This window comes from Mycobacterium sp. NGS35 (assembly GCF_059812855.1).
Map to the genome: position 1 here is coordinate 56,877 of NZ_JCALDL010000010.1, position 112,058 is coordinate 168,934.

A 112,058-nucleotide genomic window follows, 5' to 3' on the forward strand; every position below is an offset into this window, starting at 1 on the left:
CGACATGGGACGCGGGCAGTCGCTGATCGTGTGGGCGATCGCCGAGGGCCGGGCGGCCGCGGCGGCGGTGGACGACTACCTGATGGGCGTCACCGCGCTGCCCGCGCCGATCAAACCGACGGCCGCGCCTCAGCGCTAACGCAGATAAGTCTCGACACGCGGTCGAGAGTTTTTGGCGCGCCTCCCAGAGTTTGCCGTAAATCAGGTGTTCAATGATTGGACGTTGGTGGTGCGGTGTACCCTTACCACTGCGCAAATATCTGAAGCTGGTTCACCGCAGGAGTGTTCATCGTGCACCTGAACCCGATACCCCGGTCTCGGGTGGGTCGAATTGCCTGGTCATGGTTTCGACACCCCGTGAAGAGCCGCGAGTTTCCAGCTAAGCACGAGCGCCTGGTCACTGCGGACGAGTTACTGCGTTACGGCGTCTGACCTGCCGAACGCCACGGTCAGCGCATCAAGTGCCGAGGTTGCTGGCCTTTGCTGACCGTTATCTATCCGTTACCTTCTGAAGCAGTCCCGAATCGCTGATCGCTGTCGCCAGCGGCTCGAGCACGTCGGGGGTGTGCGGCACGGGTAGGTAGACGATCGCCAGGTCCAGCCCTTCTTCGCCAAGCGCCGCCGCGTCTGCCACCACCTTGGCGTAGTCGCGGTCGTCGTCGAGGCGCACATGCGCCGACAGCATGATCTCTTTCGGATCCCGTCCGATGTCGGCGCAGTGGGCCGCCAGCACGTCGCGCTTGCGGGCGAACTCCTCAGGTGGCCCACCGACGAAATTCCAGTGCTGGGCGTAGCGCGCGGTGATGCGCAGTGTGCGCTTCTCGCCGCTGCCCCCGATGCAGATCGGCGGATGCGGGCGCTGCGGCCCCTTCGGCTCGTTGCGCGCCACCTTGAGGTGGTAGTACGTGCCGTCGAAATCCGTGGTGTCCTGCGACAGCAGCCCGACGAGAACCTGGCAGGCCTCTTCAAAGCGGTCGAAGCGCTCTTTGATGGAGCCAAGCTCGATCCCGTACGCGCCGGATTCTTCTTCGTTCCAGCCCGCGCCGATGCCGAGTTCCAGCCGGCCGTTCGAGATGATGTCCAGCGCCGCCGCCATGTTGGCCAGCACCGCCGGATGCCGGTAGTGGACTCCGGTGACCAGCGTGCCCAGCCGCAGTCGGCGGGTGGCTTGGGCCAGCGCAGTCAGCGTGGTCCAGCCCTCCAGGCACGGTCCGGCCGGGTCGGAGAAGATCGGGTAGAAGTGGTCGAACGTCCAGCCGGATTCGTAGACGTCGATGTCGTCAGCTGCCCCCAGACGGCCAGCATGTCCGACCAGGTGGTGTTCTGCGGTGAGGTTTTGAACGCGAATCGCACCGGGCCGAGGGTAGTCGCTGCCGCGGGGCCGTCATGGCTGGGCGCAACGGGCGGCCTTCAGTGGGTGCCGAGATGCGACCCAAAATCGGTTCTCCGTCACGGCGGAGTCTTGAAACCGGTGGTGAGCGCCGCAACAACATTCCGTGCTGCGCTTGCGCCGGTACTCATGGCGCCTTCGATCGCGCCGGCTTCAATTCCTGCGATGTCGCTACCGGCGAAGTGGATTCGCCCGTGCGGCCTCCGCAACAACGGAGCCCCACGGGTGAAGTGACCCGGCCGGTGCATCATCCACCCGCCCTTGGAGAATTCGTCGGCGGCCCAGTCGTGGCTGGCTGTGTCGAGCACTTCGATGTCAGGAACGAACGTTCGCAACGCCGCCTGCACGGAATCCCGGCCGGCGGCGTCGACGGCTGAGGCGTCAGAGCAGAGGCACATGACGAATGTGTCGCCGTCGCCGTGGTATTCGACCCTCGCGGCGTTGATCGGATTCTTGCCAACCGGTGCCAGCGCCTGGAAGGGTTCGAGCTCGCCCTTGGCCCTCACCCAGATCTTCGAGGCCATGATCGGATTCTTTTGGTCGATCATGGCGCGCGCCGACGGCGGGACGTCGGGGGTAATGGTGATGTCGCCTAAGGTGTTGAGGGGCAACGCAATTACCGCCGCCAGTGTTCGGATCTGCTCGCCGCTACGAGTCGTCACCGTGACACCGGAGCCGTCGTCATCGACTGAAGCGACCGGCGTGGACAGGCGCAGCTGCGCGTTCGACCCTGCGATGATGGCGTCGACAAGCCGTTTGGTGCCACCCTCGATCGGCCAAACGCCGGCGGTTTCGAAGAATGCGGCATAGCTTCCGAAATACGTTGCAGCACAGCAGAGGAGCTGCGCAACGCCGTGCTCCTTGGGCGCGGTGACAAGGCTGGCCATCGCGCCGTCCAGCAGGTCACGCTCGTACGCCGGCAGGCCCAGCGAGGCCATCCGGTCGGACAGCGTCTCGTTCTCAATGGCACTGGTGTCAACCGCATTGACGTCAAATGGCAGCGGAAAATGAGCCCGGGCGTCGGCGAAGAACTGACCCATCAGGGGATCCAGTGCGGTCGCGTAGACCTCCGGACCGCCGGAATGCACGGCGCCGTCGGCCAGCCAGTACACTGTCTGGGCTTCCAGCGGCACCGCCAGGGGAATGTTGTGACGCTCGAGTTCACACCACATGTTCGGCTGGGTCCAGTGCACGTACGCGCCACCGAATTCCAGCTGGCGACCAAAGGCTTCGCCTGTGTACGTCCGGCCACCGACCCGGTCGCGCGCCTCGAGGAGGAGCACCGAATAGCCGTTTGCGCTGACATCTCGCGCCGCGATGAGTCCGGCGAGACCGGCACCGACCACCACGACGTCATAACCATCGGCCACGTTCTCTCCGTTCCCCGGCCATACTTAGACGCATCCAGATATCGACTCGGATTCGAGTCTATCGGATAATCTGTACGCGGCGACCAAGTCGGGAACCTGATACGATCCCGAATCATGTTCGAAACTCGGCGCCCGGTTCAGATTCCCGCGCGTCCAGCGCCCGTGCAGCGACGGGGTATCGAGCGGGTGCAGGCGATCTTGGACGCTGCTGAGTCACTACTCGAGGAGCAAGGTTACGAGTCGGCGACGCTCAAGGCGATCAGTGAGCGGGCCGGCATTCCGATCGCGTCGGTGTACCACTATTTCGCGGACCGCCATCAGGTCGACGCCGAGCTGGTGCAGCGCCACCTCAGCGAGCTCGACGCTCGCCTTAACGCTGCGCTGAGCAACCGCAAGCTCCGAACTCTGCGCAAGGCCGTGGATGCGGGTATCGACGCGTACCTTGACTACTTCCGCGAGCACCCGGGCTTCGTCCAGCTGTGGTTCGCGGGCCGAAGCGCGATACTCACCGAACTGGCACGCGCGTTCGACGAGACCCAGGCGAAGCGATTCTGGGAGTTCCTCACCGACCGAGACCTCATTCGTGCCGACACCCCGGAACTCGCTGTGCAACTGGCATTCGAGGCAGGCAATCGACTGTTCGACGTCGCCTTCCGGATCGCCCCAACCGGCGACGACGCGACGATCAATGAAGCGCGACGCCTTATCACCGCCTATCTCGAGACGTACGCAAAGCAGCGTCGGCGGAAAACCTCACCGGCGTAATCGATCTCGTCGACACCGTGTCAGGTGACCGACCGTGGAGATCCACGTTTGGTGTGGCTCGTGGCCGCGGACTTGTCGGTGGTGGGTGCGATGGTGTCGTTATGTCCTCGATCGCGTCGTCGGCCGTTGTTGCGGTGAGTCCTGCGCAGCGTCTTGAGGTGCTGTTTGAGGAGTTGGCGGAGTTGGCGGGTCAGCGTAATGCGATTGACGGGCGGATCGTGGAGATCGTCGCCGAGATCGATCGGGACGGGTTGTGGGGTGCGACCGGCGCGCGGTCGGTGCCGGCGTTGGTGGCCTGGAAGCTGGGTGTGTCGTCGGCGACGGCGCACACGATCGCCACGGTGGCGGGCCGGCGTGAGCAGTTTCCGCGCTGTGTGCAGGGGTTGATAGAGGGCCGGTTGTCGCTGGATCAGGTCGGGGTGATCGCCGCGCACGCGGGTGAGGGGTCTGATGAGCATTATGTGCAGCTGGCCGGCGTCGCGACGGTCAACCAGTTGCGCACCGCGGTCAAGCTCGAACCGCGACCCCAACCCGACCCCGAGCCACGGCGCGAGCCGGAGCGCTCGATCACCAAAACCACCAACGACGCGTTCAGCTGTTATCGGATCAGGCTTCCCCATGATGAGGCGGCGACGTTCGATGCGGCGTTGGCGTCGCATCTGGATGGGTTGATCGCCGAGTACAAACGCGACCACGGCGACGACGAGCGCTCGTCGGAGACGGCCCCGCCGCTGCCCAATACCGCGGAGGCGTTCATGCGGCTGGTCGAGGCGGGCTGGGATGTCGAGGTGGCGCGCCGCCCGCACGGCCAGCACACCACCGTGGTCATGCATCTGGATGTCAAAGACCGTGTCGCGGCGCTGCATCTGGGGCCGGTGTTGTCGGATTCCGAGCGCCGCTATTTGTCGTGTGATGCCACCTGTGAGGTGTGGTTCGAACGCGACGGGCAACCCCTCGGGGCCGGGCGTACCACCCGGGTGGTCAACCGGCGGCTGCGCCGCGCGCTCGAGCATCGTGACCGCAGCTGTGTGGTGCCCGGCTGCGGGGCCACCCGCGGGTTGCACGCCCATCACCTTCGGCATTGGGAAGACGGCGGCCCCACCGAGTTGGCCAATCTGGTGTTGGTGTGCCCGCATCATCACCGGCTGCACCATCGCGGCCAGATCACCATCACCGGGCCCGCCGACGCGCTCCTCGTCACCGACCACGCCGGGCGACCACTCAACGCCGCCTCGCTGGCCCGCCCACCCAAACGCCCCCCGCCCGCGGTCCCACCATGCCCCGGACCCACCGGCGATCGCGCCGATTGGTGGTGGTACCAACCCTTCCAACCCCAACCACCACCGACCAACAACTGAGGTGCCCTTCTACCCGGTCGCCTGCCGGCACCGCAGAGACGCTCAAACAGGTTGCGACACCAACTAATTCGCTCCGGCCAGCCGCTGCGACCGCTAAGTCAGGACGAAAAGCCTTGCACCGCAATGCATCCCGTCGCAGCCGTGTCAGCTGAAGCCCCTATAGGAGTGTCAACGTCGACCGGCTGATCACCGCGGGGAGTCCGCTGCCGTATGGGCCCGCAAGTGAATGTCGGGTCCGCGCGACGGATCGAGGACGTACGACAGAAACTCGAGTTGGTCAGCCAGCGCCCGCTGCTGCCATGGATCGCCGAAGACGTCCAAGTGGTCGATGCGATATTCGCGCAACTCGGCCCAATACCCGGCCTTCTCCACGATGCGACGCGCCGCACTGGGCGGTGCGACAGCATCGTCGGTGCCCACCTGCATGAGGATCGGGCAGGCGAGGCGGCTGGCGAAGGTGGTAGGACGACTCGTCGCCACTTCGAGCGCGGTGCGGGCGCAGACCTCGTTGCGCACGGTCGGGCCGGCCATCGCGTTGTCGCCTCCTCGGCCCCAGGGCCGGTGATCATGGCCGTCGATCCGGGTTGACCCACCACCGGCACACGATTCGGCGACCGCTTGGTGAGGGCACGAGTCACGTCACGCAACGCGTGCGCGGTCAGACGCAGCAGCAGACCGCCTTCACCTCGACGCACCATGTGCGCCAGCGTCGCGAGACCATCCACCGCGGCGTTCACCGAATGATCGCTGCAACAAGACGAGTCGTCGTCATGGGTACGTCCCGGATGTGACCAGCACATTATCCGCTCCCGATTCGGATTCAGAAACTACGCGTTAGAGGCGTGGTGTGTTAACGCTCCGTGACTGCCGCGCTCGCCTGTTCGGCATTGACAGCGCGCCGCGCGCGCCCCTATAGTCAAACACGAGTCGAGTTTGAATATAGCTCGCCCGCGGCCCCGGCTGTGGTGACGCCGACAGATCGGAGAGGGTTATGTCCAGCAGCAACGGCGCCGTGCCGCGCGTGGTGTTCATTGGCGCGGCCGGGGAGATGTGCCGGCTGGCCATCGAGCGCTTCGCGGTCGCCGACGGCGATTGGGAGCTCGCGCTCTACGACATCAGGCCCGAGCTGCTCGAGTCGTTGGTCCGGCGGCTACCGGCAGGCCGTGCAACGGCCCAACGGCTGGACCTGTATGACCGCGAGGCCCTGCGCAAGGCGATCGGCGGCGCTGCGCTCGTCGTCCTGGGCGCCGGACCCTACGTCCGCACGTCCCGGCCCGTCGTCGAGGCGTGCCTCGAGGCCAAGGTGCCGTACCTCGATTTCGACGACGACATCGAGAGCACTCTGCACGCATTGTCCCTCTACGAGCGGGCACAGGAGGCGGGCATACCGCTCTACGTGGGCTGTGGTGCCTCGCCGGGCATGACCAACGTCATGGTGGTCGACGCCGCCAGCGAGCTGGACACGGTGGAGAACATCGAAGTGTTTTGGGTCGTCGGCGATGAGCGCCCCGGCATTGGCCGCGCGGTGCTGGAGCACATGCTGCACGTCGCCGCGGGCCCCTGCCTGACGTGGGAGAACGGCGGACCGGTCATGCACGAGTCCTGGGTCGAAACGCGCTCGGCCCCAATGGGCGGCGGCCTGGGTCACACCCTCATGCACGAGACCGCTCACCCCGAGCCTGCCACCCTGCCCCGCCGCTACCCCGACGCCAGAAGCATCCGCTGCTTCGGCGGGCTCGACCCGGTCGGCTTCAACGGTGTCGCTCGCGGGGTAGGGCTGGCCGTGCAGCAGGGCAAGATGACCGTCAACGAAGCCGTGGACTTCATGGAGGATCTGCTCAACTTCCGGATGGGCAGCCCCAAGGGCTGGCGCTACGCCGTCGCCGGTTTGATCGACCTGGTCCGTACCGGTGAGGGCGATATCGGCGAGCTGATCACGTTCGTAGCGAGGTCGGCCGCACGCCGCCGGGAAACCTACCGTGGCGGGCTGCTGGTGCGTGTCACGGGTCTGCGAGATGGCCTGCCGGCGGCCGTCATCAAGCGCACCCCGACCGCCGGACGCGACAAATACCTGATGGCCGACATGGCCGCTATCACCGGCACCGCGTGCGCCGCGTTCATGGTGCTGGCGCTCGAGCAGGACGGCACCCGCACCGGCGCGTTCGCCCCGGAAAGCTGGGCCGAGCCGCAGGCCTTCTACAAGGCACTGGAGCGCGTCGGCGTGCCGCCCGACGAGCTCGTCGAGTCGGTGTAGTCGACCACTCGTAGACCGAGCCCCAGGTCGCGAGCTCGGATGCGACCAACGTGGAAATGTCGATGGTCCGCGACGTTGACGACGACATCCTCAACGGCCGAAAGTGGTTCGCCCTTAACGCGATGCACCGCAATTGCAAGGTCTTGATCGTGATGGGGAGAACGGACCCGGCCGCCCCGGCACACCGTCAGCAATCGATGATGGTCGTGCCGAGAGACGCTCCCGGCTCGAAACCTTGGGCATCGAATTCGCGGCGCCACTTCAATTCCGGCGAATAGGGCTTGGGCAATCGAACTTGACGTACCGCGTCACCGACGCCGCTGGTCGTGCCTGGGTGATCTGCTGGCCTCCGCCCACGACGTGGTTCGCGATGCGAGACTCGTTGCGGCGCTTCGCAATTCCGAGGCGCCTGTCCCGGAAGTCCTCGGCATCACGGTCGATTCTGAGTTCTCCGACGTGCCGTTGGTGTTGATGGAGTTCGTCGACGGTGTGGTCGTCGACACGATGGAGGTCGCACAGGCGTTGACACCGCAACAGCGTCGCCAGGTCGCAGTATCATGCCGCGCACCCTGGCGCGGATCCACGCCGTCGGCTCGCTGCCGCCATGCCCGAGCAACGCGAAATCACGCTGGTGCATGGCGGCTTCCATCTGCGCAACTCATCACCTCCCGGCAGGCGGGCGAGGTGATGGCAACGCTGGACTGGGAGCTGTCCACGCTGGGCGATCATCGCCGAAGGAGTCATGCGCCGAGCGGTGGACGAGCCACACAACATGGCGCCCGCGGGACTTCCACCGTCCACGGATCGACGCGCTGGTGGACAAGGCCCGGGAACTATCCGACCTCGCGGGAATCTGAAGTCACGGGCCGAAGCGGCACACTGGAGTCATGGATCCGGTAGCCGCGCTGCGAGAGATCGCCTACTACAAAGACCGCGCGCGTGAAGAGCCCCGGCGGGTGATGGCCTACCGGCGTGCCGCTGACGTCATCGAGGCGCTGGACGAGGCCGAGCGCGACCGGCTGGGGCAGACGAACGGCTGGCAGAGCCTGTCCGGGGTAGGCCCGAAGACCGCGAAGGTGATCGCCGAGGCGTGGTCGGGCCAGGTGCCGCAGCTTCTCCTCGAATTACGTGCTGGCGCAAGCGATTTGGGTGGCGGCGAGATCCGCGCGGCACTCAAGGGCGATCTGCATCTGCACTCGAACTGGTCCGACGGGTCGGCGCCGATCGAGGAAATGATGCAGGCGGCCAAGGCGCTGGGGCACGAGTACTGCGCGCTGACCGATCACTCCCCGCGGTTGAAGATCGCCAATGGGCTGTCCCCGGAGCGGCTGCGCGCACAGCTCGATGTGATCGACGAGCTGCGCGACGAGCTGGCGCCCATGCGGATCCTCACCGGCATCGAGGTGGACATCCTCGAGGACGGCTCCCTGGACCAGGAGCCCGAATTGCTCGACCGGCTCGACGTCGTGGTGGCCAGCGTCCATTCCAAGTTGTCCATGGACGCCCCGTCGATGACGCGCCGGATGCTGCGAGCGGTGTCGAATCCGCTGGTCGACGTGCTGGGACACTGCACCGGCCGGCTTGTCGACGGCAACCGGGGCCTGCGGCCGGAGTCGAAGTTCGACGCCGAAAAGGTATTCACCGCCTGCGCGGAGCACGGCACGGCCGTCGAGATCAATTCACGCCCGGAACGCCGGGATCCGCCGCGGCGCTTGCTGGATCTGGCGTTGCACATCGGGTGCGTGTTCTCCATCGATACCGACGCACACGCGCCTGGGCAGCTCGAGTTCTTGGCCTACGGCGCGCAGCGCGCGCTGGACGCGGGCGTGCCGGCCGAACGGATCGTCAACACCTGGCCGGTCGATCAGTTGCTGGCCTGGAGCCGCGGCTGAGCGTCCTTCGGGTAGAGCGCGGCGTCGAATTGCTCCGCCAATTCCCGGTCGGACTGCGCTACTGCCTGGGCCAGCACTCGGGCGCCGACGAAGCAGCTCAAACTGGACACGGCGCGCTCGTGGCTGCCGTACCGCTCGGTGAGCATGTCGAGGAACTCACGGATTCCCTTCGCGAAAACGGCGCTGAGGCCGGCCTTGCCTTTCGCGGACTCGCTCAGCATCGCGGCTGACACGCAGGCGCCGAACTCGTCGTCACGCAACCGGTCGAGCGTGCAATCTCCTTCGCGCATGGCGTTCATCGAGCGAGCGAACGACGCGCGGCAGGCCTCGTTGACGAGATCGTCTTTCGACGAGAAGTGGTTGTAGAAGCCTCCGTGAGTGAAACCGGCATCAGCCATCACCTCGGCGACGCCGACCCCGTCGACTCCACGTTCGGAAAACAACCGAATGGCGCTGTCGATGATGCGCTGCCTGTTGAGCTCCGCCTGTTTCCTGGTGACGCGCATGAACCAGTTCCTCCCGTGTTGTTGCTCTGCGGTTACCCGGCCCGTAACGGACTCATGCCTGTTTTGCTGTGGTCAATCCGGCAGGTGCGGCATCTCCAAGCCGGCGTCGCGGCCCAGCAGCACAGCGCGGGTGACCGCACCGGTGCCGTAGCGCCGGCGCACGAGGTCCAGTGCCCCGTCCAGCGCGACGCCGTCGGGCGCCGAGTCGAAGGGCAACTCGAGTTGGGCAACGCCGTCGCGGTCGATGTTGGCGACGCTGAAGCCGATCAAGGTCAGACCACGCTGGGCGATCAAAGGAGTTGCCGTACAGACCAATTCGCGTGCCGCCGCCAAGAGCGGCGCGGTGGCGGCGGTGGCTTGGGGCAGCGTGTGCGAGCGGGTGGCGCGGCCGAAGTCCTCGAACCGCAGTCGCAGTACCACGGTGCGGCCGGTGCGTCCGGCGGCGCGCATCCTGCGGGCAATGCGTTCGACGAGCGTGACGACCGTCACGTCGACGTCGGCTGCGCTGTGCCGGCCGCGGCCGAGCGCCCGCTGGGCGCCCACTGAACGCCGCCGCACACCCGTCTGTACCCGGCGCGAATCGACGTTGCGTGACAGCGCGAACAGCCGCCGGCCCATCGCCGGCCCAACCAGCGACGCCAGCATGGGCTCGCCCAGCTCGGCGACGTCGGCCACAGTCTCGAGCCCGTGCGCGTGCAGCTTCTCGGCGGTGACCGCGCCGACGCCCCACAGCCGGCGCACCGGCAGCGGCTGCAGGAAGGCAAGCTCCCGGTCCGGAGCAACCAACAGCAAGCCGTCGGGCTTGGCCACTTGGCTGGCCACCTTGGCAAGGAATTTCGTCCGCGCGATACCGACCGTGATCGGCAGGCCCACGCGCTCGCGGACGTCGGCCCTCAGCTTTTCGGCGATGTCGACGGGCGCCCCGGCAATGCGGCGCAGTCCGCCGACGTCCAGGAACGCCTCGTCCACCGACAGCGGCTCGACCATGGGTGTGGTGTCGCGGAACACGTCGAACACCGCGTCGGAGGCCGCGCTGTAGGCCGACATCCGGGGCGGCACGACCACCGCGTGAGGGCACAGCCGCCGGGCCTGGCCGCCGCTCATCGCGGTGCGCACGCCGTAGGCCTTGGCCTCGTAACTGGCGGCCAGCACCACCCCGCCGCCGACGATCACCGGCCGTCCGCGCAGCGCGGGATCGTCACGCTGCTCGACCGACGCGTAGAACGAGTCGAGGTCGGCGTGCAGGATGCTGGCGTCACGACCCACGACCCCATCGTCGCGCCGGGGTCTGACACCTATGGCGTGCGGCCGTAAATGCTGGTCAGCCAGATGTGGGTGAGGGTGTCGACGAGCCGGTCCTCGGGAATCGACGGCCGTTCGTCGTTGAACGCTGCCGTCATCGCCCGCTCGTTCATCAGGTTCAGCGCCGTCGCGAGGTCATCGACGGGGATGGTGTCAGGTGCCGCGCCGCGTTCGCGTTCGGCGCGGATCAGGGCCGCGGTGTTGTCGACGCACTTCTGCATCAGCGTCGACCAGAGTTCCCGGATGGCGCTGTCGAGCACGAGCGCTGGTGCGCCCGCGCGGGCGACGGCCTTGTGCGCGCTGAACGCCTCGAAGAACGCGCTGATCCCGATGCGCCAGCCTTTAGCCGGGTCGTCGGGCAGTTGTTCGGCCAGCCCGTCGAGCGCGGCGTTGGCTTCCTCGACCACCCGATCGAGCAGCGTCAGCATGACCGCGGTCTTGGACGGAAAGTAGAAGTAGAAGGTCGGGCGCGAGATGCCGGCACCACGGGCCAGATCGTCGACGGAGATTTCGGTCATCGCGCGCTCTTCGAGCAGCCGCTCGGCCGTGCGCAGGATCGCCGCCTCCCGGTCGTCGCCCGACGGCCGCGACGAGCGGCGGCCACGGGAAGGTGCGGAAGCGGTCACGGCAGGCACTCTACGCCATGTCGACGTTGTCGACACTGCGTTGACCGATTCGACACAGCGTTGATACCGTGGGCCGCATGTCCGAACATCTCGACGTTGTGATCGTCGGCGCCGGCATCTCCGGCATCAGCGCCGCGTGGCATCTGCAGGAGCGCTGCCCCACCAAGAGCTATGCCATCCTCGAGGCCCGCGACAGCCTCGGTGGCACGTGGGATCTGTTCAAATACCCGGGCATCCGGTCGGACTCCGACATGTACACCCTGGGCTTCCGGTTCAAGCCGTGGACGTCGGAGCGCGCGATCGCTGACGGGCCGTCGATCATGGCCTACCTGAAGGAAACCGCCGAAGAGTTCGGCATCGACAAGCACATCCGCTACCGCCACAAGGTGGTGGCCGCTGACTGGTCCGACGACGACAACGCCTGGCACCTGAAGGTCGGCCGAGACGGCGAGACCGTCGAGATCAGCTGCTCGTTCCTGATGGCATGCAGCGGGTACTACGACTACGACCAGGGCTATTCGCCCGAATTCCCGGGCGCCGAGAACTTCCGGGGTGTGATCGTGCATCCCCAGCATTGGCCGGAAGACCTCGACTACCAGGGCAAGCGGATCGTCGTCATCGGAAGTGGCGCCACGGCGGTGACTTTGATTCCGGCCCTTGCCAATTCAGGCGCCGGGCATGTGACGATGCTGCAGCGCTCACCCACCTACATCGGTTCCCTGCCCGCCGTGGATCCGTTCGCGGTGCAGGTGCAGAAGCGGCTGCCGCCCAAGCTCGCGTATCTGGCGATCCGGTGGAAGAGCATCCTCTACCAGGCCGCCGTCTACCAGCTCAGCCGCAAGTTCCCCAACTACATGCGCAAGCAGCTGATGACCATGGCCAAGCGGCGCCTGCCGCAGGGCTACGACGTCGACAAGCATTTCGGGCCGCGCTACAACCCGTGGGACGAGCGGCTGTGCCTGGCGCCCGACGGCGACCTGTTCCGCACGATCCGGCACGGTAAGGCCGACGTGGTCACCGACACCATCGACACGTTCACCGAGACCGGCATCCGGCTCAGCTCAGGCCAGGAGCTGCAGGCCGACATCATCATCACCGCAACGGGTCTGAACCTGCGGCTGTTCGGCGGTGCCGCGATCTTGCGCAACGGCGTCCCCGTGGACCTCCACAATTTGATGGCCTACAAGGGCATGATGCTCACCGAGCTGCCGAACATGGTCTTCACGATCGGCTACACGAACGCGTCGTGGACGCTCAAGGCCGACCTGGTCTCCGAATTCGCTTGTCGCGTCATCAATTACATGAACGCCAACGGTTACGACACCGTGGTTCCGCGGCATCCGGGTGACTCGATCGAAGAGCGCCCGCTGATGGACTTCACGCCCGGCTATGTGCTGCGGGCGCTGGATCGGCTGCCGAAGGCCGGCCACAAGGTGCCGTGGCGGCTCAAGCAGAACTACCTGTTCGACGTGGGCCTGATTCGGCTCGGCAAGGTCGACGACTCGGCGCTGGAGTTCTCGAAGCGCCCGGCGGCGATCAGCGCGGCATCGGCGTAACCACTATTCCGTCGTCGTCGCTGTAGACGAATTCGCCTGGCGCGAAGGTGACTCCGCCGAACTCGACCTCTACGTCGCGTTCGCCGGAGCCTGCCTTACCGCTCTTGCGGGGATTGGTGCCCAGCGCCTTGATGCCGATGTCGACGGTGCGCAGCGCCGCCGAGTCGCGCACCGCCCCGTTGACGATGATCCCGGACCACCCGTTGTCCTGCCCGAGCCCCGCGATCACGTCGCCAACCAGTGCGCTGTGCAGCGACGCTCCGCCGTCGACCACCAGCACACCGCCGTCGCCTGGCTCCGACAGCACGGATTTGAGCAGAGCGTTGTCTTCGAAGCAGCGCACGGTATGGATTCGTCCGGCGAACATCCGCCGACCGCCGAACTGACGGAACTGAGTGTCACAGCTGCGCACTGCCGGGCCGATCTCGTCGACCAGGTCTGCGGTGGCGCGGGGTTCTACGCGGTTCGTCACGCCCCAGAATCTACGTTGCTGTACGCGGCGACGATCACGTCGTGCACGAACTGCGCCAGCCCGGGTTCGGCGTCGTCGTAATAGCGGGTGAACCGCTCGTCGGTCACGTACATCTCGGCCAGGCAGGTGTGCATCTGCTCGCTGCAGTCGTAGAACCGCTCGATGCTGTCGCGATGTCGCGACGCCAGCTCGTTCGCGCGTTCCGAACCGGGCACCACCCCGTCGCGCTTGGCTGCGGCGAAATCGGACAGCAGCTGCTCGCCTTCGGCCTTGATCTGCAGCCAGTCGGCCTTGGTGTAGCCGGCTGTGCGCCGCTGCGACTGCCGCCACTGCTCGGTGTCACCCCAGCGCTGCTGGGCCTCGGCGGCGTACTCCTCGGAAAACTTTGTGCTGCCGAAGATTTCGACTTGCTCTTCGGCGGTCAAACGAATACCGGAGCGGTGGGCGTCCATGAGTTTCTCCAATGCGGTGATCGTGCTGTCCAGGCGGTCTCTCTGGTCGAGCAGCAGCTGGTGCTGGCGGCGCAGGTGCGCCAAGGTGTCGACCTCCGGGTCGTCGAGCAGCTTGGCGATCTCGTCGAGGGGTAGGCCGGCGGCCCGGTAAACCAGGACCAGATGCAGTCGCTCGATGTCGGCGTCGGTGTAGCCGCGGTATCCGGCCGCGGTGCGGATGCTGGGCACCACCAGACCGATGTGGTGGTAGTGGTGCAGCGTCCGTACCGACACGCCGGTGAGGGCGGCGACGGCGCCGACGGTCTTGCTGTGCATGGCACCACTATCGGCCCTGACGTCGCGTCAGGGTCAAGCCGTCATCAATCGCCGGGGACGCCCGGCGCCGACATCAGTCGCCAGCGAGCAGCCGCCGGACCACCACGATCGCCAGCAGGGCCAACGCCAGCGCCACCGCGATCTGCACACGCGCCTGCGAGATCTGCATTCGGCTGACGCTGGTAGCCAGGGTGTCACCGGCGGTGTCCACCGCTTGGCGCGCGCGGGCGGCGACGTCGTCGGCAGCGCCGTAGCGGCTCTCGCCGTTGGTGTCGGCGAGCGTGGCGCTGATCGGTTCGGGTGCGGGCTGCGTTGGCTGGGGCGCCTGCTCGGCGGGAGGGGGCGGCGGCGGCGGAGCAGGTGGCGGGGGTGGCGCGGCTTTCTTGGCGGTCTTCTTCGGCGCGGCCTTGTCGGCCTTGCTGGCCTTGGCGCCTTTGGCGGGCGCCTTCTTCGCCGCCTTGGCAGGCGCCTTCTTGGCGGCCTTCGCGGGAGCGCGCTTCGCGGGAGGCTTCTGACCCGGTGCGGGCGGATCGGCAGGCGGCGACGCGGGGTCGCGCGGCTCGTCCGGTCGGTCCGGCTGGTCTGCCATATGGCTGCTCCTTCGCAATTTCTCGCGGGGTACCCCATCATGCCAGCGGCTACCGCAGGCCTCTATCCCGTCACGGCCAGCGCCGCCGCGAGCGCCAGCGCCGCGGCCATCAGCGCCACCTCGGCGACCGCGCGGCCCTGCGACGCCGTGACGGCGGCCCGATGGGAGCGCGCCGCCGGCAGCCAGACGGTACGGTTGTGCCACGCCAACACCACCAGTGCGGCGGCTAGCGCCACCTTGGCCAACAGCACGCGCCCGTACCCGCTGGCGTACCAGTAGACGGGCGATCCAGCTGCCTCAGCCGCTGCCAGCACACCGCTGCCCAACAGCGCAGCCACGCACACCAGAGCCGTGCGCGCGAATCGCGGCAGCACCCTGGCCCACTGACCGCGGTGCCTGACCGTGATCACCAATGCGGCCAGCGCGCCGCACCATACCGCGGCCGCCAGCGCGTGCACCGCGACAGCGACTGCGGCCCAGGCGCTTTGGGACAGATGTCCGCTGACCACCCGCGCGGCGATACCCAGTGCGGACGTGCCCACGGCTGCCGCCGACAGTGCGGCCGATTCCCGGGCCGCCGCTGCGATCACACCGACCGTGACTGCCGCGAGGATGCTGACCAGTCCGGCACGGCCCGCGGCAGTATGCATGGTGAACTCGAGCGCAGCCCGCGCCGACAGCACGGTCACCGCGACGTCGGCGGTCTGTGCTGCGGCCAGCAGCTGGCGCAGCAGTTCGCCGGCCAGCCACGCAGCGCTTACCGTGATCAGCGGCGGGGCCGCCAGCCGCGCGAGTTCGGCGCGCCGGCGGCCGTCGTCGAGCGCCGGCACCACGGTCAGCCCGAGCGTGGTGACCGCCGCGCAGTCGGCCAGCGTCCGCACCGCCGCAGCCGCGGGAGCCGCGTGGGGGAACGCGAGCGCGACTGCGCCGGCCGACGCGACGACGACGGCCGCGAGCACGCCGGCCACTGCCGACGCTGCCTTCATGGCCGGCTCAGCTGCGCCCGCGCCGTCGCAACGCTAACCCCGCACCGATTCCGACGACCGCCACCGCGAACACCACGAACGGCCACACCGGCACGCCCCTGCTTTTCGGCGGCGAAACCGCGGGTCCGGGCGTGCCCGTGCCGGGCGCTGTCAGCTCGAACCACCACGAACCCGTCACCGGGTGCCCGTCGGCCGACGTGACCCGATAGTTGACGGTGTATCGGCCGGCGGGCCCCAGCGGTCGCAGACCGACGGTGACGACGGCGCCCTCGACGCGAGGCTCGCCCTGGGTCCATATGGTGCCGTCAGGGCCCACCACCGTCATCGCGGCGAAAGCGGTTTGCAGCGGCCCGTTGAAGGTTGCGCTGACCTGCGCCGGTCCGCTGGACAGCCGGGCCCCGTCGGCGGGATCGTTCGCGATCCGGGCGGCATGGGCGGAAGCCACCGGCGCCGTCGCCAAGCTCAGAGCCGTCAGCAGCCCGGCCAGCAGGACAGCGATCCTCATGACCGGCGCCGCCGCACCAAGGCAAGCGTCGCCGCGGCCGCACTCACCACCAGCGACGCAACGGCTAGCCAGCGCGCGAGGTCGTCGCTGTGCGAGGGTGCGTCCTCGGCATGCATCGTCAGCGTGGGCGCCGGATGCTCGGGTTCACCGCCGCCCGGAAGCGCGCCCTGATCCCAGCGGACCACCGAACCGTCCGAATAGGTCTGTGTCGCAGGGAAACTCGCGCTGTCGGACTGCGGCAGCTTCAACGACACCCGGAACAATGCGAACTGGTCGGGCGGGATGCCGCCGCCCGGTGCGGCGGTCCAGGTGACCGACCGGACGGTTCCAGCGGCCACGTCGCGATCGAGCTTGACGGTCCAGCCCGGCACCAACTCAGCCGAGGCAACGCTGCCGGCCGGCAGCGTCACCGTCAATGCCGTTGTCAGCGAACCGTTTTCGGATTCGTTCGGCACCTCGAAGCTCAGCAGCGCCCACTCGCCGGGCACGGCATCGTCGGCGTCCACGTGGACGTGAGCCGACGCCGGCGCGGTGCCGGCGAGAAGCCCGGCGGTCAGTGCCGTGGCGGTCACCACGGCGAGGATCAGGGCGCGGTGAAGCGCCCGGGAAATGCGTGTCATTCGGTTGTCTGCTTTCTTGTCGTCGGGGTCGGGTCAGCGGAGCGGGCCGACCGGCGGACCACGACGCGGCATCGACGCGAAGAGCAGAACCATCCACTGCGGCGGCTGATCCGAAACCGTCGCGGGTGCAGCGGAGGAGTGATGGGCCGACACCTGCGGCGACGTGACGGCCCGCACGACCGCCGACAATGCCTGCCACAGCCGCTCGCCGGCGGCGATCAGCGCCGCCCCCACGACGACAGCAGCGGCATGCGCAGCCACCATCGTCGGAGCGGGCACCGGCGCGTGGAGGTGCCCCGCGCTCGCCGCGAGCACGTGACCCAGAATCTGGCCGCCGGCCAACAGCGCCATCAAGCCGGCCCGACGGGCGGCCCATAGGCTGCCCGCCGCTACCGCGCCGAGCGTCGCGGCCAGCACGACGAGAAGCACGAGCGTTGCGCCGCTCGGGAAGCCGCCACCGGCGACGCCGTGGGCGCCCACCGACAGCGCCACACTCAGCAGCGCCGCCGACGCGCCGCGCCAGCGCGCTGCGGCGTCGAGTCGGCGCATCCGGGTCAGTGCAAGCCCAGCCGGGCCAGCAGATCAGCGTCGATGCCGTCCAACTCGGTGGAGATGGCGGCATGGGCGGCACGACGTCGCGCGGGCGGCATGTTCTCGGCCGCGGTGACGGCCGCGGACAGGTCCTTGAGCCGGCCGGTGATGGCGGCGACGAACTGCTTGGTCTCGGCGTCCTTCGGGTTCTTGTCGGCAACCAGCCGCAGCGAATGCTCGGCCCCGGCGATGCGGGCCGACAGCCGTGCGCCGTGGCCGGAGAACTGGCCGAGCTCGGTCAACGGCACGCCGAGACGGTCGGCGCGTCGTTCGTCGAGCCATCCGCGGGCGCCAACCGCTACCCGGTAGGCGACCGGCACCACGATCGGCGCCAGCAACCGCGTGACCGTCAGCGTCCGGCGAATCCGGGTCGGTGAGAACACCTTGCCTTCGCGTGCCGCCTTCAGGTTGGTTTCGGCCACCTTCAACGCCGCCTTGTCGCTTTCCCGCTGGGCCTTGAGCTGGGCGCGCAGCGCCTTCTGTGCGGCGCGTTGTTCGGCTTTGATGCGGCGCTTCTCGTTACGCGCGGCGTATTTGGCATCGAGCTTGGCTCGCCGTTTCAGCGCCCGGGCCTCGGCGCGGCGGGTCGCTCTGCTCGTGCGCTTGGTGAACAGGCCCATGCGGGCTGGCCTCCCGGTCGTCTGGTCGAGCTTTCCGATGCATTGCGCGCATTGCGAACATGTATGCCCGCGCCGCGGTTGGTGGACCAACACTATCGCCCGCTGTCGGAGGGCACTTTTTCCGTGCCGGTCCGAGGCCGGTCGAGGGTTTCGGAATTTTCCCGTTGGGATATTTCCGGTGGTACGAATGTGAGACAATGCGCTTACTCCGATGCGCCTGATGGCGCTGTCGTCTGGGGGTTGGAGTGAGGACATGGTGGAGCGGTCGCTGATCCGGTACACCGCCGCCGTCTGCGCCGTCGCGGGCGGCATGTTGATGAGTGGTTCCGGCGCACTGGCTTTTGCCGACGAGCCTGGAAGTGACGGGACAGGCGGCGCAAACCCCACCGGTCCGGGCACATCCCAGCCCGCCGATACCGGGACCAAGACGGACCCGGCGAAGTCGCCCCGTTTTCCGGGACTGCGGTGGCTGGCTCAGCAGATGGCCGACAGCGGCGCCCGGACGGGCCCCATCCCACCGCCGATGATGATGCTGCCCACCCGCATCGGGCCGACTACCGCGCCCGAAACCGCCACCGGAACCGACGCCACCCAGGCCGGCCCGGTGTCGGCTTTCACCATCCCCGGATGGGGCACCGTGCAGCTGCCGTCGGCGAACACCCCGGCACAGCAGCCGAGCGGACGCCAACCTGCCGCTCCTTCGAGCGAGCCGGAAGCCGCGCAGAACGGCACCTCCGACACGTCGACGGCGGCGCGAACACAAGCCGCCAACGCCCCGTCCACAGGCAATCCCTACGGGACCATTTCGTTGGTGCCCAGCGGGGTGCCGGCCGGCCAGCAGACCACGATCAAGAATCCGCTGGGCCGGGCGCTGCCTGAACTGGACCTCAACGCGCCGATCGTGAAGCAGCTGCTGCCCACGCCGCTGGTGGCGCTTCTGACCGTGATCGCGCAGAAGGTGCCGCTGGCCGGACTCCTGATCACGCCGACGATGAACTTCGTGCTGCCGTCGTTCGTCGCCGACGGGGTGACCGCGCTGCTGTCGGACATCGTGGTGCCGACGACGCCGCTGGGTGCACAGAACCCGGCACCGCCCACGTCGAGGGCTACTTTGGCCGAACCCGCCACCCAGTCGTTGCTCGGTGCAGGTGCGCCGCCGGCCGAGCTGGCCCCGATGGGCATGGACATGCCGCGGTCGCCGGTGACGCAGCCGGTATCCGGGCCGCTTTCCGTCGACAAACCACAGCCCAGCCCGCCGCCGAACCCGGCAGCGAACGAACTCGATCAGAACGTCGCCTATCGGGCCGGCTACAGCGATTACCTGCGCAACGCGGGACTGGCGCAGATCACCGCGATCGCGGTGCCTGGTGCCGCCGCGATACTGCTGTTCACCGTGGGCGGCGGCTTCATCGGATACCGGCAGGCCAGGGCCGGGCACGTGATTCGAGCGGAGGGCATATCCCGTTTCCTGCGCTGATCTGGCAAGCGTCTACGGCAGTGCACCGATGAGCGAAAGGGGGCGGCATGTCTGCCAGCCGACGGGTCGCCCGCGCGGTTTCCAGTGTGCTGAATCTGGCCCCGCGGCAAGGCGAAGTGTCGATGACGCGGCTGGTCCAAGCGGTTGCGGAAAGCCGTAACCGGCCGATCGAAATCCAGATGGAGGAGCTGCCACCCGGCGTGTGCGGCCAGTGGCGCCAATACGCCGACCACGATGTCTTCCTGATCCAGCAGGGCCTTCCGGCGTGGGACCGAACGCTGGCCCACGAGCTGGGCCACCTGGTTCTCGGCCACGAAGGAATCTCCGTGGTGGACGCGGCTCGTGAAGGCACGGCGCTCGTCAGTGATGACCTGATCCGCTACATGCTCAACCAGCGGACCGGCTGCATGGGGCCTGCCGGAGAAGACGCCGAACAGGAGGCGGAAGACTTCGCCGCGCTACTCGGCTATCGGCTCGGCCGGTTGCGTTCGGATCGTGCCTCGATCGTGCAGGTCCGCCTCGGCGAGGCCTTCGGGTGATCCTCTGGGTCATCGCCGGACTGCTCGGCGTGGCCACGGGACTGCGGGTCGGCTGGGCCCTGGTGAACAAACAGTCGGTGGTGAGCGCCGCCATGATGCTCGCGCTCGGCAGCCTGGGCTTCGTCGCCGCACTCAACTGGCAGCCGCTCACGCTGCTCGTCGACACCGTGCTGCGCTGGCCGAACATCTCGGTAGCGCTGTCGCAGATCGCCTTGACGCTGTGCGCTGCGGCCAGCTGCGTGATGATCACGTCGGCGGCGTCCGCGATGAACCCCGTGGTCACCCGCCGACTGGCGTGGGCCAACTACGGGATCGCGACGGTGATCGCGTCCGTGTCGGTGGTGTTCTTCTTCGCCGACGGGCGTCAACCCGAGATGGCGCCGCAGGAGTATCTGCGGCGCAACCTCAACCAGCACACGTCACTGCCCTGGCTCTTGCCGCTGCTCTACATCATGTTGGCGCTGACCGTGGTGCTGTGGGCGGGCATGCGTTACTCCAACACCACCCGTCGCGGCCGCGCGCTGTTCGTGTTCAGCGTCGGAATCGGTCTTTTGGTGTTGACCACCGGGTTCTTCCTGATGCGTGCGGTGGGTTCCACGGAATTCGTCAGCGTCGGGTCGGCGATCACCCTGCTGGCGTGCGCGATGTTGATCGTCGCCACGGGCTCTCTTTTGCCCAGCGTCGAGGACTGGTTCGGCGCCCGTCGGGAGATGCGGATCATCGCGCCGCTGTTGCAGGAGTTGTGCGAACGGCAGCCCGACGTCGGCGTGGGTGTGCGGCCGCGCGGGCCGTTGGCATTCCAGGTCGCCGAACAGATGTCGCTGATCTCCGACGGGCTGTTCTTGGAGGCTACCGAGGCGCATCAGGCGGCTCGCGCGGGCCGGCTGTCGGCGGCCGATCGCAACCCGCCGGCTGTCAGCCCGCAGGAGCAGGCCGGCGCCATCGCCAGGTGGGTCTTCGCCAGCCTGGACGGCGACAAGGCGTCGAACTTTCCCGGCCTGGCTTGGCTGCGTCAACCAGAGGGCTACTCGGACCGGGAATGGATCCTGGAGATCGCGCGCCAATACCGCGATCTCGTCGTCAGCGGTCGCCGCGCCCCTTCGGAGGAGGACACATCGAAATCGGTGGGGCGCCGGACCGACGCCCGATCCGCCTAGCTCTCGAGCTGCTCCTTGCGCCGCAACTCCTCGGCGTGGGCGACGAGGTCTTCCTTGGCTTCCGTCGACAGTCCGACGGTGCGGGCCGCGATCCGCCGCACACCCTCGTCACGCATCTCGGCCAGCCAGGTGAGTTCCTGATCGAGCTTCTCGAAGTACTCGTCGTCGGTGAAGTACTCAGGCTTGATCCGGAAGAAGTTGGCGAGCGCTGCCATGGTGGCCGCCGACGGATTGGTGCGATTGCCGGAACGCAGCTGAGACAGATAAGGCGCCGACATGGTGATGCCTTCAGCCTTGAGCGCCGCGATCACCTCTGCCGAGGTGTGGGGACCCCGGCCCGGCGGATAGACCGTCTCGAACAGACGATTCAGTCGCGCCGCGAACGTCTTGCTCATGGATTTTCCTCCGAAGGTGGCAGTGTGTGGTGACCGCGTTTATTTTGCTGCTCATCGTACCCACAGATGTGCTCAGAGAACAGTGCAAACTAAATTAATATTTGCGCCGGTGTAGAAAACAGCAGGTGGGAGCCGTCGACAGCTACTCTGCGGCGCGCGCGCGGGACCGGGACCGACCGCTCTGACGAGCGACATTCCCCGGCGAACCCACCGTTGCGGCATACTATAACGCACGTCATCAAAGGCGGTAAGACGCTTGTGAACGCAAGCAGCTGGCAAGCTTCGACTCGCTGGCGCACAGTCATTTGCTGCAGCGGGGGAGAACAGCAGCCCCATCGGTCACAGAAGTGGCGGGCTGGCGAACCGTCACTCCGCCGCTCGCCGGGTCGCCTTGGCGCGCAACGAGAAAGCGACAGCGCCGGCCACCGCCAACACCGCGACGACGGACGTGACGAGGAGGGCGACCCACCGCCAGCCCAGCGCCGCGTCAAACAGCAGCCACAGGCCGAACAGCAGGAACAGCACACTGGCCGCGCCGTGCAGCAGACGCTCCGGCAGCCGTCGGTGCAACAGCGCGCCTACGCCGATGGCCAGCCCGTCGGCCAAAACCATCGCCAGCGTGGCGCCGAGCCACACACCGGCCCAGTTGTGTTCGCTGGCAAGCGCGACAGTGGCCAGCATCGTCTTGTCGCCGAGTTCGGCCAGCACGTACGACGACACCACCGCAGCCAACACAAACCGGTGTTCCGGCGCGGGTGGCGGGGAATCGTCGTCGCTGCGTTGGCGCCAAGTCCACGCCGCAAAACAGATGAACGCCAGAGCCGCGGCGAATGCGATCGGCCGTTCAGGAAGGGTCAGGCCGAGGAAGTGTCCGATCGTGACCGACAGACCGTGCACAAGAAACGCGGCCACCGCCACGCCCGACAGCACCACCCACCAGCGGTGCCGCAGCGCATAGGTCATCGCGATCAACTGCGACTTGTCGCCGAGCTCGGCCACGAACACCACACCCAAGCTGATCAGTGTCGCGGTGAGCATCTGTAGACCTTTCGACGCGCTGCCCGGGTCGCGCGTACGCGGGTCTCGGGCATCCGGTCGAAGGTCTCGCCCACCGCGCAGTGGTCGCTCGGTTCGCCGGCCGGGCGCGGTTGCGCCAGTGTGTCGACACGACGATTTGGGGCTACTCCCCTTCGCTTACGTTCTCCGACGATAGCCAGTGGGATCCGAATTCGCCACGCCCGAGCGGGTTTTCGGCTGGCCGTATCGCGTGCTTCGAATGCCCTTATGCGGCAAGCAGCATGGCGAGAATCGCGGTGTCGGGATGGCTGATCGGGTCGACGCCCACGCGGCTCACCATGGACGTGACCGTGCCGTCGGCCTCCGCCTCTACCCACGCGGCGCGGTGCTCCAGGCCCAGGTGCGGCAGTCCGGGCAGCAACACACATCCCGACGCGGCTCCGCTGCATTCCGGCAGCGACGGAACGGTTTCCGACGGCGGATGCAGCATGATCAGCGCCGGCGGCGTGTGCTCGGCGAAATGACCTGGCTCCAAGGCGAATTCACCAACTACCGGCCCCTCGGCCAGCACCAGCCCGACGGTGCCGGGCTCCGGTTCGTCGGGCAGCTCCTCGCGGACACCGAAAATCGTTGTGGTGGAGAGCAATCCGGGAAGCGACGCCACCCGCACGGCCACGATGAGCAATTGAGCCCACTCCTTGGTGGAATTCGGCCACCGGCCGGACACCACAAAGCCTTTGAGTGTGCCACGCGAATGGAAGGGGGCCACTTCGATGGCCCGGCCGGATCCCGTACTCATATCCCGCCTCCGCCTCCGGACATCTCGAACCAGATATGACACGCCACTGGGTCGGTGAGGTCAGGATGACGAAATTGCTGTTGGCACGCAATACGACACGAGTGCCAACGCAAAACCGGCGTGACGCCAGAGCCTCGAGGACTCTGGCGTCACGCCGGAAAGGTGGCGGGTCTAGCCGAAGATCAGGCCCTTGGTCTTGCTCGTCGCGGCGGCGAACCGGTCCTGCACGTCGGCCCAGTTCACCACGTTCCAGAACGCCTTGACGTAGTCGGCTTTGACGTTCTTGTACTGCAAGTAGTAGGCGTGCTCCCACATGTCGACCTGCAGCAGCGGAATGATGCCGAGCGGCACGTTGGCCTGCTGGTCGTAGAGCTGGAAGGTGAGCAGCTTGTCGCCGAGGCTGTCGTAGCCCAGCACCGCCCAGCCAGAGCCCTGCAGACCGTTGGCCGCCGCGGTGAACTGCGCCTGGAACTTGTCGAACGAGCCGAACGCGTCGTCGAGCGCGGACGCCAAGTCGCCGGTGGGCTTGTCGCCACCGTCCGGAGACAGGTTCTTCCACCAGATCGAGTGGTTCACGTGGCCACCGAGATGGAACGCAAGGTTCTTCTCGTGCAGAAAGATCGAGGCGTGGTCACCCTTTTCCCGCGCTTCGGCCAGCTGCTCGAGCGCGGTGTTCGCACCCTTCACATACGTTGCGTGGTGTTTGCTGTGGTGCAGCTCGTTGATCTGGCCCGAGATGTGCGGCTCGAGGGCTCCGTAGTCGTAGGGCAGGTCGGGCAAGGTGTACTCAGCCACGAGATTCCTTTCTTGTCTTCAGTTGTGTGCTTCGACCACAACCCTGCTCCATTGCCGCGCGCACCGCAAGGACACCTGCGTCGCAGGCATCGGCCGCACAGCGGCGCCTGTCAGGACCAGTCAGAACAAGACGATGATGGCGAGCACGGCCAGCAACACCAGCGCGATCAGCGCCGCACGCAGGGCCGACGTCATCTGTGCGCGCGTATATGGAGCCGACGAGGAGTTCCACTCCGACGGTGGCACCGCCGAGTTGGGTCCAATGGGATGCGCTGCCATTACAAACCCCCTACCACCACGCTCGCACCCTCACCCCCAGTGAGATGTGTCACATCGACTCGCTGTGAGCGCGATCTTATCCGCTTCCGGGCCGCAAGAAAAATCTCGCTGATCGGATTGAACTGTGCCGCAGGCGGGTAGATCCTCCAACAACGCCTGCACGGCAGCTGTTAGGCGAAATAGCTAGCTCAGCAAGGCATTTCGCTGAGACCCGCACGCGACTGTTGATCACTTGCGTCCGCGGCTCCCAGGTTATCCACAGCCGCCATCGATCTGAGTGCAGAATGCACGCTCAAGGCCGCACGACGGGCGCCTCCGGATGTGGATAAAGCTGTGGAAATTGTGGATAACCTCGTTCTGCCGAGCGGTAGCTGACAGCGCCGACGCCTCAGTGAGGCCCTGATCCTGGCTTACGCTGGTCGGCGTGATCCAGGTGTGTTCGCGCTGCGGCACGCGGTGGAACGTGCGCGACCGCCAGCGGCAGTGGTGCCCGCGCTGCAACGGCGCGCTGCTGCCCCCGGACGCCTCGCACGATCCGACACACTCATCCGCTGCCGGCGCGGGCTCGTCGCAGCTGGGCGCTTCACCCACAAGTGGTCGCTCGCCGCACCTACCGCCTGGCTATCGCTGGATCGCGCTGCGGCCTGGCTCCGGGCCTCCGCCGCGCCGCCGGCGCCGCCCTCTCGGGCCGACTCCCCGCTACGCCTATATCCCCCAGTGGGGCTTGGTCGATCCGGCCACCCAGCTGCCACCCGCTCCAGCCACGCCACCGCGCCGCGGCCCCTCGGAACGGGCGCTACGGGCGATGCTCTACACGACGATCGGCGTGTACGGCGTGGCCGCGCTGCTGCACATCGTGCGCTACGTCCTGCTGGTTCTGAATCGCGACATGCTGCTCAACGTCGTCGTCGCCGGGATCGGGACGTGGGCGGCGGTAGTGGCCAGTGTGGCGGCGTTGTTCGCGATGGTCGGCACCGCTTTGGTGTTGACGGGGTGGCTGGTGGGCCGGCGGGCGGCGGCCTTCGCGCACCATCACCTGCCCGACCCGCGACCGGTGCGTGCGCTGTGGGTGGGATGCCTTGTGCCCCTGGTGAATTTGGCGTGGGGGCTGACGTACGTGATGGAACTGGCGGTGGCCGAAGACCGCTATCGACGCGTGGGCAAGCTGATCTGGTCGTGGTGGGCGCTGTTCGTGCTCAGCACCCTGGTGTCGATCTTCGCCACGGCGACCAGCTTCCCCGACGACACTCAGGGCATCGCCGACAACACGGTGAGCTTCATCGTCGCCTACCTACTCGCGATGGCCGCCACGATAGCGGCGGCGCGGCTAGTGTTCGCGTTCGAGCGAACACCCGTCGAACGGCCCTCACATCGCTGGCTGGTGGTCGCCGCTGGCAAGAAATCCGAACCCGAATCGGGTGGCGAAGTTGAGGCCGATGGTGAAGAACCGGCAGCATAGACGTCTATGACGTCTGGCGGGCACCCGTTCGTGGTTGCGCATCGCGGAGCCTCTGCCGATCGCGCCGAGAACACCTTGGCGGCCTACGACGTCGCACTGGCTCAAGGGGCCGACGGGGTCGAATGCGACGTGCGCCTGACCCGCGACGGACAACTGATCTGCCTGCACGACCGCCGCGTCGACCGGACGTCAGACGGCACGGGGCGAATCAGCGAGATGACCTTTGATGAGGTTGGTCAGCTCGACTTCTGCTCATGGCATCCCAACGGCGAGTTGCATGAGGACACCGGCGTTCTTCTGATCGACGACCTCATCGCGCTCGTCTTGGACTGGCGCCGTCCGGTGAAGATCTTCATCGAAACCAAGCACCCTGTCCGCTACGGGGCGCTGGTGGAGAAGACGCTCCTCGAGGTGCTGCGGCGCTTCGGTATTGCGTCACCCGCGTCAGCGGATCTCTCGCGGGCGGTAGTGATGTCGTTCTCGCCCGCCGCGGTGTGGCGAATTCGCCGGGCCGCACCGCTGCTGCCCACGGTGCTGCTGGGTGAAGCGTCGCGCATGCTGCGGGGCATTTCCGCCACGACTGTCGGTGCCACGGCAGTCGGCCCGCACATCAGTACCTTGCGGAAGGACCCCGAGCTGGTCGACCGCGCGGCGGCGCGGGGCCGGGCCACCTACTGCTGGACGGTCGACCGCTTCGAAGACGTCGAGCACTGCCGCAGATTGGGCGTCGACTGGATTGCGACGAACCATCCTGCGCAAACCAAGCGCTGGCTCGAGCGGGGGCGTCTCGACGGGAGCACCAACAAAGGGTGATCACATGCCGTGTGGTGGGCGCGATCCGTCATCTTGGCTCGCCGCCGGCCCCGAAGTAGGTGGCTCGACTTCGGCCTGACACTCGCGCGTCATGGCACGGTGGAACCACGAGTCGAAGACCTCCCGAATTGCCTGCGCTGACTGTGAATCGTCCTCACGCGGGACGAATTCGTACGTGAAATTGTCTAACTGCAAGCCATCGTCGCCGTCCTGCCACTGAAGGATCGAATAGAACAGATCTCCATTTCCCAGGCGGAATCCGTGAAGCGCCGGCATAAAATCATATGCGAAAGCTTGCACATCAATTCGGTGAAGTCGTGCAGACGCCGACTTGGCAAATGCACAAACACTGTTCAAATAATGGCGCGCTTGCTCAATGGCATCTCTTGGCATATACGGTGAATGGTTGTCTTCGCAGCCGAATGCCGTGAATCGCATGGTCCAGCCGTCAACACGGGATTGGTTAATCCAGAATCTGACATTCGGCCAGGCAGTAAACAAAGTAAGACCCAGGACATCGAGCCGCTTCTCCTCGTTGCGAGTAATGGACCGGGCCCGCTCCAGCAAAAACGGGTACATGTCGGTGGGGTCAGAAAAGTGCCGCTGGACCGGGGACTTCTTGCCGCTGAGGGCGCGAACATCGAAGAATATCGAGACGAGGACGACGGTGATGACAAGGTGACTAAAGCTACCTGATGGTCCTAGACCTACCTTTGTCAGCGGATCCTCGAGCCACGGTATGCTCAGTAGCAAAATGGCGAAAAGACCTCCGACGGCGATGGTCACCTGTATATAGGAGATGGCTCGTTCAGAAAATCTCTTGAGCCGGGCTTGGCTGCGGTTCTGCCGCAACGCTGCAAGCCCATGCTCGTGCCGTCGTTCGTCGGAGCTCTTTCTCTCGGGCGCCACTATCGTTGTTCCCAGCCATTTCTCAGACCGCTACGGCCTGAACCGGCAAAGACATTACTATGAGAACGCGTTCCGGGCAATGGAAGAGCACCAGCATGGTGATACCGTATTGTTGAACATCGCAATCATTCCTGATGATTTCGGTGATAGCCGCGGCCATGCAGCTGAGCCAAAGGGCGGCGCGGCTCGGCGGTGCTTTTCGTGTCGACAATGCCTGCCGGATTCGTTCATATCACGCTTTTCATGGTGCACTTCGATTACGCGCAACTGGGTGCGGTAAAGGATGCGTTCATCGCCTGGCGTATCAATACACGGCGAAGCGCTGCAATACATACCGGCTATCTCCGCACACCGGACAATTACTATGAAATTTCCTATGCCAGGACCGATGCGGTTCAGACCAGGTCAACCCGTGCGTGAGCGCTATTTCGGCGCCTATTCACCTGAACAGGTCGACAATGCGAGAAGGTGGGGATACGACTTGGTCGGAGATCTGTACCGACCTCATGTGACCTTGACGCGACTCCGCGCGGAGGCGCCGGCAGCTCGACTTCCGAGGGCACTATCGGATCTGTCGTTCGAGGCAAAAAGAATCGGACTGTTCATTGCGGACGATTTTGGCTGCGCTCGAGAACTCATCGCCGAGATGGACTGCAGGAAATAGCGATCGGAGATGCGGCGGGTTCAGCCCGTCGGCTGGGACTGCACCACGTCCTCAGGCACCGCCGCGTCGTCGGACAAAGCGGAAAACAGCCGCGACGCGGCGTCGCTGTCCCACTCGACGACGTCGCCGAGGTCGGTGTCTTCCGAGCCTGCGATCGGTACGGTGGTGGTCACCGGGGAGCCGTGCAGCGCCCAAGCCAGCCGCGCGAGGTCCCATACGTGCGCGCCGGAATCGACGGTCAGCGCGTTGGTGACCGAGCTCTTCACCGGCAGCCACCGCAAGGGATTCAGCCACACCGCCGGGCTGGCCACGCGGTGCAGCAGCGCCGACAAGAATTCACGCTGGTTGACCATTCGGTCGAGATCGGCGCGTGGGGTGGCCCGCGTGCGCACGTAACCAAGCGCGTTGCGCCCGTCGAGTTTTTGACAGCCGGACGGCAGATCGATGCCCGCCAACGGATCGACGACGGGCTCGGTCGGGCACATCGTGACGCCGCCGACCGCGTCGACCACATCCGCGAATCCTGCGAAACCGATCTGTGCGTAGTGGTCGATCCGAAGCCCGGTGGCCTGCTCGACGGTGCGCACCAGCAGCTGCGGGCCGCCCAGCGTGAACGCGGCATTGATCTTGCCGTCGCCGTTGCCCGGAATCGTCACCAGCGAGTCGCGGGGGACCGAGACCAGCGTCGGCACCACGCTGGACAACAGCGAAGGGATGTGGACCAGCATGATCGTGTCTGTCCGCCCGTTGCCGATGTCGCCACCGGTGGCCAGCGCGCTCTGCTGCTCAGGGGACAGGTCGCTGCGGCTGTCGGAGCCCACGAGCAGCCACGTGGTGCCGTGGCCGGATGCGGGCCGGCCGCGATAGTCGGCGAAGACTGCGGCGCGGTGCAGCGAAGTGTCCACCCAGACTGCGATCCCGATGAGCGCAACCAGCAGGGCGACGACTAGCAGCACCAGCCAGCGACCCCAGTGCCGTTTGCGACGAGGCTTGGCCGGTTTCGGCGGCTTGACCGGGCGCTGCTGCTGCGGAGGCGCAGGCGGTGGTCGCTGCGGCGGGCGCGGTGGCGGTGGTGGCTGTGGGCGCGGCGGGGGAGCCGGGCGGTATGCCGGGTCGCGACGGATCACTTGCGACGGCTCGCGGCGCGGCGGGGGCATGGGGCGCCGAATCGGCCCGCCGCCGTGCTCTCGTGGCGGCCCGCCGCCGTGCCCTCTTGGCGGCCCGCCGCCGTGCCCCGGCCGGTCGTGCGTCACCGGATCAATCTACGGCGTCACGGCAACCAGCCCAGATGATCGACAAGCAGCGCGTATCCGACGAACGCGACCGTATCGATCAGCCCGTGCGCGACCACCAGCGGCCACAGTCGGCCGGTACGCCGCCACACCGCCCCGAACACCACGCCCATCGCCAGGTTGCCCAAGCCGGCGCCGAAGCCTTGGTACAGGTGATACGCGCCGCGCAGCAGGCTGGAGTACAGCAGTGTCCGGGTGCTGCCGACGCCGAGCTGGCGCAACCGTGTCATCAGATAACCGACGACGATCACTTCTTCGGCCCAGCCGTTGGCGAAGGCGGCCAGCACCAGCACCGGGATCCGCCACCAGCTGTCGGTGAGCGTCGTCGGCACCACCGATGCGCTCAGCCCGACGATCCGCGTCAACACGTACAAACCCAGCCCCGGAATGCCGATCAGCGCGGCCAGCGCCACCCCGCCGAGTGCGTCGGCGCGCCATGTGGGTCGGCCCAAGCCGACGTCACGCGGGCCGGTTCCAGTGCGCCACAACAGGTAAAGCCCCAACGCCCCCCATGCCAGCAGTTGGACGATCGAGGTCAGGTTCAGCCCAAGGTCGATGAGGTCGAAGTAGGAGCGACGGGGCAGCAGCGGGATCTTCTGCGTGCTGAGGATGCGCAGCACCGAGTCGACGAGTTGCAGCACCGCGGTGACGGCGGACAACCCGAACGTCACGGCCAACACGATGGCGACCTCGAGCCGCAAGGTGCGCGGCGGCAGCGCCGTGTCGGACGCTCGCTCGGACAAGCCCGCGGGCTCGGTCATGCTGACACGGTAGAGCGTGCGGCGCGAGGCCTGACCGGGTGAGCTGCTAGGCGCGACGCGCGCGCAACCCGTTGAGGAACGGGCAACCCATGAGCACGCGGATCGCTCGGCCCAGGCCGGTGAGGTCGTCGACCGGCGCCGCGAACGGCAACCGCACGTCGTGGTCGCTGTCGTCTTTCTCGACCCTCAGCCGCATCCCGTAGCGGTCCAGGCCCAGCGGGCGGACGCGGCCGCTGCGCAGCGCGCCCGGCAACCGGGACGCCAACAGGTCGACGACGTCGCGGTGGTCGGAGTCGATGTGCTGCAGCCAGCGCGACTCCATCGCGCAGAACGGGTCGGGCTGCGCCGCCAGCAGGTTTTCGAGCGGTACCGACTCCGCGCCGGTCGTATCCGCGATCACCACCGACTCCGTCCGCAACCACATCAGCGCGGTCGGGCGATGGCCCGCATTCACTTGGAGAAGAGCGGGATTGGGATCGTCGGCGGCGATCGCATCGAGCAGTGCGGAGGTCAGCGGCGCGGGCACTCGCCGCAGCCGGCCGCGCATCCACACCAGCGAACGCACTGGCCTGCGCAGCGGCAGAGGCGCGTGGTCGGTGAGCTCCAGCATCGCCTCGACACCGTCGGACTCGCTGATCGCCGCGGCCATCTCGGTGTCGGCCGCCACGGTGACAGCGACTGCGCCGTCGTCGAGCAGGTGGTGGACGGGAGTTTGCACCGGAGCGAAGCCGTCGACTGCCAGCATCGCCTCAGGCGCACGCACACAGATGCTGCGGACGCTTTCGGCGGTGGACGGTGCCGGCTGAGGCATGAACATCTCCTCCAGTCAAAGTAAGGTGAGCCTAACTTAATTAAGTGGCTGCGGTCGCGCAAGGCCTCCGTCGTCGGTCCGACCGATAGGGTTTGAGAGGTGACCAGAATCGCGTACCTCGGCCCGGAAGGGACCTTCACCGAGGCGGCGCTGGTGAAGATGGCAGATCGAGGCATGGTTCCCCACCCGGGACCGATCTCGCCCGTGGCCGCCGACGGGGCTGTCGCGGCACTGCAGCAGGTACGCGACGGGGCCGCCGACTACGCGTGCGTGCCGATCGAGAATTCGATCGACGGATCGATCGTGCCGATCCTCGACAGCCTGGCCAACGGCACGCCGCTGCAGTTGTTCGCCGAACTGACGCTCGACGTGGCATTCAGCATCGCGGTGCGCCAGCCGAGCACCGCCTCGGACATCCGCACCGTCGCCGCCTTCCCGGTCGCTGCGGCGCAGGTGCGCGACTGGCTGACCCAGAACCTGCCCGACGCGGAGGTGGTGCCCGCCAACTCGAACGCGTCGGCGGCCATCGATGTCGCCGACGGTAAGGCCGACGCCGCCGTGACCACGCCGCTGGCCACGCGACGCTACGGGCTCACCGAGCTGGCCGCCGGCGTCGTCGACGAACCGAATGCCGCCACGCGGTTCGTGCTGGCCGGCCGCCCCGCGCCGCCGCCTGCGCGCACCGGCGCCGACCGCACCTCGGTAGTGCTGCGGCTGGAGAACAAACCCGGCGCGCTGGTCGCTGCGCTGACCGAGTTCGGCATCCGCGATATCGACCTCACGCGGGTCGAATCTCGGCCTACCAGAACGCAACTCGGCACGTACGTGTTCTTTCTCGAATGCGTCGGCCACATCGACGACGTCGCCGTCGCAGAGGCACTCAAGGCGCTGCACCGACGTTGTGCAGATGTGCGATACCTGGGTTCGTGGCCTACGGGCTCCGTCACGGAAGCGGTGCCGCCGGAGTTGGACGAGGCCGATCTCTGGCTCGAGGCGCTACGCAGCGGACGAGTGGGCCGATGAGCGGTCGGTTGGTGTTGTTGCGGCACGGGCAGTCCCGGAGCAATGTCAAACGATGCCTGGACACCCGCCCGCCGGGTGCCGAGTTGACGTCCGCCGGCATCGCGCAGGCCCGCGACTTCGCGCGTGGCTTCGATCGCCGCGCCGGCCTGCTGGTGCACTCGGTGGCGCTACGGGCGGCGCAAACCGCGGCGGTGCTCGGCGACGTGTGGTCGACGCGTCCGCGGCAGGTGGAGGGCATCCACGAGGTGCAGGTGGGCGAGCTGGAGATGCGCAACGACGACGAGGCGGTCGAGACGTTCAACCGAATCTACGAGCGCTGGCACCTCGGTGACCTAGACGCCGCACTGCCCGGTGGCGAGACCGGCGCGCAGGTGCTTGACCGCTTCCTTCCCGTCCTGACCGACCTGCGCCTGCGCTACCTCGACAACGACGACTGGACCGACGACATCGTCGTGGTCAGCCACGGCGCGGCGATCCGGCTGGCCGCCGCGACGTTGGCCGGAGTGGACGGCTCATTCGTGGTCGAGCACCACATCGGCAATGCGGAGTCGGTGGTGCTGGCCCCGATCACCGACGGGCGGTGGAGCTGCGTGCACTGGGGTCAGCACAGCCCACCGTTTCTGCCCGATCCACGCGGCATGCCGAGCCCGGAGGACTTGGAGTCCGCCGACCCGATGGGCTGACCGGGTCAGACCGCGACGGCGACGGACTGCGCACAGCTGCAGCCCACTGCGTCGCAGTCGATCCGCAGCGAGTGAGTGATGCTCTCCGGGCTGGTGCAGCCGTCGTCGGTACATTCGGCGCGACGTTGCACGTGGATGATGACCGTGCCGTGGCAGTGCTCCCATCCGTCACGGCAGTAGCGGCACTGCGGGGGACCGCTTGCGCGAAGATCAGAGCGCGGAGTCATGTCCCGTTCCTATCACCGGCCGCCGACAACAACCGGTTGCCGCGCGGACGTCGTCAGGCCCAACCCAATTCGTGCAGCCGCTCGTCGTCGATCCCGAAGTGGTGAGCGATTTCGTGGATGACGGTGATCGCGACCTCGTCGAGAACGTCGTCCTCGGTGTCGCAGATGTCCAGCAGCGCGTCGCGGTAGATCGTGATCGTGTCGGGCAGCGCGCCGGCGTAGGTGGTGTCGCGCTCGGTGAGCGCAATGCCCTCGTAGAGGCCGAGCAATTCTGGCTCGTCGGGATGGCGGCCTTCCACCAGGACGACGACGTTGTCGATCGCCGCCGCGAGATCGGGAGGAATCAGGTCGAGCGCGTCTGACACCAGCTCGTCGAACCGTTGCGGGCTCATCCGCACGGCCATACCGCTACGCCCCGGGCGGTGGCGGCGGTTCGGCGGGCGCCGGCTCGGGCGCCGGAGGTGGGGCGGGCTCGGCGGGGGCGTTGGGTGCCGGAGCTTCAGGCGGCCCGGCCGGACCCTGCTGCGCGCCGCCGGGTGGGGCGGCCGGCGCGGCGGGTGCGGGGTTGGTGTCGTTGATCGGCGTCTGCGGACCCGGCGCATTGGGCAGGTGCTGGTTGCCGATCGTCGGGGCGGTGTTGTTGGCCGGCGCCTGCTGCTGCGACCGCTGCGTCTGCGAGCCGGAAGTGTCGATGGTGGTGGTGGGCGTCGGCACCTGGATCGGCGGCAGGTTCAGCCGCTCCGCGGGGATGTCCGGCGGCGGCACGGGCGGCTGGCCGTTGATGAGCAGCGGCCCCTTCGCACTGCCCACGAGCGTCGCCCAGCCGCCGTTGCCCAGCGTGGCCCCGATGCTGCACGACACCTGGTGACTGCCTGCGGCCCAACTGGGCAGCGAGATCGTGCTGTAGACCAGCGTCAGTGTGGTGGCACGCAACTCCACCGGCGCCAGGTACGCGTCGGTCATTCGCGTGCACGCGTCTTTGATGTAGCCGTCCTGGTCAGGCTCAGACGGCAGGGCACCCGGGAACTTCTCGGCCACGTTCACCGAGCCGGTCACTTCCATCGCGTGCGGGCCGGCGCAGTCGACCGGGACGTCGGTGGGCTGGTTGGTCGCGGTGTCGATGCCCAGGCAGGTGCCGGCTCGCCACACCTTCGACTGGTCCTGGTCGGCGACCCGGCCCTTGAACACCTGCTGCTCTTCGCTGCTGCCGCCCGGCAACTGCAGGCCGCACAGCATCTGGCGGTCACCGGCCTGCGTCCACGCCTTCTCGCCGGACCACAGCATGCCGATGGTGAACTTGCTGTTCGGGTCGTATTTGGTGCCGAGGTACCGCTTGACGGCGGCCTGGCACTGCTCCTGGCTGATCTGCTGGATCCGGGCTACCGACGGCGCCGCGGCGTTCGGGCCGTATTCGCTGCCCGGGAACGTACGCAAGTCCACCGACGAGGCCACCTCGAAGCGGTGGTCGTCTTTGCAGTCGACGATCGTGGCCTGGTCCGGGGCACGGTTCGGCCAGTTCAGGCAGTCGCCCGGCCGGGCCTTGTCGAACGTCTGGCTGGCGCGGTTGCCGGCGCTGGGGGCTGCGTTGGACAGGCCGACGAGCTTGCTGGGTCCGTCGGCTCCGGCTGGCAGCGCGGTGGTGACACCGCCGATCAGCAAGCCGCCCAGTGCGGTCAGCAGCAGCGCGCGCCGCGTCGCAGTCGCCTGCAGGCTGCGCCACCACGCCGCGCGCCCGCCGGCGCCCGCAGCGTCGGCCGTGGGCTCTGCGTCGCGCGGTTGCTGCTGCTCGGGAACGACGGACATCGCACCCATTGTGACAGGCGCGCCGCGCGGCGTGACAAGTGATGCAGTTGTAACGTTATGGGGTTGTGCTCGGCGTCCGGCGCGGAAAAGTAGGGTTGCGGCCGTGATCGACCTCAGACAACTGCGCGACGATCCCGATGCGGTGCGGCGCTCGCAGCGTGCCCGCGGCGAAGACCCGGGGCTGGTCGACGTGTTGCTCGACGCGGATGCGGCGCGGCGCGCGGCCATCTCGGCCGCCGACAATCTGCGTGCCGAGCAGAAGGTCCTCAGCAAGCAAGTGGGTAAGGCCTCGCCCGACGAGCGGCCCGCGCTGTTGGATCGCGCCAAGCAGCTGGCAGCCGACGTCAAAGCAGCCGAGGCGCAGCAAGCCGCCGCCGAAGAGGCATTCACCGCTGCGCACATGGCGATTTCGAACGTGGTGCTAGACGGTGTGCCCGCCGGCGGAGAAGACGACTACGTGGTGCTCGACACCGTCGGCACTCCGCCCCGTATCGACGAGCCCAAAGACCACCTCGAACTCGGCGAGTCGCTGGGCCTGTTCGACATGGAGCGCGGCGCGAAGGTGTCGGGCTCGCGGTTCTACTTCCTGACCGGTCGTGGCGCTCTGCTGCAACTCGGGCTGCTGCAGCTGGCGGTGCGGCTGGCCGTCGACAACGGGTTCACGCTGATGATCCCGCCGGTGCTGGTGCGGCCCGAAATCATGGGCGGCACAGGATTTTTGGGCGCACACGCTGACGAGGTGTACCGCGTCGACGCCGACGACCTGTATCTGGTCGGCACCTCGGAGGTGCCGCTGGCCGGGTATCACGCAGGGGAGATCCTCGACCTGTCGGACGGCCCGCTGCGCTACGCCGGGTGGTCGTCGTGCTTTCGGCGGGAGGCCGGAAGCTACGGCAAGGACACCCGCGGCATCATCCGCGTGCACCAGTTCGACAAGGTCGAGGGCTTCATCTACTGCGAGCCCGGCGCCGCCGAAGCCGAACATGAGCGTCTGCTCGGTTGGCAGCGCGAAATGCTCGCGCTGATCGAGGTGCCGTACCGCGTGATCGACGTCGCGGCAGGCGATCTCGGCGCGTCGGCGGCGCGCAAGTTCGACTGCGAGGCGTGGATCCCGTCGCAGCAGGAGTACCGCGAGTTGACCTCGACGTCGAATTGCACGACGTTTCAGGCTCGTCGCCTGCAGATCCGCTACCGCGACGAGAACGGCAAGCCGCAGACCGCCGCGACGCTCAACGGGACCCTGGCCACCACCCGCTGGCTGGTCGCGATCCTGGAGAACCACCAGCATCCCGACGGCAGCGTCCGCGTGCCGGCCGCACTGGCGCCCTATGTCGGCGCGGAGGTGCTCACGCCGCAGTGACGGGCACCGCGATCTCGTTGCGGCGCCGGAACGGAAGCGTCCACGGCGGGTCGTAGAACCATGCGACCGCCGGCCCGTCGACGTGGTAGCCGGATGCCTCCAAGGCCGCGAGCAACGATCGGGTGCGTCGGTTGATCTCGGCGGGGCTGCGGTCTCCGCTGAACCGCGTTACGGCGACGGTCTCGCCGGGCACCTCGACGAGGCGGACGTTTGCGTCGTCGGGTTCAGGCAGCGTGTCGAGCGTCCACTTGGCCGGCATGAAGAAGCGGATCACCGACTCCTGCGGTTCGGCTGGAGCCTGCGCCACCGGAGCCGTCATTGCGATCTTTGTGCGGCGGTGATTGCCGCCGAAGATGAAGCCGGCCAGCCGGCGAAAGCCGATGTTGCGGGCGGCGTCCTCGTCTGCGCGCACGGTGGTCTCTGCGGCGATCCGCGGGCCGTAGCGGCGAATCTCGACGTCGCCCAGGCGGTCCAGCACCACATGGTGTGGCTCTTCGGTTCCCCAGCGCACACCGAAGATCGAGCCGACGGACTCGACGGTTGTGGATGCCAGCGTCGTCAACCGGTTCAGCACCAGAGCACTCCTTCGTCGCATCGTCTGCCGGTTATTCGACGCCGCGCGGGTGTCGGATGGGCGCTCGCGTTTCGGCGCCCCGGGGGCCGGGTATGTGCGCCCACCATGCTGTCGGTCGAGCGAGTGGTCGCTGCACCCGCGCCGGTTGTCTGGGATGTGCTGGTCGACGTGACGAAGTGGCCGGTCTGGGGGCCGACGATCTCCGGCGCCGCACTCGACAGCCCAGGCACCAGGATCTCTCTGGGCGCCACCGGGCGGGTCGTCGCCTCCGGCGGTGTCGCGGTGCCGTTCGTCGTCACGGAGTTCGACGACGGTAGGCACTGGGCGTGGAAGGTGGCCGGCATATCCGCCACGCGGCACCGGGTGGATCCGCTCGACGACGGCAGCCGGGTCATCTTCGAGGTGCCCTGGTGGGCGGCGGCGTATGCGACCGTATGTGCGCTCGCGCTGCGACGTATCGAGAAGATGGTCGCCGCTTGATCAGGGCGGCAGGTCGCCGAGCCGGCGTTGCTCCGCCACCACCTCATCGAGGTCTGTCAGCCGGTCCATTCCGGCGAGCGGGCGGGCCAGCCGTCGATTCCCCGACAGGCGGTCGCGGTTGCGATGCAGAAACCACCAATAGCCACCGGTGAAGGGGCAGGCGTCGCCGCCGACGCGCCGATTGGGCCGGTATACGCACTGCGGGCAGTAGTCGCTCATCCGGTTGATGTACGCCCCGCCCGCGGCGTACGGCTTCGTCGCCATCAGCCCGCCGTCGGCGTGCTGTGACATGCCGATGACGTTGGCCACCATCACCCACTCGTAGCCGTCGACGAAGCAGCGGTGGAACCAGTCGGCCACCGCGGCAGGATTCCAGCCGCGCTGCAGTGCGTAGTTGGACAGCACCATCAGCCGGGGGATGTGATGAACCCATCCGCGCTCACGTACGTCGGCCAGCACGCCGCGTAGGCAGCGCGCCTGCACCGCGTCGGCGTCGAGTTCCGAAAACCACTGCGGCAGCGGCTTTTTCGCATGCAATGCGTTGCGGGTGCGGTACTCCTCGCCGAAATACCAGTAGACGTTGTAGATGTAATCGCGCCAGCCGATCAGCTGCCTGATGTAGCCCTCGACGCTGGCCAGTGGTGCCGCCCCGCTGCGATAGGCATCTTCGGCCGCGTACGCACACTCGAGTGGGTCAAGCAGGCCCAGGTTCATCGTGGCCGAAAGCATGCTGTGTGACATCCATGGGTCGTCGGCCAGCATCGCGTCCTCGTAGGGGCCGAAGTGCGCCAGACGATCTCGCAGGAAGACCTGGAACGCCTGCTGCGCCTCTGCGGCGGTGACGGCGAACTGCCGCGGTCCGTCGTTCCCGACGAACGTCACCGAGCCGTCGCGTTCCCAACGGTCGAGATCCGCGCGCACCTGTTCGTCGATGTCGTCTTCCTCGGGAAACCACGGCTCCGGCACTCCCAAAGTGGCTGTCTTGGGCGGCGGTTCACGGTTTTCGGCGTCGAAGTTCCACCGTCCGCCGACGGGATCGCCACCGTCGACCAAGAGGCCGAAGCGGCGGCGCGCATCGCGATAGAAGTTCTCCAAGATCAGCGCTCGCTGGTTGTCCGCCCACCGCTGAAAGGCCCGCTGATCCGTGGCGAAGCCGCGTGCAGCAAGCACCTCGACCGACGGCTGGGCGCGAACGAACCGATCGGCAGCCCAGGAGGTCGGCTGGCACACCGTGATGCGGCCCGAAACCTGCTTCAGCGCTTGCCTATACGTCGGTGTCTGGATGAAGAGCGCTTGATCACCGAGTTCGGCGGCGCGATGCCGCAGCGCCGACAGCACCAGATGTGCCTTGCGCCGGTGGAATCGGCGCCGTTCGAACACTGCTCGCGATTCGATCAGCAGCACGGGTTGATCCGGCGCGTCGAGGAAGTGCGGGCCGAGTTGATCGGCGAAGCACCACCGCCAGTGTTGCGCCACGGCGCTAGCGGTTGAGCAGCTCGTCGAGCACGCGGATGAAGCGGTCCGGATCGCTCGGTGTGAATGCGGGCTTGGGCCGGATGCCCGGCACGTCGAGCGTCACCAGTGTGGACTTCAGCGGCCGGCTGACGTCCAGCGGCAGCCAGTGCATCATATCGGGACTGCCCCACAGCCAGAACCGCCGATTGGTCAGCAGCCCGAGGGAATTGGCACGGTAGCCACGGATCGACTGCAGCGGAATGATTTTCGACGTGCCGGACGGGAAGTGATAGCGGCGCAGGGTCAGCGCTTCGCTGTCCAGCTGGACCAGCCCGTCGTCGTACGTCAGTGGATTCGTCATGCCCGTGCGCAGCGCAGCTCGTGGCCGCGTGCGGTCAAGCAGCGACCGGTCGCCAAATCCCATTGCCACCCGTGTAGGTTGCAGGTAAGTGTGTTGCCTTCCACCACACCGAATTTCGACAGATCGGCCTTCAGGTGTGGGCACCGGCGCTGCATCTCCCAGCCGTCCAGCACAATCGATGCGGTGTCGTCATGCGCCTCGGCGAACCAGCCGTCGGCGTAGGCGATGCGCTCGTCGCTGAGACATTTGAAGAACGTGTACAGGTACTCGTTGTAGCCGCCGACCCGCCAGGCCCGAAAGCGCGTCGACAAGAAAATGGTGTTCACCCAGTCAGGTTCACCGTCTCGCAGCACCGTGCGCACCAGTTCCGGCGCGATCTCGAACCCGTAGCGGAACTTTTCGTCCGGAACAGGCTCGCGCACGGCCCTTTTCGGGAAGTCCAGCACCACGGTTTCGGGTCCGAGGCGCAGCTCCACCGGATACCCGATTCCGTCGCAGATCTGGTCGCTCTGGCTCATGATCGGCTCGAACAGAGCGCGCAGCGGCTCCAGGAGCGGTTCTCCCTCTGCCGGTGCCCAGCCGGCCTTCTCAGCGGCCAGCACCGGCGCCATCCGCTGCGCGTAGTCTTCGATGTAGGCAGCCTTACCGGTGGTGAAGATGGCCTCCACCTGGTCGTCGGGTAACGGGTGGCGAAGCGAATTGAGTTGCGGCCCAGTGAAACTCGCTTCCGAGCCGGGTATCATCAGCAGCCCGCGGTCGTGGCCGTGCGCGTGCATCTGCTTCAGGAACACCATCTGGTCGGGGAAGATGTTCGCGGGGTCGCCGTGGTCGTCGTTCAGATGGCGAAGTTGGGGGTCCAGGAAGCAGGGCGGACCCGCCGACGGGATCACCCACGTCGCCCCCACCTGTTCGATGTACTGGCGGCAGCGGTCCATCTGGCGCTGGCGCTTCTGCACGCCGAACGCCGTCTTGGCCCGTGCCGGCATGTCGTAGACCATCGGGTACCAGATCGCGCCGGAGTACTGCAGCATGTGTACGTCGACGTGGCCGAAGTCGGCGTGCAGGGCATCGAGGTCGACGGGCCGGGCGTCGTTCATGTTGAAACAGACCGTCTCGCCGTCGTCGACCACCAGACCCGAGTCGCCGATCGGCCCGTCGGCGGGCGCCCGCAACGCGATGATCATCACGTCGAGGTCACCCTTGGGTCCGCTGACGGTGTGCTTGACCGAGTTCGTCGTCTCGAAGAAGCGGTGGAAGCCAAGCTTCTCCAGTTCACGGCGCAAATCGTCGACCGGATAGTCCGGCAGCAGCACGACGGCGTCCTTGTTGACGTGGTCGCGCAGGTTCTTGGGGTCGAAGTGGTCGCGGTGCAGATGCGACACGTAGAGGTAGTCGCAGTCGCCGAGAGCGTCCCAGTCCAGGGCGCTGTTGTCGGGGAACGGGAACCAGGAGCCGAAGTAGGCCGGGTTCAGCCACGGGTCGCACAGGATGCTGCCTGCGCGGGTGTCCAGCCGGAAACCGGCGTGCCCGATGCTGGTGACCTGCACACAACCCCCTTACGAGCCCCTTACCAGCCAACGATGTGCCGGTTCGAGCTTACTGGCAGCTGGCATCGCGGCCGGTGCGGCGCACGAGGGCACTAGGGTTGGCGGGGTGGAACCGGTTTACGCCACTGTCATTCAGGCGGCGCGCCTGATCTGGAAGATCCAGGGGCTGAAGTTCAAGGTCACCGGCGTCGAGAACCTGCCTGCGACGGGCGGCGCGGTGATCGCGATCAACCACACCAGCTACTTCGACTTCACGTTCGCGGGCCTGCCGGCGTACCGCCAGGGACTGGGCCGCAAGGTGCGGTTCATGGCCAAGCAGGAAGTGTTCGACCACAAGGTCAGCGGGCCGATCATGCGCGCGCTCCGCCATATTCCCGTCGACCGGGAGAGCGGCGCGGAGTCGTTCGCCAAGGCTTGCGAGGCGCTGAAGGCCGGCGAGCTCGTTGGCGTCTACCCCGAAGCCACCATCAGCCGCAGCTTCGAGATCAAAGAACTCAAGTCGGGGGCGGCCCGGATGGCCCTCGATGCCAACGTGCCGATCATTCCGCACATCGTCTGGGGCGCTCAGCGGATCTGGACCAAAGACCATCCGCGCAAGATGTGGCGGCCGAAGGTGCCCATCAGCGTTGCGGTGGGCGAGCCGATTGCGCCGACGCTGCCGGCTGCGGAGCTGACCAAGCTGCTGCACTCGCGGATGCAACACCTACTGCATCAGGTTCAAGACGACTACGGCCCGCACCCGCCTGGCGAATTCTGGGTTCCGCACCGGCTGGGCGGCGGCGCGCCGTCGCTGGCAGAGGCGGCCCGGCTGGATGCGCAGGAAGCCGCCCAGCGGGCAGCCAACCGCGCTGCAAGAGGACACCGCGCCGCGGAGCGCGAATCCGACCACCGCCCTCAGGAGCAGCCCGGGCCGGCCGGACAGGTGGAGTAACCGCATGGCCGAGCCCGTCTTTCGGCTGCTGGAGCTCATCACCCCGACCACGGTCGCGGCCATCGGTCCCCGCGTCACCTATCACGGCCTGGAGAACATTCCGCAGACCGGCGGTGCGGTGATCGCGATCAACCACACCAGCTACATCGACTGGATGCCCGCGGCGATCGCCGCGTACCGGCGCGGTCGCAGGTTGCGGTTCATGATCAAGAGCGAGATGAACGACGTGAGGCTCGTCGCGTTCTTGATCCGGCACACTCACATGATTCCGGTCGACCGTCATGCCGGTGCCAGCGCCTATGCGCAGGCGGTGCAGATGCTGCGCGACGGCGAACTGGTGGCCGTCTACCCGGAGGCGACGATCAGCCGCAGTTTCGAGCTGAAGGAGTTCAAGACCGGCGCCGCGCGGATGGCGCGCGAGGCGGGAGTGCCGATCATCCCGATGATCGTGTGGGGTGCGCAGCGGGTGTGGACGAAAGACCATCCGCGAAAGGTGCTGCGAAACCGGGTGCCGATCACGGCGATGGTCGGCGGGCCGCTGCGTGCCACCGACAGCGTCGAGCAGACCAACGCCGCGCTGCGTGAGGCGATGACGGAGTTGCTGCAGCGGGCGCAGATCGGCTATCCGGCCCCCGCCGGGGCGTACTGGGTGCCCCGGCGGCTCGGCGGCAGCGCGCCGACGCCCGAGGAAGCGAAGTTGCTCGACGAGGCGGAGCTGGTGGAGCGGGCGCGCACGCGGGCCGAACGGGCGCAGAAGCGGGAGAAGCGCGCGCAGAGGCGCGCGCTGAAGCGGGCGGCGAAACGGGAGAAACCGGCGGGTCAGGGCCGATGAACCCGCCCGCGTTGATCGCCAGCGACGTGGACGGCACGCTTTTGGACCAGGACGAGATGGTGTCGCCGCGCACTCGCGACGTCGTGCGGGCCGCGGTGTCGGACGGCGCGACGTTCGTGCTGGCGACGGGCCGGCCGCCGCGCTGGATCGCCCCCGTGGTGGACGCATTGGGGTTCGCTCCGATGGCGGTGTGTGCCAACGGCGCGGTGCTGTACGACCCGAGCCGGGACCGGATCGTCTCGGCGCGGACGTTGTCGACGGATGTGCTGGCGGCGCTGGCGGAGATCGCCACCCGGGTTATCCCGGGCGCGGGACTGGCGGTCGAGCGGGTGGGCCGCAGTGCGCACGACGCGGCGACGCCGCAGTTCGTCAGCTCGCCGGGCTACGAGCACGCGTGGCTGAACCCCGACAACACCGAGGTGTCGCTGGACGATCTGCTGAGCGCGCCCGCGGTGAAGCTGTTGATACGCAAGGCCGGCGCGCGAAGTTCGGATATGGCGGCCGTGCTGGCGCAGCACATCGGCGTCGAGGGGGACATCACCTACTCCACTGACAACGGGCTCGTCGAGATCGTGCCGCTGGGCATCAGCAAGGCGTCCGGCATCGAGGAGCTGGCGCGTCCGCTGGGCATCACGGCCGAGGACGTGGTCGCGTTCGGCGACATGCCTAATGACGTGCCGATGCTGGCCTGGGCGGGCCACGGCGTCGCGATGGGCAACGCGCATCCCGACGTGCTTGCGGCAGCCAACGAGGTAACGGCCACCAACGCCGACGACGGCGTCGCGCGGGTGCTCGAACGGTGGTGGCCGTAGCGGCTCCGCCTCGAAAAGCGTTGAGTGGCAAGGGCTTTCCCCGACCGGCCTTATCACACACACCTTTGGTGTGGCTCGTGGCCTCGACTTGTCGGTGGTGGGTGCGATGCTGTCGTTATGTCCTCGATCGCGTCGTCGGCCGTTGTTGCGGTGAGTCCTGCGCAGCGTCTTGAGGTGTTGTTCGACGAGTTGGCGGAGTTGGCGGGTCAGCGTAATGCGATTGACGGGCGGATCGTGCAGATCGTCGCCGAGATCGACCGGGACGGGCTGTGGGGTGCGACCGGGGCGCGGTCGGTACCGGCCTTGGTGGCCTGGAAGCTGGGCACGTCATCGAGAAACGCGCACACCATCGCTGCTGTCGCGCAACGCGTTGAGGAGTTTCCGCGCTGCGTGCAGGGATTGCGGGAGGGCCGGCTGTCGCTGGATCAGGTCGGGGTGATCGCCGCGCACGCGGGTGAGGGGTCTGATGAGCATTATGCGCAGCTGGCCGGCGTCGCGACGGTCAACCAGTTGCGCACCGCGGTCAAGCTCGAACCGCGACCCCAACCCGACCCCGAGCCACGGCGCGAGCCGGAGCGCTCGATTACCAAAACCACCAACGACGCGTTCAGCTGTTATCGGATCAGGCTTCCGCACGATGAGGCGGCGAAATTCGACGCCGCGTTGGCGTCACATCTGGATGGGTTGATCGGCGACTGGAAATCCGACCACGGCGACAGCGCCGGCGATCAGGCGCCGCCGCTGCCCAATACCGCGGAGGCGTTCATGCGGCTGGTGGAGGCGGGCTGGGATGCCGAGGTGGCGCGCCGCCCGCACGCCCAGCACACCACCGTGGTGATGCATCTGGATGTCAAAGACCGTGTCGCGGCGCTGCATCTGGGGCCGGTGTTGTCGGATTCCGAGCGCCGCTTTTTGTCGTGTGATGCCACCTGTGAGGTGTGGTTCGAACGCGACGGGCAGCCCATCGGCGCCGGGCGTACCACCCGGGTGGTCAACCGGCGGCTGCGCCGCGCGCTCGAGCATCGTGACCGCAGCTGTGTGGTGCCCGGGTGTGGGGCCACCCGCGGGTTGCACGCCCATCACCTTCGGCATTGGGAGGACGGCGGCGCCACCGAGTTGGCGAACCTGGTGTTGGTGTGCCCGCATCATCACCGGCTGCACCATCGCGGCCAGATCACCATCACCGGGCCCGCCGACGCGCTCGTCGTCACCGACCACGCCGGGCGACCACTCAACGCAGGGTCGCTGGCGCGTCCGCCGACCCAACCCCCGCCCGCGGTGCCACCCTGCCCCGGACCCACCGGTGAGCGCGCCCAGTGGTGGTGGTACCAACCCTTCCAACCCCAACCACCACCGACCAACAACTGAGGTGCCCTTCTACCCGGTCGCCTGCCGGCACCGCAGAGACGCTCAAACAGGTTGCGACACCAACCAATTCGCTCCGGCCACCCACTGCTACCGCGCCACTGGAAATGCAACGTGCACAACCGCCACTGGCCCGCGCCCCCGGAGCATCCTCATCGCAATCCGCCCTGACGGTGCGCACCATTGTGCGCTGAGCCGAGGACTTACTGATCCGGCGCGGTGAGGTAAGGAACGAGCAAAGGCGTTGCGGTGCTGAGAAAGTCGCCGTCCGGTACCGTCGGCCCTAAGTTGCGGTGAGAACCGTCGGAAGTGAAGACGCCGAGGAACGCCATGTCCTGCGCCGACGGCATGCCCTCGATGCACGCGAGCGCGGCGATGCTGCCGTCGGGCCGGTACCCCGCCGCGATGGCGGAATAGGTGATCACACCGTCGGCCACGATCCCGGTCCACAGCTCAATCCGTGCGCCATCGACCCCGGGCACGTCGGATACTTCTGCGACGCGCCAACTACGGACCCGAATCGGACACCCTGTGCGGGTTTTGAATTCCACCAACGCTAGGTGCTCGTCGGCGCGGACCCGGTCGTACTGGAAGGCGGGATCCCGGCTCGCGTTGCGTCGCATCAACATCCGCACCGCCGTCTCAACCGCCACCTCCAGCCACTCCTCGCGCGTCGACCATCCGGGCCTCGGGCCCACTTGCACCGCGTCGTCTTCGGTCAACACCACGCCGTACCCAACCGTCCCGTTACTGCCGGCCAGCAATAGCGACGTGACGCGCCCGCGAGAGGCGATCAGCAGGCCTTCAGTGAAGCGCGCCGACGGTTCGCGGACATTGGCTAAGACGTGCACTTCTTCCCCAGGGTCGGTCAATCCGTCCATCGAGAAGGTGTGCAACACATCGAAACCGAACTCCTCCGGGACCGGCAATCCGCTGGTCTTCAATGCAGCCAGCAAATCACGGGCTTGTTCTGCCGGACCATCATCACCGCAGTTGAAGCACCTTGAATGACTATCTACCACGTGCCAATTCTACTTACCAGCAAACAGGCAAGCGAGCGGGATGGGCACGAGCCACGCCGAAACGCCCTACCGGTTGATGGAGCTGAACCGCTCCAGCTGCGGCGGTGGCCCGGTCGCCGGAGGCGGCGACACCTCGTAGGCCAGACCGTCGATCACCTGAAGGACCCGCGGCCTCTCCCGGTCGAAGTTCAGCGTGCCGTGCTGGAAGTTCTGCACCACCCATTGCGGCTCGCTGATCTCACCGCTGGTGGGCAAGCCCAGCGGGCTGCGTTCGTACCCGAGTTCGGCCCACGCGTCGTAGATCGCCCCGCCGACCGGATTGGCGCCTGTGCGCGGCGACCAGTACACCGCGCCGTGCGCGAACCGCACATAGCGGGCGCCCCCGTCGGCCGGTGACTCAGGTGAGGTGGGCGGACCCAGCCAGCTGTTCATCCCACCAAGCCCCTGCCAGCGCGCATAGATCGCGCCGCCCTGAAGCGAATCCGCCAGATCCTGCGGCCCAGGGGGGTCGTTGAACCGGGCCGCCATGTCGCGGATGTGGTTCAACTCCGCGTAGGCGGCGTTGCCCGGGCAGTCGGTGGCGCCGACGTCGCGGTGCGAGAAGATCGTCGGCAAGGTCGCAGGTGCACCTGCGGGGAACTTGGTGAATTCGCCGCCCGCCGACGTCAGCGTCACCGTGCCGCGCGGGTCGACCCCGTCGAGCGACATTCGCCAGCCGATCAGCCGCGCGAGTGTGCGCAGCTGAATTGCAGACGGCGGCACCGCGTCGAAGGTGCCGAGCATCGCCACGCCAAAGGTGTCGACGTTGAAGCCGCCGGTGTGGGTGCCCTGGACCGCTTTGGTGATGCCGCCGGTGCGGCCCTCGAACACCTGGCCGTACTTGTCCACCAGTGCGTTGTAGGCGATGTCGCACCAGCCCAGCGTCCGGGTGTGGTACGCGTAGATCGCCCGGATGATCTCAGCCGAGTCCTGCGGTGAATAGTCGTTGCTGCCCGCGGTGTGATGCACCACCGCCGCGCGAATTCCCTTGTCGTACACCGTCTGACCACACCGCATCGACTCGTCGGCGCCCCACTGCGCGCGACCGATGATCGCCGGAGGTTGCCCCGGCGGCGTGACGGCGGTCGGGATGGCGAACTGGTCGGACGGTGCCTGCGGCGGCGTGATCAGCACCGCGTTGACGGTCTGGCCGAAAGGCTGCTCGACGTTGGCGGGGATGTAGCCGAGATCGTGCGGTGGTGCCTTCGGCGCGGGCGCCGGGGCGGCCATGCGTTTGATTGCGATCTGCACGGCCGTGGTGCGCCCGACGAACACCGGCTCGGTGCCGCGCGGCGCGGCCGCCCCGTCCGGACCGGCGTACTCGTCTGTGTCGGCGTCGTACCACGGGCCCCAGCTGCCGTCGGGGCGCTTTGCGCGGACCCTCGCCGTGGTGTGTGCGTCTGTGCCCGTCAGCGCCACCAACGAAAACGGCGTCGCCTGGCTGACGTCGTGAATCGTCTCGCCGGCGCCGATGTCGGTCAGCGGCTGCTGGGCCAGCGCGGTGTCGTCGGCTCGCGGTGTCTTGGCCGGCTGCTCGCCCGGCACGCCGCTGATCGCCCACGGCAGCAGCAGGGCCGTCGCCACAACTGCGGTGAACAGCAGCGACGGCGCAGGGCGGCATCCCACGAGCCGATGTTACGTATGTGCCAATTGTTACCAGTGTTACGACACACCGTTACGCGCACGGTAACGGCACCGCAGAGCTCGCCTTCTCTGCGGTGCCGTTTGGCCGGGCGGTCTTAAGGGGTCGGCGCGGGAGCCGGCGCCGGAGCAGCGGGAGGCGCTGCCGACTTGATCGCCTGCATGATCGAGGGCACCACCACGCCCTTGAGCAGGTCGATCGCCTGGCTGGCGCCGAGCTGCGACGCGGCGTTGGACAGATCCGACAGCAGCCCTCCGCTGGCCGGCGCTGCGGCCGGCGTCGCGGCGCCCAGCAACGGGTCGCCCAGGATGGGATAGGTGCCGCTCAGCGGGTCCGGGCCCAGCGGTGCGCTGATCGGAACCTCTCCCGGCGGCGCCGTGAGCCCCGGCGTGGTGCCGAGCGGGCTGGTCAGCGCCGGGGCCAAGCCGGTCGACGGAGTGGTCAGACCGGGCGTTGTCACCGTCGCGGTGCCCGCCGGTGTCGCGGCCGTGGCCGCGCCGGGAGTCAGCGTCGGGTTCGCCAGCGCGGCGTCACCGAGCACCGACTGGGGCGACGTGATCGGTGCCGTCGGAGTGGTGAGTCCCGGAGTAGGAGCGGTGAGGCCGGGCGCGGGCGCCGTGAGCCCCGGCGTCGGCGTCGTCAGACCGGGTGTCGGCGCGGTCAGGCCCGGCGTCGTCGCCGTCAGCCCCGGCGCGGTCAAGCTGCCTGGCGTGGCGGTGAGCGCGCCCGGCGACGTCAGAGGCGACGCCGACGGCGTGCTGCTCGAGCCCAGGATGCCGGACATGTTGGGCACCACGATCCCGAACTGCGACAGACTGGACTGCAGCGCGGACATGATCTCCCCGGGCAGATCGGTCACCATCGCCGCCTGCACGAAGTCGTGCTGCTGGGGGGCGGGCGCACTCTGCGCGGTCAATTCAGACACAGCGGTCACTGCGAATGGACTTGCCACGGCCAGGGCGGCGACCGCGCTCATGGCTGTGGAGAGCCTGCGTCGGCGTCTGTTCGGCACGGAAGTCTCCTCAATCTGGACAACAAATCGTCGGCGTAGTAGGTGCAACTACGGGTCAGCACCCGCGGACGACGACTTGCGCCGACCCGCCAATACCAACGTTCCCGATGGTACGGATGTGAATCTTGTGATTAGAGTGACGAGACGGAATCGTAAGGCAATCGCGACCTGCCCGCGTCGACCGCTGCAGCCTGGCGAAATGGTTTGGGAGTGAAGGTCCGATACCCTAGCTGCCGATGACCTCACGTGATGTCGACCGCGTGGCCTCCGGGCCCTTCGACCTCTTTGTCGTCGGCTCCGGATTCTTCGGCCTGACGATCGCCGAACGGGTGGCTACTCAACTGGGCAAGCGGGTGCTGGTCGTCGAACGGCGGCCGCACATCGGCGGCAACGCCTACTCGGAGCCCGAACCACAGACCGGCATCGAGGTGCACAAGTACGGTGCCCACCTCTTCCATACCTCCAACAAGAGAGTGTGGGATTACGTCAACCAATTCACCGAGTTCACCGGCTATCAGCACCGCGTGTTCGCGATGCACAACGGTCAGGCCTACCAGTTCCCCATGGGTCTGGGTCTGGTGTCGCAGTTCTTCGGCCGCTACTACTCACCCGAGGAAGCCCGCAGGCTGATCGCCGAGCAGTCCTCCGAGATCGACACCGCCGACGCGCAGAACCTCGAAGAGAAGGCGATCTCACTGATCGGCCGCCCGCTCTACGAGGCATTCATCAAGGGCTACACCGCCAAGCAGTGGCAGACCGACCCGAAGGAGCTGCCCGCCGGCAACATCACCCGGCTGCCGGTGCGCTACACCTTCGACAACCGCTACTTCAACGACACCTACGAAGGGCTGCCCGTCAACGGCTACACCGCGTGGCTGCAGAACATGGCCGCCGACGAGCGCATCGAGGTGCGTCTGGACACCGACTGGTTCGACGTGCGCGACGAACTGCGGGCGGCCAGTCCCGACGCGCCGGTGGTCTATACCGGGCCGCTGGACCGCTACTTCGACTACGCCGAGGGCCGATTGGGCTGGCGCACTTTGGATTTCGAGACCGAGGTGCTCGAAATCGGTGATTTCCAGGGCACTCCGGTGATGAACTACAACGACATCGACGTGCCGTTCACCCGGATCCTCGAGTTCCGCCACTTCCATCCGGAGCGCGACTATCCAGCCGACAAGACCGTGATTGTGCGCGAGTATTCGCGGTTCGCCGCGGACGACGACGAGCCCTACTATCCGATCAACGCCGACGGCGACCGTTCGCTGCTGGCCGCATACCGCGCCCGTGCGAAAGCCGAAACCGCTACGGCCAAGGTGCTTTTCGGCGGTCGGCTGGGCACCTACCAATACCTCGACATGCACATGGCGATCGCCAGCGCGCTGTCCATGTTCGACAACGTACTAGCCCCGCACCTGCGCGATGGCACGCCACTTGCCGAAAGCGCCGGGGAATGACCAAGGCCGTCAGCCTGCTGGCCCGCGTCATCCTGCCCCGCCCCGGCGAGCCTCTGGATGTGCGCAAGCTCTACATCGAAGAGTCGGCCACCAACGCCCGCCGCGCACACGCCGCCAGCCGCACCGCGTTGCAGATCGGCAGCGAGTCGGAAGTGTCGTTCTCCACGTATTTCAACGCTTTTCCGGCCAGCTACTGGCGACGCTGGTCCACGCTGACGTCGGTGGTGCTGCGCGCCGAGCTGAGCGGCACGGGCCGGGTCGACGTGTATCGGAGCAAGGCCACCGGCGCACGGATCTACGTCGAAGGCCGTGAATTCTCCGGCGATCAGCGGACCGTCGAATTCGAGATCGACCTGGGCCCGTTCGAGGACGGCGGCTGGATCTGGTTCGACATCACCACCGATAGCGCGGTCACTCTGCACAGCGCGGGCTGGTTCGCGCCCGTGCCCGCGCCCGGCGTCGCGAACATCGCGGTCGGCATTCCCACCTTCAACCGGCCGGCCGATTGCGTGCAGTCGCTGCGGGCACTGACGTCAGACCCGTTGGTGGACAACGTTATCGGTGCAGTTATCGTGCCGGATCAGGGCACCGCAAAGGTGCGTGACCACCCGGGCTTCGCCGAAGCCGCCGCTGCGTTGGGCCAGCGCCTGTCGATCCACGACCAGCCCAACCTGGGTGGCTCCGGCGGCTACAGCCGAGTGATGTACGAGGCGCTGAAAAACACCGACTGCCAACAGATCTTGTTCATGGACGACGACGTACGCATCGAGCCCGACTCGGTACTGCGTGCGCTCGCGATGAACCGGTTCGCGAAAACGCCGACGCTCGTCGGTGGGCAGATGCTCAATCTTCAAGACCCGTCGCACCTGCACGTGATGGGCGAGGTGGTCGACCGCGGCACGTTCATGTGGACGCACGCACCGCACGCCAAGTATGACCACGACTTCGCCCGGAAACCATTGCGCGGCAATCACCCTGACAGCAAGCTGCTGCACCGTCGCATCGACGTCGACTACAACGGCTGGTGGATGTGCATGATCCCGCGACAGGTGGCCGACGAGTTGGGCCAGCCGCTGCCGCTGTTCATCAAGTGGGACGACGCCGACTACGGACTGCGCGCCGCCGAGCACGGCTACCCCACGGTGACCATGCCGGGCACCGCGATCTGGCACATGGCCTGGAGCGACAAGGACGACGCCATCGACTGGCAGGCGTACTTCCATCTGCGCAACCGCCTGGTGGTCGCGGCTCTGCACTGGGACGGCGACGTGCGCGGGCTGTTACGCAGCATGCTCAAAGCCACGCTGAAACACCTTCTTTGCCTTGAGTATTCGACCGTTGCGATCCAGAACAAGGCGATCGACGACTTCCTCGCGGGCCCTGAGCACATCTTCTCGATCCTGGAATCGGCGTTGCCTGCCGTGCATCAGATCCGCCGCCAGTATCCCGACGCGGTGGTGCTGCCCTCGGCGACCGCGCTGCCGCCGCCGTCGGGCATGGTGGGCCGAGTCGCCGAGCCGAAAACCGCCCCCGCCAAAGCAATTCGGCTGGCCCACGGCATCCTGCACCAGCTGACAAAGGCCGACCCCGCACATCACCAGCGGCCCCAGCTGAACGTGCCCACCCAGGACTCGCGATGGTTTCTGCTGTGCAACGTCGACGGCGTGACCGTCACCACCGCCGACAGCCGCGGGGTGGTCTACCGGCAGCGGGACCGGCGAAAGATGTTCTCACTGCTGCGCCAGTCGGTGCGCCGGCAGCGCACGCTGGCCCGTCGGTTCGACGAGATGCGCCGGGTGTACCGGGACGCGCTGCCGATGCTGACCAGCACCCAGAATTGGGAATCGGTCCTTCTGCCCGCGGTGAGCAGCAATGGTTGACCAACCCCGGGGCGAAGTGGCCGCGCTGGTGGCCGTGCAGTCCGCGCTCGCGCGCCCGGGCGTGGTCGCGGTGGCCCGCGCGATGTCGCACTTCGGCGAGCACAGCGCCGGCTGGCTGGTGCTGTCATCTGCCGGCGCTGTCGCGCAACCGCAGCGTCGCCGTGAGTGGCTGCTCGCCGGTGCCGGTGCGTTCGTCGCGCACGCCGCCGCGGTTCTGATCAAGCGGGTGGTGCGTCGGCGTCGTCCCGCGCATCCCGCGGTCGCGGTGAACGTCGGCACTCCCAGCGTGCTGAGCTTTCCGTCGGCGCACGCCACCTCCACCACCGCGGCCGCAGTGTTGATGGCACCGCTGACGGGTCTGCCGCTGCCGGTGCTGCTGGTTCCGCCGATGGCGTTGTCGCGCATGGTGCTCGGGGTGCACTACCCCAGCGACGTGCTGACCGGGGTGGCGGTCGGCGCAGTGGTCGGACAGGTTTTCAAGAAGATCGGGAACAGCGCATGAGCGAGCAAGCGCCAGAGGTGACACGGCCGCCCGACAACCTGATCGCCGGCCTGATCCGCGCGATCCGGCCTCGCCAGTGGGTGAAGAACGTCTTGGTGTTCGCCGCACCGCTGGCGGCGCTGGGCGGCGACGTCAAGTACGACTACCGCGGCGTGCTGGTCGACGTGGCGATCGCATTCGTCGTGTTCTGCATGGCGGCCTCGTCGGTGTACCTGGTCAACGACGTCCGTGACGTCGACGCCGACCGTCAGCACCCCACCAAGCGGTTCCGGCCGATCGCGGCCGGCGTGGTGCCGGAGTGGCTGGCCTACACCCTGGCGGTGGTGCTCGGTGCCGCGTCGCTGGTGATTTCGCTGGTGTTCGTCAACACGGACCTCGCGATCGTGATGGCCGTCTACATCGGGATCCAGCTGGCGTACTGCTTCGGCTTGAAACATCAAGCGGTGCTTGACATCTGCATCGTCTCGTCGGCGTATCTCATCCGCGCGATCGCCGGTGGCGCCGCCGCGAAGATCCCGCTGTCGCAATGGTTCTTGCTCGTGATGGCGTTCGGCTCGCTGTTCATGGTGGCCGGCAAGCGTTATGCCGAGCTGCAGCTGGCCGAACACACCGGCGCCAAGATCCGCAAGTCGCTGGAGAGCTACACCGGAACCTATCTGCGGTTCGTGTGGACGCTTTCGGCGACCGCGGTGGTGTTGTGCTACGGGCTGTTCGCGTTCCAGCGCGACGGCGGCTCCGGCTCGTGGTGGGTGATCTCGATGATCCCGTTCACCATCGCGATCCTGCGCTACGCAGTGGATGTCGACGGCGGCATGGCCGGCGAACCGGAAGAGATCGCGTTGCGCGACCGGGTCTTGCAGTTCCTGGCATTGCTGTGGATCGGGACAGTTGGTGCGGCCGTCTTCGTCCGTTAGCGCGCGTCGGCTGGAGCTGACCGCGCAGGCGAGCTTGTGGGTCAGCGTGGTGGTGGTCGCCGTGTTGTTCGGCTGGGGCGCGTGGCAGCGGCGCTGGATCGCCGACGACGGGCTCATCGTGCTGCGCACAGTGCGAAACCTGTTGGCGGGCAATGGCCCTGTGTTCAACGTCGGGGAACGGGTAGAGGCCAACACGTCTACGGTGTGGACGTATCTGGTGTATCTGGGTGCGCTCGTCGGCGGCCCGGTGCGGTTGGAGTACGTCGCGCTGGTGCTGGCGTTGACGCTGTCCGTGCTGGGCATGGTCTTCGTGATGGTCGGTACCGCACGGCTTTACGCGCCGGGACTGCTCGGGCGTCGGGCCTTACTGCTGCCGGCCGGTGCGCTGGTGTACATCGCGGTGCCGCCGGCGCGCGACTTCGCCACCTCCGGTCTGGAAAACGGTTTGGTGCTGGCGTATCTCGGGCTGCTGTGGTGGATGTTGGTGTGCTGGGGTCAGCAGAAGCAGACCGGCCGCGGGTTCACTGCCGCGCTGGCGTTCGTCGCGGGGCTCTCGGTGCTGGTCCGTCCGGAGCTCGCATTGATCGGCGGTCTGGCGCTGGTGATGATGCTGATCGCCGCGCGCGACTGGGGCGTGCGGGTGCTGATTGTCGGGGCGGGCGGCCTGCTGCCGGTGGCTTACCAGATCTTCCGGATGGGCTACTACGCGCTGCTAGTGCCCGGCACGGCGCTGGCCAAGGACGCCTCAGGAAAGAAGTGGTCGCAGGGCTTCGTCTATCTGGCCAACTTCAACGGGCCGTACGCGCTGTGGATCCCGGCGGTCCTGACGGTCGGGCTGGCGGTGTTGGTGCTCGCGGGCCGCAGCCGCGCCTGGTGGGTGAACGACGGCGACACCGAGCCCCGGAGCCGCGCCGCCCGGTTGGTGCAGAGCCCGGCCGCCGTCGTCGTCCTCATCGTCGTCAGCGGGCTGCTGCAAGCGCTCTATTGGATTCGGCAGGGCGGCGACTTCATGCACGGGCGGGTGTTGCTGACGCCGATGTTCTGTCTGCTGGCCCCTGTCGCGGTGATCCCGCTGGTGCTGCCCGACCGGTTGCGCCTGTCCCGCGAGACCGGCACGGTGCTGGCCGGGGCCACGGCCGCGGTGTGGCTGGCGATTGTGGGCTGGTCGCTGTGGGCAGCCAATTCGCCGGGCATGGGTGCCGACGCCACCCGGGTCACCTACACGGGGATCGTCGACGAGCGGCGGTTCTACGCGCAGGCCACCGGTCACGCCCATCCGCTGACGGCCGCCGATTACCTCGACTATCCGCGCATGCGGGCGGTGCTGGAGGCAATCGAGAACACCCCGGACGGCGCGCTACTGCTGCCGTCCGGCAACTACACGCAGTGGGACGTCGTCCCGGCCGATCCGGTGGCGTTGGGCCCGAATCCGCCCAAGCCCGGCCCGCACACGGTGTTCTTCACCAATCTCGGCATGCTGGGCATGAATGTCGGCCTGGACGTGCGCGTGATCGACCAGATCGGATTGGCGAACCCGCTCGCAGCCCACACGGCGCGGCTGGAGGACGCCCGGATCGGCCACGACAAGAACCTGTTCCCCGACTGGGCGGTGGCCGAGGGGCCGTGGCTCGAGGAGCACCCGTATCTGCCGACGTACCTCGACGAGGACTGGGTCCGGCAAGCCAGAGCGGCCCTGAAATGCCCGAGCACAGACGCGGTGTTGACGTCGATCAGAGGACCGCTGACGCTACGCCGCTTCTTGTCCAACGTCGTGCACGCGTATCAGTTCACGAGCTACCGCATCGACCGCGTGCCGCGCTATGAGCTGTTGCGCTGCGGGTTGAGTGAACCGCCGTTGCGTGGCACCCCTTACACTGGCTTACCGGCGACGGGCCCGTAGCGTCTGAGCTGCGGGTTTCGTTCGGGTCGGGGAAACCGCAACGGCGCGGTGAGCATCGTAATGGATGTCGACGGAAGGCGTGAACCGGCCTCTGCCTTACATGGGAGACGATTCCCACATCTGGGTCAGCCCGAGGCTCACGGTTACAGGTCTGCACCGACGGTGTGGTTGACTACCCGGGACACGACGGCGTCCGACGCCGTCGTTGCGCGTTCTAAAGGATGGGATGGACATATTCATGAAGTTCGTTGAGAAGATGCGCGGCCGCTGGGCGCGCCGGCTGACGGTCGCCGCCGTGGCGGCCGCGCTGCTGCCCGGCCTCGTCGGCGTCGTCGGAGGCGCGGCGACTGCGGGTGCGTTCTCCCGGCCCGGTCTGCCGGTCGAGTACCTGGACGTGCCGTCGCCCGCGATGGGCCGCGACATCCGCGTTCAGTTCCAAAGCGGTGGCGCCAACTCGCCGGCGGTCTACCTACTCGACGGCCTGCGGGCGCGAGACGACTACAACGGCTGGGACATCGAGACCAACGCGTTCGAGATGTACTACCAGTCCGGCCTGTCCGTGGTGATGCCGGTCGGCGGCCAGTCCAGCTTCTACAGCGACTGGTACAAGCCGGCGTGCGGCAAGAACGGCTGCCTGACCTACAAGTGGGAGACGTTCCTCACCCAGGAGCTGCCGGCGTGGCTGGCGGCCAACCGCCAGGTGAAGCCAACCGGCAGCGCGGCGGTCGGTCTGTCCATGGCCGGTTCGGCGGCGCTGACGCTGGCGATCTACTACCCGCAGCAGTTCCCGTACGCGGCCTCCCTGTCGGGCTTCTTGAACCTGTCCGAGGGCTGGTGGCCGATGCTGGTGGGCCTGTCGATGGGTGACGCGGGCGGCTACAAGTCCGAGGACATGTGGGGCCCGTCCAGCGACCCGGCGTGGAAGCGCAACGACCCGATGGTCAACGTCCAAAAGCTCGTCGACAACAACACCCGCATCTGGGTGTACTGCGGCAACGGCAAGCCCAACGAGCTGGGTGGCGGCGACTTCAACGCCAAGTTCCTCGAAGGGTTCACCTTGCGGACGAACAAGTCGTTCAAGGACGCCTACATCGCCGCCGGCGGCAAGAACGGGGTGTTCAACTTCCCCGAGGCCGGTACGCACAGCTGGGCCTACTGGGGCCAGCAGCTGGCTGCGATGAAGCCCGACATCCAGCGGGTGCTGGGCGCTACGCCCACCGCGTAGAAGCACGCTATCGAGTAGCGGCGGCGACCATCCGGTCGTCGCCGTTACTCGTTTCTGCGCCAGGAGTTATGTGTCGCGGGGTCGGCGTGATGTGGTTCACTACGTTGCGGATTCGGCGACGGCAGGGAGGGTGGCTATGAAGCTTGCAGGGGTGCTGTTCCGCGTGTTGGCCGCAGCCATCCTCGGAATCGGCCTGTTCGCCGCCCCGGTCTCACCGAACGCCAGAGCCGACGCCGTCGAGTACCTGATGGTGCCCTCGGCGGCGATGGGCCGCGACATCCCGGTCGCCTTCCTCGCCGGCGGCCCGCACGCGGTCGTCCTGCTCGACGCGTTCAACGCCGGGGACGCCGTCAGCAACTGGGTCACGGTCGGCAATGCCATGACCACGCTGGCCGGCAAGGGCGTCTCGGTGGCCGCCCCCGCCAGCGGCGCGTTCAGCATGTACACCAACTGGGAGCAGGACGGCAGCCGCCAGTGGGAGACCTTCCTGGCCGACGAGCTGCCCAACTGGCTGGCCGCCAACAAGGGATTGGCGCCCAACGGTCACGCGATCGTCGGCGCCGCGCAGGGCGGCTACGGCGCGGTGGCGATGGCCACCTTCCACCCCGACCGGTACAGCTACGCCGGCTCGATGTCGGGCTTCCTCACGCCGTCTCGGACCACCGAAAACGGCGCGATCACCGACGGGCTGATGCGATTCGGTGGCGTCGACACCCGCAACATGTGGGGCCTGCCCCAGCTCGGCCGCTGGAAGTGGCATGACCCCGACGTGCACATCTCGTTGCTGGTGCAGAACAACACCCGGCTGTGGGTGTTCAGCCCCCAGACGCTGACGTGCAGCGACGAGCCCGCGATGATCGGCTACTGCGACCAGGCCCAAGGCATGAACCGCTTCTTCTACCAGCACTACCGCCAGGTAGGCGGCCACAACGGGCACTTCGACTTCCCGGCCGGCGGCAACCACGACTGGTCTAGCTGGGGGCCGCAGCTCGCCGCGATGACCGGGGATCTGGTGGCCGCGATCAGGTAGCTGACGACGCGGCGGCGAACTGCGAGATTGCTCACCCGGGCCGCCGCCGCTCAGCCGGTACCGTGGAAACGTGCAACCGACCTCCAGGCGCGTGGCCGGGTCTTCGACGATGGCGACGCTGACGCTTGCGGCCGCCGTGCTGTCGGGTTGCTCGGCCTCCAACAGCCTGATGTCCAGCGTCGCGCTGCCGGCCGACGAGACCACCACGCTGGCGTCGGGAATTCAGCCCGCCGCGCCTGCGCAGCCGTCGGCCGGCGCCAGCGGCAGCGAGCGCAAACTGGCGGTCACCGATCAGCAGCGCGCCTACCTGGACGCGCTGGATGCCGGTGGCGTGCATCCGTCCAGTGAACTGCTGGCGCTGTCCATCGGCTCCTACGTCTGCCAAGCCCGCGCTGCGAGGCAGAGCCCGCAGGCGGTGTGGGATTACGTGCATCCGCTGGTGTCCAGCGACGTGCACGACGCCCACCTCACCTCCATGCCGCCCACCGGGGCGGACGTCGACACCGCGACCGCAACATACATTCGCATCGCGACCGAACGCCTCTGCTAGCAGGAGACCATGGCCAACACCAATCGGCGGAAACGCCACCGCATCCTCGCGCTCGCTGCCGCCGGGGCGGTGGCAGTGGTGGTGGCGCTGGGGCTCGTCCTGATGGTGGTCATGCAGCGGGCCACCAAACCCTCGGCGCCCCAACCGTCCACACCGCCCAACGCGCAACCGCCCACTACCTCGGCCGGGCCGAAGAAGCCGCGCCCGGAGTTCCAGGACGCCAGCTGCCCCGACGTGATGCTGCTGTCGATTCCCGGCACGTGGGAGTCGTCGCCGCAGCAGGATCCGCTGAATCCAGCGCAGTTCCCAAATGCATTGCTGCTCAACGTAACTCGGCCACTCGCCGATCAGTTCGGCGGCGCGCGGGTCCAGACGTACACGGTGCCCTACACCGCTCAGTTCCACAATCCGTTCTCCCGGGACAACCAGATCAGCTACAACGACAGCCGCAAAGAGGGCATGGACAACGCGGTGCGGGCGCTGACCGACATGACCAACCGCTGCCCACTGACCAGCTACGTGATCGTCGGCTTCTCGCAGGGCGCGGTGATCGCGGGTGACATTGCCAGTGACATCGGCAACGGCCGCGGACCCGTCGACGAGGACCTTGTGCTCGGGGTGACGCTGATCGCCGACGGGCGCCGCCAGACCGGCGTCGGCCAAGACGTGCCGCCGACGCCGCCGGGGCAGGGCGCCGAGATCACGTTGCACGAGGTGCCGTTGCTGTCGGAGTTCGGGCTCACCATGACCGGCCCGCGACCGGGCGGCTTCGGGGCGCTCAACGACCGTGTCAACGAAATCTGCGCACCGGGGGATTTGATCTGCGCGGCACCCGAAGAAGCGTTCAACATCACGAACCTGCCCTCCACGCTCGACGTGCTGGCCGGCGGCGCGGGCCAGCCGGTGCACGCGCTGTACAACACCACGCAGTTCTGGAGCTCCGACGGCCAGCCGGCCACGGTGTGGACGCGTAACTGGGCGGTGGCCAAGATCGACGCGGCCCCGCATCCCAAGCACGGCTGACGATGGCGGGTACGAATCGGCGGCGCCGCCGCCTGGTGATCGCGCTCGTCGGCGTGCTTGTGCTGGCTGCCGTGGTGGCGGTGGTCGTGTTCGTGCTGCTGCGGCCACGGCCTTCGGTGCAGGGCGCCGGCTGTCCCGACGTGCAGCTGGTGTCCATTCCCGGCACCTGGGAGTCGTCGCCGCAGCAAGACCCCGTCAACCCCACGCAGTTCCCAAATGCGTTGCTGCTGAACGTGACTCGTCCACTGAGCGCGCAGTTCGGCTCAGACCGGCTGCAGGTGTACACGGTTGCCTACATCGCTCAGTTCCACCGGCCGCTGTCCGGTGACAATGAGGTCAGCTACGACGACAGCCGCAAGCAGGGCACCGAGGTCACCCGCAAGGCGATCGCCGACATAGCCGACCGGTGTCCACGGACCAACTTCGTGATCGTCGGCTTCTCGCAAGGAGCGGTGATCGGCGGCGACATCGCCAGCGACATCGGCAACGGCCGCGGTCCGATCGACGCGAGCCGGGTGCTGGGCGTGACGCTGATTGCCGACGGGCGCCGCCAGCCCGGCGTCGGCCGCGACGTCGGGCCCAACCCGCCGGGCGAGGGCGCGGAGATCACGCTGAAGGGCATGCCGTTCATCCCGTCGGGCATCACGATGACCGGCCCACGCGACGGCGGTTTCGGCGAGCTCAACGACCGCGTCAACGAGATCTGCGCCGAGGGCGATCTGATCTGCGCCGCGCCGGCCGGGGCGTTCAACGTGCTGAACCTGCCCGGCACGCTGCAAACACTGCTCGGCGCGGCGGGAGAGCCGGTCCACGCGAAGTACGCCACGACGGAGTACTGGAACCTCGATGGACATTCGGCGACGGACTGGACGCGCGACTGGGCAGCCGATGTGATCAACAGCGCGCCGAAAACGCGATGAGGCTGAAGGCTTGCGCGAAGACTGCGGATGGGGATGAGCCGCTTGCGCGAAGACTGCGGATGGGGATGAGCCGCTTGCGCGAAGACTGCGGATGGGATGAGCCGCTTGCGCGAAGACTGCGGACATAGCACAGATTCGCAACATTCACGACGTGAACGGGCAGGCGATTTGGTCCGCCGACCAGCCGTCCCCTAACATTAAGAAATAACTAAGAGCGGCAACGGCGGTGAACGGCGGGTCACGCGACGGCGGCGGACGCTCCGACCTCTGTACGATCTTTAAGGTTTGGGGTTTCGCGGCGGAGCGCCAGCCGATCCATGGCCGGCCCGCTTGAAGCGACAACAGACCCCGCGTGTGCTTCGACAGGAGAGTGGAACGTGCCGATTTGGGTGAACCCGTTCATCGACAAGAAGACGGGACGACTCAGCTTCCCGCACGGCGCCAGCATCCCCCGGCATGTGGAGCGGTGGGCCGGCATCCGCGCCGACCACCTGGCCTACCGGTTCCTGGACTTTTCCACCGAGCGCGACGGCGTCGAACGCGACATCACGTGGGGCCAGTTCTCCGCGCGCAGCCGTGCGATCGCCGCACGCCTTCAGCAGGTCACCGAACCGAACGACCGCGTGGCGATCCTCTGCCCGCAGAACCTCGACTACCTGACGTCGTTCTACGGCACCATCTACTCGGGCCGTATTGCCGTTCCGCTGTTCGACCCGGCCGAGCCCGGTCATGTCGGGCGCTTGCACGCAGTGCTCGACGACTGCACCCCCTCGACGATTCTGACCACCACCGGCGCCGCGGAAGGCGTCCGCAAGTTCTTCCACAAGCGCCCGGCCAAGGAGCGTCCGCGCATCATCGCCGTGGACGCGGTGCCCGACGAGGTCGCCGAAACCTGGGTGATGCCGGACACTCCCACCGAGGAAACCATCGCCTATCTGCAGTACACGTCGGGCTCGACCCGCAGCCCGGCCGGTGTGCAGATCACCCACCTTGCGGTGGCCACCAACATCGCGCAGGTGATGACCGCGCTGGAGTTCGAAGAGGGCGACCGCGGAGTGTCGTGGCTGCCGTTCTTCCACGACATGGGCTTGATCACGATCATGTTGCCGTCGATTCTGGGCCGGCACATGACGTTCATGACCCCGGCCGCGTTCGTCCGTCGGCCCATCCGCTGGATGCGTGAGCTCGGCGTCAAGGGCGACGACCGCGGCCGCGTGGTGTCGGCCGCGCCCAACTTCGCGTTCGAGCACGCTGCGCGCCGCGGACTGCCCAAGGACGGCGAGGAACTCGACCTGAGCAACGTGCAGACCATTCTCAACGGCAGCGAGCCGGTGTCGCAGGCGTCGATGCGCAAATTCACCGAGGCGTTCGCGCCGTACGGGCTGGAGCCGTCGGCCATCAAGCCGTCGTACGGGATGGCCGAGGCCACGCTGTTCGTGTCGACGACGATTCCGCACCAGGCGCCGAAGATCATCAACGTCGACCGCAACGAGCTGGTCAAAGACCGACTGGTCGAGGTGCCGGAGGGTTCGCCCAACGCGGTGCCACAGGTATCGTGCGGCAAGATCGGTTTCGACGAGTGGGCGGTGATCGTCGATCCGGACACCGCCAGCGAATTGCCTGACGGCCAGATCGGCGAGATCTGGGTGCACGGCAACAACGTCGGCTCCGGCTACTGGAACCGGGAAGAGGAAACCCGCGAGACGTTCAAGAACATCCTCAAGTCGCGCACCAACCCGTCGCACGCCGAAGGCGCGCCCGACGACGCGATGTGGATGCGCACGGGGGACCTCGGCGCGTTCCTCGACGGCGAGTTCTATGTCACCGGCCGGATCAAGGAGCTGGTGATCATCGACGGCCGCAACCACTATCCGCAGGATCTGGAGTACACCGCGCAGGAGGCCACCCGGGCGATCCGGCCGGGCTTCGCGGCGGCGTTCTCGGTGCCGGCCAACCAGCTGCCGCAGCAGGTGTTCGACAATCCGCACGCCGGGCTGAAGTACGACCCGGAGGACACCTCCGAACAACTGGTGATCGTCGCCGAACGGGCGCCCGGCTCGCACAAGATCGAGGTCGAGCCCGTCGCCGACGACATCCGCGCGGCGATCGCGGTGCGCCACGGCGTGACCGTGCGTGACGTGCTGCTGATGCCGGCGGGCACAATCCCGCGAACCTCCAGCGGCAAGATCGGCCGCCGCGCCTGCCGGGCCGCCTACATCGACGGCAGCCTTCGCGGCGGCACCGCCTCGCCCAACTCGTTCCCCGACGACGCCCCGATTGTCGCGTCCCGCGACGCGGACTAACCCCTCGAATCGGCATGACAGACAACGAGATTCCCGACACGCCCCACGGCGATTCCTCCGCAAGCGGCCGGCCTGAGACCGTCGCAGAGATGCGCACCTGGCTGCGCAACTGGGTGGCCAACGCCACCGGCCAATCCCCGGACGCCATCGACGAAACCACCCCGATGGTGGAACTGGGGCTCTCGTCGCGCGACGCGGTCGCGATGGCCGCCGACATCGAGGACCTCACCGGGGTGACGCTGTCGGCAACGGTCGCGTTCCAGCACCCGACCATCGAGTCGCTGGCGGCGCGCATCATCGAAGGAGAGCCGGAAGCCGAGGACGTCGACGAGGACGAGGACTGGTCACGCGAGCGCGACGTGCCCGACATCGCGATCGTCGGGCTGTCCACCCGCTTCCCGGGAGACATGAACACCCCCGAGGAAACGTGGCAGGCGCTCCTGGAGGGGCGCTCCGGGATCAGCGACCTGCCCGAGGGCCGCTGGTCGGAATTCCTCGAAGAGCCGCGCATCGCCGAGCGGGTGGCCAAGGCCCGCACCCGCGGCGGCTACCTCAAAGACATCAAGGGCTTCGACTCGGAGTTCTTCGCGCTGTCGAAGATGGAGGCCGACAACCTCGACCCGCAACAGCGCATGGCGCTCGAATTGACCTGGGAGGCACTGGAACACGCGCGCATCCCGGCTTCGAGCCTGCGCGGTCAGAGCGTCGGCGTCTACATCGGCTCGTCCAACAACGACTACAGCTTCCTTGCGGTGTCCGACCCCACCGTCGCGCACCCGTACGCGATCACCGGCACAGCGAGCAGCATCATCGCCAACCGGGTGTCGTACTTCTACGACTTCCGCGGCCCGTCAGTGGCCGTCGACACCGCGTGCTCGAGTTCGCTTGTGGCAGCGCACCAGGCGGTGCAGGCGCTGCGGGCGGGCGAGTGCGACGTGGCCCTGGCCGGTGGCGTCAACGCGCTGATCACCCCGATGGTGACCATCGGTTTCGACGAGGTCGGCGGCGTGCTGGCGGCCGACGGCAGGATCAAGTCGTTCTCCTCTGACGCCGACGGCTATTCGCGCGCCGAGGGCGGCGGCATGCTCGTGCTCAAGCGCGTCGACGACGCCCGCCGCGACGGCGACCAGATCCTCGCGGTGATCGCCGGCAGCGCGGTCAACCACGACGGCCGGTCAAACGGTCTGCTGGCACCGAACCCCGACGCGCAGGCCGACGTGCTGCGCAAGGCCTACAAGGACGCGGGCATCAACCCACGCACCGTCGACTACATCGAGGCGCACGGCACCGGCACCATCCTCGGCGACCCGATCGAGGCCGAGGCGCTGGGCCGCGTCGTCGGCAAGGGGCGACCGGCCGACAAGCCCGCGCTGCTGGGCGCAGTGAAATCCAATGTGGGGCACCTCGAATCGGCCGCGGGTGCGGCCAGCCTGGCCAAGATCGCGCTGGCGCTGTCGCACGACAAGCTGCCGCCGTCGATCAACTACGCCGGTCCCAACCCGTACATCGACTTCGACGCGGTGCGGCTGAAGGTCGCCGACACCGTCACCGACTGGCCGCGGTATTCCGGCTACGCGATCGCCGGCGTGTCCGGCTTCGGATTCGGCGGCGCCAACGCGCACCTGGTGCTGCGCGAGGTGCTGCCCCGCGACGTGATCGAGAAGGAGCCTGACCCCGAGCCGGTGGTCGAGGAGAAGCCCGCCGAGAAGACGGGTGTCTACGTCGGCGGCGTGCTCATCGAAGACGACGAGGACGAACCGGATTTCTACGGGGTGTCCGCGAGCACGGCCGACGAAGAACGCGAACTGCCCGGGCTCACGGAAGAAGCGTTGCGGCTCAAGGAGATTGCGCTGCAGCAGCTGGAGGAGTCACCGCCGCCGGCTCCCGCGATCCCGCTGGCGGTGTCGGCGTTCCTGACGTCGCGCAAGCGCGCCGCGGCTGCCGAGCTGGCCGACTGGATGGAGTCGGAGGAGGGCCGGGCGTCGTCGCTGGAGTCGATCGGCCGGGCGCTGTCGCGCCGCAACCACGGCCGTTCGCGTGCGGTGGTGCTGGCCCACGATCACGACGAGGCCATCGCCGGCTTGCGCGCGATCGCCGACGGCAAGCAGCGGCCCAACGTGTTCACCGCCGACGGTCCGGTGACCAACGGGCCGGTGTGGGTGCTCGCCGGTTTCGGTGCGCAGCATCGCAAGATGGCCAAGAGCCTGTACCTGCGCAACGAGGTGTTCGCCGAGTGGATCAACAAGGTCGACGCGCTGGTCCAAGAAGAGCGCGGACACTCGATCCTTGAGCTCATCCTCGACGACGCGGTCGATTACAGCGACGAGACCACCGAGCTGCCGATCGAGAAAGTGCAGCTGGTCATCTTCGCCATCCAGGTGGCCCTCGGTGAGCTGCTCCGCCACCACGGGGCCAAGCCGGCCGCGGTAGTCGGGCAGTCGCTCGGCGAGGCGGCCGCCGCCTACTTCTCCGGCGGCCTGTCACTGGAGGACGCCACGCGCACCATCTGCTCGCGCGCGCATCTGATGGGCGAGGGCGAGGCGATGCTGTTCGGCGAGTACATCCGGTTGATGGCGCTCGTCGAGTACTCCGCCGACGAGATCAAGACCGTGTTCTCCGACTTCCCGGACCTCGAGGTGTGCGTTTACGCGGCACCGGGCCAGACGGTGATCGGCGGCCCGCCGGATCAGGTGGACGCGATCATCGAGCGCTGCGAGAAGGAAGGCAAGTTCGCGCGCAAGTTCCAGACCAAGGGTGCCAGCCACACCTCGCAGATGGATCCCCTGCTGGGCGAGCTCGCGGCTGAGCTGGTGGGCATTCAGCCCCGGCCGATCACCACCGGCTACTACTCGACCGTGCACGAGGGCAACTTCATCCGCCCCGGCCAGACGATCCACGACGTCGACTACTGGAAGAAGGGCTTGCGGCACTCCGTGTACTTCACGCACGGCATCCGCAACGCCGTCGACAACGGGCACACCACGTTCCTGGAGCTCGCGCCGAACCCGGTGGCGCTCATGCAGGTCGGCCTGACCACCGCTGCGGCGGGCCTGCACGACGCGCAGCTGATTCCGACGCTGGCCCGCAAACAAGACGAAGTCGAGTCGATGATCGCGGCGATGGCGCAGCTGTTCGTCTACGGCCACGACCTCGACATCCGCACACTGTTCACGCGCGCTGCCGGACCCGCCGACTACGCGAACATCCCGCCGACCCGGTTCAAGCGCAAAGAGCACTGGCTCGACGCCCACTTCACGGGCGACAGCTCGGTGATGATGCCCGGCAACCACGTCGCGATGCCCGACGGCCGCCACGTGTGGGAATACCGTCCGCGCGGCGAAACCGATCTGGCTGCGTTGGTGAAAGCTGCTGCAGCGCAAGTGCTTCCGGATGCCCAGTTGACGGTCTCCGAGCAGCGGGCGGTGCCCGGCGACGGCGCGCGGCTGGTGACCACGTTGACCCGGCACCCGGGCGGCGCTTCGGTGCAGGTGCATGCCCGCATCGACGAGTCGTTCACGCTGGTCTATGACGCGATCGTGTCGCGGTCCGGCCAGGTGGCGGCGTTACCGTCGGCCGTCGCCGTGGGAACTGTTGCAGCTCAGCCTGTTACGCAGGAAGCCGCTTCGGAGTCCGAGGACCAACCCGACGCGGAAATCCTGCATGACAACCTGACCCAGGGCGCCAACCTCGGTGCCGGGTTCGCCAAGTGGTCGCCCGACTCCGGTGAGACCGTGCATGATCGGCTGGCCGCAATCGTCGGTGGCGCAATGGGATACGAGCCCGAGGACCTGCCGTGGGAGGTTCCGCTGATCGAGCTCGGCCTCGACTCGCTGATGGCGGTGCGGATCAAGAACCGCGTCGAGTACGACTTCGACCTGCCGCCGATCCAGCTGCAGGCTGTGCGCGACGCGAACCTGTACGCGGTCGAGAAGCTGATCGAGTACGCGATCGAACACCGCGACGAAGTGCAGCAGCTGCACGAGTACCAGAAGACCAAGACCGCCGACGAGATCGCCGAAGAGCAGGCGCGGCTGCTGTCGGGGGCGTCGGTGCAGACCGTCACCGCTCCGGCGCCTGATCCGCAAGCCGAACCACAAACCCAAGCGGAAGCCCCTGAGCCACAAGACATTCCGCCGCCACCGCCGTCGGACAACCCGGCCGGGCCGCCGCGCGAAGGCAAACCCGACCCGGCCGGTGCCGCTGCTTCGTCTGATCTTGCGGCTACCGCCGCGGTGCTGAATCAGCAGGCGATCACCGAAGCGCTTGGCGCCGACGTGCCGCCGCGCGACGCGTCGGAGCGGGTCACGTTCGCGACGTGGGCGATCGTCACCGGCAAGTCGCCGGGCGGCATCTTCAACGAGCTGCCCGAGGTCGACGACGCGACCGCGGAGAAGATGGCGCAACGGCTTTCGGAGCGCGCGGACGGACCGATCACTGTCGAGGACGTCAAGACGTCGAGAACCATCGAGGAACTTGCGGACAAGGTGCGTCAGCACCTCGAAGCGGGTCAGCTCGACGGGTTCGTCCGCATCATCCGTCCCCGCGAAGAGGGCTCGAACAAGGTGCCGGTGTTCGTCTTCCACGCGGCCGGTGGGTCGACGGTGGTGTACGAGCCGCTGCTGAAGCGGCTTCCGCCCGATACCCCGATGTACGGATTCGAGCGCGTCGAGGGCACCATCGAAGAGCGTGCGGCGCAATACATTCCGAAGCTGCGCGAACTGGGCGGCGACGGGCCGTTCATCCTTGCCGGCTGGTCGCTGGGCGGCGCGCTGGCGTATGCCTGTGCGATCGGGCTCAAGGAACAGGGCTGCGACGTACCGTTCGTCGGGCTCATCGACGCCGTGCGGCCGGGCGAGGAGATCCCGCAGACCAAGGAGGAGACCCGCAAGCGCTGGGAGCGTTACGCCCGGTTCGCCGAGCGCACGTTCAACGTGCAGATCCCCGAAATTCCGTACGAGGAGCTCGAAAAGCTCGACGACGCAGGGCAAGTGCAGTTCGTGCTGAACGCCGTCAAGGAAAGCGGTGTGCAGATTCCCGGAGGGATCATCGAGCACCAGCGCACGTCGTATCTGGATCAGCGTGCGATCGACACCGCTGAGATCCGGCCCTACGACGGGCACGTCACGCTCTACATGGCCGACCGCTACCACGACGACGCGATCATGTTCGAGCCGCGCTACGCCACCCGCAAGCCCGACGGCGGCTGGGGTGAGTACGTGTCCGATCTCGAGGTGGTGCCGATCGGTGGCGAGCACATCCAGGCCATCGACGAGCCGTACATCGCCAAGGTCGGCGCTCACATGAGTCAGGTGCTCGCCAAAGTCGAAGCGCAGCAGAAGGTTTAAGGCCGTCGGTCAAGTTGTGCGTCGCGCACCACGGACGCATGCAGCACGAACTCATCCACCCCGCCGCTGGGGTGAAGTCTTAATCTGGATCGGGGGGATCGTGCAGCGGTGGCGGCGGGCTGGCGGGTCGCATGCCGGTGGTCCAGGTCGGGTTGATGAGAGGGTCGGCCCGCCCATCGCGGATGCGCTTGAAGTACCACAACGAGGCGGCGACGAAGAGCGCCATTAGTACGAAACAGCCTACGGCCGCGGCAATCTCGGTCATGAGTTCCTCGAGCAGGCGGATATTAGTACGGCGACGGCGCGTTCGTGCGCGCCATCGTAGGTTTTGTACATCTGCAAAATTGCCAATCGTCGGCCGGCGGTGGTGGCGACCGGTACGGCGCCGGTGCGGGCAGCGGGTTGGGGATGTTGGACGGGCGGCTTGTGTCCACCGCCCAGAAGCCTGTGTTTTCGGCCTCGCCGGGTGGCGGTGGCCCATCCCACCGGCTGGCCGAGGGATCGGGGATCGGGGTCGCCGGACCTAATGGCGGCGGCCGCTCGGGCAGGCCGCCGGTGACAAAGTCGACGGCCTGCACGGTGGGTTTGCGCTCCATGTTGCTTGTCTCAGCGCTAGGCATGACGGGGCTTTCGCTGAAGGCGACGTCGCCAATGCTGGCCGCGGCGGTGGAGATTCTTCTCGCGACTTCTTTGTCGAGAGCGACCAATTGCGCGGCGCGAGTGCGGATGTCGGCGGCAAGTTGTTCAGCTTGTCGCTGTCGGGCGGCTTGAAGCGCGGGTGGCTCGCCGGACGTTCTGCTGATGACCGAGAGATCCTCACCGACGCTAAACCCGGCCCGTTCAGCGTCCGAAACCGCGGACAACGCGGCTTGCTTGGCGAAGTAGATGTGCTCCTCGCCGTTTCTGGCAATCACCGCGGCGCTGCGCAGATCATCAGCCATGCCGCGAACCTTCACGAGGTCGGTGTTAGCCCGCACCTGGGCTGCCTCGCCGGCCTCACCGTCCCACGGGACGCCGCCTGGACATGGTATGTGGCGAGCGACCGACGCGAACTGACAGAGTCGGTAAAGGGAAAGCAGCGGCCATCTACACCCTTAAGGCCGAAGATCCGACCACGTTCAAACTTATGGCGGAGCTTGCTTCTTGATCGGTATAGCTGCTTGCCGCGCTGTCGAGCTTGGCAGCCGTGGCCGCCATCCGGTTGCTCAACACTTGTGCTGCGCGACCAAGTTCCGTGTTCACACCGCTCACTGCCGCAGATGTTGCTTGGTACGACGATCCGGATATCACAGGAGCACTGCCAGCCCCAAGTTCCATGGCCAAACTCATACAGTGACTGGCCAACGCCTGGAGATCAGCGGGATCCACCCGTACTAGTCCGTGTCCCACGGCGCTAAGTCTTGGGTTAGCGGGTAAACGGTGTGTTTCTCAGCCTCGGAATGACAGGCCGGGCTCGCGGGGATTTCTGCCGGCGGCTCCGCTCGTGGACGGTGTGGTTTGACTGGATGCAGAAAATGATGCCAGCGACTCGAGAACTTCACCGCGACGTCACGACTGCCACCGAAGGCGTCGGCGTCGTGGGTGAGTTCGCGATGCAAATCGAGCATGAAGTCGGTGTTCTCCACACTGTGTCCCGAACCCCGATCAATACGGCCGAGAAGTCGATGCTGATTGCCCAACTGACGACGACCGCACTGCGCGATTCACCGATAAGGCCGACGGACGTCTGGCTGAAAGTCCGCCAGGCGGGCGCCGCAGGTTCAGCGTCGGCGGGCATCCGCGGCGCCGTCCCGGTATTGGCAACGCAAATAGGTCAATGATGGCCGATAGGGAGGCGAATATCCGTTTCAGGCGTGTATTCCGGTATGCCGCCGTATGGAACCTTTTTCTGCTTGCAGGTCTCAACCTGCTATTCGGATCGGCCTGGTATCTGTCTCTCGGTGCCGCTGCGGGCCTGTCCGTCACTCCCAAGGCCGTCCCGATAGGGCTCGGCGGCCGGTCGCAGCAAGTCGAGATTGCCTATCACGTAACTCATTCGAGCAAAAGCAGCGAAGTGATAGAAACCGTTTTGCTGGGTCCGCAACTGAGCGTCGAGCCGACCAGCATCTTGTACGCTCTGATCGTGTGGAAGCACGGCGCCCATGACGGTCGGGGCGATCTGCTCGCTCGGATCCAGCAGATCCTTCAGGGCCGGCAAACACCTACCTTGCGACCGGCGTCGTAGATGGTGTCGTCTGACGGAACCAATGCAGTAAATGATGCCGTTGGTGCTCGCTGCGGCCACGCTGGGATTGCTGATCGGGCTCGCCTTGCGTCGCGCGGTTCAATGTGGCGCACGTAATGGCGCGCAACGGGCGCGACGGTTGCAAGTGCTTTATGCCTGCTCGATGTTTGTCATTGCGGCTTTTCTCGCTTACGACGCATTGACAAGGGACAGGCTGCGATACGTCAACATCGCGGTTATGGCCATGTCGATAACTGCCGCAGTCATCGCACTAAAGTCCAGCCGCCGCGACGCGTGAGCACTCCGCGGCTGCTGTATCTGCGACGGCGTGTCGGTAGTGGGAATGGAAACGGTCAATGATGGCCGTTGACGGGTCGAAAATCTCTTCCAGGCGCTTATGCCGCTATGCCATCGCCTCGGTTCTTTTCCTGCTTGCAAGTCTCAACCTGCTATTCGGATCGGCTTGGTATCTGACTCTCGGTGCCGCTGCAGGCGGAGGGATCATCTTGCTTGGACAGCGCAAGCTTTTCGCTGCCGGGGTCAGCCGGTCGGGCGACGAAATTGTCTGCCGCTACATTCCCTGGTTCGAGGGCAACGCATACGGCGCCATAGTGCTGATTCCGCTGTTGGGAATCGCCGCTATTGGCGCCGGTTCTGCTCGTAACGGCCACCCGCCCGCATGGCTTTGGTCGGTCGGCATCATCCTCCTTGGAGTAGGCCCACTGGCGTTGTACAGCGTCGCTCGTATGTGGCGCCGATCCTTCTTGCGGATATCCCCGTCGGCGTTGACCGTGTGTTTGTCCAAGGGAGGCACGACCGAATTCCGCCGTGAGCAAGTCGAGTCCATCGCTTCAAAGGTTGTCCCGATCGGGCTGGGCGGGAGGTCGCAGCAAGTAGAAATTTGCTACCGGATAAATCGTTCGAGCAAGAGCGACGATGCGATGGAGACCGTCTTGCTCGGGTCGCAGCTAAGCGTCGAGCCGGCGAACCTCCTGCACGCTCTGGTCGTGTGGAAGGACGCCGCCCGTGAAGGCGCGGGCGATCTGCTCGCTCGCATCGAGCAGATCCTTCAGGGCCGTGTGAGCAACCTGTCTTGATTCGGGGCGGGACAGGGGCCTGCTTTAGGATTCAGTGTTGTGACTGAGACTCTGTCAACCAGCCGCGCGCACACCACGGCCGAGAAGTTGACCGAACTCCGCGAAAAGCTGGAGCTGGCGAAGGAGCCGGGCGGGGCGAAGGCGGCCGCCAAGCGCGACAAGAAGGGCATCCCCAGCGCACGCGCCCGCATCCACGCGCTGCTGGATCCCGGTAGCTTCTTGGAGATCGGCGCGCTGTGCCGCACACCGGGCGATCCGAACGCGCTCTACGGCGACGGCGTGGTGACGGGGCACGGCCGCATCAACGGACGGCCGGTCGGGGTGTTCAGCCACGACCAGACTGTGTTCGGCGGGACGGTCGGCGAGATGTTCGGCCGCAAGGTCGCCAAGTTGATGGAGTGGGTGGCCATGGTCGGCTGCCCGATGATCGGCATCAACGATTCGGGCGGCGCGCGCATTCAGGACGCGGTGACGTCGCTGGCGTGGTACGCCGAACTGGGCCGCCGGCACGAGCTGCTGCGCGGCATGGTGCCGGAGATTTCCATCATCCTCGGCAAATGCGCTGGGGGAGCGGTCTATTCGCCGATCCAGACCGACCTCGTCGTCGCGGTGCGCGATCAGGGCTACATGTTCGTCACCGGACCCGACGTGATCAAGGACGTCACCGGCGAAGACGTCACGCTCGACGAACTCGGTGGCGCTGATGCCCAGGCGCGTTACGGCAACATCCACCAGGTCGTCGAATCGGAGGCAGCGGCATTCCAATATGTGCGCGACTACCTGTCGTTCTTGCCGGCCAACACCTTTGACGACCCGCCGATCGTCAACCCGGGTCTGGAGCCGGAGATCACGCCGCACGACCTCGAGCTGGATTCGATCGTGCCCGACTCCGACAATGCGGCCTACGACATGCACGAGATCCTGCTGCGGATCTTCGACGACGGCGACGTTTTCGACGTCGGTGCGCAGCGCGGCCAGGCGATCATTACCGCGTTCGCGCGTGTCGACGGCCGGCCCGTCGGCGTGATCGCGAATCAGCCCATGGTCCTGGCCGGGGCGATCGACAACGAGGCCTCCGACAAGGCGGCCGGATTCGTCCGGTTCTGCGACTCCTTCAATCTGCCTCTGGTGTTCGTCGTCGACACACCGGGGTTCCTGCCGGGTGTCGAGCAGGAGAAGAACGGCATCATCAAGCGCGGCGGCCGCTTCCTCAATGCGGTGGTCGAAGCCGATGTGCCGAAGGTGACGATCACGATCCGCAAGTCCTACGGCGGCGCGTACGCGGTAATGGGGTCCAAGCAGCTCTCCGCCGACTTGAACTTCGCGTGGCCCACCGCGCGGATCGCGGTGATCGGCGCAGAAGGTGCCGCGCAGCTGCTGATGAAGCGCTTCCCAGACCCGAATGCGCCTGAGGCACAAGAGGTCAAGCGTCAGTTCATCGAGGGCTACAACCTCAACATGGCGATCCCGTGGATCGCCGCGGAGCGCGGGTTCATCGACGCGGTGATCCAGCCGCACGAGACCCGGCTGCTGCTGCGCAAATCGCTGCACCTGCTGCGCGACAAGCAGAAATGGGACCGCGTGCAGCGCAAGCACGGCCTGCTCCCGATCTAATTGCTGCGAGGGTGCGTGTCTGGACAGCGGCACGCCGCACAACCTGTGACGCAGCGCACGTTCGCGGCCTCGACGAGTGCGATGATCTTTCGTGCCCAAGGCGGTCTATCCGGGCATGAGAAAAATCAAAGCGGGACTCTTCATCGCCCTCGACGGCGTCGTAGAGGCACCTAACGAGTGGCATTTCCCCTACTTCAACGAAGAAATGGGTGCCGCCGTCGACGCCACGCTCGGCACGGCTGACACCATCCTGCTCGGCCGCAAGACCTACGACAGCTTCGCAGGCGCGTGGCCAGACCGGGAGAACGGCGATGGCGACGAAGCAGAGTTCGCCAAGAAGCTGGGCGACGCCCGCAAGATCGTCGTCTCCCGCCAAAAGCTCGAGTTCACCTGGCGCAATTCAGAACAACTCAGCGGAGATCTGCTCGAGGCCGTCGCCGCACTGAAGGACGAACCCGGCGGCGACATTGCAATGAGCGGCTCGGTGTCGGTGGTGCGCCAGCTGCTCGACGCGGGGCTGCTCGACGAGCTGCACCTACTCCTGCATCCGATTGCCGTGCGCAAAGGCACGCGGCTGTTTGGGGACGGCGACGCGATACCGCTGAAACTGTTGTCCTCACAGACGTTTCAGACGGGCGTGCTCAACCTCGTATACGCGCCGCAATGAGTTCGCCCGGTGGCACGAGCGTGCGCCGTTGTACGGAGTGCGTCGGCGTGTTGGTGTACAGACACGCACGCTCGCGGACTAGGGCTTGATCCTGATGTGGCCGGGCTTCCACAAGCCACTGCGGGTGGCGGTGCCGACGTCCAATGTGGCCGGCGTGGCGTCGACGATCGTGTCGAACTTGCGCAGCGACCCCCAGTCCCTGCCCCAGTCGTGCGACAGATAGGTCGCCATCACATGGGCGCGCAGCAGCAGATCCGTGATTCCCAAGAGGCCGCCGTTGAGGCCGTCCTCCCAGGTGTCGGTGTCCTGCTTCTTGGCGGTGTAGTCGGGTGTGATGCGGAAGGCGGGGATCTCGGTGACACCGAGGTTGTGGTACATCGGCCGCTGGCATGGGAAGGCAAGTCCCACAGCCCAATCCATCAGCACCGGCTTCGTCGAGCCGACGTACTCCTGTACTGAGCGCAGTTCCGGCACCCGCGGCGGTGTCACCGCCACCCAGTCGCCCGGCGTCAGCGACAGGTCCTCAGCCACCACCCGCACCGCCACCGCGTCACGGGGGATGTCGGAGCGCGCGAATCGCAGATTGCGCCACGAGGGCGTCGGCCCGAGGTCGTAGGGCACCAGCCGCCCAGCCGGCACCAATCCGCCATCAGGTCCACGCCGCGCGACCTCCAATTCGACGGCCTGGCCCTTGCTGTACCCGTTGAGCACGCTGTAGCCGCTGATCGTCCCGGCCGCTGTCACCACCACCAACGGATGCCCGTCGTCGGCGGGTGGCAGCTCGTACCAGGCTGACGTCAGCCTGCTCTGCTGCTGCGGCCCTTCCACCCAGCTGCCCGCCACCGGCGTGCGAGCCGGATCCAGCCCGTACGGCAGCGGCACCGTCGACCCGTTCACCCCGGGCTGCGACAGCTTGGTCGCAGCGTCCCAGTCGTAGTCGGTGCCGGGCTGCGGCAGGTTCACGTGGATCGACTCGGCCACAATCTGATCAGGCACGCCGTTGGGCGTGAAGCCCACTGGTTTCGCGCCGCCCAGCGGGCCCAGCGGGCCGTAGTCACCGGGCAATGGGCGCAGGAAGCCGTTGTTCGTGTCGGGTTCGACGAGCACGTCGTCAGCCAAACCGCAGCCCCCGACGAACGCGCGCAGGTTCGCCGCGGCGTTGGAGTACGTCGGGTATTGGCGCACCACACCGGCCAGCATCGAGCCGACGAACACCACCACCATCAGACCCGCCGCCAACGGGATCGGTGCGGCGGTCAGCAGTCGCGCCAGCCGCCCGCTGCCATGCTCCCGTGCCACGAAGTGAAGCCACACCGCATACAGGGCGGTCACCGCGAACAAGACGAAAAACACTGTGCTGACGGTGATTCCGGCGATCTTCGGCATCGTATTGTTGAATGGGATGCCGTAACTGGAGACGTACCACCAGCCGTTGGTGGTGGCGAAGCACAGCGCCAGCGTGAAGAACACCGCCGCCAAGAACGCCATCCGGTTGCGCGACCATCGGAGCACCGACGGTGACACCAGGACCGTGGCCACCGCCGCCATCGCCGCACCGACAGCGGCGAACAAGCCGAAGTGGTGCACCCACTTCGTCGGGGTGAACATCAGGAAGAACATGGTCCCGAATATCACGCCCATCAGCCGCCACACCGGCCCGCGCGCCACTCCGGGAATCCTCTTGCGGCGCAACATGATGAACATCGATGCGAACAGCGACAGCGCGGTGAACAGGAATCCGAAGCGCCGCGACAGAGAACCGTCAACCGTCGGCAGGATCAGGTAGTAGTACCGCAGATTCTCGGTGTACCACTCTTGGCTGGGTCCGATCGCGGTGCGAATCCTGGTGGCTTCCAACACCGTTGCGAGTGTCTGGTCGGCGAATACCACCGTCAGGACGACGAAACCAGCGGCCAGCAGCGGTGCCACCAGGGGCCAGGTGCCGATCACCCGGTGGCGGCGCACCAGGATGCGCAGCAGCGGACGGCCTCCGGCCAGCAGCGCGGCGACCGCGATCAGCCCTGTCGGTTGGATGCCGAGCGTGAATGCGGCGGTGATGATCGCCAACGCCGCAGGCGTCAGCCGCCCGGAGATGATCGCGCGTTCGATCAGCACGTAGGTGATCAGCGCGCCGGTGGCGATCTGGCCCTCGGGCCGCAGCCCGTTGTTGAACGGCATCCATGCCGCCAGCAGCACCAGCCCCGCCGCCCACATCGCGGCCCGACTCGACGCGACCGCGGGTCCCAATCGTGGCAGCACCTCCCGCGACAGCAGCAGCCAGCACACCAGCCCGCAGATCAAATCCGGCAGGCGCATCCAAATGCTGGCATCGCTCACGTGGGTCATCAGCGCGAGCACGTTGTAGTACCAGCCGAAGGGATCCTCGGGGCTGCCGAACCAGCGGAAGTAGTTCGACATGTACCCGGCATGCCCTGCGGTGCGGGCCATTTGCAGGATGTAGCCGTCGTCGGAGGAGTTGGCGCCGATGATGTGCCACACCAGGAATCCGCCGACGACCACCACGTCGGCGCCCGTGAAGAACCGCCAGCGGGCCGGGATGAGCCGATGCATCCGGCGGCCGTCGATGCGGTCCAGGCGCCACAACGCCAGCAGTGCGATAACGGTCGCCGCGACCGCGAGGATCATTGCGGCGAGCTTCAAAGTCGTTGGCTTGGTGGAGAATCGGGTGTCGACGACCGCGGAGAAGCTCAGTCCGGGCGGTGCGGGCCCGACCAGGTCGGTGAACACCCCGACGATCGCGGGCCGCAGGTTCGGGTCGGCGAACCCGCTGCGCAGCGGTTTACCTGTGGCGTCGGTCAGCCCGACGAAGGTCGCGAAGGTCCCCGCCTCCGACGACGTGACCTCGAGGCGCTGGCAAGCCGGTGAAATCGCTTGCGCGCGAGAAACACTCGCTACCACCACGTTGCGGTCGACGACGTCGACACGCGAGCTGGTGACGTTGACCAGCAGCCCGAAGAGCGCGGCCTGCTTGCCGTTCTTCGGGGCGGTGCCCAGCACCAGGCCACCTTGCGGGGGCATGCTGCGGATCAGGTCGCACGGCACCGTCACGTTCATCGACACCGGCGCCTGCGAGATCAACGGCGCCGTGACGTTGGCCAGCGCCCCATTTTGCGGCCAGTTCAGTGTCGCGGTGCTCTGCACCACCGGCAGCAGAGGGGTCGCGACCGACAACACGAACCCGATCAGCCCGGCGATCGTCGCAACCCAGCGGGCTACGGAGACGTCGCGGCGTACTTCGTCGACGCGGCCGGGCTGGCGGTCGGCGTTGGCGAAGACGTCCGACGGGCCGCTCGCGGTGAGAGCGTCAGAACCCGTCACGGCAGCGCCCTGATCGGTCCGACGCGAGTCCACCCGTGCACGATCTCACTTCCCTGCTCGATCACCGCGTCGGGTGCCTGCTCGGCCGGCACCACCCGCTCGTAGCGCTCGATCGCGCCCCAGTCGCGATACCAGTCGTCGCGCAGATAGCTCGGAATCGTCGACGGGCGCAGCAGCGCCTGGGTGAACAGGAACGGGCCGCCGTCCTCGGCGGACTGCCACTGGTTCGACGACACGACCATCTGCTTGTGGCTGGGAATGATCCGGTACTGCGGCAACTCGGCGACGCCGAGATGCTCGGAGAACGGCCGCTGGCACGGGAAGTTCGCGGCGGTGGCGATGTCCATCAGCACCGGCGTCTGTGAGCCGAGCAGCTGCTGGGCGGTTTCCAGGATCGGCACTCGCGGCGGGGTGAACGCGAACCACTGATCCGAGCTGAGGTTCGGGTCGTCGGCGACGATGCGGGCCACATTGGCTTCCGGCGGCGCCCAGGCCAGGGGGAATCGCAGGTTACGCCAAGCCTTTTGTGGCGCCGTCTCGGCTGCGGTGACGTCGATCGGTTGGACGATCGACAGCGGCTGGAAGCTGCCGTCGGGCCGGCGCACGCCCCACTGCAGCCGCAGTGACTGGCCGTAGTTGAATGCGCCGTCCTCGTCGTAGGACCAGATCGCGCCGGCCGCGGCGACGGTCACCAGCGGGCGGTCCGGCGTCCGGGGCGGCAGCTGATACCAGACCGAGGTGGCCTTGGCCGCGACGGTGTTCTCCTTGTAGCTGCCCATCACCGGCGTGCGCGCCGGATCGAGGCCGAACGGCAGAAACACCCGCGACCCGTTGACCCCGACGGGGCCGTAGCCGCCCTCCGTGCCGGCCAGGTAGCCGACAGCGACGTTGGGCTTGTTCGGCGAGCCGTCGGAGTTCACGGTGCCCGGGTTGGCCGACACCGGCTCCACTGGCTCGAGCTTGTCGCCGACGCCGTTGGGCGTGAACCCGACGGGGTTCGCGCCGCCCAGCGGCCCGTACTGGCCGAACGGCTGGCCCGGAACGGGTTGCAGCAGACCGGCATTCGTGTCAGGTTCGACGAGCACGTCGTCGGCCATCGCGCAGCTGGTCTTCGACAGCCCGGACGCGAGCGCGTCGATGTTGGCCTTGGCGGTGGTGTAGACGGGATAGCGCTGCGCGGCGGCCTTGGCCATGGACCCCACCTCGAGCACCACCATGATGACCGCCACCACCAGCAGCGGCGTCGACGCGAGGATGCGGTTGCGGCGGTTGTCGGCCACCCGGGTGTGCCCGGCGTAGTCCATCCGGAAGTGCAGCCAGCCCGCCAGCAGCCCGGTGGCGATCGCCAGCGCCAAGAACATCGACGTCACCGGATGCCGCGCGATTACCGGCTGCTTGTCGAACCACGGCACCCCGTAGTTGCCCACGTAGAACCAGCCGTTGATGCCAGATGTCGCCCACGCCAGCACGAACAGCAGCGCCGTGACATAAAGGGCGAGGTTACGGCGGCTGTGCAGGCCCAGCCGTGCCACCGCGAACGCGGTCACCGCTCCCAGCGCGCCCGCCAGGCCGGCGAACGCCCCGAACTGCACCGCCCACTTGGTCGGGGTGAACGTCAGCAGCAGCAGTCCGACCGCGGTCGCGCCGATCAGCCGCCACACCGGCCCGCCGGCCAGCCCCGGTACGCCGCCACGGCGCAGCAACACCGCGAGCATCCCGAACAAGCACAGCAGCAGCACCAGCACCGCGAAGCGGCGGGTGAGCGACGAGTCGACGCTGTCTTCGACCGTCAGGAAGTAGTAGCGCAGGAACTCCTGATACCAGGCGATCGTCGGGCCGACCACGTATTTGATGCGGGCCGACTCCGCGACCGTCGCAAGTGTCTGGTCGCGGAACACGACGACCACGATCAGCGCCAGCGATGCGCCCAGCGCAGCGATCGGCGCCAGAAGGCCGTCGGTGACTCGGCGTCGCGCGACGGTCCGCGCGATCTGGCGCGCACCCACCAGCAGCGGTGCGAGTGCGATCAGACCTTGCGGTGCGACCGTCGCCGCCAGCGTCGCGATTACCACGGCCACCGCCGCCGGCCACAGTCGGCGAGTCGCGATCGAGTTCTCCACCAGCATCCAGGTGAGCAGCGTGCCGAACGCGATGATCGGCTCGGGCCGCAGACCGTTGTTGAACGGCAGCCACGCGGCCAGAAACACCGCGCCTGCCGTCGACACCGCCACCCGGTTGTCGGCCAGCTTGCGCCCGAGCCGCGGCAGCATGCCGCGCGACACGATCAGCCAGCACCCGATGGCCGCCAGGGTCGCAGGCAGCCGCATCCACACGCTGGCGGTGCTGACCGAGGCGAGCTGGCCGAGCACCGACTGGTACCAGTCGAACGGGGCTTCGGTGGTGCCGAAGAACCGGTAGTAGTTGGCGACGTATCCGGCGCTGTGCGACACCCGCGCCATCGTGAGGTTGTAGCCGTCGTCGGACGACGTCGCGCCGATCAGATGCCAGAGGACAAGCGTGCCGACCACGCCGACGTCGGCCAGCCAGATCGCGACGTTGGCCCGCAGCCATCGTCGAAGGCCGCCGCGCGGCCGCCGGCCCGAGTAGCGGTCCAGCACGGCCAGCGCGACGATCGCCGCGACCACGCAGAGCACGCCGAGCACCATCACGGCCTGTTTGAGCAGCGTCGGCGACGTGATGAACCGGGTGTCGATGTCCACGCGTGCGCTCAAGCCGGGCTGTGGCGGCACCTTGAGGTCGGTGAAGATGCCGGCGACTTGCGGCTTCATCTCCACCGCAAGCGTTCCCGTCGCTGAGGGAATGCCGACGAAGTCGGCGCCGACCCCGCCGACGTCGGCCCACACGTGCAGCGCGCTGCAGGCGCCGGAGGCCACCGCGGCGCGAGGCGCGACCGCGGCAACGGAGTCGCGGAAGGCCACGACGACGGCGTCGGCGTTGGCCCGCACGAACAACCCGTACTTGGTGGCGTCGGTGCCGCCCGGTGGGATGGTCGAGAACACCAGCCCGCCCGACGGCGGCAGCGTCGCGATCGCCGGGCAGGGGATCGACACGTCCAGTGCCCTTGGCGCCCCGGACACCAGCGCCGCGGTCACGTCGGAGACGTTGCCGCTGGGGTTCTGCGGCCACAGGATTGTCGCGGTGGTCTGCTTGACCGGCAGCAGCGGGACCACTGCGCACAGCAGGATTCCGGCGATGCCCGCGACCACGGCGACCAGCCGCGCGATGCGATGAGCCATCCCGGGACCCTCGCCGCTCCTGTCAGGCACGAGGCCCGATGGTATGCGACGTTCCTAATGCCGCATCGGCGCCGGGCTCCACAGTCCGCTGCGTGTTGCGGAACCGAGATCAAGCCGGGCCGGCGTGGCGTCGGGGTAGTACAGCGTGAGCCGCTGCAGCGACCCCCAGTCGCGCGACCAGTCGTTGTTCAGATAGGTCGCCACGGTGGTCGCCCGCAGCAGCAGCTCGGTGATGCCCAGCGGGCCGCCGCCGAGGTTGTCCATCACCGGCGAGTTCGCCTCCGCGCCGAACCGGTCCGGCAGAATCCGCCACTTCGGGACTTCGGTGACGCCGACGTTGTGGCCGAACGGCCGCTGGCACGGGAACGCCAGCCCCACCAGCCAGTCGAGCAGTACCGGATCCTGCGAGCCGACCACCTGCTGCAGCGTGCGCAGGTGCGCGATCCGGGGCGGAGTCAGCGCGATCCAGTGCTGGGGTGCCAGGTCGTCGTCGGTGGCGGTGAGCCGAATCTGGGTGGCGCTACGCGGGATTGCCGACATCGGCAGCCGCAGGTTGCGCCATGCCGGCGGCGAGCCGACGTCGGCGAAGCCGGCGCTGCCGGCCACCTTGCCGTCGTCACCCGCCCACTGCACCTGCACCTCGCGGGAGTCGAAGCGGCCCGCCGCCGACACCACCAGAAGTGGCCCCGCCTGGTCGCGCGGTGGCAGCCGGTACCAGGCCGATCGCAGCGTCGCGGGCGACTGGATGCCGGACTGGTAGCTGCCCAGCACCGGGGTGCGGGCGGGGTCGAGGTAGAACGGCAGCTGCGCGCGCGAGCCGTTGATTCCGGTGACGGCGGTGGTGCCGCCCTCGGTGCCGGCCTGGCCGTTGGCAGTGCCGGTGGTCGTGTCGACGAACGCGCCCGCGCCGGGCTGCTGCATGACCGGGTCGGCGGACACGTTCGACGGGACGCCGTTGGGCGTGAAGCCTCTGGAGTTCTCGGCGCCGAGCCCGTCGGCGACGGGCACGCCGGTGGGCGTCAGCATGCCCGCGTTCGGATCCTGTTCCACCATCACGTCGTTGGCCAGCCCGCAGGTCTTGCCGAACAGGGCTTCGATGTTGGACCGCCCGACCGTCCACGCCGGGTACTGGCCGATCATTGCCGCGGTCAGCGAGAACACCTCGAACGCCACCAGCAGCCAGGTCGCAATTGCCAACGGAGACTGGATGATTCGGCTCAGCCGCGGCCAGCGGCCGTCGGGCTGCGCGATGTCGTGACTCGAGAAGTGAAACCATGCAGCCACCAGCAGCACCACGACGGTGACCGCCAGCAGCAGTGTGGTGAAACCGAATCCGGCCTCGGGGAACGCATTCGACCACGGCACACCGAAATTGGAGACGTACCAGTAGCCGTTGACGCTCGCGAACGACAGCGCGGTCACGAACAGCACCAGCGCGGCGAAGACCGCCCGGTTGCGCCGCGACTTCATCACCGCAGCTGTCACCGCGACGGCAGCCAGCGCTCCCAGCGAGCCGGCCAGCCCGGCGAACACCCCGAAGTGGTGCGTCCACTTGGTGGGCGTGAACATCATCGCGATGAACGAGATCACCGTGATGCCGATGATCCGCATGCTCGGTCCGGCGGCGGTGCCCGGGATGCGGCCCTTGCGCAATGCCATCGCGATGGCCACGGCGAGCGCGACCAACAGCGCGAGCACAGCGAATCGGCGCGCGATCGACCCGTCGGGTGTGGCCATGAACAGCCGCTCGTAGCGGATGTGCTCGTCGAACCAGGACAGGCTCGGCCCGACCGCAGACTTCAGCGCGTTGGCCTGCACTTCACCCATGAATGTCTGGTCGCGGAAGATGAGGATCACCGTCACGGTGCACGCCGCGACGATCGGCGCCAGCAGCGCGGTGTAGCCGAAGCGGGCCGAACGGCGGTGCAGGATAGTGCGCAGCGGCCCGATGGCCACCAGCAGCGCGCCGATCGACGCGATGCCCGTGGGCCCGGAGAACAGCGTCAGCGCGCCGATGACGCAGGCCACCGCCAGTGGAAGCAGCCGGTTGGTGGCCACCGCCCGCTCCACCGAGCACCAGGTCAGCAGGATGCCCAGCGCGATGATCGGCTCGGGCCGCAGCCCGTTGTTCAGCGGCAGCCAGAACGCCAGGAACATGCCGGCCGCGGTCCACGCCGCCGCCCGGTAGATCTTGACCGCGTGGCCCAGGCGGGGGATCACTTCGCGGCTGATCAGCCACCAGCACGTCAGCGCCATCAGCAGCGTGGGCAGCCGCACCCAGACGCTGGCCGTCGAGACGTGCGACCACAGCGCCAGCAGGTCGTAGTACCAGCCGAACGGCGCCTCCGGCGTGCCGAACCAGCGGTAGTAGTTCGCCATGTAGCCGGCGTTCTCCGACACCCGCGCCATCGTCAGGATGTAGCCGTCGTCGGCGGTGTTGGCGCCGACGAAGTGCCACCACACCAGCACCGCGGCCACCACGCCGTCCAACGGGGTCAGCGACCACCACCGCGACGGCAGGAAGCGGCGGTGGCGCATGCCGTCCGAGGTGTCCAACACGTGCAGCGCGATCAGCGACGCCGCGGTCAACAGGACACCGAGGATCATCGCCAGCAGCTTGACCAGGGTCGGGGCGCTGCTGTAGCGGGTGTCGATCGTCGCGGAGAAACTCAGCCCCGGCGGCGCCGGTCCGGACAGGTCGGTGAACACGCCGACGATCTGCGGGCGGAAGTCGTAGCCGGTGCGCTCGCCTCGCAGGGGGGCGCCGGGGTCGTCGCTGTCGGGGCCGTTGACCAGGCCGACGAACTCGCCGATGACCTTGTCGGCGTGGGCGGTGAACGTCAGCTTCTGGCAGGCCGGGCTGAGCACCTGGCTCAGCGGCGCGGTGACGACGGGCGTGTTGCGGACGATCAGCAGCAGGTTTTCGCCGACCCGCTGGATCAGCAGTCCGCGGTCGACGGCCTTCGGCGCTTGCTTGGGCACCGTGGACAGCAGCACGGTTTTCGTCGGGTCCGTGAGCCCGGCGGCCGCCCGGCAGGGCACCGTGATGTCGAGGTCGGTCGCGACGTAGGAGATCAGCGGCGCGGTCACCGACGAGAAGACGCCGTTCTGCGGCCAGTTCAGCTGCGCGGTGGTCTGCTTGACCGGCAGTAGCGGAGTGGCCAGCGCCAGCAGGGCGCCCAGCAGGCCGGCGACAATGGCAACGGTGCGGGCGGTTCGGTAGTCACCCGCGCCGCCTGCCACGGGGGTAGATGCTAATCCGCGATTTCGGCGCGCAACACGACGGTCACCGCACGTAAGCGCGCCGAAATCACCATCTGCGGATCGCCAGCACGAAGGGGCCGATCGTCGTCACCTCGAAACGAGGGTCTTTGAACAGCGCGGCGTCCAGCGCCACCTGGTAGCGCTTGACATTGGGTTGGTTCGGGTAGACGTCGGCGGCCAGCCGCAGCGTGTAGGTCTCGTCGGCGCCGTGGCGCATCAAGAACACGGTGGGCGGCTTCCACGGCAGCGCGTCCAGCGCGGCGACGAACTGCTCAGCGGTCTTGAGGTCGGCCCAGCTTTCGATCGCGGCGGCCCGTTTGTCGAACTGCGCCAACGGGTTTGCGTAGTGCGACGTCAATCCCTGGAATCCCCAGTACGGGTAGAACGACAGGAAGCTGTAGTCGGCGGTCAGCACGACCACCTCGTCGCGCGGCTTGCCGGTCACCTCCCGGATCTTCGCGTCGATCTGGGGGTAGTAGGTCGCGGCACCGGGCGGCCGGCGGTCGGCGCGGTGACCGTCGCCGTCGGTGTCGGTATAGGCGACGACGAGGTCAGGCTCGAGCACGTTGGGAATGTCCTGGCTGAAACCCAGCGCCCCGACGGCGCCCAGCACACCGGCGGCCGCCACCACCCGGCGGCCGGTGGGCGGTTGGTACCGGCGGGCCAGCGCGAGCGCGCCCTCGACAAACCCGAATGCGCCGGCCGCGGCCAGCAGCACGGCCAGCGTCGGCTGCAGACGGAAGGACAGCAGCGTGGTGCGCAGCAGTGTCGTCAGCATCGACAGCAGCGACCACGCGTACACGGAGAGCACCCCGATCCCCAGCGCCGCCGCCCGCGTCGACGACCCCGCGCGCACCGCCAGCCAGATCGTGCCGATCAGGCACAGCCCGCCCAGCAGCGTGAACTGCAGCATCGGGAACGACAGCTGCGCGCCGTCGGCGGGCAGATAGTGCTGCGCGGTTCCAGAGCCCGCCGGTGAGCCGCCGATCGCCGCCAGCAGGTAGGGCAGCCAGCCGATCAGCGCGATCGCCCCGGCGATCACCGCGACCACCGCCACCCTCAGCAACGGATCCCAGCGCCGGCGGGTGGCGGCCACCGCGGCCATGATCGCGATGGTGAACGCGGTGTAGGCCACCAGCAGCGTGTAGAACAGCGCCGCGACACCGAGGAACGCGCCGACGCCCACGACCGCTGCCCAACCGCCGTTGCGCTCGCCGCCCCGCAGCCCCGACCATGCCAGCACCAGGACCGGCGGCAGCAGCACGGTGATGATCGCGGCGTACGGCTCGGCGGGCGAGTACGCCAGCGTCACCGCCGCGGTAGCCGCCGATACGACCAGCGCCACCTCGAAGCGAATCAACGCAGACCACAACACGAATGCGACGACGATCGCGATCGTGATCGACGTGACGGCCCACGGCTTGAACATCTCCCAGGCCGGCGTCCCGGTGAACGCGGCGGCCCGGCCGCCGAGCCAGAACCACCCCGGCGGGTAGTAGGGCGGCAGCCCGAAGTACGTCATGTCGCGCAGCGCCGCGGTGTCGGTGAGCCGCGTCAGGTATTCGGTGCGGAACTGCTGGTCGACGGAGATGCCGAACAGATACAGCTTGGTGGCGCCGAGCGGCATCCCCAGCGTCACCACGCTGAACGCGGCCAAAGACACCAGCGCCGCGCCGTGGGCGATCAGCCGCCGACCCCGCCGCCACAACCATCCGGCCACCAAAACGCCTGTCAGGCAAGCGAATTGACCGACTGTGGTCAGCGCGTGCAGCTGGTTCGACGAGTTGTAGGCCGGCCACTCGACCTGGGCGATCGCCGTCAGCGCGACCGCGGCCACCACGACAGCGACCGCGGCCGCGATCAGCATCCGGCCGAGAGTGCCGAGCGCTGTGCGCATCTAGATGGGCAGTTTCCGGAAGATCGGCCGGGGAATGTGGCGCAGCACCATCATCACGTAGCGGAACGCCGGCGGCGCCCACACTAGTTCCTTGCCCTTGGCTGCGGCCCGCACCGCCAGCTCGGCGACCTCTTCCTTGTCGACGGTCAGCGGCGCTTCCTTGATGTGCGCGCTCATCCGCGTGCGCACTTGACCCGGACGGATCACCAGGACGCGAACTCCGTACTCGCGCAATGCCTCCCCGAGGCCGAGGTAGAAGCCGTCGAGGCCGGCTTTCGTCGAGCCGTACACGAAGTTGGACCGGCGGACCCGCTCGGCGGCGACCGTGCTCATCGCGATGATCTGCCCGAAGCCCTGCGCGCGCATCTTCTCGCCCAGCAGCACACCCACCGACACCGCCGCCGTGTAGTTGACTTCGGCGATCTGCACGGCCTTGCGCTGGTTCTGCCACAACTCCTCGGCGTCGCCGAGCAATCCGAAGGCGACGATCGCCACGTCGACGTCACCCTTGGCCCACGCCTGCTCGATCACCTTCGGGTGGCTGGCGGTGTCCATCGCGTCGAAGTCGATGACCTCGACCTCGCGGGCGCCCGCGGCCTTCATCTGCGCGACGGCGCCGTCGCGGCCCGGGTCGTCGGGCAGGCAGGCCAGGATTATTCGCGCGGCCGCCGTGCGCAGGTAGCGCTCACAGATCGCCAGCCCGATCTCCGACGTGCCGCCCAACAGCAAGATGGTCTGCGGATCACCCACGGCGTCAAGCATTTACAGCAGCTCCAAGCGTCGAGCCATGTCGGATGCGAACACTCCGTGCGGATCGGCCTTGCGGCGCAGCGCAATCCACTCGTCGATCCGCGGATACATGGCGTGGAAGGTCTCGGCGGTGGTGCGCGAATCCTTGGCCGTGTAGACGCGACCGCCGAATTCGAGCACCCGCTGGTCGAGCTCGTCGAGCAGCTCACCGACCCCGGGCTTGATCGGAAAGTCGACGCACACGTTCCAACCGGCCATCGGAAAGCTCAGCGGCGCTTGGTTTCCGGGGCCGAACAGCTTGAACACGTTGAGAAACGAATAGTGTCCGGACGACTGGATCCGGTACAGGATGCTCTTGAACTCTTCCACCGCCTGCGTCGGCACCACGAACTGGTACTGAGCGAAGCCGGCTTTCCCGTACGCACGGTTCCACTCGCCGAACATGTCCAGCGGGTGATAGAACTGCGTCAAGTTCTGGATCTTGCCGCGGTAGGTGCCGGACTTGCGGTACCACAGCTCGCCGATGGGCACGAACGTGTACTTGTTCGCCAAGCCGTTCGGGAAGATGTCGGGAAACGTCAGTAGTTGCGGCGCATCGAATTTGAGCGGGTCGCGTTGCAGCTTGCCAGGCAGCTGCTCCATCCGGGCCAGCGAGCCCCGCGACACCGCGGCCCGGCCCAGCTTCGGGGGTGGGCTGATCGCGTCGAACCACGCGCTGGAGTACGTGTAGTTGGCTTCGCTGCCGTCGCTGTGCAGGGCGATGGTCTCGTCCAGGCCGGCGGTCACGTCGCCGTCGGCGATGAAATACGCCGTCTCCGTCGGCGTCATCTCGATCGTCGCGCGCAGGATGATGCCGGTCAACCCGTTGCCGCCTACGGTCGCCCAGAAAAGTTCCGACTCCGGGGTGAGCCGTTGCACGTCGCCGTCGGCGGTCAGCAGGTCCAGCGAGCGGACGTGGTTGCCGAAGCTGCCGGCGCTGTGGTGGTTCTTGCCGTGGATGTCGCAGGCGATCGCGCCGCCGACCGTGACTTGGCGCGTGCCCGGCAGCACCGGCACCCACAGCCCGAACGGCAGCGCGGCCCGCATCAGCTGGTCGAGGTTCACGCCTGCGTCCACGTCGACCAGCCGGGTGTCGGCGCTGATCGAATGGATCCGGTTCAGCGCGGTCATGTCGATCACCAGGCCGCCGCCGTTCTGTGCGTTGTCGCCGTAGCTGCGGCCCAGCCCGCGGGCGATCACACCGCGCGGGCCGGCCTGCGCCACCGCCTTGGCGATCTCCTCAGGATCCGGCGTGGACAGCACCTGCGCGACCGTCGGCGCGGTGCGGCCCCACCCGGTCAGCCGCTTCGTGGTCAACATCGCCGGTCAGCCTACCGCCGGGCGCTCCCGCCGAGCGCTCAGCGCATCCGGAAGATCACCGCGCGCTGCACGATGAAGTTGATGACCGTTGCGGTGCCCTGCGCGATCACGTAGCCGACGGGCACCGCCCAGGTGCGGTAGTCGAACAGCTCGAGGCACAGGTGGTTGAGCCCCACCTGGACGACGAAGGTGAGCCCGTACAGCACCATCACCGCCACGAAGCGGGCCGTGCTCGGTGGCGCCTGGAACGTCCAGCGCCGGTTGATGAGATAGGCGGTGATGGTGCCCGCGATGAAACCGATCGCCTTCGACAGATCGGGCTGCATCCCGAACCCCTTGTACAGCAGCACGTAAAGACCGAAGTCGACGATCCCGGAGAACCCGCCGGTGATGACGAAACGCAGCACCTGCGTCTTCAGCGGAAGCGTCGACGGCATCAAGGGCTCGGCCACTCGGGCAGCTTAGACGGCTGTCCGACGTATCGTGCACGTGTGCATGCTGGCGATATCGCCGAAGACTTCCCGGTGGTGGGCATCGATTCGCCGGCTCTGGACGCCGCCCAGATGCTGGCACAGCATCGGCTGCCCGGGGTCGTCGTCACCGACCCCTCCGGGCGCCCGTACGCGGTGCTGCCGGCATCGCAAGTGGTGCGATTCGTCGTGCCGAAGTACGTCCAGGACGACCCGTCGCTGGCCGGGGTTCTCGACGAGTCGATGTCCGACCGATGCGCTGAGCGGCTGGCCGGCAAGAAGGTTCGCGACGTGCTGCCCGAACATCTGCTCGATGTGCCGTCGGCCGACGCCGGAGACACCCTGATCGAAGTCGCCGCAGTGATGGCGCGGCACCGCAGCCCGTTACTGGCCGTCGTGAAGGACGGCGAATTGCACGGCGTGATCACCGCATCGCGTCTGCTCGCTGCTGCGCTGGGCTGCTGAACACCCGATTGATAGGGTTTGCCCTGGTGTGCCGGGAAGCCTGGTCGGCGTCTGTCACTCATGGCCAGGAGCAACCCGATGACTGTCGTCGCGATCACGGTGTTCGTGATCGCTTACGCGCTGATCGCCAGCGATCGCGTCAACAAGGCGGTCGTGGCGTTGACGGGCGCGGCGATCGTGGCCGCGTTGGGCGTGGTGCGATCCGACGACGTGTTCTTCTCCCGCCAGACCGGCGTCGACTGGGACGTCATCTTCTTGCTGGTGGGCATGATGGTGATCGTCTCGGTGCTGCGCCAGACCGGCGTGTTCGAATACATCGCGATCTGGGCGACCAAGCGCGCCAAGGGATCTCCGCTGCGCGTCATGATCCTGCTGGTGCTCGCCACCGCATTCGCCTCGGCGCTGTTGGACAACGTGACGACTGTGCTGCTGGTTGCGCCGGTCACGCTGCTCGTGTGCGACCGGCTCGACGTGCCCGCGGGGCCGTTCTTGATGGCCGAGGTGTTCGCGTCCAACATCGGCGGTGCAGCCACCCTCGTCGGCGACCCGCCGAACATCATCATCGCCAGCCGGGCTGGCTTGTCGTTCAACGACTTTCTCGTTCACATGGCGCCCGTGGTGCTGGTCGTGCTGCTCGTGTTCGTCGCCATGTTGCCGTGGCTGTTTCGGGGTTCGTTCGACATCGACCCGGCGCGGGTGGCCGACGTGATGTCACTGCAACAACGCGAAGCGATCCGCGATCCCGCACTGCTGGTCAAGTGCGTGGTGGTGCTGGCGGCGGTGTTCGCGGCGTTCATAGCGCATTCCGCGCTGCACATCGCCCCGTCGATCGTCGCGCTGCTGGGCGCCGGCGTTCTGGTCCTGATCACCCGGTTGGACAAATCCGACTACACCTCGGCCCTCGAGTGGGAGACTCTGCTGTTCTTCGCAGGCCTGTTCATCATGGTCGGCGCGCTGGTGAAGACCGGCGTCGTGGACCAGTTGGCGCGCTGGGCCACGCACGCAACCGGTGGCAACGCTTTGGTGACCGCGATGCTGATTCTCGTTGTGTCGGCGCCGGTTTCGGGAGTCGTCGACAACATTCCTTATGTCGCGACGATGACGCCGATCGTGGCTGAGCTGGCATCTGCCATGGCCGGAGACACGCACCAGAACGCGCTGTGGTGGTCGCTGGCGCTGGGTGCCGACTTCGGCGGCAACCTCACCGCCATCGGAGCGAGCGCCAACGTCGTCATGCTGGGCATCGCCCGGCGCTCCGACAGCCCGATCTCGTTCTGGGAGTTCACCCGCAAGGGCATCGCCGTCACTGCGATGTCGATTTCGATTGCCGCGCTGTATCTTTGGCTGCGTTACTTCGTGCTGACATGACGGCCGCCGACATCCTCTTCGACGGCGACGTGGTCACGAAACTGCACCGGCCCGGCACGGATCCGCACGCGTTGGCGCTACGGCTGCAGATCGCCGCTCGCCTGGACTGCCTGCTGTCACCGCTCACCATCGAGCCCGAGCGGGCGGGCGCCCGCTGGCGCACCCGATGGCCGCGTGTCACCACCGTCGCGGCCGATCCGGCGCAAGCGCCCTGGGCCGACGCTGCACGGCTGCTGGCTCGGCTGCACTCAGCGAGGCTGCGCGGGCCGGAACGTCGGCTGCGGCACGGCGGGACACTCCGGTTGCGTCGGGCACTGGACGCACTGCCCGACACGGCGGCTGCCGCCGCGATCCACCGCGCCGCCGCAGGCCTGCCGGACAGCATCTGGCATCCAGCGGTCAAGACACTCGTGCACGGCGATTGGCACCTTGGCCAGCTAGGACGGCGTAACGCCACGTGGTTGCTGATCGACGTCGACGACCTGGGCGTCGGTGACCCAGCCTGGGACGTGGCCCGGCCCGCCGGGTTCTGGGCCGCCGGGCTGCTGCCCGACGCAGCTTGGCCCGGGTTCCTCGACGCTTACCGGCAGGCCGGGGGTCCGGCGCTGCCCTCGGCACTCGCTGACCCGTGGCCGGTGCTGGATCCGTTCGCCCGAGCAGTAGTGATCATGGCTGCCGCCCAGCTCACAGACGACGAGGCCGGCGCGCTGCTGCTCGAAGCGTGCGCCCGGATGATTCGCTGACGGCCGGCGCCGTGTCCTAGCTGGAGAAGAACAACCGGCCGAAACCGCCCTTGCGGTAGCGATGACCGCCGCGGTAGCCCCAATCAGGCCCGTAGCCATAGGACTGCTGTACGGGAGGCGGGGGAGGCGGTGCCGCCGCGAAGCGGTTCTCCAGCTGCGTCAGCGCCTCGAGCTCACCGAAATCCAGGAAGATGCCGCGGCAGGTGTCGCACTGCTCCAGGTGAATCCCTTTGCGCTCATAAGTCCGCATGGTGCCTTGGCACTTCGGGCAGCGCATGTCGTCGGGCTGGGCGGACGGCGGTTGATACGGCGGAACACTCATGTCTGCTCAACGCTCGGGGACGCGGGGAAGATCCCGGCCTCACACCCAGTACGGCACCCGGCTGCGGTACTGCTTCATCGCCAGCACCGCCAGCACCCAACCGATCGCGGTCAGCGCCAACACCACCAGCCAGTGCCGCACCTGCTGGTCGCCGCCGAGCAGCGGCGTCCGCACGATGTCGAGATAGTGGTACAGCGGATTCAGCTCGACCACCCACCGCCACTGGCCGGCGCCCTGCGCTTGCAGCGTCTGGTCGGTCCAGATGATCGGCGTGAGGAAAAACAGCAGCTGCACGATGCTGTTCAGCAGCGGCCCGATGTCGCGGAACCGCGTGCCCAGGATCCCGAACACCAGACACACCCAAATGCAATTCAGCGCAATGATTCCCAGTGCCGGGATCACCGACAGGTCTGTCCACTTCCACGGCTTCGGATAGATCACCGCGATGATCACGTAGATCACGATGTTGTGGGCGAACAGCAGCGCCTGACGCCACACCAGCCGGTAGACGTGCACGCTCAACGACGTCGGCAACTGCTTGATCAACCCCTCGTTGGCGATGAACACCTCGGCGCCTTCGAGGATCGACGCGCTGATCAGGCCCCAGACGATCAGCCCCAGCGTCACGTACGGCAGATGCTCGGCCAGTTCCAGGCCGAACAACTTCGAATACAGCACGCCCATCGCCACGGCGCTGGTGCCGGTGGCGATCGTGATCCAGATCGGACCCAACACCGAGCGGCGGTAGCGCTGCTTGATGTCCTGCCACCCCAGGTGCAGCCACAACTGCCGATGAGCGAAGCCGTCGGCCAGGTCGGCGAACGCGCGCCGGAACGTCTTGGAGTCGGCAGCGTCGTCGGTGATCGTCACGGCGCCTCCTGCGGTCGGCCGAACTTCTCGGAACGCCCCAACCGGCGCAGCCGCAACCACTCGGCCAGCCCGCGCGGGTCGCGCCGGGACACCAGGAAAAACCAGGCGAACCGCAGCCACTCCTGCGGCAGTAGCCGGCGCAGCCCGGGCTGCCACAGCAGATAGCCGCGGTTGCGGTACGTGAAGAACCGCTTGCGCGGATCGTCGGGGTACTGGGTGTGCATGCGGCCACCGAGGATCGGCTTGAACTCCTCGGCGCCGTTGGGGTGCAGATACACCGCGTCCAGGCAGGTGCCGAACGGCAGACCGCTGCGCACCAGCCGCCGGTGGATCTCCACCTCGTCGCCGCGCATGAAAAAGCGCAGGTCTGGGACGCCCACCACCTCCAACGTGGATGCGCGGAACAGCGCGCCGTTGAACAGCGACACGATGCCGGGTAAGAGGTCGTTGCTGCCGTCGCGCAGCTCGCTCACGTGCCGGCGCCACACCAGCCCACGCCGCAGGGGGAACGCCATCCGCGACGGGTCGTCGATGTCGCACACCATCGGCGACACCTCGGCCAGCTGGTGCTTCTGCGCGCAGGCCATCAGCGTGGCCAGCACGTCGGGGCTCTGTGGCCGGCCGTCGTCGTCGGCGCACCAGATCCACTCCGCGCCGAGCGCCAACGCGTGCAGCATGCCCAGCGCGAACCCCCCTGCGCCACCGAGGTTTCGGCGTGATCGCAGATATGTCGACGGGATGGGCTGGCCGGCGACGAGGTCCCGCACGCGCTGGTCGCTGCCATCGGAGAAGTCATTGTCGACGACCACGAGATGGTCCGGACGACGGCTCTGCTGCGCCAGTGCGTCCAGCGACTTCGCCAACTCGTCGGGACGCCGGTGGGTGACGACGACGGCGCAGACGTCGGTCATTCGGTCTCGGCCAAGATCTCGCGCACGTGCCGCGCGGCATCTTCGCCCTCGTACGCGCGTACCACTTCTTCGATGCCGCCCATCATCTTGATCGAGCCATGGTCGATCCAGATCGCGGTCTTGCACAGCCGGGCCAAGAATTCGGTCGAGTGGCTGGCGAACACCAGGATTCCGGAGCGCTCGACGAGGCTCTGCAGCCGCACTTGCGCCTTCTTCAAGAACTCGGCGTCCACGGCGCCGATGCCCTCGTCCAGCAGCAGAATCTCCGGGTCGATGCTGGTCACCACGCCCATTGCCAGGCGCACTCGCATGCCGGTCGAGTAAGTGCGCAGCGGCATCGACAGGTATTCGCCCAACTCGGTGAACTCGGCGATCTCGTCGACTTTCGACTGCATCTTCTTGCGGGTCTCCCCGAGAAACAGCCCGCGGATGATGATGTTCTCGTAGCCGGAGATCTCGGGGTCCATCCCGACTCCGAGGTCGAAAACCGGTGCGACACGGCCCTTTACGACGGCCTTGCCGCGGGTGGGTTCGTAGATGCCGGACAGCAGCCGCAGCAGCGTCGACTTGCCCGCGCCGTTGTGGCCCACCAGGCCGACGCGGTCACCGGTGTTCAGCGACAGGGTGATGTCGCGCAGCGCCTCGACCACCACCACATTGGACGTATTGCGCCCGATCGTGCCGCCGGCCTTACCCAGGAACGTCTTCTTCAGCGACCGCGACTTGGCGTCGAAGATCGGAAATTCGACCCAGGCCCCATCGGTGCGGATGCTGACGTCGTGCGCGGGAGGCGCGGTTGAATCGGTCAGCGACACGCTCTTCCCCACGGCCTCGGCTACAGGTACTGCCCCGTGCCGGAGTGGCCGTGGCCACCGGGCTGCTGATGCCCCGGCACACTGATACCCGGCGGCAGCGCACCCTGGCGCATGTGCTCCAGCTGCGCGCGGGCGGCCATCTGCTGGGCGAACAGGGCGGTCTGAATGCCGTGGAACAGCCCTTCCAGCCAGCCGACCAGCTGCGCCTGGGCGATCCGCAGTTCGGCGTCTGACGGGGTGGAGTCCTCGCTGAACGGAAGCGACAACCGCTCCAGCTCCTCGCGCAGCTCAGGCGCAAGCCCGTCCTCGAGTTCGCGGATGCTGGTCGCGTGGATCTCGCGCAGCCGGTTGCGGCTGGCGTCGTCCAGCGGCGCGGCGCGGACCTCCTCGAGCAGCTGCTTGATCATCGTGCCGATCCGCATCACCTTCGCGGGCTGCTCCACCAGATCGGTCACCGACCGCCCGTTGGAGTCATCTCGCGAGCCGTTGTCGTCGTCGCGGCGGCCGTTGATGATCTCGATGTTGTCGTCGTCGGTGCTCGTGCTCACCGTCGTCACCTCTTCTCGTCAGCTTGCGGCCGGAGTCACCCCGTTGGGCCCGCACCGCTCGATGGATCCGGCGCGCTCAGCATCTCCCGACAGTAGTCTCCTGGCTCGCGCGCACTCACCAGTGCGTACCCGGCGACCCGTACCCTAACCTTGGCCGCCACGCCACTCGTAGATGCGGGCGCCGCCGTTGTCGTAAATCTTGGCCCACGAGCGCGACTTGTCCAGTGACGCAAGGCCATCGGGGACGACGAACTCGCGGACCACCGGAGTGCTGGTCAGGACGTAGCGGATGTTGAGGGCGCGCACCGCTTCGGCGACCCGCGGATCGGTGTCCGCGTCGTCGGCGAAGGCCCATACGACGAAGCGGTGGTAGCCGGGGCCCTGCTGCACCGGGTAGTCGTAGTGGGTCCACAGGGGATGCAGCCCGGCCACCGCATACATCCACGCCGTGCCGTCGGTGTTGCCGTCGGCGATCAGCGTGTCGCGGGCGCCGGGCAGCGTCGCCAGGTACGCCATCGCCTCGAGGTCCTTGTGGTCGATCATCACCGAGTCGTACTTCTGGCCGAACAGGTACTCGTGGCGGGGCAAGTAGGCACATCCGTACCCCACGCCGACCGCAAGCACCACCGCCGCGGTGACGCCGTACCAGCCGGCGTCGGTCAGCCGGAGCCGGTGCCCGCCCAGCCGCCGAAGCTGCGCGATCGTCGCCACCCCGACGGTCACCAGCGCGATCCCGGCCCACGGCGCGAGCAGCAGGGTGATCACCGCGAACAGCCGCCGCGGGTCGCTGTAGAACAGGTCGCTGAACTTGCCGAGCACTACGCCCAGCGGTGTGCCGAACGGCGCCGACGAGTACACGATTGCGGCCACCAGCAGCAGCCACACCGCCAGCGGCCACCAGATCTTGCGCACCAGCAGCACTGCTGCGCCCACCGCGGCCAGCGCTATCAGCGCCCACTGGATCGGGAAGTCGTTGAGATGGCGGGTGTGGCCCACGACTGCGTCGAACAGCGCCCGCTTCTTGCCTAGATGGGTGACGAACGCGTGCCCGACGATGATGTCGGCCTGCTTGAGGATCCCGCTGAACTGCGGCAGCAGCAGCAGCGCCGCGGGCACCGCGACGGCCAGCAGTGTCACCAGGTCGAGCACGCGCCCGCGCACCGGACGCCACAGCCCGTCGACCGCCCACCACGCCGCGACGAACAGCGCCGCCACCACGCCTCCGGTGGTGTGCACTGAGAACACGCCAAGCAGCGCCAGCACCGCGACCGGGATCCGGTCGCGGTGCCGCAGCGTGGACACCACCAACACCATCGTCGGCGCGGCCAGGCCGTAGGCGGTGAGGTTGGGCATCGCCGCGGTGTCGAACTCGATGTAGGGCAGCGCGGTGAAGGAGGCCGACATCACGGCCGCCGCGGCGGCACATCCGGCCGTGCGCCACAGCGCGGTGCGGGAGCGCAGAAGCTGCCAGGTCAACACCGCGGCGCTGACCGGGAACAGCCATACCGCCGCCGCCACGGAGCTGACGGTGTAGGCGGTGGTCGGCGCGGCGCCGGTCAGCTGACTCAGCACCGCGGCCAGCGCATGAAACGCCGAGGGGTAGTACAGCTGGGCGTGGGTCTCGACGTTGCGCAGCTCGCCCATGTGCGTCGGCGACGCCTGGCCGGTGTCGAGGATGTAGCGGATCTCGTTGGCGTGCCACACCGCATCCCAGGTGCTCGGCACCGACTGCCAATGGGGCAACCCCACCGCGGCCGCATAGCAGATCAGAGCCACGCCCACGAGCACGCCGCCCGCCACCAGCAGCACGGGCCGGCCGGATGGGGCCAGCGCCTCCGCGTCGCGGTCGCGATAACGGCCCAGCGCCAGCCGCAAGCCCGCGACGATTGCGGTCACCGCCGCCATAGCAAACAAGGCCGTCCAGGCGTTCCACGGCCACCCGATGGCGCCGAACGGAACGATCGCCAGCCCCACGACACCGTAGGTCAGCGCCGGAGCAGTTGCGACCGCGATCGGTACGGGTAGCCGGGCGGCCAAACCGACCACTGTCCCGGGCACTATCAGCAACAACAGCGCTGGTAGCACTCCGAGGGCCAAGCTCACTGGACTAGTATGGCTGGCCAGGTGACCCGGTCCGTCAGCCCTGGATGTGCCCGGGCGCCGCCGGCGACGGGTCGGCTAGTCGAGATCTTCAGACGCTCTGAGGTGGCTCATATGGTGTACGACGTTGCCCGGGTGCGCGGTTTGCATCCGACCTTGGGCGACGGTTGGGTGCACTTCGACGCGCAGCTCGGCATGTTGGTCCCGGACGCCGTCGCCACCACGGTGTCCACCGCCTTCCGCGGCTCTCGACCGGACCCCCGCGGTCCGCACCCGGCGGCGCGCCGCAGCGCGGCCGTGCTGGAAGCCGCCCGCCAGGCCGTCGGCGATTTGGTGAACGCCGATCCGCGCGGGGTGGTGCTCGGCGCGGACCGCGCCGTCTTGCTGCGGGCGCTCGCCGACGCGTCGGCCTCGCGGGCCGGTCTCGGCTACGAAGTGGTGGTAAGCCGGCTCGACGACGAGGCGAACATCGCCCCATGGCTGCGGGCAGCAAATCGCTACGGCGCCAGGGTCAAGTGGGCCGAGGTCGACATCGAGACCGGCGACCTGCCGTCGTGGCAGTGGGAAAGCCTGATCAACAAGGCAACTCGGCTGGTGGCGATCACGTCGGCGTCGTCGACGCTGGGCACGGTCACCGATCTGCGCGTGGTCACCAAGCTCGCGCACGACGTCGGTGCGCTGGTAGTGGTCGACCACTCCGCGGCCGCGCCGTACCGGTTGATGGACATCAACGACGTCGACGCCGACGTGGTGGCGGTCAACGCGGTCGGCTGGGGCGGTCCACCGATCGGTGCGCTGGCATTCCGCGAGCCGTCGATCATGGAGACGTTCGCCTCGATGTCGCTGACACCCAATGCCACCGGGCCGGCCCGATTCGAAACTGGAGTGCACCAGTTCGGGCTGCTGGCCGGAGTGGTCGCCAGCATCGAATACCTTGCGGCCCTTGACGAGTCGGCCAGCGGCACCCGCAGGCAGCGGCTCGCGATGTCGATGCAGTCGGCGGGCTTGTACATGGACCGGGTGTTCGATTACCTGCTGGTCTCCCTGCGGTCGCTGCCCCGGGTGATGGTGCTCGGGCGTCCGGAGGTGCGCATCCCGGTGCTGAGTTTCGCGGTGATGGACGTGCCGGCGGACCGGGTGGTGCAACGGCTGGCCGACAACGGAATCTGCGCGATCGCCAACGCGCCGTCGCGGGTGCTGGATCTGATCGGCGTCAACGACGTCGGGGGCGCTGTGTCGATCGGGCTGGCGCACTACTCGACGACGGCGGAGGTGGATCAGCTGGTCCGCACGCTGGCGTCGCTCGGCTGATCAGCTCGCGGGGCTAATCGCCTACACGCAGAACGACTTTGCCGATCACCTCGCCCTCGGACAGCATCCGGTGAGCCTGCGCGGCCTTCTCGATCGGCAGCACGGCACCGATCACCGGCCGCACGCGCCCGTCGGCGATCATCGGCCAGACGTTGCGGACGACCTCTTCGACGATCGTCCCCTTGCCGGCGGGCCCGTCGACCGGGCGGCTGCGCAAGGCGGTGGCGATCACGCCGGCGCGTTTGGCCAGCAGCTTGCCCAGGTTCAACTCTGCCGTGGTACCGCCCTGCATGCCGATCACCACCAGACGGCCGTCGTTGGCCAGCGCGTCGATGTTGCGGTCGAGGTACTTGGCTCCGATGATGTCGAGGATCACGTCTGCACCGGCGCCATCGGTGGCCTCACGAATCCGCTCGACGAAGTCCTCGTCGCGGTAGTTGATCGTGATGTCGGCGCCGAGTTCGCGCGCGGCGTCGAGTTTCTCCGGCGACCCGGCCGTCACCGCGACGCGAGCGCCCAGCGCCTTGGCCACCTGGATGCCGTGCGTGCCGATGCCGCTGCCACCGCCGTGCAGCAGCACGGTCTGACCGGAGTGCAGTCCCGCCGTCATCACCAAGTTCGACCACACCGTGCCGGCCACCTCGGGCAGACCCGCGGCGGCAATCAGATCGACACCGTCGGGAACCGGCATCAGTTGACGAGCCGGCACCGCCACGTATTCCGCATAGCCGCCACCTGCCAGCAAAGCGCAAACTTCCTGTCCGGGTTCCCATCCGGACACGCCGTCGCCAATTTCGGTTATTACCCCAGAGGCTTCCATCCCCAAAATGTCGCTCGCGCCCGGCGGAGGTGGGTAATGTCCAGCCGCTTGTAGCAAATCAGCACGATTAACTCCCGCGGCCCGCACCCGCAGGACGACCTCACCTTTCCCAGGGTGCACATCAGGTACTTCTTCCCAGGACATGCGGTCGGACGACCGTGCTACAACGGCGCGCATGAGGCAACGGTACTCCCGCACCATTTCGGTGCGCTGGCAACGTCCTCTGCTTTAGGATGAACGCCCATGGAGGTGTTGATCGGGGGGCGCTCGGCCAGCGAGATGCCGGGTTTGGACATTGCCGAGATGAAATCTTGGCAAAACTTCCTGGAGGCGTCGCTGCGATTGTCGGTGATCCTCAATAGGGGGCTTGTCGACGCGCACAAACTGACGCTCAACGACGTGCGGTTGCTGGACTTGCTGAACAACACGCCGTCGGGGTCGGCGCGAATGGGGGATCTGGCCGAGCAGCTGATGTCGCTGCCGAGCCGGGTCACCCGGCAAATCCGACGGCTCGAGGGCCAGGGCCTGGTGCGGCGGGAAGCCAGTCCCGACGACCGCCGGGGGGTGTTGGCCACGATCACCGACGAGGGCCGCGATTCCGTCAACGAGGCGATGGTCACCTACGCCCAGTGCGTGCGAACGCACTTCCTGGGCCAGCTGTCACGACCGCAGGTGGCCGCGCTGGGGGAAAACTGCCGGCGAATCATCGCCGGCGTGAAGCTGAGCGAGCAGCCGCGGCGGGCCGGCCGCGCCTAGGGCGGCGCGCCTGGGGTGGCTACGCTTGTCCGCGGTGGCGTGGCAGAGCGGCCTAATGCACTCGCCTTGAAAGCGAGAGACGGCTAACACCGTCCGGGGGTTCAAATCCCTCCGCCACCGCCGATTTCGCTATTCGCCCGTGAAGTTCGGCGGCCGCTTGGCGAACGTCGCCGAGATGCCTTCGGTCAGGTCCTTCGAGGGCAGAAACGCCGCGTTCCACGCCGCGACGTAGCGCAGGCTTTCCGACACTCGCGAGGTCCGCTGCTGATCCAGCACGTCCTTGATGCCGCGCACCGTCAGCGGCGGGTTCGCCGCAATTTCGGCTGCGGTCGCGTGCGCAGCCGCCAGGCACGCCTGCGCGTCGTCGTAGACGTCGTTGACCAAGCCGATCTTCTCCGCGCGGACAGCGTCAATGTCCTTGCCTGTCAACGCCAATTCACGCAGATGCCCGTCGTTCAGGATCAACGGCAGCCGGGCCAGGCTGCCCACGTCCGCGACGATCGCGAGCTTCACCTCGCGCACCGAGAACTTGGCGTCGGCGCTCGCGTAGCGGATGTCCACCGCCGAGATCAGGTCGACGCCTCCGCCCACACACCACCCGTGCACCGAGGCGATGGTCGGCGTGCGGCAGTCGGCGACGGCGTTGATCGCCTTCTGCATCCGCAGCACCTCGGCGTGGAACTCGGCCCGGGGCCGCGCCGACGCGCCGTCCGCCATGACCGCGGTCAGGCTTCCACCCATCGCGGGCAGGTCCAGGCCGTAGCTGAAATTGCGGCCCGAGCCGGTGATCACGATCGCGCGCACGTCGCGGTCGGCGTCCAGCTTTTCGAACAGCTCCGGCATCTCGGACCAGAACGCCGGACCCATCGCGTTGCCCTTGCCGGGTCCGATCAGCGTCACCCGCGCCACGTGGTCGTCGACGTCGACGGTCACGGATTCGTATGCGTCTGCCATGCCTGCAGGCTATCGGCGGCCGTCGAGACCCCATGTCGGCAGGGGGATACCGCTCTGGCGATGACGGCTACGGTTGGGACTATGCCCTCGGATTACCCCGCCGGCGCAGAGACGCCGCCGATCGACGAATTGAGCAGTGCCGAAGCCGCATTGACGGAGCTGCAGCGAGTGGTGCACGTCATCTCGGCGGACGACCTGGGCAAGCAGACTCCATGCCGCGAGTACGACGTCGCCGCCCTCACCGATCACCTGATGAGCTCGATCACGACGATCGGGGAAGCGGCCGGGGCGCAGCTGCCGCCCCGAGACAGCACCGATTCCGTCGAGCGGCAGATCATCCTCGCGGCGCGGCCGACGTTGGATGCGTGGCGCAGACGCGGCGTCGACGGCACCGTGAAGCTGGGTTCCAACGAGGCGCCGGCCAAGGTGATGGTCGGGGTGCTGTCGATCGAATTCCTTGTCCACGCTTGGGATTACGCGCAAGCCACGGGTCAGACGGTGCAGCCCACGCCCGAACTGGCGGAGTACGTGTACGGCTTGGCGCGCAACATCATCACCCCGCAGGGGTGCGCCACCGTCGGCTTCGACGAGCCGGTCGAGGTAGGTGAGGACGCGTCGGCGTTCGACCGGCTGGTCGCGTTCACGGGTCGGCGCCCGAGCTAGACCCGCTCGGATTGCGCGCCGAGCGTGAGCGCACGGCGAAAACCGGCCGATTTTTTCGCAACCGGCTCACGTTCGGCGACGGGCCGTAACGTCTAGACCCGCTCGAGGTAGAAGTACAGGTGGCGGCCGTCGATCACGGCGCCTTTGCCGTTCATGATGCCCATGACGGCGTTGTCGTCGATCTTCTTGAAGTGATCGTGCACGGGCCGGCCGTCGTAAACCATGCTGGCCGTCACCTCGCCGCGGAACTCCTCCATCCACAGGCTGGCCTCGCCGTTCATCGCCTCGGTGTTGGAGAACTTGTTGCCGTCGGCGTCCAGGCACACCAGCGGCTTAGCGTCGGTGGCGGAGTGAAAGGTCTTGCCGAACCAGTTCAGCCGTTTCATGAAGCCGTTGGCGGGGTGGCCGGTGTCGAACTCCCCGCCCTTCCATTCGCCCAGCATGAACTCGACCGTGGCCGGCTCCAGCGTCGCCCAGAACTCGTCGAGTTCGGCATCAGGGATCTGCCCCGTGCGCTCCTTGAGTTCCGTGAACGTCTTGCGGGCCACGTCATCGGTCACGGTTGTCTCCTATCCAGTGCCGGGCGAAGTCGAGGAAGGCGTCGTTCTCGTGCGGCGCTCCGATGGTCACCCGCACGCCGTCCTGGCCGTAGGGCCGCACGATGAGCCGCGAGTCGGCGGCGGCGGTCACGAACTCGGAGGTGCGCTCGGCCAGCGGCAGCCACACGAAGTTCGCCTGTGACGGCGGCAGCGGGTAGCCCGCCGCAACCAGTGCCGACGCGACCCGCTCCCGTTCGGCCACCACGTCGTCGGTGCGTGCCAGCAACTCGTCGGCGGCGTCCAGCGAGGCGATCGCCGCGGCCTGCGCAATGCTGCTCACGCTGAACGGCACGTACGCCTTGCCCAGCGCAACCACGATGTCCGGGTCTGCGATCGCATAACCCACACGCAGCCCGGCCAGCCCGTAAGCCTTCGAAAAAGTCCGCAGCGCAACGACATTCGGATGGCGGCGCACCAAGTTCAAGGTGTCCGGCTGCATCCCGTCGCGGATGTACTCGACGTAGGCCTCGTCGATCGCGACAAGCACATCGGGCGGCACAGCCTCGACGAACTCGGTCAGCGCAGCAGGCTCGACCACGGTCGAGGTGGGGTTGTTGGGATTGCAGACGAACACCAGCCGCGTCCGGTCGGTAATCGCGTCGGCCATCGCCGTCAAGTCGAAGGTGTCATCGGTCAGCGGCACCTGCACGGGTGTGGCCCCTGCCAGGCGGACTTGCAGCGGGTACACCTCGAAGCTGCGCCAGCCGAACACCACCTCGTCGCCGGCGGCGGCGGTCAGCTGGATCAGCTGCTGGCACAGGCTCACCGAGCCGCAGCCCACCGAGATGTGCTCGGGGGTGAAGCCGACGTGCTCGGCGAGGCGCTCACGCAGTTCGGAATAGCCGTTGTCGGGGTAGCGGTTGATGCTGTCGGTGGCCTTCTCGATCGCCGCGCGGACCGTAGGCAGCGGACCGTGGACTGTCTCGTTACTGGCGATCTTGATGGCGCCCGGCACCGTCTTACCCGGGGTGTAGGCCGGCAGGTCGGCCAGCTCAGGGCGCAGACGGGCGGTCACCCGCCCAGCATAGGTTGCATGGGTTCGCACGTTGCGGCGCTTTGCCTTGCGTGCTGAGCGCTGTGTACGCTGTGCCTTCGGCGGATGCCGTTTCAAGGAGGCGTGCCAGAGCGGCCGAATGGGGCTCACTGCTAATGAGTTGTCCGCCTTAAAGCGGACCGGAGGTTCAAATCCTCTCGCCTCCGCCACAACTGAATAACGAGCGCCCGTAGCTCAACGGATAGAGCATCTGACTACGGATCAGAAGGTTAGGGGTTCGAATCCCTTCGGGCGCGCCCATTGCTTTCGGGCCGCCGCTAATCGCCGGTTTGGCCTCAGTTCACATTCGCACTTTGGGTGACGCGTCCATGATCACGACTTCGTCGGACCATCCTGCGAGTCGATGGCTCCGATGCGGTATGGGTCTTCGGCGGGAGCGTGCGGCGTCCATTTACCCCGGAAATGTCTAGAAAGACCTTCCATCGGCTCAATCACGGAATTTCGCGGATAAAACACACTTTTCCACTCACGTGCTGATTGTTGTGCCCGTGGTTTGTGACCGCGACAAACATCTCGGTGCCGAACATGGGCACCGAAACGGCCACTCCGCCGAGTAGTGATCCGAACGTGCCTTCTCGACATAGTGCGAAAGCGTTGTTGGTCGTCCGGCCGAAGCGGACCTCCCACGAGACTCCGGCATCTGGACTGATGATGCCCAGCTGGATATGCACTTCCCGGGCTCCGGAGACGTTGATGACGGTACTTTCCACCCGACCGCCGGGCGGTAGCGGCGTTGCATTGTTGATCAGGGTGTCGAAAACGACCTGCGGCATGTCCGGAGTGTCGCATACCGCATTGCGCAGCGGACCTTATTTCGCGCTATTTGCACGAATCCTTTAGGGAATGTAGACGGTGCGCGTGCGCAGCTGAATGAAAGGCACCCTGCATGTGAGCGAGCCCCAGATTCTGAAGTTCGACAAATTCGGCGGCTCAGGTATGCGACCGCCCGAGGTTGTGGTCAGGGTTGACCAGATGTTGACCCGGGCGACGACACCGAAGAGGTAGCCGCGTCCCTTCTGGACGACGAAGTCGGTTGAAAGCTGAGCACCGGTGAAAGAGTGCTTATCCGTGCGGACGGCGCTGATGCCCATGCCTGATTGAGTGAACCCGTCCGCCACCAGAATGGCTCGATAGTTCATCAAATCCCAGCCGCCTGGAACCTCCTGCCACATGGCGAGAACTAGCTCGGTAGTCGTGTGCGTGTCGCCCGCGATCTGTTCCAACATCTGCCACCAACGGAACTGACTTGTGCAGTCGACGTCGGGGCGCAAACTCACGACTCCATAGGAAAAGGTCGGTCTGTAGAAGAAACCGATCCGGACTCAGCCTTCGTGAAACGGTCGTTAGGCGACAACAATTGTCTGAACGAGCCCACGTCACCAGTCGCGCTTGATGCAGTGTTGTATGTTTCCGTCTTCCACTGGTAGGCGTACCGATTCTGGCTTGGCGGTTCATCAAATGGCCAGTAGTCCTGATAGTTCGCCGCCGCCGGAATGTACCAGCTGCTCGGCCAACCGAAGTCGATCAGGCGCCAGCGGAACGGAAGCTTCCACAAGTTGTCCCGGACTACACCCGTGTAATCGCGCACCACGGGATCAAGGTGAGCTCGATCCAGTCGACCAGAAGCCAGTATTTCGTCGAACTCGACCGCTTTGTCGTACGCGCGCTGATCGAACGGAGACGGCAATGCAAAGTTCTCGATCGTCGTCCCCGTGATTTTCTCGTCGGCTTCGCTCATGTGGGCCTCTTTCATCTACTCCGGCCGGTGATCAGCCGCCGAAGTGAGTGTGCGCGCTGATATCTGTTGTGGCGCAGGTAGTCGGCTACTCAACTTCTTGATTGCACGTGCCACAACGGCTGCTGCGCGAAGACGGCTGAAACCGTAGGCGCGGTGCCGCCGCGACCCGGCCGTACCATTACCGCGGTGACGACATCGACCTCCTGGCAAGACGCCTTCGAGATCATCAAACGCGGCCACGAGTACCGCGACGTGCCGTTCAAGCTCGCCAGCGGCCAGACCAGCCATCACTACATCGACGGCAAGCACGCCGTCGACACCGGCGCCAGGCTGGCCGTCGTCAGCCGCGCCGTCGTCGACCTGGCCCAGCAGCGCGGAATCGAATTCGATGCAGTGGGTGGCCTCACCATGGGTGCCGACGCGCTTGCCGTCGGCGTCGCGATGGTCACCGGCAAGGCGTGGTTCTCGGTCCGCAAGGAACCCAAGTCTCGTGGCCTCGAACAGTTCATCGAGGGCTTCCGGCTGCGCGACCACCCCGGCACGCGGGTGCTGTTGGTGGAAGACGTCGTCAGCACCGGCGGATCGGTTCGCAAGGCCCACGACAAAGTCATCGAGGCCGGCGCCGCGGTCACCGGTGTGATCCCGATGGTCGACCGCGGCGAGGTCGCTGCCCGCCTCTTCGCCGAGCTGAATGTGCCGTACGTTGCCCTTGTCACGTACAAAGACCTCGGAATCGAGCCCATCACATGACGCCGCCGGTGATTCAGCGCTGGATCGACATGATCGACAACCAGCGCACCGACCAGCTGCACGACCTGCTTGCCGACGATGCGGTGTTCTATTCGCCAGCGGTCTTCACGCCGCAACAAGGCCGCGCCAAGACACTCGCATACCTGCATGCCGCCGCAAAGTTGTTCGGCGCCAACGACTTCCGTTACGTCAACCACTGGTATGGCGACCGCTCGGCCGTGTTGGAGTTCGTCGCCGACATCGACGGCATCCACGTCAACGGCATCGACATGATCCACTGGAACGACGCGGGCAAGATCACCGAAGTCAAGGTGATGCTGCGGCCGCTCAAGGCGCTGCAAGCGGTGATGCCCAAGATGGCCGAGCTGCTGCAGACGTCGTGAGACTGCTGCTGATCTCTGACACTCATGTGCCCAAGCGGGCCCGCGACCTGCCGCGCCCGGTGTGGGACGAAGTCGACGCCGCCGACGTGGTCATCCATGCCGGCGACTGGGTGGACGTAGCACTGCTCGACGCGCTCGAGCATCGCGCCACGAACCTGATCGCCTGCTGGGGCAACAACGACGGACCCGAGCTGCGGGCCCGCCTACCCGATGAAGCCATTGCCACGCTGGACGGCGTGCGCTTCACCGTGGTGCATGAAACCGGTGACGCCAAAGGCCGCGACGTGCGGATGGCACGCCGCTATCCCGGCGTCGACGTGCTGGTGTTCGGTCACAGCCACATCCCCTGGGACAGCACCGCGCCGACGGGACTGCGACTGCTCAACCCTGGGTCGCCCACCGACCGGCGCCGCCAGCCGTACTGCACCTACATGACTGCGACCGTGCAGGACGGTCTGCTCAGTCAGGTTGTCCTGCACCGGCTTTGACTGCCGGTCGGCGCTGCCACGGCCACGCACCCGTCATCTCCAACTGCAGCGAGAAGCTCAGGAACGTCCGAATCAGCACGATGCCGCCGAGCACCGCGACGCTCTGCGGTGTCGGTGTGATGGCCACCGTGCGGATGATGTCGGCAGCCACCAGGAATTCGAGGCCGAGCAGAATCGAGCGCCCGAGTTGGCGGCGAAACGATTCGTAGCGGCTGCCGTCGCCAATACGCCGCGTCAACGTCAGCGCCGCCGCGGCCAGCGCACCACCGACGATCACCGCAACGCCGGTCGCGTCGATCACCTTGCCGACGGTCTCGATGACCTCCACGAACGTCACCGCTGCATGGTAACGCGCTGATAATCAGCCGAATTCGATGTGCAGGGCGAGTCGTGGTGGCACTGTCGGGGCCATGACCACCAAGCCGCCCACCCCGACGATCGAACGCGCGCACAAGGATCACCTCGGCTCACTGCCATTGGACGACACCACCGATTTCGACGACGCAGATCGCGGGCTCATCGCGACGCTGCAACCGTGTGTGATCACGGCGGCCGACGGGAGGGTGGTGTGGGACAACGACGCCTACGCCTTCCTCACCGGCGACGCCCCCACGTCGGTACATCCCAGCTTGTGGCGCCAGTCGAAGCTGACCGCCAAGCAAGGCCTGTACGAAGTGGTCGACGGCATCTATCAAGTGCGCGGCTTCGACATCTCGAACATCACGTTCGTCGAAACCGACAACGGCGTCATTGTCATCGACCCGCTGATTTCGACCGAGGTCGCCGCGGCGGCGATGAGCCTGTACCGCGAACACCGCGGCGGCGACCGGCCGGTCGTGGCGGTCATCTACACCCACAGCCACGGCGACCATTTCGGCGGCGTGCTGGGCGTCACCAACCAACAAGACGTCGACGCCGGGAAAGTCAGTGTCCTTGCGCCCGAAGGGTTTACCGAGCACGCGGTGCAAGAGAACATCTACGCCGGCACCGCCATGACCCGGCGCGCCACCTACATGTACGGCACACTGCTGGCGCGGGGTGCGCAGGGTCAGGTGGGAACGGGTCTTGGGCAGAACACTTCCACCGGTGAGGTCGCGTTGATCGTGCCGACCGTTGTCATCACCGAAACGGGTGAGAAGCACACCATCGACGGTGTCGAAATCGAATTCCAGATGGCGCCGGGCACCGAGGCGCCTGCCGAAATGCACTTCTACTTCCCTCGCTACCGCGCCTTGTGTATCGCCGAGAACGCCACGCACAACTTGCACAATCTGTTGACGCTGCGGGGCGCACTGGTGCGCGACCCGCACGTGTGGTCGGGGTATCTGACCGAAGCGATCGACCGCTACGCCGATGACGCCGAGGTCGTGTTCGCCTCCCATCACTGGCCCACCTGGGGCCGTGGCCGCGTCGTCCAGTTCTTGTCGACGCAGCGCGACATGTACGCCTACCTGCACGACCAGACGCTGCGGCTGCTGAATCAGGGATACACCGGCGCTGAGATCGCCGAACAGTTTCAGTTGCCGCCGGCGCTTGACACCGCGTGGCACGTCCGCGGCTACTACGGCTCGGTGAGCCATAACGTCAAGGCGATCTATCAGCGGTACATGGGCTGGTTCGACGGAAATCCGGCCCGGTTGTGGCCGCACCCACCCGAAGAACTGGCAAGAAGGTACGTCGCGGCCATCGGCGGCGTCGACCAGGTCGTGGAGATTGCACGAAAGGCGTTCGACGACGGTGACTTTCGCTGGGCCGCAACGTTACTCGACCATGCCGTCTTCACCGAGCCGGACCACCAGAACGCACGCCAGCTCTACGCGGACACCCTCGAGCAGCTCGCTTACGGCGCCGAGAACGCGACCTGGCGCAACTTCTTCCTCTCCGGTGCGACAGAACTGCGTCAGGGCAACTTCGGCACGGCAACCCAGCTCGCGTCGCCGACAATGCTTGCCCAACTCACGCCGGAGCAGATGTTCGACATCTTGGCGATCAGCGTCAACGGCCCGCGCGCATGGACGCTCGACCTGACCTTCGACGTGACGTTCGCCGATCTGGATGTCAACTACCGCGTCACGCTGCACAACGGTGTCCTGGTGTACCGCAAGCGACCGGGGGACCGGTCCACCGCCGACGCGACCGTGCGGTTGGATGACAAGATGCGTCTGTTGACCTACGCGGCAGGCGACCGGACGTCGCCCGGCATCGACGTCAGCGGGGACAGTGACGCGCTGGCCTCCCTGGCCGGTGTCCTGGACAAGCCGAATCCCAACTTCGACATCGTCACGCCGTAACGATGCGCCAGACCAAGGAGAGCTTCCGTCATGGATCAGCAGAACGACCCGCCTGCCACGCCGAAGGACGCCCGGAAAGCGACGGAGAGCCAACGGGAGTGGCAGGCGCAGCACGATCAGCAGGGCACAGACCCGGACGCACCGGGATTGCACGAAAGCCGCGATCAGATCGCTGACGAAAACTAGCGACCGGATGCGCCGTCTCGCAACGGCCGCTCATGCTGTGCTTGCCATCGCACTTGTCGTGCTGTTGGTCGCGTGCAGCGAAAGCCCGCAGCCGCCGCGGCAGCCCGGGCGCGGGCCTTGTGCGGTGAGCAAGCAGACCGACGTGCCGGCACGCATGCGCGACGGCACGATCCTGCGCGCCGACGTCTACCGGCCCAGGACCGCAGACTCTGTGCCGGTGATCCTGATGCGCACCCAGTACGGCAAGTCCGGCGCGCAGACCAGCCCGTCACGCTACGAGCCGCCGGACTGGTTCGCGTCGCACTGCTATCTCGTTGCGGTGCAGGACGTTCGCGGGCAAGGCTCCTCAGAGGGCACGTTCAGTGAGTTCGGGCCCGACATGGCCGACGGCTACGACTCTGTGGAATGGGCAGCCGCGCTGCCCGGCGCCGACGGCAAGGTCGCGATGTACGGGTCGTCGTATGTCGGTGCGACGCAGTGGCTCGCAGCCGTCACCGCCCCGCCGCATCTGGTGACGATCGTGCCGGCCAACACCGCAGCGGATTACTACGACGGCTGGATGTACGAAGGTGGCGAATTCCGGCTCGGGTTCGTGCTGCCGTGGGCGATGACGTCGATCGCGACCACCGCGGCGGACAATCGCCATGACTCGGCCACGGCCGCCGAGTTGAGGGCGGCAGCGGGGGAGGTGACGCGGTGGCTGAGCTTCCGGCCGTACAAGGACTTACCCGTGTTGCACCCGGGCGACCCCGCCGTTGCACCGTGGTACTTCGACTGGATCCGGCACTCGACCCGCGACGACTACTGGACGCGCTCGAGCATCCGGGATCGCTACGCGGCAGTCAAGGTTCCCGTGCTCGATGTCGAGGGCTGGTACGACGCATTTCTGTCCGGAGGACTGGACAACTTCACCGGCATGGTCGCCCACGGCGCCACACCTCACGCGCGCAGCAACCAGCGGTTGGTGATCGGCCCGTGGGATCATCTGGATTGGGGGCGCACCGATTCACCGGCGCCGGCGTTGCTGAAAGACATTGGCGCCGTGAGCAACAGCCCTATCAACGAACTGATGTTGGCGTGGTTCGACCACTTCCTCAAGGGCGTCGACAACGGGGTGGCAGGCAGCCCGAGAGTGGACTACTTCCTGATGGGAGCCAACCGCTGGAAGTCGGCGCCAGGATGGCCGCTTCCGCAGACGCGCTGGACACGTTACTACCTGTCCGGCCACGGCGAATTCGCCGAGCGCACAGGCAAATTGGGCACCGAAGTGCCCGCAGCCGCGGAGCAGGCCGACATTTACACCTACGATCCAGCGGTCCCGGCGCCCAGCCTCGGCGGGCATTCGTGCTGCGATGCCCGCAAGTCTCAGCAAGGTCCGTACGATCAGACTCCGGTCGAGCAGCGGTCCGACGTCCTCGTGTACGACAGCGCACCGTTGACCGCCGACACCGAAGTCACCGGCCCGATCGACGTGCACCTGTGGGCGGTGTCGACGGCAACCGACACCGACTTCACCGCGAAAGTGACCGTCGTCAAGCCCGACGGGCAAGTGATCAATCTCAACAACGGCATCCTCCGCGCCGCATTCCGTGACTCGCTGGCCGCTCCACAGCCGATCACACCCGGCCAGCCGTATGAGTACACGATCGCGGTGTGGCCCACGAGTTATCTGTTCCGTGCCGGCGATCGGATCGGTCTCGAGGTTTCCAGCAGCGATTACCCGCAGTTCGCGCCAAACCCCAACACCGGCAAGCCTTTCGGGCAGGACACCGACATGCGGACGGCAACGCAGACGATCCTGCATGACGCTGCGCATCCGTCCTATGTGGTCCTGCCCGTCATCCCAGGTAGCGAGCAAGGCGCAGGTTCGTTCCCGATGCCCGCCCCACATTGAACGCAGCGTCGCGGTGTTACGGGATGCCGCCGTCCACCCGCACGATCGAGCCGGTGGTGAAGCTCGACGCGTCGGACATCAAATACAAAGCAGCACCGATGATTTCGTGTGGCTGCCCGGCGCGCTGCAGCGACAGGTGCGCGAATGGGTTCCCGGTCGCCTCATCCAGGTTCCACGCCTTACTGATGTCGGTCAGAAACGGCCCGGGCATCAACGTGTTCACCCGTACTACGGGCGCAAACGCTTTGGCCAGCGCCTCGGTCACGGCGTTCAGCCCGGCCTTCGACGCCGCATAGGGGACGATGTCTGGGCCCGGCCGCACCGATCCCACCGTGCTGACGTTGACGATCGAACCACGCCCGGCGGCGACCATGCGTTCGCCGATGAGCGCCGACAAGCGAAATGGCCCTTTGAGATTCAGGTTCATCACCGCGTCGAACAGCTTTTCCGTCACCGATGTCAGCGACTCGTACAGCGGGGACATACCGGCGTTGTTCACCAACACGTCGACCCTGCCGAACCGCTCGTACACCGCGTCGACCAGCCCGTCGAGTTGACCCCACCGCCCCACGTGCACGGCGTAGGGCATCGCTGCCCGGCCGGTCTCCTGGGTGATTTCGGCGGCGGTGGCTTGGCAGCTGTCGAAGTTGCGGCTGGCGACCACTACGTCGGCGCCGCAGCGCGCCGCCGCGAACGCCATCTCGCGGCCCAACCCCCGGCTGCCACCGGTGACCAGCACCACACGGTCGGTGAGGTCGAACAGGTCGTCGGCATACCCGGGCACGCCCTCTATGGTGGCACGCGTGCAATTGCTGTTGATCCGGCATGCGCTGCCCCTTCGCAGCGAGCCGGGTGAGGGCGCGGATCCCGAACTCTCCGATGTCGGTGTGGAACAGGCGCGCCGGCTGCCGAAAGCGCTGAGCCGCCACCCGATCACGCGGGTGCTCAGCAGCCCCCAACGGCGGGCGGTGCAGACCGCCGCGCCCGTCGCCGACGCGCTCGGCCTGGACGTCGAGATCGACGACCGCCTCGCCGAATATGACCGCGACATGGCACATTACGTCCCGATCGAGCAGATCCGCGAAGAGTTCCCCGAGGAGTGGCAGCGGCTGGCCAGCGGGCATCTGCCCAGCGGCGTCGACGAAGAAGCGTTCGTCAAGCGAGTGGTCGCCGCGATAGACCACGTCGTCGCCCACGCCGACCACGACGACACCGTGGCGTTGTTCAGCCATGGCGGGGTGATCAACGTGATCCTGCACCACATCCTCGGCACGCAACCCCTCCTGCTCTTTCCCATCGACTACGCCTCCGTCACGCGGCTGCGCTACTCCCGTCGAGGTGACTTCACCGTCGCCGAAGTCAACTGCACCGAGCACGTGTGGGACCTGCTGCCACGCAACTCTCGCTGACCCGATATACACAGTCGGTGACCACCGACAGCCTCGCTGGACTCGACCTCGCTGCGCTCGACCGCTATCTGCACGGCGTCGGCGTTCCCCGCCACGGAGAGCTGCGTGCGTCGTTGATCTCCGGCGGGCGGTCCAACCTGACGTTCGACGTGCGTGACGATGCATCTGAGTGGGTGCTGCGCCGACCGCCGCTGCATGGTCTGACACCGTCCGCGCATGACATGGCCCGCGAGTACCGGGTGGTGGCGGCGCTGGCCGGCACGGGTGTGCCGGTGGCCAAGGCGGTCGCGTTGTGCGAGGACGAGTCCGTGCTCGGCGCTCCATTTGCGATGGTCGAGTACGTCGACGGTCGCATCGTGCGCACGCGCGACGAGCTGCAAGCCCTCGGTGGCCGTGATGTCATCGACGGCTGCGTGACTGGTCTGGTGCAGGTGCTCGCGAATCTGCATGCCGTCGACCCAGGCGAAGTGGGGCTGGGCGACTTCGGCCGTCCCGAAGGCTATTTGGCTCGTCAGGTCAAGCGCTGGGGCGGTCAGTGGCAGTACGTGCGCGAGCAGGACGACCCGCGGGATGCCGACGTGCAGCGGCTGCATTCTCTGCTGGCGCAAGCGGTTCCGGCGGAGAGCGGGGCGTCGATCGTGCACGGTGACTACCGCATCGACAATACGATTCTCGACAAACAGGACGCGTCGGTGGTACGCGCGGTGGTGGACTGGGAAATGTCCACGCTCGGCGATCCGCTCAGCGACGTCGCGTTGATGTGTATCTACCGCGATCCCGCGATGGATGCGATCGTGAAGATGAACGCGGCGTGGACGTCAGAATTGTTGCCGTCGGCTGACGCGCTGGCGCAACGCTATTCAATGATCTCCGGCCGCGAGCTCACGCATTGGTCGTTTTATCTGGCGCTGGCGTACTTCAAGTTGGCGATCATCGCCGCGGGGGTGGATTTCCGCGACCGGTTGGCCGCCGGCGGCGGCCCGCCCGACTGGGACAACGACGTCGTCGCGCCGCTGATCAACGCCGGCCTGCGCGAGATCAAGAATTGACTCTGCGCTGAGAGCTTGAGCCGCTTGGCCTTTCACGCTCTCAGCGCAGAGTCGATAGCAGTCACGCAGCTGGCGGCATC

Annotated in this window: 109 protein-coding genes, 3 tRNA genes and 3 pseudogenes (2 of these 115 cut by a window edge); 57 read left to right on the top strand and 58 right to left on the bottom strand. The window is 67.1% G+C overall.

Annotated features, from left to right (window positions below; genetic code table 11):
* Positions 1-139, top strand: partial view of a glutamate synthase subunit beta gene (locus tag AC5Y4C_RS16215; protein ID WP_499952016.1) — the 3' end only. Its footprint begins 1,328 nt before the window's first position; the window shows 139 of its 1,467 coding nt (coding positions 1,329-1,467); its start codon lies beyond the left edge, outside the window; its stop codon occupies positions 137-139.
* 351 nt (positions 140-490) lie between these two features.
* On the opposite strand, the pseudogene AC5Y4C_RS16220 reads toward AC5Y4C_RS16215, so the two are convergent.
* Together AC5Y4C_RS16220 and AC5Y4C_RS16225 are read right to left on the bottom strand one after the other, a co-directional pair.
* A pseudogene (locus AC5Y4C_RS16220) lies at positions 491-1,353 on the bottom strand (LLM class F420-dependent oxidoreductase).
* Between the two features lie 96 nt (positions 1,354-1,449).
* Positions 1,450-2,739, bottom strand: coding sequence for a flavin monoamine oxidase family protein (locus AC5Y4C_RS16225; RefSeq protein ID WP_499952015.1), 1,290 nt, complete (start codon positions 2,737-2,739; stop codon positions 1,450-1,452).
* A gap of 135 nt (positions 2,740-2,874) precedes the next feature.
* On the opposite strand from AC5Y4C_RS16225, the gene AC5Y4C_RS16230 reads away from it, so the two are divergent.
* Together AC5Y4C_RS16230 and AC5Y4C_RS16235 are read left to right on the top strand one after the other, a co-directional pair.
* Positions 2,875-3,525 carry a TetR/AcrR family transcriptional regulator gene (locus tag AC5Y4C_RS16230; RefSeq protein ID WP_499963533.1) on the top strand — a complete coding sequence of 217 codons (651 nt, stop codon included), beginning with the start codon at positions 2,875-2,877 and terminating at the stop codon, positions 3,523-3,525.
* 101 nt (positions 3,526-3,626) lie between these two features.
* The gene (locus AC5Y4C_RS16235) at positions 3,627-4,883 is read left to right on the top strand and encodes an HNH endonuclease signature motif containing protein (protein ID WP_500008504.1); all 1,257 of its coding nucleotides are present in this window, start codon (positions 3,627-3,629) and stop codon (positions 4,881-4,883) included.
* Positions 4,884-5,069: 186 nt separating this feature from the next.
* Here the strand turns inward: AC5Y4C_RS16235 and AC5Y4C_RS16240 are convergent, their stop codons facing one another.
* Positions 5,070-5,414 carry an alpha/beta fold hydrolase gene (locus AC5Y4C_RS16240; protein ID WP_499947925.1) on the bottom strand — a complete coding sequence of 115 codons (345 nt, stop codon included), beginning with the start codon at positions 5,412-5,414 and terminating at the stop codon, positions 5,070-5,072.
* Positions 5,415-5,874: 460 nt separating this feature from the next.
* Here AC5Y4C_RS16240 and AC5Y4C_RS16245 point away from each other — a divergent pair, with 460 nt between their 5' ends.
* From AC5Y4C_RS16245 to AC5Y4C_RS16260, 4 genes and pseudogenes are all read left to right on the top strand, one after another.
* Positions 5,875-7,137: a saccharopine dehydrogenase family protein gene (locus AC5Y4C_RS16245; protein ID WP_499965226.1), complete on the top strand. Its 1,263-nt coding sequence runs from the start codon at positions 5,875-5,877 to the stop codon at positions 7,135-7,137.
* 14 nt (positions 7,138-7,151) lie between these two features.
* Positions 7,152-7,364: pseudogene (locus tag AC5Y4C_RS16250) on the top strand (acyl-CoA dehydrogenase family protein); the annotation flags it as partial.
* Positions 7,331-7,863: pseudogene (locus tag AC5Y4C_RS16255) on the top strand (phosphotransferase); the annotation flags it as partial. The pseudogenes AC5Y4C_RS16250 and AC5Y4C_RS16255, both read left to right, overlap by 34 nt.
* Positions 7,864-8,024: 161 nt before the next feature.
* Positions 8,025-9,029, top strand: coding sequence for a PHP domain-containing protein (locus AC5Y4C_RS16260; RefSeq protein WP_499965224.1), 1,005 nt, complete (start codon positions 8,025-8,027; stop codon positions 9,027-9,029).
* Here AC5Y4C_RS16260 and AC5Y4C_RS16265 read toward each other — a convergent pair.
* The 3 genes from AC5Y4C_RS16265 to AC5Y4C_RS16275 all read right to left on the bottom strand — a co-directional run bounded on the left by AC5Y4C_RS16265 (position 9,002) and on the right by AC5Y4C_RS16275 (position 11,472).
* Positions 9,002-9,535, bottom strand: a complete 534-nt coding sequence (locus AC5Y4C_RS16265; protein WP_499913675.1) for a TetR family transcriptional regulator — start codon at positions 9,533-9,535, stop codon at positions 9,002-9,004. The genes AC5Y4C_RS16260 and AC5Y4C_RS16265 overlap by 28 nt on opposite strands.
* A gap of 72 nt (positions 9,536-9,607) precedes the next feature.
* Positions 9,608-10,801: a DNA polymerase IV gene (gene dinB / locus AC5Y4C_RS16270; protein WP_499965222.1), complete on the bottom strand. Its 1,194-nt coding sequence runs from the start codon at positions 10,799-10,801 to the stop codon at positions 9,608-9,610.
* A gap of 29 nt (positions 10,802-10,830) precedes the next feature.
* Positions 10,831-11,472 carry a TetR/AcrR family transcriptional regulator gene (locus tag AC5Y4C_RS16275; protein ID WP_499965220.1) on the bottom strand — a complete coding sequence of 214 codons (642 nt, stop codon included), beginning with the start codon at positions 11,470-11,472 and terminating at the stop codon, positions 10,831-10,833.
* Between the two features lie 68 nt (positions 11,473-11,540).
* Here AC5Y4C_RS16275 and AC5Y4C_RS16280 point away from each other — a divergent pair, with 68 nt between their 5' ends.
* On the top strand, positions 11,541-13,019 hold the full coding sequence (locus AC5Y4C_RS16280; protein ID WP_499965218.1) for a flavin-containing monooxygenase: 1,479 nt from the start codon (positions 11,541-11,543) through the stop codon (positions 13,017-13,019).
* Here the strand turns inward: AC5Y4C_RS16280 and rraA are convergent.
* The 8 genes from rraA to AC5Y4C_RS16320 form a co-directional block, all read right to left on the bottom strand.
* Positions 13,000-13,491 carry a ribonuclease E activity regulator RraA gene (gene rraA, locus AC5Y4C_RS16285; protein ID WP_499913683.1) on the bottom strand — a complete coding sequence of 164 codons (492 nt, stop codon included), beginning with the start codon at positions 13,489-13,491 and terminating at the stop codon, positions 13,000-13,002. The two genes, AC5Y4C_RS16280 and rraA, sit on opposite strands and share 20 nt — an antisense overlap.
* Positions 13,488-14,258 carry a MerR family transcriptional regulator gene (locus AC5Y4C_RS16290; RefSeq protein ID WP_499947915.1) on the bottom strand — a complete coding sequence of 257 codons (771 nt, stop codon included), beginning with the start codon at positions 14,256-14,258 and terminating at the stop codon, positions 13,488-13,490. Before AC5Y4C_RS16290 ends, rraA begins: the two co-directional genes overlap by 4 nt.
* 73 nt (positions 14,259-14,331) lie before the next feature.
* A complete protein-coding gene (locus AC5Y4C_RS16295; protein ID WP_499952013.1) occupies positions 14,332-14,847 on the bottom strand; it encodes a hypothetical protein in 516 nt (171 codons plus the stop codon).
* A gap of 62 nt (positions 14,848-14,909) precedes the next feature.
* Positions 14,910-15,833 carry a CopD family protein gene (locus AC5Y4C_RS16300; RefSeq protein WP_499965216.1) on the bottom strand — a complete coding sequence of 308 codons (924 nt, stop codon included), beginning with the start codon at positions 15,831-15,833 and terminating at the stop codon, positions 14,910-14,912.
* A gap of 7 nt (positions 15,834-15,840) precedes the next feature.
* On the bottom strand, positions 15,841-16,338 hold the full coding sequence (locus AC5Y4C_RS16305; RefSeq protein ID WP_499965214.1) for a copper resistance CopC family protein: 498 nt from the start codon (positions 16,336-16,338) through the stop codon (positions 15,841-15,843).
* Entirely contained in the window at positions 16,335-16,958 is a 624-nt protein-coding gene (locus AC5Y4C_RS16310) for a YcnI family copper-binding membrane protein (protein WP_499965212.1), read from the bottom strand. The genes AC5Y4C_RS16305 and AC5Y4C_RS16310 overlap by 4 nt, the downstream gene beginning before the upstream one ends.
* Positions 16,959-16,991: 33 nt before the next feature.
* The gene (locus tag AC5Y4C_RS16315; RefSeq protein ID WP_499965210.1) at positions 16,992-17,507 is read right to left on the bottom strand and encodes a hypothetical protein; all 516 of its coding nucleotides are present in this window, start codon (positions 17,505-17,507) and stop codon (positions 16,992-16,994) included.
* 5 nt (positions 17,508-17,512) lie between these two features.
* On the bottom strand, positions 17,513-18,169 hold the full coding sequence (locus tag AC5Y4C_RS16320) for a DUF6474 family protein (protein ID WP_499910991.1): 657 nt from the start codon (positions 18,167-18,169) through the stop codon (positions 17,513-17,515).
* Positions 18,170-18,389: 220 nt separating this feature from the next.
* On the opposite strand from AC5Y4C_RS16320, the gene AC5Y4C_RS16325 reads away from it, so the two are divergent.
* The 3 genes from AC5Y4C_RS16325 to AC5Y4C_RS16335 are packed head-to-tail and all read left to right on the top strand — an operon-like array spanning position 18,390 to position 21,342.
* On the top strand, positions 18,390-19,646 hold the full coding sequence (locus AC5Y4C_RS16325; RefSeq protein ID WP_499965208.1) for a hypothetical protein: 1,257 nt from the start codon (positions 18,390-18,392) through the stop codon (positions 19,644-19,646).
* A gap of 47 nt (positions 19,647-19,693) precedes the next feature.
* Entirely contained in the window at positions 19,694-20,185 is a 492-nt protein-coding gene (locus AC5Y4C_RS16330; RefSeq protein WP_499913701.1) for an ImmA/IrrE family metallo-endopeptidase, read from the top strand.
* Complete coding sequence (locus AC5Y4C_RS16335; protein WP_499913703.1) at positions 20,182-21,342, top strand: hypothetical protein; 1,161 nt, start codon at positions 20,182-20,184, stop codon at positions 21,340-21,342. The genes AC5Y4C_RS16330 and AC5Y4C_RS16335 overlap by 4 nt, the downstream gene beginning before the upstream one ends.
* On the opposite strand, the gene AC5Y4C_RS16340 is transcribed toward AC5Y4C_RS16335, so the two are convergent.
* The 5 genes from AC5Y4C_RS16340 to AC5Y4C_RS16360 all read right to left on the bottom strand — a co-directional run bounded on the left by AC5Y4C_RS16340 (position 21,339) and on the right by AC5Y4C_RS16360 (position 24,627).
* Positions 21,339-21,737 carry a helix-turn-helix domain-containing protein gene (locus AC5Y4C_RS16340; RefSeq protein WP_499910982.1) on the bottom strand — a complete coding sequence of 133 codons (399 nt, stop codon included), beginning with the start codon at positions 21,735-21,737 and terminating at the stop codon, positions 21,339-21,341. The genes AC5Y4C_RS16335 and AC5Y4C_RS16340 overlap by 4 nt on opposite strands.
* 366 nt (positions 21,738-22,103) lie before the next feature.
* The gene (locus AC5Y4C_RS16345) at positions 22,104-22,775 is read right to left on the bottom strand and encodes a TMEM165/GDT1 family protein (RefSeq protein WP_499913705.1); all 672 of its coding nucleotides are present in this window, start codon (positions 22,773-22,775) and stop codon (positions 22,104-22,106) included.
* A 244-nt stretch (positions 22,776-23,019) separates the two neighbouring features.
* Positions 23,020-23,553, bottom strand: a complete 534-nt coding sequence (locus AC5Y4C_RS16350; protein WP_499910975.1) for a peptidase — start codon at positions 23,551-23,553, stop codon at positions 23,020-23,022.
* A gap of 171 nt (positions 23,554-23,724) precedes the next feature.
* A complete protein-coding gene (locus tag AC5Y4C_RS16355) occupies positions 23,725-24,348 on the bottom strand; it encodes a superoxide dismutase (protein WP_499910973.1) in 624 nt (207 codons plus the stop codon).
* 120 nt (positions 24,349-24,468) lie between these two features.
* A complete protein-coding gene (locus tag AC5Y4C_RS16360) occupies positions 24,469-24,627 on the bottom strand; it encodes a hypothetical protein (RefSeq protein WP_499910972.1) in 159 nt (52 codons plus the stop codon).
* A gap of 424 nt (positions 24,628-25,051) precedes the next feature.
* Between AC5Y4C_RS16360 and AC5Y4C_RS16365 the strand changes: the two genes are divergently transcribed.
* Together AC5Y4C_RS16365 and AC5Y4C_RS16370 are read left to right on the top strand one after the other, a co-directional pair.
* Positions 25,052-26,086, top strand: coding sequence for a DUF4328 domain-containing protein (locus AC5Y4C_RS16365; RefSeq protein WP_499964826.1), 1,035 nt, complete (start codon positions 25,052-25,054; stop codon positions 26,084-26,086).
* A 6-nt stretch (positions 26,087-26,092) separates the two neighbouring features.
* Positions 26,093-26,899: a glycerophosphodiester phosphodiesterase gene (locus AC5Y4C_RS16370; RefSeq protein ID WP_499910968.1), complete on the top strand. Its 807-nt coding sequence runs from the start codon at positions 26,093-26,095 to the stop codon at positions 26,897-26,899.
* On the opposite strand, the gene AC5Y4C_RS16375 is transcribed toward AC5Y4C_RS16370, so the two are convergent.
* On the bottom strand, positions 26,900-27,685 hold the full coding sequence (locus AC5Y4C_RS16375) for a hypothetical protein (RefSeq protein WP_499910966.1): 786 nt from the start codon (positions 27,683-27,685) through the stop codon (positions 26,900-26,902). It lies immediately after the preceding gene.
* Positions 27,686-28,196: 511 nt separating this feature from the next.
* Here AC5Y4C_RS16375 and AC5Y4C_RS16380 point away from each other — a divergent pair.
* The gene (locus AC5Y4C_RS16380) at positions 28,197-28,472 is read left to right on the top strand and encodes a DUF1045 domain-containing protein (RefSeq protein ID WP_500008505.1); all 276 of its coding nucleotides are present in this window, start codon (positions 28,197-28,199) and stop codon (positions 28,470-28,472) included.
* A 20-nt stretch (positions 28,473-28,492) separates the two neighbouring features.
* Here the strand turns inward: AC5Y4C_RS16380 and AC5Y4C_RS16385 are convergent, their stop codons facing one another.
* The 3 genes from AC5Y4C_RS16385 to AC5Y4C_RS16395 form a co-directional block, all read right to left on the bottom strand.
* Entirely contained in the window at positions 28,493-29,629 is a 1,137-nt protein-coding gene (locus AC5Y4C_RS16385) for an LCP family protein (RefSeq protein ID WP_499964837.1), read from the bottom strand.
* Between the two features lie 113 nt (positions 29,630-29,742).
* Positions 29,743-30,525, bottom strand: a complete 783-nt coding sequence (locus tag AC5Y4C_RS16390; RefSeq protein ID WP_499964822.1) for a CPBP family intramembrane glutamic endopeptidase — start codon at positions 30,523-30,525, stop codon at positions 29,743-29,745.
* A gap of 46 nt (positions 30,526-30,571) precedes the next feature.
* Entirely contained in the window at positions 30,572-31,342 is a 771-nt protein-coding gene (locus AC5Y4C_RS16395) for a DUF2470 domain-containing protein (RefSeq protein ID WP_499913711.1), read from the bottom strand.
* A gap of 93 nt (positions 31,343-31,435) precedes the next feature.
* On the opposite strand from AC5Y4C_RS16395, the gene pheA reads away from it, so the two are divergent.
* Positions 31,436-32,359 (top strand): prephenate dehydratase, encoded by a 924-nt coding sequence (gene pheA / locus AC5Y4C_RS16400; RefSeq protein ID WP_499910956.1) that lies wholly within the window; start codon positions 31,436-31,438, stop codon positions 32,357-32,359.
* Positions 32,356-33,042 carry a histidine phosphatase family protein gene (locus AC5Y4C_RS16405; protein ID WP_499964820.1) on the top strand — a complete coding sequence of 229 codons (687 nt, stop codon included), beginning with the start codon at positions 32,356-32,358 and terminating at the stop codon, positions 33,040-33,042. The genes pheA and AC5Y4C_RS16405 overlap by 4 nt, the downstream gene beginning before the upstream one ends.
* A 5-nt stretch (positions 33,043-33,047) precedes the next feature.
* Here AC5Y4C_RS16405 and AC5Y4C_RS16410 read toward each other — a convergent pair whose 3' ends face one another.
* Genes AC5Y4C_RS16410 through AC5Y4C_RS16420 form a run of 3 tightly spaced genes read right to left on the bottom strand, consistent with a single transcriptional unit; the run spans position 33,048 to position 35,081 of the window.
* Positions 33,048-33,269 carry a hypothetical protein gene (locus AC5Y4C_RS16410; protein ID WP_499910953.1) on the bottom strand — a complete coding sequence of 74 codons (222 nt, stop codon included), beginning with the start codon at positions 33,267-33,269 and terminating at the stop codon, positions 33,048-33,050.
* Between the two features lie 53 nt (positions 33,270-33,322).
* A complete protein-coding gene (locus tag AC5Y4C_RS16415) occupies positions 33,323-33,673 on the bottom strand; it encodes a metallopeptidase family protein (RefSeq protein ID WP_499913715.1) in 351 nt (116 codons plus the stop codon).
* 4 nt (positions 33,674-33,677) lie between these two features.
* The gene (locus AC5Y4C_RS16420) at positions 33,678-35,081 is read right to left on the bottom strand and encodes a septum formation family protein (protein WP_499964818.1); all 1,404 of its coding nucleotides are present in this window, start codon (positions 35,079-35,081) and stop codon (positions 33,678-33,680) included.
* Between the two features lie 94 nt (positions 35,082-35,175).
* On the opposite strand from AC5Y4C_RS16420, the gene serS reads away from it, so the two are divergent.
* Positions 35,176-36,432: a serine--tRNA ligase gene (gene serS, locus AC5Y4C_RS16425; RefSeq protein WP_499964816.1), complete on the top strand. Its 1,257-nt coding sequence runs from the start codon at positions 35,176-35,178 to the stop codon at positions 36,430-36,432.
* Here serS and AC5Y4C_RS16430 read toward each other — a convergent pair.
* Positions 36,419-37,006, bottom strand: coding sequence for an SOUL family heme-binding protein (locus AC5Y4C_RS16430; protein WP_499947893.1), 588 nt, complete (start codon positions 37,004-37,006; stop codon positions 36,419-36,421). The two genes, serS and AC5Y4C_RS16430, sit on opposite strands and share 14 nt — an antisense overlap.
* Before the next feature lie 105 nt (positions 37,007-37,111).
* On the opposite strand from AC5Y4C_RS16430, the gene AC5Y4C_RS16435 reads away from it, so the two are divergent.
* Positions 37,112-37,486 (top strand): SRPBCC family protein, encoded by a 375-nt coding sequence (locus AC5Y4C_RS16435; RefSeq protein ID WP_499913721.1) that lies wholly within the window; start codon positions 37,112-37,114, stop codon positions 37,484-37,486.
* Here the strand turns inward: AC5Y4C_RS16435 and AC5Y4C_RS16440 are convergent, their stop codons facing one another.
* From AC5Y4C_RS16440 to AC5Y4C_RS16450, 3 genes are read right to left on the bottom strand one after another with little or no spacing between them, the layout of a single operon-like run.
* Positions 37,487-38,962, bottom strand: coding sequence for a cryptochrome/photolyase family protein (locus tag AC5Y4C_RS16440; RefSeq protein ID WP_499964813.1), 1,476 nt, complete (start codon positions 38,960-38,962; stop codon positions 37,487-37,489).
* 4 nt (positions 38,963-38,966) lie between these two features.
* A complete protein-coding gene (locus tag AC5Y4C_RS16445) occupies positions 38,967-39,302 on the bottom strand; it encodes a hypothetical protein (protein ID WP_499910934.1) in 336 nt (111 codons plus the stop codon).
* Positions 39,299-40,849 carry a Rieske 2Fe-2S domain-containing protein gene (locus tag AC5Y4C_RS16450; RefSeq protein WP_499947891.1) on the bottom strand — a complete coding sequence of 517 codons (1,551 nt, stop codon included), beginning with the start codon at positions 40,847-40,849 and terminating at the stop codon, positions 39,299-39,301. The genes AC5Y4C_RS16445 and AC5Y4C_RS16450 overlap by 4 nt, the downstream gene beginning before the upstream one ends.
* Before the next feature lie 106 nt (positions 40,850-40,955).
* Between AC5Y4C_RS16450 and AC5Y4C_RS16455 the strand changes: the two genes are divergently transcribed.
* From AC5Y4C_RS16455 to AC5Y4C_RS16470, 4 genes are all read left to right on the top strand, one after another.
* Positions 40,956-41,780 (top strand): lysophospholipid acyltransferase family protein, encoded by an 825-nt coding sequence (locus AC5Y4C_RS16455; protein WP_499964811.1) that lies wholly within the window; start codon positions 40,956-40,958, stop codon positions 41,778-41,780.
* A gap of 4 nt (positions 41,781-41,784) precedes the next feature.
* The gene (locus AC5Y4C_RS16460) at positions 41,785-42,612 is read left to right on the top strand and encodes a lysophospholipid acyltransferase family protein (protein ID WP_499964809.1); all 828 of its coding nucleotides are present in this window, start codon (positions 41,785-41,787) and stop codon (positions 42,610-42,612) included.
* Positions 42,609-43,424 carry an HAD family hydrolase gene (locus AC5Y4C_RS16465; RefSeq protein ID WP_499947887.1) on the top strand — a complete coding sequence of 272 codons (816 nt, stop codon included), beginning with the start codon at positions 42,609-42,611 and terminating at the stop codon, positions 43,422-43,424. Before AC5Y4C_RS16460 ends, AC5Y4C_RS16465 begins: the two co-directional genes overlap by 4 nt.
* Before the next feature lie 117 nt (positions 43,425-43,541).
* Positions 43,542-44,792 (top strand): HNH endonuclease signature motif containing protein, encoded by a 1,251-nt coding sequence (locus AC5Y4C_RS16470; RefSeq protein WP_499964807.1) that lies wholly within the window; start codon positions 43,542-43,544, stop codon positions 44,790-44,792.
* 200 nt (positions 44,793-44,992) lie between these two features.
* Here AC5Y4C_RS16470 and AC5Y4C_RS16475 read toward each other — a convergent pair whose 3' ends face one another.
* The 3 genes from AC5Y4C_RS16475 to AC5Y4C_RS16485 all read right to left on the bottom strand — a co-directional run bounded on the left by AC5Y4C_RS16475 (position 44,993) and on the right by AC5Y4C_RS16485 (position 48,504).
* The gene (locus AC5Y4C_RS16475) at positions 44,993-45,745 is read right to left on the bottom strand and encodes a hypothetical protein (protein WP_499964805.1); all 753 of its coding nucleotides are present in this window, start codon (positions 45,743-45,745) and stop codon (positions 44,993-44,995) included.
* A 132-nt stretch (positions 45,746-45,877) separates the two neighbouring features.
* On the bottom strand, positions 45,878-47,476 hold the full coding sequence (locus AC5Y4C_RS16480) for an N-acetylmuramoyl-L-alanine amidase (RefSeq protein ID WP_499964804.1): 1,599 nt from the start codon (positions 47,474-47,476) through the stop codon (positions 45,878-45,880).
* 113 nt (positions 47,477-47,589) lie between these two features.
* Complete coding sequence (locus tag AC5Y4C_RS16485; RefSeq protein WP_499964802.1) at positions 47,590-48,504, bottom strand: hypothetical protein; 915 nt, start codon at positions 48,502-48,504, stop codon at positions 47,590-47,592.
* Positions 48,505-48,740: 236 nt separating this feature from the next.
* On the opposite strand from AC5Y4C_RS16485, the gene glf reads away from it, so the two are divergent.
* The 12 genes from glf (at position 48,741) to pks13 (ending at position 67,553) form a co-directional block, all read left to right on the top strand.
* Positions 48,741-49,961: a UDP-galactopyranose mutase gene (glf, locus tag AC5Y4C_RS16490; RefSeq protein WP_499964800.1), complete on the top strand. Its 1,221-nt coding sequence runs from the start codon at positions 48,741-48,743 to the stop codon at positions 49,959-49,961.
* Positions 49,958-51,841, top strand: a complete 1,884-nt coding sequence (locus AC5Y4C_RS16495) for a glycosyltransferase (protein ID WP_499913732.1) — start codon at positions 49,958-49,960, stop codon at positions 51,839-51,841. The genes glf and AC5Y4C_RS16495 overlap by 4 nt, the downstream gene beginning before the upstream one ends.
* Positions 51,834-52,343, top strand: a complete 510-nt coding sequence (locus AC5Y4C_RS16500; RefSeq protein ID WP_499964798.1) for a phosphatase PAP2 family protein — start codon at positions 51,834-51,836, stop codon at positions 52,341-52,343. Before AC5Y4C_RS16495 ends, AC5Y4C_RS16500 begins: the two co-directional genes overlap by 8 nt.
* Positions 52,340-53,257: a decaprenyl-phosphate phosphoribosyltransferase gene (locus tag AC5Y4C_RS16505; RefSeq protein ID WP_499910901.1), complete on the top strand. Its 918-nt coding sequence runs from the start codon at positions 52,340-52,342 to the stop codon at positions 53,255-53,257. Before AC5Y4C_RS16500 ends, AC5Y4C_RS16505 begins: the two co-directional genes overlap by 4 nt.
* Positions 53,232-55,157 (top strand): terminal beta-(1->2)-arabinofuranosyltransferase, encoded by a 1,926-nt coding sequence (gene aftB, locus AC5Y4C_RS16510; protein ID WP_499964796.1) that lies wholly within the window; start codon positions 53,232-53,234, stop codon positions 55,155-55,157. The genes AC5Y4C_RS16505 and aftB overlap by 26 nt, the downstream gene beginning before the upstream one ends.
* A gap of 238 nt (positions 55,158-55,395) precedes the next feature.
* Complete coding sequence (locus AC5Y4C_RS16515; RefSeq protein WP_499910897.1) at positions 55,396-56,382, top strand: esterase family protein; 987 nt, start codon at positions 55,396-55,398, stop codon at positions 56,380-56,382.
* A gap of 136 nt (positions 56,383-56,518) precedes the next feature.
* The gene (locus tag AC5Y4C_RS16520; RefSeq protein ID WP_499947875.1) at positions 56,519-57,412 is read left to right on the top strand and encodes an alpha/beta hydrolase-fold protein; all 894 of its coding nucleotides are present in this window, start codon (positions 56,519-56,521) and stop codon (positions 57,410-57,412) included.
* A 70-nt stretch (positions 57,413-57,482) separates the two neighbouring features.
* Positions 57,483-57,962, top strand: coding sequence for a DUF732 domain-containing protein (locus AC5Y4C_RS16525; RefSeq protein WP_499910893.1), 480 nt, complete (start codon positions 57,483-57,485; stop codon positions 57,960-57,962).
* Positions 57,963-57,971: 9 nt separating this feature from the next.
* A complete protein-coding gene (gene culp6, locus AC5Y4C_RS16530) occupies positions 57,972-58,985 on the top strand; it encodes a carboxylesterase Culp6 (protein ID WP_499910891.1) in 1,014 nt (337 codons plus the stop codon).
* Positions 58,986-58,987: 2 nt separating this feature from the next.
* On the top strand, positions 58,988-59,905 hold the full coding sequence (locus AC5Y4C_RS16535) for a cutinase family protein (protein WP_499964794.1): 918 nt from the start codon (positions 58,988-58,990) through the stop codon (positions 59,903-59,905).
* 383 nt (positions 59,906-60,288) lie between these two features.
* Complete coding sequence (fadD32, locus tag AC5Y4C_RS16540; protein ID WP_499911057.1) at positions 60,289-62,208, top strand: long-chain-fatty-acid--AMP ligase FadD32; 1,920 nt, start codon at positions 60,289-60,291, stop codon at positions 62,206-62,208.
* 89 nt (positions 62,209-62,297) lie between these two features.
* Entirely contained in the window at positions 62,298-67,553 is a 5,256-nt protein-coding gene (gene pks13 / locus AC5Y4C_RS16545) for a polyketide synthase Pks13 (RefSeq protein ID WP_499964835.1), read from the top strand.
* Between the two features lie 79 nt (positions 67,554-67,632).
* Here the strand turns inward: pks13 and AC5Y4C_RS16550 are convergent, their stop codons facing one another.
* Complete coding sequence (locus AC5Y4C_RS16550; protein WP_499964792.1) at positions 67,633-67,779, bottom strand: hypothetical protein; 147 nt, start codon at positions 67,777-67,779, stop codon at positions 67,633-67,635.
* A gap of 61 nt (positions 67,780-67,840) precedes the next feature.
* Positions 67,841-68,494, bottom strand: a complete 654-nt coding sequence (locus AC5Y4C_RS16555) for a hypothetical protein (protein WP_499964790.1) — start codon at positions 68,492-68,494, stop codon at positions 67,841-67,843.
* Positions 68,495-69,043: 549 nt separating this feature from the next.
* Between AC5Y4C_RS16555 and AC5Y4C_RS16560 the strand changes: the two genes are divergently transcribed.
* The 6 genes from AC5Y4C_RS16560 (at position 69,044) to AC5Y4C_RS16585 (ending at position 73,155) form a co-directional block, all read left to right on the top strand.
* The gene (locus AC5Y4C_RS16560) at positions 69,044-69,373 is read left to right on the top strand and encodes a hypothetical protein (RefSeq protein WP_499947868.1); all 330 of its coding nucleotides are present in this window, start codon (positions 69,044-69,046) and stop codon (positions 69,371-69,373) included.
* On the top strand, positions 69,373-69,777 hold the full coding sequence (locus tag AC5Y4C_RS16565) for a hypothetical protein (RefSeq protein WP_499951993.1): 405 nt from the start codon (positions 69,373-69,375) through the stop codon (positions 69,775-69,777). The genes AC5Y4C_RS16560 and AC5Y4C_RS16565 overlap by 1 nt, the downstream gene beginning before the upstream one ends.
* Positions 69,778-69,811: 34 nt before the next feature.
* The gene (locus tag AC5Y4C_RS16570; protein WP_499951991.1) at positions 69,812-70,075 is read left to right on the top strand and encodes a hypothetical protein; all 264 of its coding nucleotides are present in this window, start codon (positions 69,812-69,814) and stop codon (positions 70,073-70,075) included.
* A 61-nt stretch (positions 70,076-70,136) separates the two neighbouring features.
* A complete protein-coding gene (locus AC5Y4C_RS16575; RefSeq protein ID WP_499910875.1) occupies positions 70,137-70,874 on the top strand; it encodes a hypothetical protein in 738 nt (245 codons plus the stop codon).
* A 51-nt stretch (positions 70,875-70,925) separates the two neighbouring features.
* Positions 70,926-72,488 (top strand): acyl-CoA carboxylase subunit beta, encoded by a 1,563-nt coding sequence (locus AC5Y4C_RS16580; RefSeq protein ID WP_499964833.1) that lies wholly within the window; start codon positions 70,926-70,928, stop codon positions 72,486-72,488.
* A gap of 115 nt (positions 72,489-72,603) precedes the next feature.
* Positions 72,604-73,155: a dihydrofolate reductase family protein gene (locus AC5Y4C_RS16585; RefSeq protein ID WP_499964787.1), complete on the top strand. Its 552-nt coding sequence runs from the start codon at positions 72,604-72,606 to the stop codon at positions 73,153-73,155.
* 78 nt (positions 73,156-73,233) lie between these two features.
* Here AC5Y4C_RS16585 and AC5Y4C_RS16590 read toward each other — a convergent pair whose 3' ends face one another.
* The 7 genes from AC5Y4C_RS16590 to AC5Y4C_RS16620 all read right to left on the bottom strand — a co-directional run bounded on the left by AC5Y4C_RS16590 (position 73,234) and on the right by AC5Y4C_RS16620 (position 87,425).
* Positions 73,234-76,371 (bottom strand): arabinosyltransferase domain-containing protein, encoded by a 3,138-nt coding sequence (locus AC5Y4C_RS16590; RefSeq protein WP_499964831.1) that lies wholly within the window; start codon positions 76,369-76,371, stop codon positions 73,234-73,236.
* Positions 76,372-76,490: 119 nt separating this feature from the next.
* On the bottom strand, positions 76,491-79,751 hold the full coding sequence (locus AC5Y4C_RS16595; RefSeq protein ID WP_499964830.1) for an arabinosyltransferase domain-containing protein: 3,261 nt from the start codon (positions 79,749-79,751) through the stop codon (positions 76,491-76,493).
* A gap of 54 nt (positions 79,752-79,805) precedes the next feature.
* Positions 79,806-82,994, bottom strand: a complete 3,189-nt coding sequence (locus tag AC5Y4C_RS16600; RefSeq protein ID WP_499964785.1) for an arabinosyltransferase domain-containing protein — start codon at positions 82,992-82,994, stop codon at positions 79,806-79,808.
* Positions 82,995-83,061: 67 nt separating this feature from the next.
* Positions 83,062-84,912, bottom strand: coding sequence for a galactan 5-O-arabinofuranosyltransferase (locus tag AC5Y4C_RS16605; RefSeq protein WP_499964783.1), 1,851 nt, complete (start codon positions 84,910-84,912; stop codon positions 83,062-83,064).
* Positions 84,913-85,674 carry a decaprenylphospho-beta-D-erythro-pentofuranosid-2-ulose 2-reductase gene (dprE2, locus tag AC5Y4C_RS16610; protein ID WP_499964781.1) on the bottom strand — a complete coding sequence of 254 codons (762 nt, stop codon included), beginning with the start codon at positions 85,672-85,674 and terminating at the stop codon, positions 84,913-84,915.
* Positions 85,675-87,021 carry a decaprenylphosphoryl-beta-D-ribose oxidase gene (gene dprE1, locus AC5Y4C_RS16615; RefSeq protein WP_499964779.1) on the bottom strand — a complete coding sequence of 449 codons (1,347 nt, stop codon included), beginning with the start codon at positions 87,019-87,021 and terminating at the stop codon, positions 85,675-85,677.
* Positions 87,022-87,059: 38 nt separating this feature from the next.
* Complete coding sequence (locus tag AC5Y4C_RS16620) at positions 87,060-87,425, bottom strand: GtrA family protein (RefSeq protein WP_499911048.1); 366 nt, start codon at positions 87,423-87,425, stop codon at positions 87,060-87,062.
* 87 nt (positions 87,426-87,512) lie between these two features.
* Between AC5Y4C_RS16620 and AC5Y4C_RS16625 the strand changes: the two genes are divergently transcribed.
* From AC5Y4C_RS16625 to AC5Y4C_RS16635, 3 genes are all read left to right on the top strand, one after another.
* Positions 87,513-87,956 carry a CBS domain-containing protein gene (locus tag AC5Y4C_RS16625; protein ID WP_499910859.1) on the top strand — a complete coding sequence of 148 codons (444 nt, stop codon included), beginning with the start codon at positions 87,513-87,515 and terminating at the stop codon, positions 87,954-87,956.
* A gap of 78 nt (positions 87,957-88,034) precedes the next feature.
* Positions 88,035-89,324, top strand: a complete 1,290-nt coding sequence (locus AC5Y4C_RS16630; RefSeq protein ID WP_499910855.1) for an ArsB/NhaD family transporter — start codon at positions 88,035-88,037, stop codon at positions 89,322-89,324.
* Positions 89,321-90,067 carry a phosphotransferase gene (locus tag AC5Y4C_RS16635; protein WP_499910853.1) on the top strand — a complete coding sequence of 249 codons (747 nt, stop codon included), beginning with the start codon at positions 89,321-89,323 and terminating at the stop codon, positions 90,065-90,067. Before AC5Y4C_RS16630 ends, AC5Y4C_RS16635 begins: the two co-directional genes overlap by 4 nt.
* Positions 90,068-90,083: 16 nt before the next feature.
* On the opposite strand, the gene AC5Y4C_RS16640 is transcribed toward AC5Y4C_RS16635, so the two are convergent.
* The 6 genes from AC5Y4C_RS16640 to AC5Y4C_RS16665 all read right to left on the bottom strand — a co-directional run bounded on the left by AC5Y4C_RS16640 (position 90,084) and on the right by AC5Y4C_RS16665 (position 95,636).
* A complete protein-coding gene (locus tag AC5Y4C_RS16640; protein ID WP_499910851.1) occupies positions 90,084-90,389 on the bottom strand; it encodes a TFIIB-type zinc ribbon-containing protein in 306 nt (101 codons plus the stop codon).
* Positions 90,390-90,428: 39 nt separating this feature from the next.
* Positions 90,429-91,259, bottom strand: coding sequence for a galactan export ABC transporter permease subunit Wzm/RfbD (gene wzm / locus AC5Y4C_RS16645; protein ID WP_499910849.1), 831 nt, complete (start codon positions 91,257-91,259; stop codon positions 90,429-90,431).
* Positions 91,256-92,170: a galactofuranosyltransferase GlfT1 gene (gene glfT1 / locus AC5Y4C_RS16650; RefSeq protein ID WP_499910847.1), complete on the bottom strand. Its 915-nt coding sequence runs from the start codon at positions 92,168-92,170 to the stop codon at positions 91,256-91,258. Before glfT1 ends, wzm begins: the two co-directional genes overlap by 4 nt.
* Positions 92,167-92,940 (bottom strand): galactan export ABC transporter ATP-binding subunit Wzt/RfbE, encoded by a 774-nt coding sequence (wzt, locus tag AC5Y4C_RS16655; RefSeq protein ID WP_499911045.1) that lies wholly within the window; start codon positions 92,938-92,940, stop codon positions 92,167-92,169. Before wzt ends, glfT1 begins: the two co-directional genes overlap by 4 nt.
* Before the next feature lie 65 nt (positions 92,941-93,005).
* Positions 93,006-93,542 (bottom strand): bacterial proteasome activator family protein, encoded by a 537-nt coding sequence (locus tag AC5Y4C_RS16660; protein WP_499910845.1) that lies wholly within the window; start codon positions 93,540-93,542, stop codon positions 93,006-93,008.
* A gap of 135 nt (positions 93,543-93,677) precedes the next feature.
* On the bottom strand, positions 93,678-95,636 hold the full coding sequence (locus tag AC5Y4C_RS16665) for a DUF6541 family protein (protein ID WP_499964777.1): 1,959 nt from the start codon (positions 95,634-95,636) through the stop codon (positions 93,678-93,680).
* 111 nt (positions 95,637-95,747) lie between these two features.
* On the opposite strand from AC5Y4C_RS16665, the gene AC5Y4C_RS16670 reads away from it, so the two are divergent.
* Positions 95,748-96,944, top strand: coding sequence for a cysteine desulfurase-like protein (locus tag AC5Y4C_RS16670; protein WP_499910839.1), 1,197 nt, complete (start codon positions 95,748-95,750; stop codon positions 96,942-96,944).
* A 13-nt stretch (positions 96,945-96,957) separates the two neighbouring features.
* On the opposite strand, the gene AC5Y4C_RS16675 is transcribed toward AC5Y4C_RS16670, so the two are convergent.
* On the bottom strand, positions 96,958-97,941 hold the full coding sequence (locus AC5Y4C_RS16675) for an NAD(P)H-quinone oxidoreductase (protein WP_499910836.1): 984 nt from the start codon (positions 97,939-97,941) through the stop codon (positions 96,958-96,960).
* A 66-nt stretch (positions 97,942-98,007) separates the two neighbouring features.
* On the opposite strand from AC5Y4C_RS16675, the gene AC5Y4C_RS16680 reads away from it, so the two are divergent.
* Both AC5Y4C_RS16680 and AC5Y4C_RS16685 read left to right on the top strand, forming a co-directional pair.
* Entirely contained in the window at positions 98,008-98,520 is a 513-nt protein-coding gene (locus tag AC5Y4C_RS16680) for a MarR family winged helix-turn-helix transcriptional regulator (protein ID WP_499910834.1), read from the top strand.
* 33 nt (positions 98,521-98,553) lie between these two features.
* A tRNA-Ser gene (locus AC5Y4C_RS16685) sits at positions 98,554-98,640 on the top strand.
* 9 nt (positions 98,641-98,649) lie between these two features.
* Here AC5Y4C_RS16685 and AC5Y4C_RS16690 read toward each other — a convergent pair.
* Positions 98,650-99,474: a crotonase/enoyl-CoA hydratase family protein gene (locus tag AC5Y4C_RS16690; RefSeq protein ID WP_499951987.1), complete on the bottom strand. Its 825-nt coding sequence runs from the start codon at positions 99,472-99,474 to the stop codon at positions 98,650-98,652.
* Between the two features lie 81 nt (positions 99,475-99,555).
* On the opposite strand from AC5Y4C_RS16690, the gene AC5Y4C_RS16695 reads away from it, so the two are divergent.
* Positions 99,556-100,137 carry a TIGR03086 family metal-binding protein gene (locus AC5Y4C_RS16695; RefSeq protein ID WP_499951986.1) on the top strand — a complete coding sequence of 194 codons (582 nt, stop codon included), beginning with the start codon at positions 99,556-99,558 and terminating at the stop codon, positions 100,135-100,137.
* 92 nt (positions 100,138-100,229) lie between these two features.
* On the opposite strand, the gene AC5Y4C_RS16700 is transcribed toward AC5Y4C_RS16695, so the two are convergent.
* On the bottom strand, positions 100,230-100,697 hold the full coding sequence (locus AC5Y4C_RS16700; protein ID WP_499910828.1) for a DUF4334 domain-containing protein: 468 nt from the start codon (positions 100,695-100,697) through the stop codon (positions 100,230-100,232).
* On the bottom strand, positions 100,687-101,751 hold the full coding sequence (gene hisC / locus AC5Y4C_RS16705) for a histidinol-phosphate transaminase (protein WP_499910827.1): 1,065 nt from the start codon (positions 101,749-101,751) through the stop codon (positions 100,687-100,689). Before hisC ends, AC5Y4C_RS16700 begins: the two co-directional genes overlap by 11 nt.
* A gap of 96 nt (positions 101,752-101,847) precedes the next feature.
* On the opposite strand from hisC, the gene AC5Y4C_RS16710 reads away from it, so the two are divergent.
* Together AC5Y4C_RS16710 and AC5Y4C_RS16715 are read left to right on the top strand one after the other, a co-directional pair.
* Positions 101,848-101,939 (top strand) — tRNA-Ser (locus AC5Y4C_RS16710).
* Positions 101,940-101,953: 14 nt separating this feature from the next.
* Positions 101,954-102,026, top strand: a tRNA-Arg gene (locus AC5Y4C_RS16715).
* A gap of 195 nt (positions 102,027-102,221) precedes the next feature.
* Here the strand turns inward: AC5Y4C_RS16715 and AC5Y4C_RS16720 are convergent.
* From AC5Y4C_RS16720 to AC5Y4C_RS16730, 3 genes are all read right to left on the bottom strand, one after another.
* On the bottom strand, positions 102,222-102,563 hold the full coding sequence (locus AC5Y4C_RS16720; RefSeq protein ID WP_499964775.1) for a hypothetical protein: 342 nt from the start codon (positions 102,561-102,563) through the stop codon (positions 102,222-102,224).
* Positions 102,564-102,626: 63 nt separating this feature from the next.
* Positions 102,627-103,067 (bottom strand): hypothetical protein, encoded by a 441-nt coding sequence (locus AC5Y4C_RS16725; protein WP_499964773.1) that lies wholly within the window; start codon positions 103,065-103,067, stop codon positions 102,627-102,629.
* Complete coding sequence (locus AC5Y4C_RS16730) at positions 103,064-103,528, bottom strand: hypothetical protein (RefSeq protein WP_499964771.1); 465 nt, start codon at positions 103,526-103,528, stop codon at positions 103,064-103,066. The genes AC5Y4C_RS16725 and AC5Y4C_RS16730 overlap by 4 nt, the downstream gene beginning before the upstream one ends.
* A gap of 186 nt (positions 103,529-103,714) precedes the next feature.
* Between AC5Y4C_RS16730 and pyrE the strand changes: the two genes are divergently transcribed.
* Genes pyrE through AC5Y4C_RS16745 form a run of 3 tightly spaced genes read left to right on the top strand, consistent with a single transcriptional unit; the run spans position 103,715 to position 105,149 of the window.
* Positions 103,715-104,278, top strand: coding sequence for an orotate phosphoribosyltransferase (gene pyrE / locus AC5Y4C_RS16735; RefSeq protein ID WP_499964769.1), 564 nt, complete (start codon positions 103,715-103,717; stop codon positions 104,276-104,278).
* Complete coding sequence (locus AC5Y4C_RS16740; protein ID WP_499951980.1) at positions 104,275-104,661, top strand: nuclear transport factor 2 family protein; 387 nt, start codon at positions 104,275-104,277, stop codon at positions 104,659-104,661. Before pyrE ends, AC5Y4C_RS16740 begins: the two co-directional genes overlap by 4 nt.
* On the top strand, positions 104,658-105,149 hold the full coding sequence (locus AC5Y4C_RS16745; protein ID WP_499951979.1) for a metallophosphoesterase family protein: 492 nt from the start codon (positions 104,658-104,660) through the stop codon (positions 105,147-105,149). Before AC5Y4C_RS16740 ends, AC5Y4C_RS16745 begins: the two co-directional genes overlap by 4 nt.
* On the opposite strand, the gene AC5Y4C_RS16750 is transcribed toward AC5Y4C_RS16745, so the two are convergent.
* Positions 105,121-105,486, bottom strand: coding sequence for a DUF1622 domain-containing protein (locus AC5Y4C_RS16750; protein WP_499951977.1), 366 nt, complete (start codon positions 105,484-105,486; stop codon positions 105,121-105,123). The genes AC5Y4C_RS16745 and AC5Y4C_RS16750 overlap by 29 nt on opposite strands.
* Before the next feature lie 73 nt (positions 105,487-105,559).
* Here AC5Y4C_RS16750 and AC5Y4C_RS16755 point away from each other — a divergent pair, with 73 nt between their 5' ends.
* The 3 genes from AC5Y4C_RS16755 to AC5Y4C_RS16765 are packed head-to-tail and all read left to right on the top strand — an operon-like array spanning position 105,560 to position 109,520.
* A complete protein-coding gene (locus tag AC5Y4C_RS16755; RefSeq protein WP_499964766.1) occupies positions 105,560-107,440 on the top strand; it encodes an alkyl/aryl-sulfatase in 1,881 nt (626 codons plus the stop codon).
* Positions 107,441-107,470: 30 nt separating this feature from the next.
* Positions 107,471-107,626: a hypothetical protein gene (locus AC5Y4C_RS16760; RefSeq protein WP_499910811.1), complete on the top strand. Its 156-nt coding sequence runs from the start codon at positions 107,471-107,473 to the stop codon at positions 107,624-107,626.
* A 37-nt stretch (positions 107,627-107,663) separates the two neighbouring features.
* The gene (locus AC5Y4C_RS16765) at positions 107,664-109,520 is read left to right on the top strand and encodes a CocE/NonD family hydrolase (protein ID WP_499964828.1); all 1,857 of its coding nucleotides are present in this window, start codon (positions 107,664-107,666) and stop codon (positions 109,518-109,520) included.
* 16 nt (positions 109,521-109,536) lie between these two features.
* On the opposite strand, the gene AC5Y4C_RS16770 is transcribed toward AC5Y4C_RS16765, so the two are convergent.
* Complete coding sequence (locus tag AC5Y4C_RS16770; RefSeq protein WP_499964764.1) at positions 109,537-110,304, bottom strand: SDR family NAD(P)-dependent oxidoreductase; 768 nt, start codon at positions 110,302-110,304, stop codon at positions 109,537-109,539.
* 19 nt (positions 110,305-110,323) lie between these two features.
* On the opposite strand from AC5Y4C_RS16770, the gene AC5Y4C_RS16775 reads away from it, so the two are divergent.
* Positions 110,324-110,929, top strand: a complete 606-nt coding sequence (locus tag AC5Y4C_RS16775; RefSeq protein WP_499910807.1) for a histidine phosphatase family protein — start codon at positions 110,324-110,326, stop codon at positions 110,927-110,929.
* Between the two features lie 17 nt (positions 110,930-110,946).
* Positions 110,947-111,978 carry a phosphotransferase family protein gene (locus tag AC5Y4C_RS16780; RefSeq protein ID WP_499964763.1) on the top strand — a complete coding sequence of 344 codons (1,032 nt, stop codon included), beginning with the start codon at positions 110,947-110,949 and terminating at the stop codon, positions 111,976-111,978.
* Between the two features lie 61 nt (positions 111,979-112,039).
* Here the strand turns inward: AC5Y4C_RS16780 and AC5Y4C_RS16785 are convergent, their stop codons facing one another.
* Positions 112,040-112,058, bottom strand: the final stretch of a protein-coding gene (locus tag AC5Y4C_RS16785; protein WP_499910799.1) for a fasciclin domain-containing protein. Its footprint extends 614 nt past the window's final position; only the last 19 of its 633 coding nucleotides appear in the window; its start codon lies beyond the right edge, outside the window; it ends in the stop codon at positions 112,040-112,042.

What these genes read in the sequence shown, in the direction of transcription:
- AC5Y4C_RS16310 (WP_499965212.1), bottom strand. Translation starts at nt 16,958, where the DNA reads ATGACACGCATTTCCCGGGCGCTTCACCGCGCCCTGATCCTCGCCGTG.
- AC5Y4C_RS16695 (WP_499951986.1), top strand. Translation starts at nt 99,556, where the DNA reads ATGCCCTCGGATTACCCCGCCGGCGCAGAGACGCCGCCGATCGACGAA.
- AC5Y4C_RS16640 (WP_499910851.1), bottom strand. Translation starts at nt 90,389, where the DNA reads ATGAGTGTTCCGCCGTATCAACCGCCGTCCGCCCAGCCCGACGACATG.
- AC5Y4C_RS16405 (WP_499964820.1), top strand. Translation starts at nt 32,356, where the DNA reads ATGAGCGGTCGGTTGGTGTTGTTGCGGCACGGGCAGTCCCGGAGCAAT.
- AC5Y4C_RS16385 (WP_499964837.1), bottom strand. Translation starts at nt 29,629, where the DNA reads ATGCCCCCGCCGCGCCGCGAGCCGTCGCAAGTGATCCGTCGCGACCCG.
- AC5Y4C_RS16755 (WP_499964766.1), top strand. Translation starts at nt 105,560, where the DNA reads ATGACCACCAAGCCGCCCACCCCGACGATCGAACGCGCGCACAAGGAT.
- AC5Y4C_RS16470 (WP_499964807.1), top strand. Translation starts at nt 43,542, where the DNA reads ATGTCCTCGATCGCGTCGTCGGCCGTTGTTGCGGTGAGTCCTGCGCAG.
- AC5Y4C_RS16315 (WP_499965210.1), bottom strand. Translation starts at nt 17,507, where the DNA reads ATGCGCCGACTCGACGCCGCAGCGCGCTGGCGCGGCGCGTCGGCGGCG.
- AC5Y4C_RS16675 (WP_499910836.1), bottom strand. Translation starts at nt 97,941, where the DNA reads ATGCGCGCCGTTGTAGCACGGTCGTCCGACCGCATGTCCTGGGAAGAA.
- AC5Y4C_RS16235 (WP_500008504.1), top strand. Translation starts at nt 3,627, where the DNA reads ATGTCCTCGATCGCGTCGTCGGCCGTTGTTGCGGTGAGTCCTGCGCAG.
- AC5Y4C_RS16605 (WP_499964783.1), bottom strand. Translation starts at nt 84,912, where the DNA reads ATGCGCACAGCGCTCGGCACTCTCGGCCGGATGCTGATCGCGGCCGCG.
- AC5Y4C_RS16410 (WP_499910953.1), bottom strand. Translation starts at nt 33,269, where the DNA reads ATGACTCCGCGCTCTGATCTTCGCGCAAGCGGTCCCCCGCAGTGCCGC.
- AC5Y4C_RS16630 (WP_499910855.1), top strand. Translation starts at nt 88,035, where the DNA reads ATGACTGTCGTCGCGATCACGGTGTTCGTGATCGCTTACGCGCTGATC.
- AC5Y4C_RS16585 (WP_499964787.1), top strand. Translation starts at nt 72,604, where the DNA reads ATGAGAAAAATCAAAGCGGGACTCTTCATCGCCCTCGACGGCGTCGTA.
- AC5Y4C_RS16320 (WP_499910991.1), bottom strand. Translation starts at nt 18,169, where the DNA reads ATGGGCCTGTTCACCAAGCGCACGAGCAGAGCGACCCGCCGCGCCGAG.
- AC5Y4C_RS16730 (WP_499964771.1), bottom strand. Translation starts at nt 103,528, where the DNA reads ATGAGCGAAGCCGACGAGAAAATCACGGGGACGACGATCGAGAACTTT.
- AC5Y4C_RS16280 (WP_499965218.1), top strand. Translation starts at nt 11,541, where the DNA reads ATGTCCGAACATCTCGACGTTGTGATCGTCGGCGCCGGCATCTCCGGC.
- AC5Y4C_RS16740 (WP_499951980.1), top strand. Translation starts at nt 104,275, where the DNA reads ATGACGCCGCCGGTGATTCAGCGCTGGATCGACATGATCGACAACCAG.
- glf (WP_499964800.1), top strand. Translation starts at nt 48,741, where the DNA reads ATGACCTCACGTGATGTCGACCGCGTGGCCTCCGGGCCCTTCGACCTC.
- AC5Y4C_RS16550 (WP_499964792.1), bottom strand. Translation starts at nt 67,779, where the DNA reads ATGGCGCTCTTCGTCGCCGCCTCGTTGTGGTACTTCAAGCGCATCCGC.
- AC5Y4C_RS16595 (WP_499964830.1), bottom strand. Translation starts at nt 79,751, where the DNA reads ATGGCTCATCGCATCGCGCGGCTGGTCGCCGTGGTCGCGGGCATCGCC.
- AC5Y4C_RS16760 (WP_499910811.1), top strand. Translation starts at nt 107,471, where the DNA reads ATGGATCAGCAGAACGACCCGCCTGCCACGCCGAAGGACGCCCGGAAA.
- glfT1 (WP_499910847.1), bottom strand. Translation starts at nt 92,170, where the DNA reads ATGACCGACGTCTGCGCCGTCGTCGTCACCCACCGGCGTCCCGACGAG.
- AC5Y4C_RS16460 (WP_499964809.1), top strand. Translation starts at nt 41,785, where the DNA reads ATGGCCGAGCCCGTCTTTCGGCTGCTGGAGCTCATCACCCCGACCACG.
- AC5Y4C_RS16230 (WP_499963533.1), top strand. Translation starts at nt 2,875, where the DNA reads ATGTTCGAAACTCGGCGCCCGGTTCAGATTCCCGCGCGTCCAGCGCCC.
- AC5Y4C_RS16520 (WP_499947875.1), top strand. Translation starts at nt 56,519, where the DNA reads ATGAAGCTTGCAGGGGTGCTGTTCCGCGTGTTGGCCGCAGCCATCCTC.
- AC5Y4C_RS16360 (WP_499910972.1), bottom strand. Translation starts at nt 24,627, where the DNA reads ATGGCAGCGCATCCCATTGGACCCAACTCGGCGGTGCCACCGTCGGAG.
- culp6 (WP_499910891.1), top strand. Translation starts at nt 57,972, where the DNA reads ATGGCCAACACCAATCGGCGGAAACGCCACCGCATCCTCGCGCTCGCT.
- AC5Y4C_RS16720 (WP_499964775.1), bottom strand. Translation starts at nt 102,563, where the DNA reads ATGCCGCAGGTCGTTTTCGACACCCTGATCAACAATGCAACGCCGCTA.
- AC5Y4C_RS16260 (WP_499965224.1), top strand. Translation starts at nt 8,025, where the DNA reads ATGGATCCGGTAGCCGCGCTGCGAGAGATCGCCTACTACAAAGACCGC.
- AC5Y4C_RS16670 (WP_499910839.1), top strand. Translation starts at nt 95,748, where the DNA reads ATGGTGTACGACGTTGCCCGGGTGCGCGGTTTGCATCCGACCTTGGGC.
- AC5Y4C_RS16690 (WP_499951987.1), bottom strand. Translation starts at nt 99,474, where the DNA reads ATGGCAGACGCATACGAATCCGTGACCGTCGACGTCGACGACCACGTG.
- AC5Y4C_RS16420 (WP_499964818.1), bottom strand. Translation starts at nt 35,081, where the DNA reads ATGGGTGCGATGTCCGTCGTTCCCGAGCAGCAGCAACCGCGCGACGCA.
- AC5Y4C_RS16395 (WP_499913711.1), bottom strand. Translation starts at nt 31,342, where the DNA reads ATGTTCATGCCTCAGCCGGCACCGTCCACCGCCGAAAGCGTCCGCAGC.
- AC5Y4C_RS16465 (WP_499947887.1), top strand. Translation starts at nt 42,609, where the DNA reads ATGAACCCGCCCGCGTTGATCGCCAGCGACGTGGACGGCACGCTTTTG.
- pks13 (WP_499964835.1), top strand. Translation starts at nt 62,298, where the DNA reads ATGCGCACCTGGCTGCGCAACTGGGTGGCCAACGCCACCGGCCAATCC.
- AC5Y4C_RS16445 (WP_499910934.1), bottom strand. Translation starts at nt 39,302, where the DNA reads ATGACGAATCCACTGACGTACGACGACGGGCTGGTCCAGCTGGACAGC.
- AC5Y4C_RS16435 (WP_499913721.1), top strand. Translation starts at nt 37,112, where the DNA reads ATGCTGTCGGTCGAGCGAGTGGTCGCTGCACCCGCGCCGGTTGTCTGG.
- AC5Y4C_RS16415 (WP_499913715.1), bottom strand. Translation starts at nt 33,673, where the DNA reads ATGGCCGTGCGGATGAGCCCGCAACGGTTCGACGAGCTGGTGTCAGAC.
- AC5Y4C_RS16635 (WP_499910853.1), top strand. Translation starts at nt 89,321, where the DNA reads ATGACGGCCGCCGACATCCTCTTCGACGGCGACGTGGTCACGAAACTG.
- AC5Y4C_RS16265 (WP_499913675.1), bottom strand. Translation starts at nt 9,535, where the DNA reads ATGCGCGTCACCAGGAAACAGGCGGAGCTCAACAGGCAGCGCATCATC.
- AC5Y4C_RS16245 (WP_499965226.1), top strand. Translation starts at nt 5,875, where the DNA reads ATGTCCAGCAGCAACGGCGCCGTGCCGCGCGTGGTGTTCATTGGCGCG.
- AC5Y4C_RS16350 (WP_499910975.1), bottom strand. Translation starts at nt 23,553, where the DNA reads ATGAGTACGGGATCCGGCCGGGCCATCGAAGTGGCCCCCTTCCATTCG.
- AC5Y4C_RS16290 (WP_499947915.1), bottom strand. Translation starts at nt 14,258, where the DNA reads ATGCACAGCAAGACCGTCGGCGCCGTCGCCGCCCTCACCGGCGTGTCG.
- AC5Y4C_RS16300 (WP_499965216.1), bottom strand. Translation starts at nt 15,833, where the DNA reads ATGAAGGCAGCGTCGGCAGTGGCCGGCGTGCTCGCGGCCGTCGTCGTC.
- AC5Y4C_RS16505 (WP_499910901.1), top strand. Translation starts at nt 52,340, where the DNA reads ATGAGCGAGCAAGCGCCAGAGGTGACACGGCCGCCCGACAACCTGATC.
- AC5Y4C_RS16340 (WP_499910982.1), bottom strand. Translation starts at nt 21,737, where the DNA reads ATGAGCAAGACGTTCGCGGCGCGACTGAATCGTCTGTTCGAGACGGTC.
- dprE1 (WP_499964779.1), bottom strand. Translation starts at nt 87,021, where the DNA reads ATGTTGACCACGAAGCGGCTGACCGGGTGGGGCCGCACCGCGCCGACG.
- AC5Y4C_RS16330 (WP_499913701.1), top strand. Translation starts at nt 19,694, where the DNA reads ATGTCTGCCAGCCGACGGGTCGCCCGCGCGGTTTCCAGTGTGCTGAAT.
- AC5Y4C_RS16325 (WP_499965208.1), top strand. Translation starts at nt 18,390, where the DNA reads ATGGCGCTGTCGTCTGGGGGTTGGAGTGAGGACATGGTGGAGCGGTCG.
- AC5Y4C_RS16390 (WP_499964822.1), bottom strand. Translation starts at nt 30,525, where the DNA reads ATGACCGAGCCCGCGGGCTTGTCCGAGCGAGCGTCCGACACGGCGCTG.
- AC5Y4C_RS16535 (WP_499964794.1), top strand. Translation starts at nt 58,988, where the DNA reads ATGGCGGGTACGAATCGGCGGCGCCGCCGCCTGGTGATCGCGCTCGTC.
- AC5Y4C_RS16370 (WP_499910968.1), top strand. Translation starts at nt 26,093, where the DNA reads ATGACGTCTGGCGGGCACCCGTTCGTGGTTGCGCATCGCGGAGCCTCT.
- AC5Y4C_RS16500 (WP_499964798.1), top strand. Translation starts at nt 51,834, where the DNA reads ATGGTTGACCAACCCCGGGGCGAAGTGGCCGCGCTGGTGGCCGTGCAG.
- AC5Y4C_RS16555 (WP_499964790.1), bottom strand. Translation starts at nt 68,494, where the DNA reads ATGGCTGATGATCTGCGCAGCGCCGCGGTGATTGCCAGAAACGGCGAG.
- AC5Y4C_RS16515 (WP_499910897.1), top strand. Translation starts at nt 55,396, where the DNA reads ATGAAGTTCGTTGAGAAGATGCGCGGCCGCTGGGCGCGCCGGCTGACG.
- AC5Y4C_RS16680 (WP_499910834.1), top strand. Translation starts at nt 98,008, where the DNA reads ATGGAGGTGTTGATCGGGGGGCGCTCGGCCAGCGAGATGCCGGGTTTG.
- AC5Y4C_RS16380 (WP_500008505.1), top strand. Translation starts at nt 28,197, where the DNA reads ATGCGGTTCAGACCAGGTCAACCCGTGCGTGAGCGCTATTTCGGCGCC.
- AC5Y4C_RS16240 (WP_499947925.1), bottom strand. Translation starts at nt 5,414, where the DNA reads ATGGCCGGCCCGACCGTGCGCAACGAGGTCTGCGCCCGCACCGCGCTC.
- AC5Y4C_RS16575 (WP_499910875.1), top strand. Translation starts at nt 70,137, where the DNA reads ATGGCCGTTGACGGGTCGAAAATCTCTTCCAGGCGCTTATGCCGCTAT.
- AC5Y4C_RS16305 (WP_499965214.1), bottom strand. Translation starts at nt 16,338, where the DNA reads ATGAGGATCGCTGTCCTGCTGGCCGGGCTGCTGACGGCTCTGAGCTTG.
- AC5Y4C_RS16295 (WP_499952013.1), bottom strand. Translation starts at nt 14,847, where the DNA reads ATGGCAGACCAGCCGGACCGACCGGACGAGCCGCGCGACCCCGCGTCG.
- AC5Y4C_RS16495 (WP_499913732.1), top strand. Translation starts at nt 49,958, where the DNA reads ATGACCAAGGCCGTCAGCCTGCTGGCCCGCGTCATCCTGCCCCGCCCC.
- dprE2 (WP_499964781.1), bottom strand. Translation starts at nt 85,674, where the DNA reads ATGCTTGACGCCGTGGGTGATCCGCAGACCATCTTGCTGTTGGGCGGC.
- AC5Y4C_RS16345 (WP_499913705.1), bottom strand. Translation starts at nt 22,775, where the DNA reads ATGCTCACCGCGACACTGATCAGCTTGGGTGTGGTGTTCGTGGCCGAG.
- AC5Y4C_RS16570 (WP_499951991.1), top strand. Translation starts at nt 69,812, where the DNA reads ATGCCGTTGGTGCTCGCTGCGGCCACGCTGGGATTGCTGATCGGGCTC.
- AC5Y4C_RS16565 (WP_499951993.1), top strand. Translation starts at nt 69,373, where the DNA reads ATGGCCGATAGGGAGGCGAATATCCGTTTCAGGCGTGTATTCCGGTAT.